We start from the raw sequence: 111,657 nt of genomic DNA on the forward strand, positions 1-111,657 counted from the left end.
CGAAATCGCGCAGCTCGGTGGTGGCTGGCGCGTCGAGGATCGAGGCCGGACCGTGCTCCCACACGCGGCCCCGGTGCATGAAGATGACCTCGTCGGCCACCTTGCGCGCAAAGCCCATCTCGTGCGTGACGAGGATCATGGTCATGCCGCCTTCGGCCAGCTTTTCCATCACGCGCAGTACCTCGCCGGTCAGTTGCGGGTCCAGCGCCGAGGTCACCTCGTCGAACAGCATCAGCTGCGGCTGCATGGCCAGCGACCGGGCGATGGCCACGCGCTGCTGCTGGCCGCCCGACAGCTGCGAGGGGTAGCAGTCGGCCTTGTCGGACAGGCCCACCTGCGCCAGCACGGCCTGGGCACGATCGCGCACCTCGGCCTTGGCGGCCTTTTGCACCAGGCGCGGGGCCAGCATGATGTTCTCCAGCACGGTGAGGTGCGGGAACAGGTTGTAGCTCTGGAACACGATGCCCACGTCGCGGCGCAGCTGGTGCAGGTTCAGCCCGGGCGCGGTCACCTCGTGGCCGCACACGCGGATGCGGCCGGCATCCACCGTCTCCAGCCGGTCGATGCAGCGCAGCGCCGTGCTCTTGCCCGACCCGCTCTGGCCGATGATGGCGACCACCGAGCCCTTGCTCACCGTGAACGACACGCCTTCCAGCACGCGGGTGGCGCCGAAGCACTTGGAGATGTTCTCGATCTCAACGATGGGCGACATGAAAGCTCCTCTCCAGGCGCCGGCTCAGCACCGACAGCGGGTAACACAGGGCGAAATACAGGGCCGCCACGATCACGAAGATCACGAACGGCTCGAAGGTGGAGTTGTTGATGATCTGGCCCGCCCGCGCCAGCTCCACGAAGCCGATGGCCGAGGCCAGCGAGGTGTTCTTGACGATCTGCACCATGAAGCCCACGGTGGGCGGCGTGGCGATCTTCACGGCCTGCGGCAGGATCACGTGCCACACGCGCTGATGCCAGCGCAGGGCCAGGCATTCCGCGGCCTCGGCCTGCGTGCGCGGCACCGACTCGATGCAGCCACGCCAGATCTCGCCCAGGTAGGCCGACACGTAGATCGACAGCGCCAGCGACGCCGCCGTGAGCGGCGCCACGTTGAACCCGAGCGAGGGCAGGCCGAAATACGCCAGCGGCAGCAGCACCAGGAGCGGCGTGCCCTGGATCAGCTTGATGTAGGTGGACACGGCCACGCGCGACCAGCGTGGCCCGTACGCGCTGCCGAGCGCCACGGCAAAGCCGAGCAGCCCGCCGCCGGCGAACGCCAGCAGCGAAAGCCCCATGGTCCACAGCAGGCCGTCGAACAGGAAATGAAGGTGCGATGCGTTGAGAAAGCCCATGGTGCGTGCCTGCGGCTTTCAAAGGGGGGTGCCCAGGCGCCGGCGGCGCGGGAAGGCGACCATGGCCACCAGCCACAGCGCGCCGCGCATCACCAGCGACATGGCCAGGTACGCCGCGGCCACGATGAGATAGGTCTCTACCGAGCGGAAAGTGTCCGACTGGATGCGGTTGGCCACCGCCGTCAACTCCTCGGCCGAAATCTGCGAGCAGATCGACGAGGCCAGCATCAGCAGCACGTACTGGCTGGACAGCGCCGGGTACACGCGCTCGATGGCCGGCGGCAGCACCACGTGGCGCAGTGTCTGCCAGCGCGACAGGCCCATGCATTCGGCCGCCTCCAGCTGGCTTTTGGGAATCGACTCGATGCCCGCCCGCACGATCTCGCTGGTGTAGGCCCCCACGTTCACCACCAGCGCCACGATGGCCGCGGTGAAAGCGCCCACCTGCAGGCCCAGCGAGGCCAGCCCGAAGTACACGATGAACACCTGCACCAGCAGCGGCGTGTTGCGGATGACCTCGATGTACACCCCCGCCAGCCGGGCCAGCCAGCGCGAGCGGCCGGTGTTGGCCAGTGCGCAGAACACGCCCACCAGGAAGCCGAAGAAGGTCGATGCCAGCGACAGCGACAGCGTGGTCCACGCCCCTGCCAGGAGGTCGGGCCAGTAGGCCAGCGGCGCGGAGAAGTCGAAAGCGTAGTTCAAGGCAGTGTCGGCGTGCGGACCGCTCGGCGGCCCATCGCAGGGGTTTCTGGTAAGGCCAATTTGAGCGCCAAATTCAAATTGGCCTTACCGGGTTAACCCCAGCGGCAGGGTTTTCAGCGATCCAATGCTTGGAATTCAGTGATTTCACCCTCTACACTGCGCGAAGCCCCTTGTTTGGTCAGGCCATATGGTCTGGCCAATTTCATGCACACGCTCGATGAACGACTCCACCAAAGCCCTCGAATCCCGCCGCCTGTACCAGCAGATCGCGGACAAGGTGCGCCTGCTGATCCAGCAGGGCGATTACCGGGAAGGCAGCCGCCTGCCGCCCGAGCGCGATCTGGCGCAGCAACTGGGCGTGTCACGCCCCTCGCTGCGCGAGGCGCTGATCGCGCTGGAGATCGAAGGCAGCGTGGAAATCCGCATGGGCTCGGGCGTGTATGTGTGCAGCCGCGCGCTGCGGCGCTCCGCCCTGCCCCCGTCCATGGGCGAGAGCCCGGCCGAACTGATGCAGGCGCGGGGCGCGGTGGAGGGAGCAGTCATCGTGCTGGCGTGCGTGCACGCCACGCCGGACGGCCTGGTCCGTGTGCAGGCCAGCATCGACGCCATGCGCGCCGACATCGCGGCCGGGCGCGACGTGCTGGAGCACGACCGAGAGTTCCACGTGCGCATCGCGGAGATGACCGGCAACTCGGTGCTGGTGCGGCTGGTGGGCAGCCTGTTCGACGAGCGCCGCGGGCCGCTGGCCAGCCACATGCGCGAGCGGCTGGAAGGCCAGCCGACCTGGCACGCGGCCCTGGCCGAGCATGAGCAGATCTACCGCTGCCTCGCGGCGCGCGACCCCTTGCTGGCGGAGTCGGCCATGCGCTCGCACATCCGGGCGGCGGCGGACCGCTGGGTGATGCCCTGAGGCGTGCGGACGGGTCCTGAACGTCAGGGCGCCAGGTGGTCCCGCAGCGCCTTCCAGCCGGCCACGGCGGCCGGCACATCTTCGGCGATGGCGGCCTCTTCGAGGCGGCTGGCCACCCGATGGCCTTCGCTGCGGCCCAGCGTGAGCAGCACGGTGCGCAGGTTGTGCGCCAGCCGGCGCAGCGCGGCCAGGTCGGCCGCCGCCGCGGCCCGGTCGCCCTCTTCGCCATCCCTGGCGAACTGAACGAAGCAACGCTCGCGGTAGGCCTCGAACAGGGGGCGGTTGTTGGCGAAGTGCGTGGCCACCGCCAGGGCTTCATGGTCCGCCAGACCCGGCGCTGCGGCCGGGGCCGCCGGCCCTGTGGAGACGGGCGGCGCGGCCTGCAGGTTCTGGCCGGACAACTGCAGGGCATCCCGCACGCAACCCTGCAGATCGCCCACCGAGGCCGGCTTGGCCAGCGTGCGCCAGATGTTCGTCGACGCCAGCTGCTCTCGCACCTTGGTGTTCAATCCTGCGCTGAACACCACGACCTTGGCGCCCGCTGCGAGGGAGGGGTCGGCGGCCATGCGCTGGATCAGCCCCATGCCGGATTCCCCGGGCATCATGAGGTCGGTGATGACCAGCTGGACGCGGTGCTCCGCCAGGAACTGCAACGCCTGCTCCACGCTGCTGCAGACCTGCAGCCGCACCGGCAGGTCGTCGAGCACCATGCCGACGAAGCGGGACACCAGGACATCGTCTTCCACCAGGAGGACGACGGGTTCATCCATGGCGCAGCTTTTCAATGCAGGCCTGCAGCGCGCCGGGCAATTCGGCGACCAGCCGGGGCTTGTGGATGACAGACACGCCCTGCAGGGCGAAGGCATAGGGCGCGCGCTGCGACTCGTCGAGCGAGGTCACCACGATCAACTCGCTGCGCGCGAACTGGGAATGGGACCGCAGCGTGGTGATCAGGGTCGCGCCATCCAGTCCGGGCAGCAGGATGTCCACGATGAGGATGTCCGGCTGCAGTTGCCCATACAGAGCCAGGCCGGCAATGCCGTCGTCGGCCACCTGCAGCCCCAGTTCGGGAAACTGCTGCTGCACGATGAGCTGGATGAGGTTCTGGAAGTGCGTCGAATCCTCGATGAGCAACAGCAGGGGCTTTTTCGGCGCGCCGGCCTCGGCCCCGGGCCGGGCGTCGTCCGCTCGTCGATTGTGCGGCGGGGAGGGGGCGGCCTTGTTGCCCTGCAGCCATTGCTGAACGGACGCGCGGGAAATGCGCCGGTGTCCGCCGGGCGTCTTCCAGGCTTGGAGCTCCCCGCGGTCCACCATGAGTTGAACGGATCGAACGGCCATGCCGAGCAGCTTGGCCACCTCCAGGGTGGTGCAGTGATCGGTCAGATCGGAGATCTCAGGAGCAGATGTTGCCATGCGTGAATTGTGCCGCTGTTGGGTTCAAAACAAACAAATTTAAAGATGATAAAAATGATTTTTCTGATTAAAATCCGCCCATCGCGCCATTTTTTATTTCTATCATTTTCTCACCGCCCACGCCATGGTCATCACCGCTCGTCGCCCCCGCACCAGCGCCTGGCAAAAAGCCCGCTTCGCGCGACCATGGATCGGGCAGGGGCCTATGATGCACGGACACCCCAGGCCGCCCTCCCGGCCGGCCTGCATCCCGAGGACATCGCGTGCCCTTTTCCCTGCAGGGCACGGCCCTGAAGAATGGATGGCATGAAGCGGATCGCCCTTTCCCTGTCGCTGCTGGTTTGCATGGCCGCGTGGCCGGCTGCAAAGGCCGAGTCGGTGTCCGACCGGGTGCGCTCGACCGGGGTCTTGCGGGTCTGCATCTGGCCCGACTACTACGGGGTGACCTACCGCCATCCTCGCACGCGGGAGTTGAAAGGCATCGACATCGACCTGTCGGCCGAACTCGCGAAAGACCTGGGCGCGCGCCTGGAGTACGTGGATTCATCCTTTCCATCGCTGGTGGCCGACCTGACAAGCCGCCGCTGCGATGTGGCCATGTCCGCCATCGCCGTGACGCCGCAGCGCCGGCAGGTGCTGGACTTCACGCAGCCCTACCTGCACAGCGACGTGTATGCCATCACCACCAAGAACAATGCGGTGGTCACGCAATGGGCCGACATCGACCAGCCCGGCGTGCGGGTCGGCGTGCAGCAAGGCACCCTGACGGGGCCGCTCATGACGGCGCAACTGCACCATGCGCGGGTGGTACCGGTCGACGCGCCGTCCACGCGCGAGCAGGAGCTCATCTCAGGCCGCGTGGATGTGTTCATGACCAATTATTTCTACAGCCGCCAGTTGCTGGACAACGCCAACTGGGCCAAGCTCCTCGTGCCGGCGCATTCGATCCAGGTCGTGCCCTACGCCTACGCGGTGCGTCCCGGCGATGGTGCGTGGCTGCGGCAGATGAACGACTTCGTGGTCCGCATCAAGCGCGATGGCCGGCTCAAGGCCGCCGCGGAAAAGAACGGCCTCGGCCAGGTGATCGAGCCCTGAAATGACGATGAAGCGCCGCGCCCCCTCCCCCCCATCGCCCGCGGCGGAACCGGCGCTGCGCTTTCGTGGGCTGCCAGCGAGCGGCCTTGTGCTGGCCGCCGGCGTGGCGGCCGCGCTGCTGGCCGCTGCCGCGATGGCCCTGCTGGCTGTGAACGACATGCGCGCGACGATGACCGCCAGCCAGGTACAGGCCCAGCTGCTGGCCCGAATCATCGAAGACCAGGCCGCCCGCACGTTCGATGCCGGCGACATGGCACTGGGCGTGCTCGCGCATTCGCAGGCACTGACCGAGGCACCCACCAGCACGCAGGCGATGGAGGTCGCGATGCGGCAGGTGCTGGCGGGGCTGCCCTTCATGCGCGGCGTGGCGGTGGTGGACACCAAGGGCCTGGTGGTCGCGAGCACCGTCAACGGCGAGGCCGGCACCTTCATCGACGTCACGGGCCTGGGGCCCTGGGTGGAGGAAGAACACCAGCGCATCGGCCCGCTGGTGCCGGGCCGCAGCCTGGGCAGCCTGCGCCGCACCACGCCCCCCGACGTGGCTCCGGCGGGCATGTCGTTCATACCGCTGCTGCGCGGCTTTCGCACCAACGGCGGCCGGGACATGATGCTCGTGGGGCTGGTCAACCCTGGCGCGCTGTCGAACTTCCAGTACCTCACGCTGGAGTCCCTGAGTTACGACGCGGTGATCGCCACCGACGACGGCCAGGTGCTGGCCAGCTCGGCGCCCGCCGCCGCCCTGGCCGGCCGGCGGATCGACCACCTGCCCGTCTTCCACAGTTACCTGCCCCACCGCGACTTCGCCAGCTACGTCGGCCAGGGCGTGCTGGGCGGCGACCGCATCCTGGCCTTTCGTGCCTCGCGCGACAAGCCGCTGGTGGCGATCGTGGAGGAGCCCTACGCGATGGCGCTGGACCGGTGGCTGCAGGAAGCCCGGAGCATGCTCGGCATCGGCCTGGCCGCCGTGCTGCTCGCCCTGGGACTGACCGCGACCGCCTGGCGCGGCCTGCGCGCGCGCGAGGCCGCGCAGCGCTCGATGAACCTTGCGCAACGCAAGATCGCACAGAGCCAGCACGATCTGGCGGTGCTCATCAGCAGCGTGCAGGAGCTGATCTTCCGCACCGATGCGCACGGCGTCATCACCTATGCCAACGCGCGGTGGGACACAATCAGCGGGCGCAGCCCCTCGCATGCCGTGGGGCAGACTCTGCCGGACATCGTGGACTCGATCAGCCGCAACGAGGTCCTGGCCATGCTCGACACCGAATCCACGGCGCAGGCGCGCACCTGCCAGGCCCTGATCCGCAGCGCCGATGGCCGACACCTGCTGTTCGAGCTGGCGGTGGTCCCGCTCGTGAGCGAAGGGCGCATCGCCGGCTTCGCCGGCAGCGCAGTGGACGTGACCGGCCGCTGGGAAGCGCAACTGAAGCTGCAGGCCCAGCTGGCCTTCCAGAACCTGCTGCTCGAAACCAACCCCCTGCCCATGTCCCTGACGGACAAGAACCATTGCGTGGTGCTCGTGAACCGCGCCTGGGAGGAATACAAGGGACGGGGCCGCGCGCAGGTGATCGGCGAGCGGCTGCATGCCTTCCTTCCGCCGGACGAGGCCAACGTCGTGGTGGAGGCGAACCAGTGCCTTCTGATGCAGGGCGGCAAGATGACGCTGGAGACCCGGCTGCTGCACGGCGACGGCACGCACCGCGACGCCCGCGTCTTCAAGGCGGCGCTGACCGACGAGATGGGCCATGCCACTGGCGTGCTCAGCATCCTGATGGACGTGACCGATTTCCGCATGGCCGAGCGAGCCATCCAGGAGGCGCGCACCGCGGCCGAGGAGGCCTCGCGAACCAAGTCGGAGTTCGTGGCCAACATGAGCCATGAGCTGCGCACGCCGCTGCAGTCGATCATCGGGTTCGCCGAACTGGGCACGCTGCGCAGCCCGGCCGATGCGCGGCTGGCCGGCATGTTCAACGACATTCACGCCGCAGGGCAGCGCATGCTCACACTGGTCAACGACCTGCTGGATGTGGCCAAGATCGAAAGCACGGTGGGCACCTTCCACCTGGAGCGCACCGACCTGCGCGGGCTCATCCGCTCGGTAGCGCGGGAGTTCGACCCCCTGCTCGCCCGGCACCGGCTGTATCTGCATCTGGACCTGCCGGATCTGCCGCTGGTCGCCAAGGCCGATCCGCTGCGGTTCCAGCAGGTCGTGCGCAACGTGCTGGCGAACGCGGTCAAGTTCTCGCCCGGGGGATCGACCATCGAGCTGCGCGGCTTCATGGACGGCCTGGGGCAGATCCACATCGAGATCGAAGACAGCGGACCGGGCGTGCCCGAGGAGGAACTCGAGCGCATCTTCGAGGCCTTCATGCAGTCCAGCACGACGCGCGACGGCTCTGGCGGCACCGGCCTGGGGCTGGCCATCTGCCGCAAGATCGTCGAGGCCTTCGGCGGGCGCATCCATGCGAGCAACGCGGCCCAGGGCAGCGTGTTTCACATCATCCTGCCGGCGCGCGGCGCGTCCGAAACCATGCCGGCGCCGCTGACCTCGACGGTGTAGTGCCAGGGACCTGCTGCGGACTGGCTAAGCCCCGCGGCCGGGCCTTTCGAAAGCCGCCTGACGCGCTCAGTACTTCGCGAAATTCGCCGTGATGCGCTGGCGCAGGTAGTCGCCCGCGGTGATCGGCGGGTACTTGCGGCCCGGCCCTTCCACCACGGCATCCTCGTTCGCCTGGCAGAAGAACGCCAGGCTGTAGCGCGCGCCCTGGTATTCGTGGGGCAGCGGATTGCGCACGCGGTGGAAGTTGCTGGGCAACTGGTCATCGCTCCAGCGCGTCAGCATGTCGCCGATGTTGCAGGTGATGACGCCTTCGGCCGGCTCCACGCTGGTCCACTGGCGGCTCTCCATCTCCTTGCCGGGCAGCACCTGCAGCCCGCCCTGGCCCGGGCGCTGGAACAGCAGCGTGAGGCAGTCGAAGTCCGTGTGCGCGCCCGCGCGCCACAGGCCCAGCTCGTCCTTGAGCGCCGGGTCCACGGCGAAGTAATGGAGCATGCGCAGGGTGCTCTGGTAGGCCGCGCTCGACGGGTCGTGCGCGCGGGTGAAGAAGTCCGGATCGAACCCCAGCCGGTCCGCAAAGCACGACAGCAGCTGCATGCCCACGTGCCAGCACTGCGCCTCGAAGCGCAAGGTGGCTTCCTGGAACCCCGGCAGCTCAGCCTCGCTGGGCCACAGGCCCGCCATGCGCGGCCGGGTGACCTGGTAGGACTCCTTCTGGTCGGGCGTGCGCGTGGACGGGCGCACCTGCGCCTTGTGCTCCCAGCCGGCATTGCGTGCCAGCGGCCACTGCGCCTTGGTCTCGCGCGGCAGGTCGAAGAACGCCTCGGCGCGCGCGAAGGCGTTGCGGATGTCCTCCACGGCAATGCCGTGGCCGGTGACCTGGAAGAAGCCGATCTCGACCGAGGCGCTCCACAACTGCTCGGCGATCTCGGCCTTGCGGTGCTCGAAGTCGGACAGGTCGATGCGCCGGATTTCTCGGGCGCTGGTTTCAGCGCCCATGCCGCCCATGCGGGCTTCCTTTTCCAGTTCGCCGCGCACATCGGCGGTGGCGTCTGCGGGGTCGGCAGGGGAGATGGCGGGGGGGTTGGCGGTGCTCTGCTGCATGGCGGGTTTCCTCTTTGGATGAACCAAGGCCCATGGCGGACACGGCCAGGCAGGCACGCGCCATGGGGCTCTTGAAGGGGACAAAGGCGGCGACCGTCGACACGCATTCGCCAGGACGGCAACGGCGCGCCGGCGGCCACCACCGGCTTCAAGAGCAATGACCCGCCGATGGCAACGCGCGGTGCGGGCCATCGGGCTGAACGCTTCTACTCTTGCGGGGCGTGCAAGCAAATCGCAGGCCAATCCGTGTGCAGCGGGTGGGCAGGTGCCATGGCGCAGCGGCTGCACGCGCCGCGCCGCCGCGCCTCACCGCAACGGGGACGGCCATGCACCAGCCGCGTGCCTGCCCCGCCGGGAATGCACCAGCGGCGACACGCCTCGGCCGTGCCTCACCCACCCATCCCGATGGGGCTCGAACTGCGTTGTGCAGGCACGCTTCATGCAACGCCGCCTCCGAGTAGAAGCGTTCAGCCCGGCCCGTTCCCCCACGGCGCCGTTGCCCGGAAATTGCTCAGTTCGCACCGATGCACGGCGCAGATGCGCCGTGGCCGGTCGTTACCCCGAACCTGGAGCCACCGCCATGCAACGCCGCCGATTCCTCGCCACCTCCGCCACCACCCTCCTGTCCGCCACCCTGGCCGCGCCCACCGTGCACGCCCAGGGCAAGGCCACCACACCGCTCAAGTTCACGCTCGACTTCCGCGTGACCAGCCAGACCGCGCCGTTCTTCCTGGCCGCCGCCAACGGCTACTACAAGGACGAGGGGCTGGACGTGGCCATCGACGTGGGCTCGGGCTCCGTGGCCTCGATCACGCGCGTGGCCAGCGGGGCCTACGACCTGGGGCTGGGCGACATCAGCGCGCTGGCGGAGTTCCACGCGCAGAACGCCGATGCGCCGGTACAGGCCATCTACCAGTACTACAACCGCGCTCCCTTCGTCATCATCGGCCGCAAGGACCGCGGCGTGACCACCGACTTCCAGTCGCTCAAGGGCAAGCGCGTGGCCGCCGCCGCCGTGGAATCCACGCGCCGCAGCTGGCCCATGGTGGCGCGCCAGCTCAACACCAGCCCCGACCTGTTCCAGTGGGTGACCACCGACTTCAGCGCGCGCGACAACGTGATGGTGCGCGGCGACGTGGACGCGGCCACCTACTTCCACGACTCGGCCGTGTCCCTGTTCGCCCGCATGCCGCCGCAGGACCTGGCCGTGCTCGAGTACGGCAAGACCGGGCTCAACCTCTACGGCAACGCCATCCTGGCCGGCCGGCTGCTGCAGGAGCGGCCCGACGTGGCGCGGGCCTTCCTGCGCGCCACGAACCGGGCGCTGCGCGAGACGCTCTCCAACCCCGACGCGGCGATGACCGCCATCAAGGCGCGCGAGCCCATCCTGAACATGGACATGGAACGCGCCCGCTGGGCCATTACCCGGCAGTACCTCGCCACGCCCGAGACGCAGGCCATCGGCCTGGGCGGCGTGCAGGCGGACGTGCTGGCGCGGCAGATCGACGAGATCGCCACCACGTTCGGCCTGGCCCGCAAGCCGGCGGCCGAGCGCGTGTTCAACCCAGCGTTCCTGCCCCCTGCGGCCGACCGCAAGGTGCCGGCCTGACAGCGGAGACCGCCCGATGAACATGCCTGCCTCCCCCACTGGCGAACTGCCCGAGGAAGTCCCCCTCGCCCCGCGCGATGGCCTGTACCTGCGCCGCGCCATCGCCCTCGCCGACCAGGCCCGCGCGCGTGGCAACCGCCCGTTCGGCGCCGTCATCGTGGGTGCGGACGACCGCATCCTGGCCGAGGCCTGGAACGCCAACGGCGAGACCGGCGACTGCACCGCGCATGCCGAGACCTCGGCCGTGCGGCTGGCCAGCCCGCACCATCCGCGCGAGGCCTTCGCCCAGGCCACGCTGTATTCGTCCGGCGAGCCCTGCGTGATGTGCGCGGGCGCGATCTTCTGGGCCAACATCGGGCGCGTGGTGTACGGCATCGACGCCGTGCGGCTGCGCGCCTTTCGCGGCGAGCGGCTGGACCAGCGCGACGCCGAGCTGTCGTGCCGCGATGTGTTCGCGGCCTCGTCCCATGCCATCGAATGCATCGGCCCGGCGCTGATCGAGGAGTCCTCGGCCTCGCACCGGGGTGCGTGGAAAGCCTGAAGCCCATCCCCTGTGCCCGGTCGGCATCGAATCGGCCCGATGCCGGCGGATATCATGCCGGTCTAGCTCACGATTTGATAGCAACCGCATGACTTGGCACGCCCACCTGCAACTGGACTACCGCCGCGAGGCCGAGCGCACGGTGGCGCGCTTCGAACACGGCGGCCCGCTGCGCATCCTGCAAAGCCTGTACCCCGAAGGCGATGCGGTGTGCCACAACGTGCTGGTGCACCCGCCCGGCGGGTTGGTGGGGGGCGACACGCTGGACATCCGCACCACCGTCGCGGCCGGCGCGCACGGCCTGGTCACCACCCCTGGCGCCACGCGCTTTTACCGATCCACCGGTGCCCCTGCCTTGCAGCGCGCGCACGCCGTGCTGGCGCCCGGCGCGCGGCTCGAATGGCTGCCGCTCGAAGCCCTTTGCTACAACGCCTGCCAGGCCGAGAACCGGCTCACGCTGGAGGTGTCCCCGGGCGCCGAATGCCTGGGCTGGGACGTCACCGCGCTCGGGCTGCCCCACGCAGGGCAACCCTTCGAATCGGGCTGTTTCACCCAGCACATCGAGGTGCCGGGCGTGTGGCTGGAGCGCGGCCGCATCGACGCGGCGGACCGGCTGCTGCTCGACGGCCCGCTGGGCCTGGCGGGGCACCGCTGCATGGCGTCGGTCTTCTTCATCGCCGGCGAAGCCCTGACGCGCGAGCGGCGCGAAGGCGCGCTGGACGCCGCCCGCGCCGCCATCGACGGGCACCCGTTGGCCGCCACGGCCGGCGCCACCAGCCCCCATCCGAACGTGGTGGTGGTGCGGGTGCTCGCGCCCGTGGTGGAGCCCGCCATGGGCCTGCTGCAGGCCGTTTGGGCGGCGTGGCGCGCACAGTGCTGGGGCATGGCGGCGCAGCGGCCGCGCACCTGGTCGGTGTAGCGCGCCAAAGGGCGCGCGTTCAGCGTGCGGCGTGCGATACGTCCCGACACCCGGCATTACAAAAACGCACGAGCCACGGCAGAGCCCCCTCCTAGAATCGGCCGGCCGCGCTGAACCGCCCGGGCGCCCTGCCCGTTGCGCATGCCCTTTTGCGCGGCGCCAACCCTTTCACCCTGCCATGTCCGATCCCTACGCCCTGGAGCGCAGCCGACCCCACGCCCCCGGATGCCTGCAATCGAAAATCGCACTGCAATTCGACGGAAAAGTCCTGCGCGGCACGGGCACGCAATCCGTCCTCGCGCTGCCCGCCGTGTCCGGCAAACCCAAGAACGGCCAATTCGACTACTCCACCGAATGGCAGAAGACCCGCAACGCCGGGCCCATCCCCGAAGGGGACTACTGGATCCAGCCGTCCGAGATGTGGGCCAACAACTGGCTCAAGAACCTGTACCGCTCGCCGCGCGCGGCCTGGGGCAATTTCCGGCTGACCATCCACCCCTATCCCGGCACAGAAACCTACGGGCGCGGCGGCTTCTTCATCCACGGCGGCTCGACGCCAGGCAGCGCCGGCTGCATCGACCTGACCGTGCACATCGACAAGTTCGTCGAAAAGCTCAAGAGCGAACTGGGAGGCCTTCCCGAATGCTACATACCGCTCACCGTCCGCTACCCGCCCCAATGAAGGCCCGAAGCACCACCGCGCTCCTGGCCCTGGCTCTGGCACCGGGGCTGGCCATGGCCGAAGTCAGCGACAAGACGCCGGCTCTCTGGCACATCTGGGCCGTAGCCCTGGGCGCCTCGGCCGTGTGCATGGCGGGCATGGCCTGGCGGCGGTGGCTGGGCGCGGCGCTGGCGGTGGTGCCCGCGCTGTGGTTCGCCGGGCTGCTGCTGGAGATCCACTCCACCGACGTCGGGCCCTACCTGTATGCCGAGCAGGGCTGGAGCTACTACCTGCAGGCGTACCTGGCGCTCGCGGTGTTCCTCGCCAGCCTGGTGCTCGGCCTGCGCCTGGGCGAGCGGCGGCGAAGGGCATCCGGCGCGGCGGCCGGGGCCCAGTCGCGGACTTGAAGGGCCTGCCGCCCCCAAGGCGGCCCTCTTCGCGTCAGAACGTGCCCGGAAACGCCCCGCCGTCGGCCAGGACGTTCTGCCCTGTCAGGTAGCCCGCCTGCACGCTGCACAGGAACGCGCAGATCGCCCCGAATTCCTGCGGCGTGCCGTAGCGGCCCGCCGGAATGGCCGCCTGGTGCGCCCGGCGGACATCGTCTTCGCTCTTGCCGGTCTTCTGGACGGTCGCCTGGATGTTGGCCGACAGGCGATCGGTGTCGAACTTGCCCGGCAGCAGGTTGTTGATCGTCACGCCCTTCGCCGCAATGGAACTGCGCGAGGCGCCCGCCACGAAGCCCGTGAGGCCGCTGCGCGCGCCGTTGGACAGGCCCAGGATGTCGATGGGCGCCTTCACCGCGCTCGACGTGATGTTGACGATGCGCCCGAAGCCCCGTGCCGCCATGCCGTCCACCGTGGCCTTGATCAGCTCGATCGGCGTGAGCATGTTGGCGTCCACCGCCTTGATCCAGGCATCGCGGTCCCAGTCGCGGAAGTCGCCCGGCGGCGGACCGCCCGCGTTGGTGACCACGATGTCGAACGCCGCCCCGGGCCCGCCCGCCACCGACAGCGCGGCGGCCCGGCCCTCGGGCGTGGTGATGTCCGCCGCCACGGCCAGCACGATCGGCTGCGGGTGCTTGTGCGCCAGCGTGGCCGACTCGTTGGCCGCCGCGGCCAGCAGCTGCGCCGCGGCTTGGTCCAGCGCCTCGGCGTTGCGGGCGTTGATCACCACGTTCACGCCCTCGCGCACCAGCGCCTCGGCGCAGCCATACCCCAATCCCTTGCTGGCGCCGCACACCAACGCCCATTTACCGGCAATACCCAGGTCCATAGTCTCCTTTCACGGCCGGTCGTCCGGCCCGTTGCGAATCACACCAAGAGGCACCGAAGGCGCCCTGCTTCCGGTGCGCCAGCGATCAAAGGACCATGATACGAAGCGCGACGCGCCAGCGCCGGGCAAGGGGAATGCGCGGCGCCAGGCACCGGCTCCGCAGGACGTCAGCCCGCGGGCTTGCGCGCCGCCATGCGGGTGAAGACGAAGATGCCCGTGAGCACCAGCGCCGTGCCCGACGCCACCCACAGCGTGAACGGCTCGTCCAGCAGCCACACCCCCATCAGGATCGTGGACAGCGGCCCCACCATGCCGGCCTGCGCGGCCAGGCCCGCGCCCACGCGCTCGATGGCCATCATCACCAGCAGCACCGGCACCGCCGTGCACAGCGTGGCGTTCAGCAACGACAGCCACAGCACCTCGGGCGCCACCACCGCCGCGCCCAGCGGCCGCAGCACCGCGAACTGCAGCAGGCAGCACACGCACGCCACCGTGGTCGCAAGGCCCACCAGGCGCAGCGAGCCGATGCGCTTGACCATCTCGCCGCTGTACACCAGATAGACCGCATAGCTCACGGCCGACAGGAACACCAGCAGCACCCCCCAGGCCACGTACGCGCCCTGCAGGCCCGCCTCGTGCCCGAACACCAGCACCACGCCGCAGTAACTGATCGCCATGCCCAGCATCTGCCCCCAGCGGATGCTGCGGCGATACAGCACCCAGCCCAGCACCACCACCAGGGTCGGGTTGAGGTACAGGATCAGCCGCTCCAGGCTGGCGCTGATGTACGCCAGCCCGGCGAAGTCGAGAAAGCTCGCCAGGTAGTAGCCCGTGAACCCCAGCCACGCCACGCCCGCCCAGTCGCGGCGCGTGAGCGGCGCCTTGCCCCGGCTGGCCCACCACGCCATGGCCGCGAAGATCGGCAGCGCGAACAGCATGCGGTACATGATGAGCGTGACCGCGTCCACGCCGTGGCGATAGGCCAGCTTGACGATGATGGCCTTGCCGCTGAAGGCGATGGCGCCGACCAGGGCCAGGGCCATGCCGGCGGCCACGCCGGCATTCGGCGCGGGCAAAGGCCCCGAGGGCTGCACTGGAACGGAAGCGGACGCTTCGACGGCAGGGGCCGTGGAGCGCGCGGTATCGGGGGGTGTGGACTGCTGCATGGATTCGGCGGGTTGGGCAGCCCGGTGCGTTGGCCGGGTGCGCATTCATTCAGTGTCGCATGCAGGTGGCCGCACAGCCATCGGCCCTGTGCGCGGCCCGCCCCGCGATCGGCGATACCGGCGAAGTCGCGGTGCTTTGCGGCGGCATTGCGGGCGGTGCGAGATGGCTCCGCGCAGCACCTCGATCATTTGCTGAACGGTTACGCCCTGCAACCAACCCATACAGCGACTCCCGGGGAATCAAGCCATTTTTTCGCCATAATCCGCCCCGTTCACGCAAGCCTCAGCGTGACTGAAAAACAAAGGGAGTCAGGGTCAATGGTCGATCTTCTGAAGGCACCGCAGGAAGCCCTGCGGTCCGTGCTCGGGCGCAAGAATGCGCCGCAATATGCCACCCGCCTGTTCCAGTTGCGGGACATTCCATCGGTGATGCGCTCGCGCTTGGGGTGGCCGGTGGCGGCGGCGTTGATGGAGCGATGGTTCAGCAGTGCGGCCTTCGCGATGTCTCAGGAAATGAAAGAAAGCCGAGCGCCCTATCGGCTGAGTCAATTGAGCCCGGCGCAATTGGAGGCGACCACCGTCACTATGGCGTGGGCTCTGGGATTCGCACGCGTCCAGAATGCGATGGCCAGCCTGCAAGCCAAATGGTCGAGTCCAGCCGGAATTGCACAGCTGAAAGACCGTGTTGAAAAGCAAAGCAGGGGACGCAATCAACAGTGCTGGCGCTTTGGCGACTTGAATCAACCCGCCAAAATACTTGAAGACACCTGCCAGGTGAATTACCTCGCGTTTGGCCAATGGAGCGATCCGATGGACGACTTCTACGGCGCAATGGGCGAGGCGCAGGTCAACGTGGCAGTGTCTGGATTGGTGACCCCACAGGGGCCAGGTAAAGCGACTGTGGACATCAATGAACTGGGCTTCTATTTGCGCGATGCCTACGATTTCAATGACGGCAAATCTTTCATTTCTCAACCGCTGGGCTGCTGGGGCTTCAGTGGTGTGGAGTGTGGAGTTCGCACGCAGTTGAGCGTGCCTCTGCAGGAAGTGGTCGTGAACGAACCACCTGCGGCCGTGCAGAACCGCAAGTACATCGTCCAGAACAAGGACTTTCGCAACTGGCGCACGAAAAATCAAAGAGGAGGCGACTTTATGGTGCTATCGGATGTGCATCGAGTGCGGCTCCCTTTTCCACAAAAAATCTCTTGGTGAGATCCATGAAAAATTTTTCGAACCAATACCTTCGATGGGCATCCTGGGCCGTGCTCTGTGCCGCAGCGATAGCAGCGCTTTGGTATGCATGCACTCCAACATTGAAAGGCATCTCCATCAGTCCTCGCAAGGTCTATCGACTGGAGTATTACGACGCTTCGCTGGTACAGCGCCTGCGCTACCACCAAATGAAAATTCCTTCATTGGTTCGCTTGTACAAAATCCATCCAGAGACTTTGCTGGGCGAAAGCGATGTAGTGGACCTCTGGATCAACGGCCAGTTGTATTGGTACCTCAACCCGCCCATGAACAAGGTGCGTGTAGGGCGCGACGTGGTGTTCGAGAACATTCCGCCGGAGTGCGCTGACTGTCCACCGCTGACCGATGCCGAAATCATGCCCTGAGCCTCGCACCCTCCTCCCGACCGGCCCCAAAGAAAAACGGCACCCGAAGGTGCCGTCGTTCTCAATCGTGAGAGGGTACCCAGCCGGGACGTCAGTCCTCGACGAAGGCTTCCTCGCGCTTGTTTTTCACAGCTAGCAGCAGCACGGCAGCCAGCCAGCCAGCTTGACGATGATGGCCTTGCCGCTGAAGGCAATGGCGCCGACCAAGGCGAGCGCCATGCCGGCGGCCACGCCCGTGGCGGGTGCGGACGCAGGTAGGGGCGCAGAGTGCCCGGAACCGGCGTCGGCAAGCCGGTGGCCAAGGGAGCCGAAGGGGAAGGACCGGGGGTGGGGGAGCAATGCTGGCGACTGGGCAACTTGGCCCTTCCGGCAAAGGTTCTCGAAAATACCTGTCAGGTGAACTACCTGGTATTTGGCCGATGGAGTGATCCCATGGACGATTTCTGTGGGGCGATGGGTGAAGCGCAGATCAAAGTAGCCGCAACCGGGATCGTTACCCCATTAGGAAACGGCAAGGCTGTCGTGCAAATTGATGAACTGGGGTTCTACTTGCGCGATGCCTACGATTTCAATGATGGCAGGTCCTTTATTTCCCAGCCCCTCGGCTGCTGGGGCTTCAACGGGATGGAATGTGGCATCCGCACGCAGTTGAATGTGCCGATTGAAGAAGTCGCAGTGGATGAGCCCCCTGCATCGGTGCAAGGCTACAAATACATCGTGCAAAACCAAGACTTCCGCCGATGGCGGGACCGGCATCAAAGGGGTGGTGATTTCATGGTGCTCTCGAATGTGCATCGCATCAAACTGCCTATTGCCCAGAGGTCTTCATGGTGATGGGGACACAAAAAACATGCGAAAAAACTTAAGCGCACCGCCTGGCTATTGATCACGGTGGTGCTTGCCGTGGGGCTGTGGCAGGGCTCTCAGCCCCACTTGTTTCACACCGCTATCAGTCCACGCAAGGTCTATCGGCTCGAGTATTACGAAGCCTCTTTTCTGCAAAGCTTGATGCACCATGACTTCAACATGCCGGCCTTTGCGAGGCTGTACCGTATCCAGCCGGAAACGCTGATAGGTGAAAGCGAAGTGGTCGACCTCCGGATGAATGGAGAGCTCTATTGGTATATCGAAGTCCCGATGAACAAAGTCCGAGTGGGTCGAGATATCGTTTTCGAAAACATCCCTCCGGAATGCACGGACTGCCCGCCCTTGCCGGACTCTGCGGTGATGCCTTGACCATGCATGCCGTGGGTATCGTGCACCTTGGTGCTGACGACCTCACGCGACGCCGTTCCACATCGCCTTTTGCCGTGATCAGTGAACATCCGCAGCCTATTGAAGCTCTGCCCCTAGCGCCTTTTTTTTTGAATGAAGCACGCCATTCACCCACTTCTCGTTGTTGGGCGGGACAAAGCCTTCTGGTGGACAGCCAATCAGCTTGCCAGCATCCTGCCACTTCTTCATCTTCTGCTCGAACTGTTTAGGATAGTCCCTGGCACTGCATGCGATGTTGGCCCAGGGATCGCAGACATACACGTCTGGATGCCACTCCGTCATGTCCACAGGCAAGGGATTTGAAGCAGGCCCAATGATGGCGACTTCATGCAGTGCATCTCCTTCTTCATCTTCGCCAAGCGATAGACATTGGGCTTGGATATGTCGCTTTTGCAGATGATGTATGGCCAGATCCGTCAATTCTCCGCATTGGTGGGCTTTCCCCGCCATGGCGGCGGCGACGGGATCGTCCTGCTTCCGAATCCGTATGACTTCTTGCGTTGCCATTTTTTGACGGCGCAACTCGTCGTCTCCACCTTCTCCCTTTACTTTGTTGCCCGATTTCATATTGGGCTTGTAGTAGGTTTCACGCACAAATTTCAGGACATCGGTCACTACCGCCTGCCCTGGAGAAGGGAGCGATTGCCGTACCGGCTGTAGGGCTGCAACGCCGGTGCTGGATGTGCCAGGTCGATTGCGGCCCAACGCACCTAAGTGACTCAGGTGACTATTGCTCTGAGTGCCAGAACGTCTGGATGATGGTTGATCACGTGGCGTTGGCAAGCTTGCGCCAGCTACTTCACGGCCCGGTCCGCTGGAGCGCCCACTTGGTTTGGAAGAGCTCACGCCCATGGTGTTTACCTCAGTGTTTCAATGGCCGGAAGCGTGGCGGCCAGCGCGACCTGCATGACATCACAGCCCGAAACAACCGCTCCCTGTGCGAAACCCAAAAATACAAATTACCAGATGCAAAACGCCATCAAGCGCCTTCAGTTCAACACCTTCACCTCCTCGGGAATCGACTGGTTCACCTGATAAGCAGGTGGCGCGCCGGTAGCCGTTCGGTCGCCGCGTACCAGCGTGTCTTTCATCTCGCTGGCTAGCGAAACCCGGGCATGGGCTTGTATCCGTTTGTCAAACCGGATCGGGTCGCCTGGTCGTGCAACTCCATAGGCGCCCGAGACACCCAAGAAAAACGGCACCCGAAGGTGCCGTTTTTCTCAATCGTGAAAGGGTACCCAGCCGGGACGTCAGTCCTCGACGAAGGCTTCCTCGCGCTTGTTCTTCACGGCTGGCAGCAGCACGATGATGAGCAGCAGCACGGCGGCAGCCAGCAGGCCGGCGGAGATGGGGCGCGTGACGAACACGCTCCAGTCGCCGCGCGACAGCAGCAGGGCGCGGCGCAGGTTTTCTTCCATCATCGGGCCCAGGATGAACCCGAGCAGCAGCGGCGCGGGTTCGGTGCCCAGCTTGTGGAACAGGTAGCCGATGAAGCCGAAGATACCGACCAGCCACACGTCGAACGTGTTGTTGTTCGTGCCGTACACGCCCACCGCGCAGAACAGCACGATGGAGGGGAACAGCCAGCGGTAAGGCACGGTCAGCAGCTTGATCCACAGGCCGATCAGCGGCAGGTTCAGGATGATCAGCATCGCGTTGCCGAGCCACATCGAGGCGATCAGGCCCCAGAAGAGTTCGGGGTTGCTCGTCATCACCTGGGGGCCAGGCTGGATGTTGTGGATCGTCATGGCACCCACCATCAGCGCCATCACGGCGTTGGGCGGAATGCCCAGCGTCAGCAGCGGGATGAAGGAGGTCTGCGCGCCGGCGTTGTTGGCCGACTCGGGGGCCGCCACACCGCGGATGTTGCCCTTGCCGAAAGGAACTTCGCCGGGTTGCAGCTTGGTCTTCTTTTCGATGGTGTAGGCCGCGAAGGCCGCCAGCAGCGCGCCGCCGCCGGGCAGGATGCCCAGGGCCGAGCCGAGGGCCGTGCCGCGCAGCACGGCGGGGATCATGCGCTTGAAGTCTTCCTTGGTCGGCAGGAGGCCGTGCACCTTGGCGGTGAACACCTCGCGGTCGTCTTCGGGCTTGGACAGGTTGGCGATGATTTCGCCGTAGCCGAACACGCCCATGGCGATCACGACGAAGTTGATGCCGTCGGTCAGTTCAGGGATGTCGAAGCTGTAGCGGGCGACGCCCGAGTTCACGTCGGTGCCCACCAGGCCCAGCAGCAGGCCCAGCACGATCATGGCGACCGCCTTGAGCAGCGAGCCCGAGGCCAGCACCACGGCGCCGATCAGGCCCAGCACCATCAGCGAGAAGTATTCGGCGGGGCCGAACTTGAAGGCGACTTCGGTCAGCGGCGGCGCGAAGGCGGCCAGGATCAGCGTGCCCACGCAGCCGGCGAAGAACGAGCCCAGGCCGGCGGCTGCCAGCGCGGGACCCGCACGGCCCTTGCGCGCCATCTGGTAGCCGTCGATCACGGTCACCACCGAGGACGATTCGCCCGGCAGGTTCACCAGGATGGCCGTGGTCGATCCGCCGTATTGCGCGCCGTAGTAGATGCCGGCCAGCATGATCAGCGCGGCCACCGGGGGCAGCGCATACGTGGCGGGCAGCAGCATGGCAATGGTGGCCACGGGCCCGATGCCCGGCAGCACGCCGATCAGCGTGCCCAGCAGGCAGCCGACGAAGCAGTAGATGAGGTTCTGAAACGTGAAGGCGACGCCGAAGCCGGTCGCCAGGTTGTCAAACAATTCCATGGTCTTCGATGCTCCTGCTCAACCCGAAATGAAACTGGGCCACACAGGGAACTGCAGCTTCAGCGCCCACACGAAAGCCACGTAGCTGCCCACCGCGAGGACGGTGGCCAGAATAAACACTTCCTTGGCGTTGAAGGTGTCGCCGGCCAGGCTGGCGATGAACACCAGCGCATAGATCGCGACGATCAGCCCCATGGCCGGCACGCCGAACGAGGGCAGCCCCGCCAGCAGCACGCCGAACGCGAAGTTCGAGGCCAGGATGAAGAACAGCTGCTTCCACGCCCACTTGCCGACCTTGTCGCCATCCACGCTCTCCACCACCGTGGCGTAGAACGTGATCGCCACGCCAAGAATGGCGAGCAGGATGCCCAGGATCAGGGGGAAGTAGCCGGGGCCCATGCGGGCGCCGTTGCCGATGTTGTAGTTGGAGGCACCGACCGCGAAGGCCACGCCCACACCCATGAACATGAGGCCCGAAAAGAAATCTTTCTGGCTCTTGATTTTCACGAAAACGTCTCCTTACAAGAACTTGACGGGCGATTGTGCAGTCCGGTCCACTCGGGATCGATGTGGATTCCACCTATCCAGCGCCTAGGGAAAACCGCAGGGTGGCGCCTCGGAAAAAGCCGCGCCGGAGCACTACGGCAGAGCGTCCGCAGGCGGTGGATGAAAGGCCCGGCACGGCACGGACAACGCGCGCGCAGCAGCCCCCCGGGGGCCGCGCGCGTCGACGCGGCCTACTCCATCGGCGGCGTGGCCGCCATCACTTCTTCCAGCGTGGTGATGCCTTCGGCCACCCTCAGCGCGCCGGCCAGGCGCAGCGGGCGCATGCCATCCTGCACGGCCTGGCGGCGCAACACGTCGATGGAGGGCGCCTGGTTGATGCGGTCCTTGAGCGCCTCGCTCACGGTGAGCAGCTCGTACAGGCCCATGCGGCCATGGAAGCCCGTCATGCGGCAGTCCACGCAGCCCACGGGCTTGTACGGGTGGTATCCGCCGTTGAGCTTCCACGGCTTGACCACGGCGGCCAGCGCCTCGGCCGAGGCCGCCTCGTCCTTTTGCTTGCACTGCTTGCACAGCGTGCGCACCAGCCGCTGCGCCAGGATGCCCAGCAGCGTGGCGTTGATGAGGTAGGGTGGCACGCCCAGCTCCATGAGCCGCGTGACGGCGCTGGGCGCATCGTTGGTGTGCAGCGTGCTGAACACGAGGTGGCCGGTGAGCGCGGCCTGCACGGCCATGTCGGCGGTGGCGAGGTCGCGGATCTCGCCCACCATGATGATGTCCGGGTCCTGCCGCATCAGCGCACGCAGGCCCTCGGCGAAGTTGAAGTCGAGCTGCGGCTGCACCTGGGTCTGGTTGAAGCTGGGCTCGATCATTTCGATCGGGTCTTCCACCGTGCTCACGTTGACCTCCTCGGTCGCCACGCGCTTGAGCGTGGAGTACAGCGTGGTGGTCTTGCCCGAGCCCGTGGGCCCGGTCACCAGGATGATGCCGTGCGGGCGCTTGACCAGCGCCTCCCAGCGCGTGGCGTCGTGCTGCGCGAAGCCCAGCGCGTCCAGGTCCTTGACGGCGTTGTCGGGGTCGAAGATGCGCATCACCATCTTCTCGCCGAAGGCCGTGGGCAGCGTGGACAGGCGCATTTCCACCTCGTCGCCGCGCGGGTTGCGGGTCTTGATGCGGCCGTCCTGCGGGCGGCGCTTTTCCACCACGTCCATGCGCCCGAGCAGCTTCACGCGCGAGACCATCGCGTTGAGCACGCCCATGGGCATCTGGTAGACCGGGTGCAGCACGCCGTCGATGCGAAAGCGGATCACGCCCTGCTCGCGGCGCGGCTCCAGGTGGATGTCGCTCGCGCGCTGGTCGAAGGCGTACTGCCACAGCCAGTCCACCACCTTGACCACGCCCTGGTCGTTGGCATCGAGCTGCTTGTTGCTCTTGCCCAGTTCCACCAGTTGCTCGAAGCTGCTGCCCGCCGAGGCCCCGCCGGCCTTCTGCGCGGCGCGCACCGACTTGGCGAGCGCGAAGAACTCGGCGGTGAAGCGCTGGATGTCCTGCGGGTTGGCGACCACGCGGCGCACCGAGCGGCGCGCCTGGCGCTCCACCTCGGCCACCCAGTCGTCGATGAAGGGTTCGGCCGTGGCGATCACCACCTCCTTGGGCGTGACCTGCACGGGCAGCACCTTGTGGCGCTCGGCGTAGCTGGCGCTCATGGTGTCGGCCACGCGGCCCACGTCCACCTTGAGCGGATCGATGCGCAGGTAGGCCAGGCCGCTGCGCTGCGCCAGGTACTGCGTGAGCGCCTCGGCATCGAGCGGGCGGCCATCGCTCGCGCGGGCCATCGCCACGTTGGCCAGGCGCACCAGCGGGTGCTGGCGGCTTTCGGCCTGCGAGCAGCGGGCGATGGTGCGGGCGGCCTCCTCGGCCGAGATCACGCCATCGGCCCGCAGCCAGTCCACCAGCCGGCGCCACTCCAGCGGCCCGGTATAGGCAGGGGGCTTCGTCGGGGTGTCGGTGGGGGTGGCGGTGCTCATGGGCGGGCCTCGTTCAAAGGTGAGGAAGGGCGAACGCAGCGGTGCGGCGGCAGCACCAGCACCCACCACGGCGGAAGGCCGGAGCGGCCCGCGTCATGCGGCCACCGGCTTGAAAACGCGCGCCCACTTGGTGGCCGGCAGGTCCCAGCGGGCCTGCACGGCCTCGGCGCGCGCGAGCAGGTCGGCGCGCTTGGGCCGCGTGGGCGTGCGCTGCGCCAGCACCACGGTGTTGCCTTCGCGCGTGGGCTTGAAGGCCCACAGCGCGTCGGCGCCGAAGGCCTCGGCCATCTTGCCCAGGCTGCGCTCGTAGCTGGAGGCGCGGCCGAACAGGTTGACGGTCATGGCGCCGTCCTCGGACAGCAGCGCCCGGCAGTCGGCATAGAAGGCGGCGCTGTCGAGCACGGGCGCGGCGGCGTCGTGGTCGTACAGGTCCACCTGCAGGGCATCCACCGTGCCCAGCCACATCGGGTCGCGGATCTCCGCGGCGGCATCGCCCAGGATCACGCGCAGCTTGGGGCCGTCGGGCGGCAGCTTGAACCAGGCACGGCACACGGCCAGCACCTGGGGATTGAGCTCGATGGCGGTGGCGCACATGCGCAGCTTCTTGTGGCAGAACTTGGTGAGGGCGCCGGCCCCCAGGCCCAGCTGCATCGCATGGCGCTTGGTGACGCTGGCGGGCTCGACGAAGAGCAGCCAGGCCATCATGCGCTGCACGTATTCCAGCTCGAGCTCGAACGGCTCGGCCACGCGCATGGAGCCCTGGATCCACGGCGTGCCCAGGTGCAGGTGGCGCACCTCCCCATCGTCGGAGACGCTCACCTCGGGCAGGGCTTCGCTGTCGTTTTTCTTGCGGGTCAAATCGTCACACCAATCCATAAGGGGCCAGGGCGGCAGCCCAGGCGTTCAGTTTCTTGTCAAAGCTCCACGAGGCGTTGGCCGGGCTGGTGGAAGGCAGCCGCAGGGACTGCACGCCGCCCTCCCGCAGCGCGGGCGGCAGCCCCAGATGGGCGCGCACGGCCTTGGCGTGCCGGAAGCTCTCCCCGCCATTGTGGGCGATGGCGGCCAGGCGGGGGCACTGCGCCCGCAGCGCCCGGAAATCGTTCACCACGGCGTTGCGGATGTCGGTGTCCAGGCTGCCCTCGCGCTCGCAGGCGGCGTACACGTCCCACAGGCCCAGGCCCCGGTCCAGCAGCCAGGCGCAGCGCCCGGCGTAGTCGTCCCGCCCGGGCAGCACGGGTTGCGGCCACAGCGCCTGCAGGATGCGCCAGAAGTGGTTCTGCGGGTGCCCGTAGTACTGCCCTGCCCGCAGCGAGGCCGCGCCAGGAAAGCTGCCGAGCACCAGCACCACGGTGCGCGGCGAGACGACCGGCGCCAGCCCGACCAGGCGCGGGGCTGCCGGCACCGGACCGGAAGGCGGGGGGAACCAGGGCTCAGGCGGATCGGAGGCGGAATCCATGGCGGCCATCATCGGGGGGCATTGGGGAGAAAAAGAGGGGAACGGGGAATCGGCGGGCCCCGCGGTGTCGCGAGACCGGGCCGGGGGGCACGGCGAAGCATCCGCTTACTATCAATATCATAGCAACATGCCCTAGTACTGATTGTTCTGGCGGCCCAAAAGGCTCAGATCGCCAGCAGCGCCCCCAAACGCGGCAGCGCCGCACAGGCGTTGGCCCGCGTGGCCTGCGCCAGCTCCGCCACCGGCATGCCGCGCAGCCCGGCCATCACCTCGGCGATGCGGGGCAACTCGCCCGGCGCATTGCGCGCGGGCGGTGCGCCGACGGCCCGCTGGGCGGCGGTCACGTAGAGCCAATGCGGAGGAATGTCGGGGGCATCGGTCTCCAGCACCAGCGATTCGAGCGGCAACTCCGCCGCCAGCCGGCGCAGCTGCAGCGCGCGGTCGAACGTGACCGCCCCGCCGAAGCCGAGCTTGAAGCCCATGGCGATGAACGCCTGGGCCTGCTGCAAGCTGCCGTTGAAGGCATGGGCGATGCCGCCGCGCACCGGCCGCTCGCGCAGGCCCTTGAGCACCTTGTCCGACGAGCGCCGCACGTGCAGGATCACCGGCAGGTCGAAGCGCTGCGCCAGCTGCAGTTGCGCCCGGTAAAAGCGCTCCTGCCGCGGGCCGTCCAGCGTGGGCACGAAGTAGTCGAGGCCGATCTCGCCGATGGCGACCAGGCGCGGGTCGGCGTGGTGGGTCTGCAGCGCCCCGGCCAGCGTGTCCACATCGCCATCGCCCGCGCGGCCGGTGAACAGCGGGTGGATGCCGAGCGCGTAGCTGTCGCCATGCTGGTGCGCCAGGCGGCGCACGGCGTCCAGGTTGCCCAGCTCCACCGCCGGCAGCACGCAGTGCGCGACACCGGCGCGCGCGGCCTCGGCGCGGACCTGGGCCAGGTGCGCGGGCCCGGCATGCGCCTCGAACTCGTCCAGATGGCAGTGGGTGTCGATCCAGGTGTGCATGCGCGGATGATGCCCGAGGCGGCTGGCCCTGCGGGCGCCATGGCCCGCCCCGATACGCCCTGTCACATGCGCGGCGGGCTTTTCCGTGCTACCGTGAACGCTCCGCCGCCGCCCGCCCGTGGCGCGCCCGCTTCCAGAGGTGTCAGCATGCCCAGGCCACCCCGCTACAGCAGCTCCCGCTCCGACCGCCGCAGCGCCCCCGAGGCGGCACCGCACCCGGCCGCACCGCGTGGCCCGGCCGGCGCCGCGCCACGCCCCGGCGCCGGGCGCTCGGCCGAAGCCGCGCAGACGCCCGAGGCCCTTTCCGCCACGGCCGCCCCCACCGGCGATCGCCCCGTGCGTGTGGCCCCGCGCCTGCACCAGCGTGCCCTGTGGGCCGCCATCGCCCTGCTGTCGGTGCTGCTGGCCGCCAGCGTCTGGATGGGCCAGCGCCCGTCCGCCCCGCCCCTCACGCAAAAGGACATCGACGCCGCCGTGCTGCGCACACTGGAGACCCAGCCCCTGCCCGCGGCCACGGCGCGCGCGGTGCAGACCATCGCGCCCTCGGTGGTGCGCGTGGTGGGCTACGCCCGCACCAAGAAGGGCAAGGAGGTCGAGCGCGGCATCGGCACCGGCGTGGTGATTCTGGACAAGGGCGTCATCCTCACCAACCTGCACGTGGTGCAGGGCACCACGCGCGTGCAGATCACGTTCTCCGACGGCATGGAGGCCGGCGCCAGCGTCACCGGCGTGCAGCCCGAGAACGACCTGGCGGTGCTGCAGGCCCACAAGATTCCCGACGATCTGGTGGCCGCCCCGCTGCGCTCCACGCAGAACCTGCGCCCGGGCGACCCCGTGGTGGCGGTGGGCTTTCCGTTCGGCATCGGGCCCTCGGCCTCGGCCGGCGTGGTGTCGGGGCTGGAGCGCGAGTTCGACTCGCCCGAGGGCAAGCGCGAGCTGCAGCACCTGATCCAGTTCGACGCCGCGGCCAACCCCGGCAACTCCGGCGGGCCGCTGGTCACGCTCGACGGCGAGGTGGTCGGCATCGTCACCGCCATCCTGAACCCCACGCCCGCGCGCACCTTCATCGGCATCGGCTTTGCCGTGCCCATCGAGAACGCGGCGGCCGCCGTCGGCATGCCGCCGTTTTGAAGATGAACACCCCCCTGAGCGGCTGCGCCGCTTCCCCCCGCTCTCGCAGCGCTGCGCACTGCGGGCAGGAGGACGACGCCAGCGCGGCGGGGCGGCCCTTGCGCGGCGTCTGCTGGTGCGGCCTGCTCCGCGGCCTTCGGAAGGGACAGCGCCCGCCAGTGCATGGGCCTTTGCACTTGCCGCCTCCTCGATAACGCATCAAAAAGGACAGCCATGGAACACGCCACACCGCACACCGCCACGCTGATGGAGCAGATCCTCTACGAGGTCAAGCGCGTCGTGGTCGGGCAGGACCGCTTCCTGGAACGCGTGATGGTGGCCATGCTGTCGCAGGGCCACCTGCTGGTCGAGGGCGTGCCCGGCCTGGCCAAGACGCTCACCGTCAAGACCCTGGCCAGCACCGTGCAGGGCCAGTTCAAGCGCATCCAGTTCACGCCCGACCTGGTGCCTGCCGACCTGGTGGGCACGCGCATGTACAACCAGCGCACGGGCGAGTTCAGCACCACGCGCGGCCCCGTGTTCACTAACCTGCTGCTGGCCGACGAGATCAACCGCGCGCCCGCCAAGGTGCAGAGCGCGCTGCTGGAGGTGATGCAGGAGCGCCAGGTAACCATCGCGGGCGAGACGCACCGCGTGCCCGAGCCCTTTCTGGTGATGGCCACGCAGAACCCCATCGAGACCGAGGGCACCTACGCGCTGCCCGAGGCGCAGGTGGACCGCTTCATGATGAAGGTGCTCGTGGGCTACCCGAGCGAAGAGGAAGAGTTCGTGATCGCCCAGCGCGCGCTCGCACCCGCCGTGCAGGTGGCCGCCGTGGCCACCACCGGCCAGCTCGCCGCGCTGCAGGCCGAGTGCCGCACGGTGTACGTGGACCCTTCCCTGCTGCAGTACGCCGTGCGCCTGGTGGCCGCCACGCGCGCGCCGGCCCAGTACGGCCTGCCTGGCCTGGCCCCCCGCATCGCCTGCGGCGCCAGCCCCCGCGCCACCATCCACCTGGCCGAGGGCGCGCGGGCCCTGGCCATGCTGCGCGGGCGTGCCTACGTGCTGCCCGAGGACATGGCCGACCTCGCGCCCGACGTGCTGCGCCACCGCATCACGCTGTCGTACGAGGCGCTGTCGGACGGGCTGGACGCCGACGCCCTGATCGGCCAGCTCATGGCCCACCTGCCCGCGCCACCCCGGCCCCTGCACCACGACGCCCAGGACGGAGCCCGCCATGAGCCGCAGCGCGCCTGACGCCGCCCCGCCGGCCGCAAGCGCAGCGGCGCTGCCCGGCCAGGCCGAGCGGCTGCTGCGCCAGCTCGAGTGGACGGTGATCCGCCGGCTCGACGGCCTGCTGCAGGGCGACTACCGCACGCTGCTGCGCGGCGGCGGGCTGGACCTGGCCGACCTGCGCGAATACCAGCCGCACGACGACGTGCGCCACATCGACTGGAACGTGACCGCGCGGCTCGCCGTGCCGCACGTGCGCGTGTTCTCCGAAGACCGCGAGATGGCCGCGTGGTTTTTGCTGGACCTGAGCCCGTCGCTGGACTTCGGCCCGCCGGGGCAGGCCAAGCGCGACATCCTGGCCGGCTTCGTGGCCGTGCTGGCGCGCCTGCTCACCCGCCACGGCAACCGCGTGGGCGCCATGCTGTACGGCGCGGGTGCCGCGGCCGCCCCCTCCCCTGCGCCCGCCGGCGCGGGACGGGCCCCGGGCGTGGACGCCATCCTGCCGCCGCGCGCCAGCCGCGCCCATGTGCTGCACCTGCTGCACCGCCTGCTGCAGGTGCCCGGGCCCGCTGCGGCGCCGCCCGGCGCCACCGACCTGTCGCACCTGCTGGGCACGGCCCTGGGCACCGTGCGGCGGCGCTCGGCAGTGTTCGTGGTGTCGGACTTCATCACCGCGCCCGGCTGGGAAAAGCCCCTGGCCCAGCTCGCGCAGCGCCACGACGTCGTGGCCGTGCGCCTGCTCGACCCGCTGGAGCTGGAACTGCCCGACGTGGGCCTGGTCACCCTGCGCGACCCCGAGACCGGCGACCAGCTGCAGGTGGACACGCGCGACAAGGCCTTTCGCCACCGCTTCGCCCGCCTGGCCGCGCAGCGCGAGGCCGCCCTGCGCGAATCGCTCGCGCGCGCCGGGGCCGACACGCTGGAGCTGGCCACCGGCGACGACCTGCTGGACGCCCTGGTGCGCTTCATGGAGCTGCGCGGCCGCCAGCCGGCCAAGCCCGCCTACCGCGCCCCGGCCTCCCCCACCGTCGCGGGCGCTGCCGCCCGGGCCGCGTAGACAAAAAAAGTAGGAGCCACCGCACCATGGTCTTTCTCTGGCCCACGTTCCTCTGGCTGCTGATCGCGCTGCCGGTGCTGGTGCTGCTCTATGCGTGGCTGCTGCGCCGGCGCCGGGCCACCGCCCTGCACTACCCCAGCCTCGCGCTGGTGCGCGAGGCCCTGGGCGCGCGCACGACCTGGCGGCGCCATGTGCCGCCCGCCCTGTTCCTGCTGGGGCTGGCCGCGCTGCTGCTGGCCGCGGCGCGGCCGCTGGCCGTCATCACCCTGCCCTCGCAGCAGCAGACCATCATGCTGGCCATGGACGTCTCGGGCAGCATGCGCGCCGCCGACGTGCTGCCCGACCGCATCACCGCCGCGCAGAACGCCGCCAAGGCCTTCATCGCCGACCTGCCGCGCCACGTGCGCGTGGGCGTGGTGGCGTTCGCCGGCAGCGCCCAGCTGGCGCAGCTGCCCACGCAAAATCATGAAGACCTGGTGAAGGCCATCGACAGCTTCCAGCTGCAGCGCGGCACGGCGACGGGCAACGGCATCCTGCTGTCGCTGGCCACGCTGTTCCCCGATTCGGGCATCGACATCGCCGCCCTGGGCGGGCGGCAGGCCATGCGCTCGCAGCCCATCGACGAGGTGGGCCGGGCGCAGGGCAGGAAGCCCTTCACGCCCGTGGCGCCGGGCTCCTACACCTCGGCCGCCATCATCATGCTGACCGACGGCCAGCGCACCACGGGCGTGGACCCGCTCGAAGCCGCCCAGTGGGCCGCCGACCGCGGTGTGCGCGTGTACACCGTGGGCGTGGGCACGGTGGCCGGCGAGACGATCGGCTTCGAAGGCTGGTCCATGCGCGTGCGCCTGGACGAGGACACGCTCAAGGCCGTGGCCCTGCGCACCAACGCCGAATACTTCCACGCCGCCACGGCGGCCGATCTGCAGAAGGTGTACGAGACACTCAGCTCGCGCCTCACGGTGGAGAAAAAGGAAACCGAGGTGTCCGCCCTGTTCGCGCTGGCCGGCGCGGTGTTCATGCTGCTGGCGGCCGCGCTGTCGGTGTGGTGGTACGGGCGGGTGATGTAGGCGAAGGTTTCACGCCTGCCGGGGTTCCGGGACCGTCGGGCCCTTTGGCACTTTTGGCACCTTTTTGGCCTGCAGCGCAATCAGTACTAGGGCATATCGCTATTAATTCAATAGCAAGCGCGATGCCAGCCGCAATCACGCCGGGTTGTCGATCTCGATGAACCGGTGGGCGATGCCCAGTTGCGCGGCCACCCTTTCGGCCACGGCGGGGGCGCCGTAGCGCTCGGTGGCGTGGTGCCCCGCCGCGATGAAGGCCACGCCCGTCTCGCGCGCCAGGTGGGCTTGCGGTTCGGAGATCTCGCCGGTGACGAAGGCGTCGGCCCCGGCGGCGATCGCCCCCTCGAAATAGCCCTGCGCCCCGCCCGTGCACCAGGCCAGCCGCCGGATCGGGCGCGGCTCGGGTGCCACCAGCGTCACGGCGCGACCGAGCACGCTCTCCACATGGCGGGCCAGGGCGTGCGCGTCGGCGAACTCCGCGGGGCCGGCGAAGCCCAGGTCCTGCTCGCCGAAGCGCGCATCGGCTGCCACGCCGAGCATGCGGCCCAGCTGCGCGTTGTTGCCCAGCTCGGCGTGCGCATCCAGCGGCAGGTGGTAGGCGAACAGGTTGATGTCGTGGGCCAGCAGGCGCTGCAGCCGCTGCTTCATCCAGCCCGTCACGCGGCCGTCCTGCCCGCGCCAGAACAGGCCGTGGTGCACGAAGACCGCATCGGCCCCGTCCTCGATGGCCGCATCGATCAGCGCCCGGCTGGCCGTCACGCCGCTCACGATGCGCGCGATGCGGTCCTTGCCCTCGACCTGCAGCCCGTTGGGGCCGTAGTCCTTGAAACGCTCGGGCTGCAGCAGGGTGTCGAACGCGCGCTGCAGGTCGTGCCGGGAAACCCCGGGGGTGGCGATGCCGTGGGCGGAGGAAGCGGTGGGGCGGGTCATGGGACGATTGTGGCAGCGCGGTCAGGCACTCGCCGCAGAGGAAGGTCTTGCTGCCTGCATGCCATGCCGCACTGCACTATCGCGCGGGTACCCAGCAAGGCATGGCAGGCGATGACCCAAAAAGCGGGTCACTGGCATGCCAACCAGGAGCCAGACCTTCGCAGGTGGGCCTGAAAAAGCGCTGCGTAGTCAGGCGGTGCTGCCGCGATCACGCTCGGCCGCAATGCAAGACTCTGGCGCCAGGCGCCAATCTTGGGCAACCCGTCGAAAAGCGCGGCGCTCCTTTGAGGGGGGAGGCCCTGGAAATAGCGAAAGATCGGAGCGAACACTGCGTCCACCATGCTGAAGCGGGTTCCGCCGAAATAGGGCCCGGTGAAGAGGGCTGCTTCAAGCCGCACGAGTTTGTCCCGAAAGGCCGTTGCCTTCGCATCGGCTGCCGCAGAACCTTTGGCATTCAGGTAGCCCCAGGCCTCTGTCAGCGTCGCCGATCCGAATTCAATCCACGCGCGGTGCTCTGCGCGTTCCACAGGGTCTTGCGGATGCAGTGGTGCGCCCGCCTGTGTCTCCTCCAGGTACTCGCAAATGGCCATGCTTTCGAACAACACCTGGTGCGCACCGTGGTCGCCATGGATCTTGAGCAAGGGCACCTTGCCGGTCGGCGAGATCTCGAGAAACCAAGCCGGTTTGGCCGAAAAGTCCACGTCGATCCTGTCGAAGGGGGTGTCTTTTTCCAGCAGCACGATCGCGACGCGCTGTACGTAGGGGCACAAAGGATGGCTGATGAGGCTGAGTGCAGCGGTCGACATGGTGGGGTCCAATCCGATATGGCGCGTGGAGGGGCAGTGGCATGGAACCACACCGGGACTGCCGCTGGCCCATGCCGTTTTCCGCAGGGGCCAGCAGGCCGTCAGAGCAATTGCCCGCCGGACACATCGAACGACGTGCCGTTGGCCCACGCCAGGTCGCTCGACAAAATGGCTGCCACCGCTCGCCCGATGTCGTCCGGCTGGCCCACGCGGCCCAGTGCGATGCCTTGGGCCACATAGGCGTTGACTCCTTCGTTGTCACGCACCGCCCCGCCCATGAAATCGGTTGCGATAGCCCCTGGGGCAATGGTATTCACCCGGATTCGGCGTTCGCCAAGCTCGACGGCCATATAGCGGGTCAATACCTCGATGGCGGCCTTCACTGCCGCATAGACGCTGTAGCCGGGCAGCGTGAAACGCGTGAAGCCCGATGAGACATTCAGGATGCTGCCGCCGTCTTCGATCAGCGGCAGCAGCCGCTGCGTGAGGAAAAGCGGTGCGCGCAGATGGGCATCCACCAGGGCGTCGAACTGCGCCTCCGTCGTGTCGGTGAACGGGGAATGCAAGCCAATACCAGCGTTGTTGACGAGGTGGTCGAAGCGGTGACGGCCAAAGCACTCTTGCAATGCAGCACCCACGGTATCGCCAAACGCCGCAAAGGATGCGGTGTCGGCCACATCCAGCCGACACATCACTGCCCTGCCGCCCTTTTCCTCGATCTCCCGTTGAAGCGCCTCGGCTTCGGCCTGGCCCGTACGATAGGTTCCGACAATGCCGATGCCGCGCTGGGCCAGATGGCGAGCCATGTTGAGGCCGAGCCCACGGCTTGCGCCGGTAATCAGAGCGATCTTTGCTGTCATCATTGAACTCATTTCATTTCCATGATTGATATGGCGGATATCGCCGAGAACCCACAATCTATGGCGAAGCGCTTTTCCAGGCTTGCCTGATGCGCTGGTTCCCTTGCCCGATCGGCTCAACCACTCCAATCTCCGCTCAGCCTCCGTATGGACACCCCCGCCGCCAGCCTGCTCGAAACCGCGCTGAGGAACATCCAACCCGGTGGAAAGACGTCAGGCATTCCCCGCATCGAAGTGCATGTCGACCAGGGACAGGACAGTGAAAACGCGTGCCAGTACCGCGCCATGGCATGTTTCATCCTGCAAGGAAGCAAGCGCGTCTCCTTCGGGAACAAGGTGCTGCGTTACGAGGCTGGCCACTATCTGGTCAGCGCCCTGGATCTGCCGCTCATGGGACAGGTCTACAGCGACGCCCGGCAACGGCCCTATGTCGCGCTCACGCTGGTGCTGGACCCCGCGCTGCTCAATGAGTTGATTCTGGCCATGCCTGTAGCGCAAGACGACGAAGGCAGCGAACCGGGTTTGTCAACCGCGCCCATGACCCGGGAGATCGAGGATGTCCTGGCGCGCGCCTTGCGACTGATGGACCGCCCCCAGGACATCTCCATCCTCGCGCCACTGGTGGAAAGAGAGTTGCTCTATCGGCTGTTGTCGGGCCAGCACGGCAAACTGTTGCGCCAGATCGCGAGTGCCAAGGGTCCACTTCCGAAGGTTCGCAAAGCCATCGGCTGGATTGGCCAGAACTTTGATCGGACATTCAAGGTCGATGACGTCGGCGCAGCCTGTGGAATGAGCCGGGCGACCCTCAATCGAAGCTTCCGGGAAATCACGGGCCTCAGCCCGTTGCAGTATCAAAAGCAGCTTCGACTGCTGGAGGCACGCCGCCTGCTGATCAGTGGCGATTACAACGTTTCCGGCGCGGCCTTTGCGGTGGGCTATGAGAGTTCATCGCAATTCAGCCGCGACTATCTGAGGCAATTCGAAGCCAGCCCCAGCCAAGACTTGCGACGCAGCGGCACCCTGCTGCCTTCAAGGCGAGCGGCCTGACAGCGATGGGCCATCACTGCGCAATCTCCGTGGCTTTTCTGCATCGGCCCTGCGCCGACCGCCTACCCGCCGCGCGCGTTGCCTTCAAGGTTCTCGGGTGTGGCGCACCGGATCGTCACCCCTGCGTTTTTAGGACAAAGAGACCCAAATCCGCCCGTTCCCGGCCTGCATCCTAGTCACCCTCAACCAGGTCGCGCACGACAGCGTTCAAGCCCGACACCACGCGCGCCAATTTGTCGAAGTCGACTTTGTCCGGCGTATCCTGGGCCGTGTGATAGTAGGGATACCGGTACGGAGCCGTATCCGTCACCATCAGCGCCGGTATGCCTTCGTCCAGGTAGGCAGCGTGGTCGGAAAAATCCACGCCCGGCACGAACCGGGGTGCGGCGACTCCCTCGGACGGAAAAGCCGCCTGCGCGCGGAACGATTGGACGACCCGGCGAACGAGGCGCCAATCGGCAGTGGTCGCGACGAAGCCGATGAAGTCGCCCTGACTGGGATAGAACTGGTTGAGTGGCCAGGGATACTTTTGAGAATCTGGTTCGTCAGAAAAGTACCCCATCGTCTCCAGCGACAGCATGGCCTTGACCGTCATGCCCCGGGATACCAATCCTTTTGCATGAACGACGCTCCCCATCTGTGAGGTACGAAAGTACGGGGGCTCTTCATTGGTGTACAGGACAAGGATGACGTCTGACCGCGCGGTTTCAGCGCCAGCTTTCAGGCTCTTCGCCAGTTCCAACACCGCTGCGGCACCGGTGCCGTTGTCATTGGCACCTGGACTTCCTTGGGCCGAGTCGTAGTGCGCCCCAATGACGACGGCACTGCGGCCCGGCGCCGACGGGCTTGGAATGGTGACTTCCAAGTTGCGCACGACCTTGCCAGCGACGCTGAATTCTTCGCGCCGCACCACGAAGCCAGAAGCCGCGAGTTCGGATTCGATGTATGCGGAGGCGGCTTCCAGCGCTTCGTAGTGCCGGCGGTTGTGCTCGGTGGACGCAATGGCCGTCACGTGTCTGCGCAACCGGACCGAGAGTTCCCGTTCCTGGGCGCTCATGGCGGGGAGCGGTCCCCGGTGTGAACTCCCCGGCATGGTCGTCATGGCCACGACGAAAGCCAGGAGGCCGAACAACACCAGGGCCAAGGCGCCGCAAATTCGCAGCAGGCTCTGAAAAACTGCGTTCATTCTCAAATCTCAAGCGAGACGCGATTCCGTTTGAACGCTCCGGAGCGTCGGGTCGTGGCGCCCTCTTCCCCTTTACGTACGCGCCGAAGGCTGCCAGCCGCGCGAAGCCAGCGGCGCGAAGCCCAGCGCGAACCCCAGCACGCCCATGGCCGCCACGTAGTGGGCATTGGCCAGCACGTCGTGCTGCTGCCACAGCGTGATGAGGATGGGCGTGATGCCGCCGAACACCGCATAGGCCATGTTGTACGAGAAGGACAGGCCGGTGAAGCGCACCTCGGGCGGAAACGCCCGCACGCCCACGATCGGCAGCAGCGCGATCGAGCCCACGAACAGGCCGATGAGCCCGTAGTTGAACACCAGCGTGGCCGGCGTGCCCGGCAGGCCCGTGTAGAACAGATAGGTGGTGACCACCAGGCCGCCCCAGCCCACCAGCATCACCGGGCGGGTGCCGAAGCGGTCCGTGGCCCAGCCGACGAGTACGCAGCCGATGGTGAGCGTGAGCGTGGCGACCGCGTTGGCCTCCAGCGCCAGCGTGGCGGGAATGTGGAACACCTTCTGCAGGTAGGTCGGCGTGATGAGCACCACCACCACGATGGCGGTGGACAGCACCCAGGTCATCAGGGCCACCAGCAGCATGGCGCCGCGGTGGTCGCGCAGCACGGTCTTGACCGGCAGTTCGCGCGCCACGGCGCGGCGGGCGGCCAGTTCCTGGAACACGGGCGTTTCGTGCAGGAAGCGCCGCAGGTACACCGACACCAGGCCGAACACGCCGCCCAGGATGAACGGAATGCGCCACGCGAATTCCTGCACCTCGGCGGGCGCGTAGCTGCGGTTGATGCCGATCGCCACCAGCGACCCGAGCAGGATGCCGCCCGTGATGCCGGCCGTGAGCGTGCCCACGCCCAGGCCGTAGCGGTTGGCGGGCACGTGCTCGGCCACGAACACCCAGGCCCCGGGCATCTCGCCGCCGATGGCCGCGCCCTGCAGCACGCGCATGGCCAGCAGCAGCAGCGGCGCCGCCACGCCGATGCTGGCGTAGGTGGGCAGCAGGCCGATGACCAGCGTGGGCACGGCCATCAGGAAGATCGACAGCGTGAACATGCGCTTGCGGCCCAACTTGTCGCCGAAGTGGGCAATGATGATGCCGCCCACGGGGCGCGCCAGGTAGCCGGCGGCGAAGATGCCGAAGGTCTGCAGCTGGCGCAGCCAGTCGGGCATGTCGGCCGGGAAGAACAGCCCGCCCAGCACGGCGGCGAAGAAGACGTAGATGACGAAGTCGTAGAACTCGAGCGTGCCGCCCAGGGCGGACAGGCCCAGCGTCTGGTAGTCGTGGCGGGTGAGCGGGCGGCGGGGCGCGGCGGCCAGGGCGCTGGCGGCGGGGGAAGGAGAAGTCATGGGCAGGTTCCGGAGAGATCGATGGCGGGACTGCGCGGCACCGCGGGCGCGGTGCGCGGCCGACGTTCAGCAGGCATTCCGGATGGGGCGTGTTGCAGGCGGCGGGGCCGGTGGGCCGGGCCGCGCGGGGAGAACGGGACGGGGGGTGCGGTGGCAGTCGCTGCGGCATTTTAAGGGTTTGCCCTGAGCGGCGCCCCCGTGGGGCTGACCCCGGGCTGACAGGCCGGGGACCTTGTTCGCCCAAGGTCCGGCCCAAACTGGCGACAATCGCCCTTCCCCCGGTTTTCTTCCCTGCCCACCATGAAGCGCTTTTGGCTGCTGTTTTCCCAGACCGTGACGGTGCTCGTCGCGGCCTATTTCGTCGTCGCCACCCTCCAGCCGGACTGGCTGCGGCGCGGCGCGACCCGCAGCGGCGCGGGGGTGGCGCTCATCGAGGCCCCCAGCACCCCGGCCGCGCCCCCCGCCCCCGGCAGCTTCGCCGCCGCGGCGCGCAAGGCCGCGCCGGCGGTGGTCAGCATCAACACCAGCAAGGCCGCCGTTCGCCACCCGCGCAGCAACGACCCGTGGTTCCAGTTCTTCTTCGGCGACCAGGGAACGCAGCAGGCGCAGACCGGCCTGGGCAGCGGCGTGATCATCAGCCCGGACGGCTACATCCTGACCAACAACCACGTGGTCGAGGGCGCGGACGAGATCGAGGTCACCCTGACCGACAGCCGCCGCACGCGCGCCACCGTGATCGGCACCGACCCGGACACCGACCTGGCCATCCTGAAGGTGCAGCTGGACAAGCTGCCCGTGATCGTGCTGGGCAACTCCGACCAGCTCGCCGTGGGCGACCATGTGCTGGCCATCGGCAACCCGTTCGGCGTGGGGCAGACGGTCACCAGCGGCATCGTGAGCGCGCTGGGCCGCAGCCAGCTGGGCATCAACACGTTCGAGAACTTCATCCAGACCGATGCGGCCATCAACCCGGGCAATTCGGGCGGCGCGCTGGTGGACGTGAACGGCAACCTGATGGGCATCAACACCGCCATCTACTCGCGTTCGGGCGGCAGCATGGGCATCGGCTTCGCCATTCCCGTGTCCACCGCCAAGCTGGTGCTGGACGGCATCGTGAAGGACGGGCAGGTCACGCGCGGCTGGATCGGCGTGGAGCCGAACGAGCTGTCGCCCGAACTGGCGCAGACCTTCGGCGTGAAGGCCTCCGAGGGCGTGATCATCACCGGCGTGCTGCAGGACGGCCCCGCCGCCCGCGCCGGCATGCGTCCGGGCGACGTGATCGTGCAGGTGCAGGACAAGCCGACCGCCAGCGTCTCCGCCCTGCTCACCGCCGTGGCCTCCCTCAAGCCCGGTGCGCCCGCCACGTTCCAGCTGCAGCGCGGCGATTCGCGGGTGGAGCTGGAAGTGGTGCCCGGAACCCGGCCCCGGCCGCAGCGGGCACCTCAGCCACAGCGCTGAGGCGGCGTTGTCCCGGGGGGGATTCATTCGCCGCGGGACACGATTGAAACGGGTGGGCGATGCATGGGGCCGTGCGGGCGGCCCAGGGGTGGCGCCGTGGTCTTGAAGGCGGGCCGGCGACGTGAACGTCCGGCGCGGATCAGGCCATCGAGCAGGCCGTGGAGCGCACTGCAGGCAACCCCTGGCGCGGCATCAGCGCCGCCATGAAGAATCGATCACCCGATCACCCGATCACCCGATCACGCCCTGCCCTCGACGATGCGACCGGGCCGCGGCGCGCAAGGCACGCCGCGCAGGCGTTGCCCAGCCCTAGGTCAATGTCTCAGGTCGGTTCCTGCGCCTGTTCGTCCTCGGGCGCCTTGGTGTGGCGGATGAAGAGCTGCGCCGCCCAGATGCCCAGTTCGTAGAGCAGGCACATCGGCACGGCCAGTGCCAGCTGGGACACCACGTCGGGCGGGGTGACCACGGCGGCGATGATGAAGGCCAGCACGATGAAATAGCCGCGAAAGCCCTTGAGCTTTTCCACGCTGACCAGCCCCATGCGCGCCAGCACGATCACGACGATCGGCACCTCGAACGACAGGCCGAACGCGAGAAACATGGTGAGCACGAAGCTCAGGTACGCCTCGATGTCAGGCGCGGCGGTGATGCTCTTGGGCGCGAAGCCCTGGATGAAGGCGAACACCTGCCCGAACACGAAGAAGTAGCAGAACGCCACACCCACCAGGAACAGCAGCGTGCTGGATACCACCAGCGGCAGCACCAGCTTCTTCTCATGCGAATACAGGCCCGGCGCCACGAAGGCCCAAACCTGCCACAGCACCACGGGCAGTGCCAGCAGGAAGGCCGACATCAGCAAAATCTTGAGCGGCACCATGAACGGCGAGATCACCGAGGTGGCGATCAGCGTGGCGCCCTTGGGCAGGTGCGCCACCAGGGGCGCGGCCAGCAGGTCGTAGAGCGCACCCGGGCCGGGGTACAGGAACAGGATGCCCGCGGCGATGCCGATGGCGATCAGCGCCTTGACCAGGCGGTCGCGCAACTCCATGAGGTGCTGCACGAACGGCTGCTCGGTGCCGGCCAGCTCGTCTTCTTTAGTGGGGGTTTCGGACATGGTGCAGGAGGGGCGGGCATTGCACCCGCGCGGGTGGCTGCGCGGGGTGCGCAGCCATCAATGGAATTTCTGGGGCCGAAAGCGGGCCACGCGCGCCGCGCCCGACTGGGCCTTGGTGCGCACGCCGCTGCGGGCTTTGTACCACTGCGGCGTGGCGCCCCGCTTGAGGCGCCAGTTCTTGCCGGGGTGCTTGTACGCGGGCACCACGCTGGCGTCGCCGGCCGCGTCGTACGGCACACCGGTATCGGTGCCCGTGCCGGACGCGGTGCCGGAAAAGTCGTTGTTCCAGTCTTTTTCGAAGTCGCTGGCGCTGGTATGGATGCTCTGGTGCACGTCGCGTGCGGCACCTTCCATCGTTTCCTTCATCTTGCGCAGCTCGTCCAGCTCCATGGAACGGTTGACCTCGGACTTCACGTCGGCCACGTAGCGCTGCGCCTTGCCCAGCAGTGTGCCGACGGTGCGCGCCACGCGTGGCAGCTTCTCGGGGCCGATGACGATCAGCGCCACGGCGCCGATCAGCGCCATTTTGGACAGGCCAATATCAATCATGGAAGCAGGGCCGGCAGGGCATTAGCCCTTGTGCTTGGCTTCGACGTCGATGGTGGTGCCCTTGGGGTCGGCGGCGGTGTGGTTGACGACCTGCCCTGCGGGGGGCGTGGCCGGCGGCACGTCGCTCGCGGAGCCGTCCTTCATGCCGTCCTTGAACCCCTTGACGGCGCCGCCCAGGTCGGAGCCCATGTTCTTGAGCTTCTTCGTGCCGAACACCATCACCACGATCAGCAGCACGATCAGCCAGTGCCAGATGGAAAACGAACCCATGTCAATCTCCTAACGAATACGGACCATTCTAGACCCGCCGCATGACGGGGAAGTTCATATCCCTGCGGCGCCCGGGCTCCACGCCCTTCCCGGCGGCCGCCGGTTCAGCCCTTGAGCCAGGGCCGCGGGCCGCCCATCACGTGCACGTGCAGGTGGTGCACTTCTTGGCCGCCCTCGGCGCCCGTGTTCACCACGATGCGGAAACCGCCTTCGGGATAGGGATTGCAGCCCTGCTCCAGCGCCAGGCGCGGGGCCAGCGCCATCATGCGGCCCAGCACACCGGCATGGGCCTCGGTCACGCCGGCCATGGAGTGCACATGCTCCTTGGGCACCATCAAAAAATGCACGGGCGCCCAGGGGTGGATGTCGTGGAAGGCGAAGATGTCTTCGTCCTCGTACACCTTCCTGGAGGGAATCTGGCCCGCGATGATCTTGCAGAAAAGGCAGTTCGGATCGTGCTGCATGGATGGGGGATGGGGTGGAACTGGAAAAACGGGGCCTGGCTGGAGGCGCCGGGTCAGGCATTGTCGGCCATGTTCACCGTGGGACGCACGCCGACGTCGGCCTGGTGGGCCTGGATCCAGCCCTGCCCCGCGGTGCGGCCCAGCTCGAAAAGCTGGCGGATGAACGGCAGGTCCGCCCGCGTCTTGCTGGAGGCGCCAAAGCCCGCCAGCAGCGAGCCGCCGTCGATGCGGTGCATGCGCACGCTCTTGTAGCGCCGCGCATCCAGCTTGCCCTCAGCCAGCAGGCGCCGCACGAACTCGATGGCGCGCATCTCGCCCAGCAGGCTGGCGTTGAAGGTGACCTCGTTCATGCGCTCCATGATCTCGGAGGCGGTATCGGGCACCTCGGCATGCTCGATGGGGTTGATCTGCACCAGCAGGACGTCGCTGCACTCGGTGTTGTAGATCAGCGGGTACAGGGCCGGGTTGCCGGAGTAGCCGCCGTCCCAGTAGTGCTGGTCGCCGATCTGCACCGCCTTGAACAGGAGGGGCAGGCAGGCCGAGGCCATGACGGCATCGGCGCTCAGGGCCTTGCCGGAGAAGATCTCGCCGCGCCCGGTGCGCACGTTGGTGGCGCACACGAAGACGCGGGGGTGGCGCGCGGCGCTCAGCACGTCGAAGTCCACTTCGCGCTCCAGCAGCCGGCGCAGCGGGTTGATGTCCAGCGGGTTCGTCTGGTAGGGCGAGAGCCACTGGGTCATCATGCCCATGAAGGGGCTGGAGGCCAGCGGCACGCCCCACAGCAGGCTGCCCATGGCGCCCACGCCCTCCCACAGCCGCCGCAGCGTGGCGCGCGCCGCCTCGCAGCCGGCGCGGTGCGCCGCGTCGGCGCTGGCATGCCGGTGGGCCTTGGCGGCCTGCGCGAAGCCGTGGGCCAGGGCCACGGCGTTCATGGCGCCGGCGCTCGTGCCGCTGATGCCGTCGAGCGTGAAGCGCCCGTCTTCCAGCAGCGCATCGAGCACGCCCCAGGTCAGCGCGCCGTGCGAGCCGCCGCCCTGCAGGGCAAGGTTGAGCCGCCGCGGCGCTGCGGGGGCCGCTGCCTCAGGCATCGATCGCCTGGCCCTTGTTCATCGCCACCATGCCGCGCACGATGCGGTACAGGAACCAGATGGAGATCAGGCCCCAGGCGATCCAGCCCGGCGCGATGAACAGCAGCCACAGCGGCGCGGTCACCACGTAGAGCACGCCGGCCCAGAGGACGGTGCGGATGCGGTACGAGAAATGGCTGGCCTGCCAGGTGCCTTCGGCATCGCTTTTCTTGACCAGGTCGATGACCAGGGCGATGACCAGCAGCAGGGCCCCGGGCTGCGCGCCGGGGATGACGGCGCCGACGGCGACGATCAGGTGCAGGAAATAGCTGATCCAACCCACGGTCTTGAGCGATTCGGCCCGCTCGTTCGGCTCCACGTCGATGATGTCGCTCACGCGTTGGCTCCTTCGTCGTTGGCGCGGGCCAGGGCCTTGCGCAGGGATTTTTCCTCGATGCCGCTGGTGCCCTCGCGGCGCTCCAGCTCGGCCACCACGTCGGCCGGGGTCAGGCCGTAGTGCGCGAGGGCGATCATGGAATGAAACCACAGGTCAGCCACTTCGTACACCAGCTTGGATGGGTCGGCGCCATGGTCCACGTCCTTGGCGGCCATGACGACCTCGGTGGCTTCCTCGCCGATCTTCTTGAGGAAGGCGTCCGGCCCCTTGTGCAGCAGCCGCGCCACGTAGCTCTTGTCGGCATCGCCGCCGTGGGCGGGCTTGCGGCTTTCGATCACGGCGGCCAGCCGCGCGAGCGCGTCTTCGGACGGGCGGGCCTGCGGAGCAGCCGGGGCGTCGGTGAGGGGGATGGTCATGGGCATTGCCGTTACTTGTAGATGGACTCGGGGTCTTTCAAGACCGGATCGACCGCCTGCCAGGCGCCGTCCTTGAGCACGCTGAAAAAACAGCTGTGGCGGCCGGTGTGGCAGGCGATGCCCGGCTCGTGGCCGAGCTGCGTCACCTTCAGAAGCACCACGTCGTTGTCGCAGTCCAGGCGGATTTCGTGCACCGTCTGCACGTGGCCCGACTCCTCGCCCTTGAACCACAGCTTGCCGCGCGAGCGGCTGAAATACACCGCGCGCCCCAGTTCGGCCGTCTTGGCCAGGGCCTCGCGGTCCATCCACGCGAACATGAGCACATCGCCCGTGGCCGCCTCCTGCGCGATGGCGGGCACCAGGCCCTGCGCATCCCATTTCACTTCGTCGAGCCAGTTCATGGAGTCATTCTCGGTCATTTGCTGCACTGCGGGAAAGGTCTGCTTTGCTATGAATTTCATAGCAGAACGCCTTAGTATTTATTGCGCCGAAGGCCATTTTCATGCAAAAAGGCATGCGGGCCTCACTGCACCGACAGGAACACCCATTTGCGGTCCCAGTTGGTGCGGCCCAGGTACTTGATGGCGAAGGCGTAGCGGCCGGGGGGCAGCATGTCCTGCGTGAGCGTCTCCTGCTGCACCACGGCCGGGCGGCCGCCGATGCGCACGTCGGGGCTGGCGACGTGCTCGGTCTCGCTCTCCAGGTTCTGCCCGTCGAGGGCATACACCGTCACGTCGGCCTCCTCGCGGGGCTCGCCGACATGGGCACGCCCGAATGCGTTGGCGAACGTCTCCACATCGAGCGCCGCGGCCCTGCCCAGGGGGCGGCGCACGGTCCAGTACACGTCGCGCACGCCACCGTCGAGGGCGCGCAGTTGCGCCCGCAGGCGTTCGAACTCCTCGCGCGTGGCGATCACCTCCACCGGCTGGCCGCCGATGGTGGCGTCGAAGCAGCGGCCGATGCGGTCGGCGCAAGGCGCGCGGTCGAAGTAGCCCGAGGCATAGGACGGCGCCGGCGTGCTGCCCGCAGAGCGCGGACCCTGCGCGCAGCCTGCCAGCACGGCGGCGAAAAGGACCGTGCAGATCCCCGCCGCGAGGCGGGCACGGCCCCGGGTGCGGCCCGTCACAGCCGCACCGGAATGCCCCGCTCGGCCATGCGCGCCTTCGCCTGGCCGACGGTGTATTCGCCATAGTGGAAGATGCTGGCGGCCAGCACGGCATCGGCCCCGCCCTGCTGCACGCCGTCCGCCAGGTGGTCGAGGTTGCCCACTCCGCCCGAGGCGATCACCGGCACGCTGACCGCGTCGCTCACGGCACGGGTGAGCTGCAGGTCGAAGCCGGACTTGGTGCCGTCGCGGTCCATGCTGGTGAGCAGGATCTCGCCCGCGCCGCGCCGCGCCATCTCGGTGGCCCATTGCAAAACGTCCAGCCCGGTGTTCTTGCGCCCGCCGTGGCTGTACACGTCCCAGCCTTCGCCCCGCGCCTGCAGGTCCTCGCCCTGGCGGCGCTTGGCATCGATGGCCACGACGATGCACTGCGCGCCGTACTTGGCCGAGGCCGCGCTGATGACGTCCGGGTTGGCGATGGCGGCGGAGTTGAAGCTCGTTTTGTCGGCGCCCGCGTTCAGCAGGCGGCGCACGTCTTCCACCGTGCGCACGCCACCGCCCACGGTCAGCGGAATGAAGACCTGGCTGGCCACGGCTTCGATGATGTGCAGGATGAGGTCGCGCCCGTCGCTGGTGGCGGTGATGTCCAGGAAGGTCAGCTCGTCGGCGCCCTGGCCGTTGTAGCGCGCGGCGATCTCGACGGGATCGCCCGCGTCGCGCAGTTCGAGGAAGTTGACGCCCTTGACCACGCGACCGCCGGTCACGTCGAGGCAGGGAATGATGCGTTTGGCAAGCATGGGAAGTCCGAAGAAAGAAACGGGTGAAGGGGCGGCTCAGCCGGCCCCCAGGCGCTGCCAGCCCGACCAGCCGGCGCCGGGCGCCAGGTGCACGGGTTGGTCGATGCAGGCGGCTTCCACGCACACCATGTGCCGGTAGCCGTCGGGGGGCAGGTCGGCCAGCTTGGCACACAGCGCGGCGCCGGGGTTCCAGACCACCGTGTTGCCCCAGGACGGGCTTTGCGCGAGGGTCAGCGCGTGGTCGCCCGCGTGCAGCCGCAGTGGCGCGGGCGCGGCCGAGAAGATGCAGTCGTATTCGCCGGCGAACGCCACGGGGCCCTGCTGCACCGAATGCACATCGGCCACCGAATCCCAGCGGGCGCAGCCATCGAGCCCCTCCACGCGGGTGGCGGCGATGTCGCTCACGCGGTAGTAGCCGTGCAGCGCAGCGGTGAAATCCCACGCCGTGGTGCCGGTGTTGCGCACCGACAGGTCGAGCAGAAGGTGTTCGGCGGACAGCGCCACCGTGAGGCGCGCCGCGAAGCCGTGGGGCCACCAGGCCCGCGTCTCGGGCGTGTCGTCCAGCGCGAACACGGCGCGGGCCACGGGGCCATCGCTGCCGCTGTCGCCATCGGCCTCGCTGCGCTCCACCCGCCAGGGCAAGGTGCGCGCAAAGCCGTGCTTGGCCAGGGGGCCGCGCTGGTTGAACTGGGGAAAGCACACGGGAACGCCCCCGCGGATCGGCGAGTGGCCGTCCAGGGCGGCGCGCGGGCTCAGGAAGAACCGCTCGGCGCCATCGCGGCCGGTCCAGGACAGCACCTGGGCGCCCTGCAGCGCGACGGTGGCGGTCTCGCCCGTCGGCAGCGCCAGCTGCAGCGCGGGCAGGCCATGGAAGGTCACGGAGCGCGCGGAGGGCGGCACGGGCGGAGTGGCGGTCATCCGGCGATTGTAGGAGCCCGCCACGCGCCGGGCAGGGGCGCGGGGCTGGTGGCGGGGCGGCGTCCCGCATGCAGCACAATCGCGGGTTTTCCCCAAATCGGTGCATCGCCGGCTTCCCGTTTCGGGGCCCACCGGCCGCGCCCTGTCACCCATGCAGCCCAAGAAAAGAAAGCTCCCGCCCGCGGTCGGCATCCTCGTCGCGATGGCGCTCGGCATCGTGATCGGCCACCTGATCCACGCCAACGTGCTCCAGCCGGAGGAAGCCGCGCGCATCGCGGGCTACATCTCCATCGCCTCGGACGTGTTCCTGCGACTCATCAAGATGCTGATCGCGCCGCTGGTGTTCTCCACCCTGGTGGTGGGCATCGCCCACATGGGCGATGCGTCGTCGGTGGGCCGGGTGTTCGCCAAGGCCATGGGGTGGTTCCTCACGGCATCGCTGGTGTCGCTGCTGCTGGGCCTGGTGCTGGCCAACGTGCTGCAGCCGGGCGCGAACATGGGTCTGGCGCTGCCGGATGCGGGGCAGTCCGCGCACCTGGCGACGTCCAAGTTCACGCTCAAGGACTTCGTGAACCACCTGGTCCCGCGCTCGTTCGTGGAGGCCATGGCCAACAACGAGATCCTGCAGATTGTGGTGTTCTCGATGTTCTTCGGCATCGCCCTGGCGGGCCTGGGCGAGAAGGCCCGCACGCTGGTGCGCGGCATCGAGGAGCTGTCGCACGTGATGCTCAAGATCACCGGCTACGTGATGAAGTTCGCCCCCGTGGCGGTGCTGGCGGCCATGGCCGCCACCGTGGCGGTGAACGGCCTGGGCATCCTGCTGAAGTTCGCCGTGTTCATGGGCGACTTCTACCTGGCGCTGGTGATCCTGTGGGCCGTGCTGATCCTGGCCGGCTACCTGGCCCTGGGCCGGCGCATCATCGTGCTGCTGCGCAACATCCGCGAGGCGTTCCTGCTGTCGTTCGCCACCGCCAGTTCGGAAGCGGCCTACCCCAAGCTGCTGGACGCGCTGGACCGGTTCGGCGTGAAGCGCCGCATCTCCAGCTTCGTGATGCCGATGGGCTACTCGTTCAACCTCGACGGCTCGATGATCTACTGCACGTTCGCCACGCTCTTCATCGCGCAGGCCTACGGCATCCACCTGCCGCTGGAGACGCAGGTGACCATGCTGCTGATCCTGATGCTCACCTCCAAGGGCATGGCGGGCGTGCCGCGCGCCTCGCTGGTGGTGATCGCCGCCACGCTCAACCACTTCAACATTCCCGAGGCCGGCCTGCTGCTGATCCTCGGGGTGGACACCTTCCTCGACATGGGCCGCTCGGCGACCAACGCGGTGGGCAACTCGATCGCCGCCGCGGTGGTGGCCAAGTGGGAGGGCGCGCTGCTGTCCGAGGAAGAGGCGGCCGTGCACGCCGCCACGCTGGACACCGAACCCGATGCGCCGCGCGGCGACGGCGTCCCGGCGCAAGCGCCGGCCTGAGACCGCGGCGCGTCAGAGCGTGCGCGCCGCCCCGTCCTGCCAGCGCCAGGCATCGGCGCACATGCGGTCCAGGCCGTGGTGGGCCTTCCAGCCGAGCAGTTGCTCGGCCAGCGCCGGGTCGGCCCAGCACTGGGCCACGTCGCCCGGCCGGCGCGCCACCACGCGGTAGGGCACCGGGCGGCCGCTCGCGCGCTCGAAGCCGCGCACCATCTCCAGCACCGAAACGGGCCGGCCCGTCCCCAGGTTCACGGTAAGCAGGCCGGGGTGCTCGCGCAGGTAGCGCAGCGCTGCGACATGGCCGTCGGCCAGGTCGCACACGTGGATGTAGTCGCGCACGCCCGTGCCGTCGGGGGTGGCGTAGTCGTCGCCGTAGACGCTCAGGCTCTCGCGCATGCCGACGGCGACCTGGGCCACGTAGGGCAGCAGGTTGTTGGGCACGTCCTGCGGGTCTTCGCCGATCAGGCCGCTCTCGTGGGCGCCCACGGGGTTGAAGTAGCGCAGCCGCGCGATGCGCCACTGGCCGGGCTCGGCCGCATCCACGTCGGCCAGCACCTGCTCCATCATGAGCTTGGTCCAGCCGTAGGGGTTGGTGGCTGACAGGGGGAAATCCTCGCGGATCGGCACCGAGGCCGGTTCGCCGTACACCGTGGCCGAGGAGGAGAACACCAGCGAACGCACCCCCGCCTTCTGCATGGCCCGCAGCAGCACCACGGTGCCGGCCACGTTGTTGTCGTAGTACGCGAGCGGCTGGCGCACCGACTCGCCCACTGCCTTGAGCGCCGCGAAATGCACCACGGCCTCGATGGGGTGCTCGGCAAAGATGCGCGCCAGCAGGGCCTCGTCGCGCACGTCGCCCTCGATGCATTCGGGCGCCTTTCCCGTGATGTGGGCCAGGCGGTCCAGCACCGAGCGGCGGCTGTTGCCGAAGTTGTCCAGGATGAGATAGGGAATGCCGGCGGAGGCCAGCGCGACGCAAGTGTGGGAGCCGATGAAACCGGCCCCGCCTGTGACGAGGATCACGAAATTTCTCCTTTTTTGAAACCCAACGGCCCGCCGTGCGTACCTGTGTGGTGCCAGCTTGGAAACGGGCCTCAACCCGGCACCACAAAAAACGACAGTGCGTCAACCCTGCAACAGCGAAGCGCCCTGGTATTTAACTCCGGCGCCGCCATCGGTGTGAAATCAGGGCAAATGAAAGCTATTGTGTCGATTGTTTTTATCAATACAAAGGTGTATCCATCTCCCTTTTCCATGCCAATGTGTCTATAAGTACCAACATCCAAGGGAAGCACCCTCCGCTTCCACGGCTGCCGATCCAATGATCCGAACGAGGTCACCTGCATCCGAACCGCTTCTTCTTTTGCCTTCCCACCTTTGCCTGCTGTGCCAACCACGCTTCGACTGTTGTTTTTAAGCCTATTCCTGGTGCTGCCAGCCTGGGCGTGGGCCGCTGCGCCAGCGGTAGCGCTGCACTACGGTCCGGCCGCCCCGCTGTCGGAGCTGAAGGTGTTCGACATCGTGGTGGTCGAACCCGGCCATGGCCAGGACCCCGTGGCCTACCGCCAAAGCGGCAGCGAGTTGTATGCCTACGTCTCGGTGGCGGAGGTGCAGTCGTCCCGTCCCTACTACAGCGACATCCCCGCGGCATGGAAGCTGGCCCGCAACGGCGCCTGGAATTCCGAGGTGATCGACCAGACGCCGGCCGACTGGCCCGAGTTCTTCGCCTCCCGCGTGGTCGGCCCGCTGTGGCAAAGCGGCTACCGCGGCTTTTTCCTGGACACGCTCGACTCGTACCGGCTCGCCAACCAGTTCGACGAGGCGGCGCAGCAGGCCGGCATCGTGCGCGTGATCGAACTGCTGCACCAGCGCTTTCCCGGCATCCGGCTCATCCTGAACCGGGGCTTCGAGGTCGTTCCCCGGGTCAAGGACAAGATCCAGATGGTGGCGGCCGAGTCGCTGTACCAGGGCTGGAACGCCGGCGCCCAGCGCTACGAGCCCGTCAAGGCCGAAGACCGCGAATGGCTGCTGGGCCAGTTGCGCACGATCCGCGAACGCGACGGCCTGCCGGTGCTGGCCATCGACTACGTGCCGCCCGCGGACCGCGAGCTGACACGCGCCACGGCACAGAAGATCAAGGACCTGGGCTTCATCCCCTGGGTGACGGACAGCCAGGTGCACACCGTCGGCATCGGCAGCATCGAGGTGGTGCCGCGGCGGGTGCTGGTGGTCTATTACGGCGGCGAAAGCCCGGCGCTGAACTACGCCGCGGCCCACCGCTTCCTGCAGATGCCGCTCAACCACATGGGCTACGTGGTGGACTATGCGGACGTGCGCAACGAATTGCCCGCCGGCGTGTACCAGGACCGCTACGCGGGCATCGTGACGTGGTTCTCCGGCTTCCTGCCCGAGACCCGCACCAAGGCCATGAACCAGTGGCTGCAGGCCCGGCTGGCCGAGCGCACGCCCCTGGCGGTGTTCGGCAACTTCGGCTTCGCGCTGGACCGCCAGCTCAACGACAAACTGGGCATCCAGGGCAATGCCTTGCCACCGCGCGGCACGCAAAAGCCCGTGGTCCAGGACCCGATGATGGGCTTCGAGATGGCGGTGGAGCCGGCGGCCCGGGCGCAGTTCGAGCCCGTCATGCGCAACGGCGTGCCGGTGCAGGCGGGCCGCTCGCTGGTGGAGTTCAAGGACCAGCGCGGCCAGTCCTTCGTCGGCGGCGCGATCATGCCCTGGGGCGGCTTCGTGGTGGACCCCTTCGTCGTGGTGGAGGTGCCGGGCACCGACTACGCGCGCTGGGTGGTGGACCCCTTCGCCTTCCTCACGCAGGCGCTTCGCCTGCCGCCCATTCCCGTGCCGGACGTGACCACCGAGAACGGCCGCCGGCTGGTGTTCTCGCACGTGGACGGCGACGGCTTCCCCTCCCTGGCCGAACTGCCGGGCAGCCCCAACGCCGGGCTGGTGCTGCTCAAGGAAGTGTTCGAGAAATACCGCACCGTGCCGCAGACCATGTCCGTGATCGAGGCCGAGATCGCGCCGCACGGCCTGCACCCGGAGATGAGCAAGGAACTGGAGGACATCGCGCGGCGCATGTTCCGCCTGCCGCACGTCGAGATCGCCAGCCACACCTACTCGCACCCCTTCCTGTGGGACCGCAGCGTGCGCCACGGGCTGTTCAGCGAGAACTCGGAAGCCGCCATGAGCCTGGACGTTCCCGGCTACACCATGGACCTGAAACGCGAGATCGTGGGCTCGACCGAATACATCAACACCCGGCTGGCGCCGCCGGACAAGAAGGTCAAGATCCTGCTGTGGTCGGGCGACACCGCGCCCGGCGCCGAGGCGCTGGAGATCACCGAACGCGCGGGCCTGCTCAACATGAATGGCGGCGACACGTCCATCACGCGCACCAACCCATCGCTCACGGCGGTGGGGGCGCACGGCATCCAGAAGAACGGCTACCTGCAGGTGTACGCGCCCATCACCAACGAGAACATCTACACCAACCTGTGGCGCGGCCCCTACTACGGCTACGAGCAGGTGCTGCAGAGCTTCGAGATGACGGAAACGCCCCGCCGCATCAAGCCCGTGGACATCTACTACCACGTGTACTCCACCACCAAGCGCGCCGGCCTCAACGTGCTGCGCAAGGTGTACGACTGGGCGGTGGCCCAGCCGCTGCACCCGGTGTTCGCCTCGGAGTTCATCCGCAAGGTGCGCGACTTCCACACCTACGCGCTGGCGCGCGACGGCGCGGGCTGGCGCGTGCGCGGTGACGGCGAGCTGCGCACGCTGCGCCTGCCCCCCGTGCTCGGCACGCCGCTGGTGCAGGGCAGCCAGGGCGTGGCGGGCTACCGCGCCGGCGCCGAGGGCACCTACGTGCACCTGACCGGCGGCGCGGCGTGGGTGCAGACCCGTGGCGCGGCGGCCGAGGCCGCGGCGCCTGCGGCCACGGCCAGCGCGCCCGCCGCGCTGGCGCAGGGCCCTTACCTGTTCGATGCCAACGGCCGGCTCGGCGACTGGAACGTGCGCGACCAGGGCGCGCGCACCGAGTTCACGCTGAAGGCCTACGCACCGCTCGCGTTCAGCGTGGCGGCGGCCGGCAACTGCCAGGTGCGCGCCAACCAGAAACTGCTCACCCCCACGCGGGCGGCCACTCCGGCCGGCCCGGATGTCCAACAATTCCGGATCGCCGATGCTGCTGCGCAAATCCAGCTCCAGTGCCCAGCCCGCTGAGCGCCCCGTCCTGGCGCCTTCGTGGCTGATCGCCCTGCTGGCCAGCATGGTCGGCGGGGGGCTGTGGCTGCTGTACCCCCGCCAGGATCTGGAGCGCCGGCTGTCCGAGACCACCGACATCGCGCTGTCGGTGGCCTACCTCACCAACCTGCTGCGCAGCGATCCCGACAACCCCCGCCTGCGCCTGCTGCTGGCGCAGCGCCAGATCGCCGTGGGCGAAATGGCGGACGCGCGGGCCACGCTGCAACCCGCGCTGGATTCCAGCGACCCGGAACTGCACCGCGACGCGCTGTGGAGCCTGTGGGACCTGTCGTACGCCGAGTACCAGCGCACGCCCGAGAAGGAAACCGAGCGCCGCAAAGCCCAGCGCGAGGGCCTCAAGCGCCAGCTCCAGGCCCTGGCCAAGGAAAAGTGGCCCGCCGACCGCCAATTGCTGCTCGCCCGCCGCGCGGCCGAAATGGAAGACCGCGCCACCGGCGTCGCCATGAGCCGCCAGTTGGCGCAGGAGGCCAAAGACCCGCGCGAGGCTGCGCGCCTGTACGAGCGGGCCGCCAAGGAAGCGCTGGGCACGGGCGACTACGCGGGCAGCGCCGAGCTGTACATGCTGGCGCGTCAGGTCACGCCCGACCCGGAACAGGCCAAGGCTTACTACCTGGCCGCCGTGCGCACGCTGCAGTCGGGCAACCAGCCCGTGGCCGCCCTGGCCCTGGCCGAGCGCGAGATCGGCCCCCTGGCCGACGACCCGCAGACGCTGCTCATGATCACCAACCTGGCCCGGGCCGCCGGCAAGCCGGCGGTGGCAGACCGCTATGTGCGGCGCCTGCTGCGCATCTCGCTCAGCCCGCCCTGGCCGGCACCGCCCAGCGCATTGGCCCAGGGCGACGATGCCGAAGCCATGCGGCCCGTGGGCGCCCTGCTGCGACCCTTGACGAGCCCCGCTACAGCGGCCGCGCCGCTGCATCGGTACGACGACGGCGCCCACCTGATGGTGCCGCCGTGGCTGCGCCTGCAAGCACCCGACACCGTGCCTGCAGGGCCCTGGCGCCTGCAGCGCATGGCGCAGGCGGCAGAAGCCACGCCAGCAGCCTCCGCCGCACCGGCCGCGCGGCCTGCGCCGCGCAACGTGCCGCCGCCCGGCCTGCCTTTCGACGACAAGATCTACACGCTGGGCTACGAGGTCTTTCTCGAAAACCGCAAGCTGGACGACGCCTGGGCGCTGGCCAACGCCGCCGTGCAGCAGCAGCCGCAGGACCTGGCGTGGCGCGAGCGGCTGGCCCAGGTGTCCGAATGGACGCAGCGCCCCGCCCCGGCGCTGGAAAACTGGCTCTTCATCGCCCGGCAGACGCAGAAGGAAGCCGCCTGGCAGGCCGTGCTGCGCCTGGCACCCGGACAGTTCGACGACGGTGCGCTGGTGCAGGCGCTGCGCCACCAATTACGCGGCCGCCCCGACGATTTCACTCTGGTCCGCGCACTGGTGGACGCCTATGAGCGCATCGGCGAGCCCCAGCCGGCCATCGACTACCTGAAAGACCACGCCAAGAGCCCGCAGGCGGTGGAACTGCTGGCCAACCTCGCCGAACGCGCGGGCCAGCCCACCCTCGCGCTCGACAACTGGCGCCGCCTGCTGGCCGACAAGGCCCAGGTGACGCCTGCCCGCGCCATGCGCGCGGCCATTCTCGCCCTCACCCACGGCCGGCCCGACGAAGGCCTGAAGTGGCTGGAGACGGCCCAGCAGCAGCAATTGCCCGCGCAGGACATGGAGACCGACTTCTGGCGGCTCACGGGACAGCTGGCCGAAAGCCGCGAGCGCAACGACCTGGCCGTGCAGGCCTACCGGCGCCTGGTGGAAACCAAGGGCACGGACGTGTCGGACTTCGACGCCCTGGTGCGCCTGCTCATCACCGACCAGCCGCTGGAGGCCGCGCGCGTGTCCGTGCTGGCCTGGCAGCGGTTCGACGAGCCGCGCTACCTGGTCGAGGCCCTGGCGCTGTACTCGGGCCGCAGCCGGTGGGAGGCGTTCGGCCCCCTGCTCGCGCAGCTGGACGCGAGCCCCACGGCGACCCGGCGCTCGCTGGCGCGCTTGTGGCAGATTCCCGAGTTCCTGCGGCTGGCAGGCACCTACTACCAGAACACCGGCAACCTGCCCGAGGCACGCCGGCACTTCGAAGCCGGCCTGCGGCTGAGCCCCGATTCGTCGGAAATGCGCCAGGCGCTGATGTGGCTGTTCATCGACAGCAACGATGCCGTCTCGCTGCGCACCCTGCTGGCCACGCAGGAGCGCAGCTGGGCACGCGACAGCGATGTGCACGATGCGCTGGCGGCGGCCTACCAGGCCCTGTCGCTGCCGCAGGTGGCGCTGGACCGCTACCTCACGCCGCACCTGCGGGAGCACCAGGACGACTTCCTGTGGCTCATGAACTACGCCGACGCGCTGGACCAGAACCAGCAGTCCGACCGCTCGTGGCGGCTGCGCCGCGAACTGCTGTCGCGCGAATGGAAGTCGGTGCGCAAGGGCGACGGCGGCGTGCGCCTCACGCCCGCGCAGGCGCGCCAGCGCTGGCTCACCGAAGAGGGCCTGGACCAGACCCGGCGCATCGCCCGTACCCGGCTGTTCCTCACGCAGCGGCCCGGCGACCCCTCGGTTGACGTGCTGCGTGAACTGCTGCGACTGGACCGCGACGCCCAGGGTGGCATGTCCAACGCGGCGGCCGAGACGGCCATCGGCTGGCTGCAGGACGCCGGCGAATACACGGCCGAGCGCGGCTTCCTGTGGCACCAGTACGCCCGCAGCCGCGGCGTGCGCAGCAACCGCCCGCTGTGGGCCGAGATCACGGTCGCGCTGGCCGAAGACGACAGGGCCGCCACGGGCCAGCTGCTGCAGGAGTTCGACGAACGCCTGCCCCGCTACGACCGCGTGAACGCGGCGCGCGCCGTGAACGACATCCGCCTCGCGCAGACCGCCGCCTTCGACGCCCAGCAGGATCAGCACGACGACCAGCCCCTGCACCTGCAGCTCACCGAAAGCCTGCTGGCCTTCAGCGACCACGCGGGCACGAAACTGCAGTTCCAGCAGCTGGGCGGCATGGACGAGAGCGAGGCCGACGCGGTGTTCCACATCGCCATCAGCCCGCGGCTGGCCATGGACGTGAACTTCATCAGCATCCGCCGGCACGCCACCAATGCCCTCGTGGTGCGCAACCCGCCCGACGAGCGTGCACTGGACGTGCAGGTGCGCTGGCGCCATCCCGACGGCGAGACGATGTTCCGCGCCGGCCGCCGCGAGAGCTTTCTGGCCTACACGCCGCTGCAGGTCGAGCACGAGCAGCGCATCGACAACCGGCTGACCCTGCGCATGGAACTCGGCATGCAGCTGCCCAGCCAGGAAAGCCTGGCGCTGCGCATCGCCGGCATGAAGGACCGCGCCGGCGCCAGCCTGCGCTACCAGGCCACGCGGCAGGACCAGTTCACCATCGGCTATGCCGACGAGCGCTACACCCTGCAGACCGGCGCCTCGCTGGGCAGCGGCCGCCATACGTCGATCAACTACACGCACACCTACCGGCAGGAAACGCCGCTGCTGGAGTTCGGCGCGTTCTGGTCGCACCACGATTTTTCGCGGCGCGACCTGAGCACGCTCGCGCCGCGGGACCTGGAAGTGCGCCGCTACGTGCCCGTGAACGCCGGCCCGCTGGGGCAGGACTTTTTCCTGCCCGAGAGCTTCAGCTTCTATGGCCTGCAGGTGTCCACCAACATGCGCTACGAGCAGGAATACACGCGCGCCCTGCTGCCGTTCGCCACGGCCAGCCGCACCTGGCATAGCGTGCTCGGCCCGGGCTACGAACTGCGCCTGGGCATGGCCGGCAGCGTGCTCGGCGCCGACCACCTGGGCCTGAGCTGGGGCGTGGGCAAGTCGGGCCTGCAGCTGCAGGGCCTCACGCGCAGCCTGCTGTTCACCTACCGTCTCCATTTCTGATGTCGTCTCCAAAGGAATCCACCATGCAACACCACCGCACCCTGCTGCAACGCCTGCAAGTTTTCGCCGCCGGCGGCGCCCTGCTGCTGCTGGCCGCCTGCTCCACCATCGACCGGGGCGAGCCTCCGGCGCTGGAGCGCAATGCCACGTGGGTGGTGCTGCCGTTTGCCAACCACACCGAGACTCCGCTGGCCGGCAACCGCGCCGAAGCCATTGCGCAGGCCCTGCTGCATGCGCGCGGCGTGGGCCGCATCCAGCGCTATCCCACCACCACGCAGCAGGAAGCGCTGTTCGATGCGGGCGACGCCAAGCGCCAGCAGGAAGTGCTGGCCTGGGCACGCGAGCAACAAGCGAAATACGCCCTCACGGGGGCGGTGGACGAATGGCGCTACAAGGTCGGCGTGGACGGCGAGCCCGCCGCGGGCGTGACGCTGCAGATCATCGATGTGGCCTCCGGCGATACGATCTGGAGCGGCACTGGCGGCAAGAGCGGCTGGAGCCGCGAAGCCCTCTCCGGCGTGGCGCAGAAGCTGATCCGCGACCTGCTGGATTCCGGCCTGGCCCGAGCCCGCTGAAGCCATGGCATCAGAGACCCCCTCGTCGGTGGAACAGCGGCGGCGCATCGTCGGCGCGGCCGCGCCCGAGCCGCCGGCCAAGCCGAGCGTGCGGCACCTGCCCACCAACCTGCTGGGCAAGCTGGCCGACACCGACACCCGTCCGGCCATCATGCTGGGCGAGACGCTGCTGCTGCCGATCATCGCGCTCGCGCTGGGCATGCTGCTGGAGCCCTTCGACCCGCTGTGGAGCGAGGCCGCGTTCCCCTGGTCCTGGCTGGCCCCCGTGATCGTGGCCCTGCGCTACGGCCCGCTGGCCGGGCTGGGCGGCGCCTGCGTGCTGCTGGCCGGCTGGCTGGCGCTCAACTTCGGGCACTACGACACCTTTCCGCAGATCTTCTTTCTCGGCGGCCTGATCCTCGTGATGCTGGTGGGCGAGTTCTCCAGCCTCTGGCAGGCGCGCACCCGCCGGGCCGAGAACGTGCAGCTGTATCTGGACCAGCGCCTGGAGCACCTGGTGCGCCAGTACTACCTGCTGCGCCTGTCGCACGACCGCCTGGAGCAGGAGCTGATCGGCCGGCCGATGTCCATGCGCGATGCGCTGTCCACGCTGCAGGCGCTGGGCGGCTCCGAAGAGGATGCGGCCCAGGGCGCGCAGACCCTGCTGCGGCTGCTGGCCCAGTACTGCCAACTCGAATCCGCGGCGCTGTATGCCGCCACCGAAGACCGCATCGAGGCCCGGGCCGTGGCCCGCATCGGCAGCGGCGCCGAACTGGACGCGCGCGACCCGCTCGTGCAGCAGGCGCTGGAAACCCGCAAGCTCTGCCACGTGAGCCAGATGCTGGCGGACCAGCAGCAGACCCGCTACCTCGCCGCCGCGCCGCTGCTGGATCTAGGGAGCGAGATCTACGGGCTGCTGGTGATCGAGGACATGCCGTTCTTTTCGCTGCAGGCCGAGAACCTGCAGACCATCAACCTGCTGCTGGGCTACTACACCGACGGCCTGGCCATGCAGACGGTGGCCGCGCCGATCCTGAAGGAGCTGCCGGAGTGCCCCGCCGATTTCGCCTTCGAAGCGCAGCGCCTGGCCCACATCCGCGACACGGCCAAGGTGCCCAGCGTGATCGTGGCGCTGGAGTTCCTGCCGCGCGCCATCGAGGCCGGCCTTCCGGGCCAGATCGAGCGGCTGAAACGCGAACTGGACGAAAGCTGGCTCATCACCGGCAAGGAACGCCAGGTGCTGGCCATGCTGATGCCGCTGGGCGACAACGCCACCGCCGAGGGCTACATCAACCGCCTGGAGATCTGGTCGGGCCAAAAGAGCGGCAAGCCGCTGGCCGAGGCCGGCGTTTTTCCGCACATCATCGCGCTGAACGGCGAGCCCCTGGCCGTGCTCCAGCGGCTCAACGGAATGGCCCATGCTTAACATCAAGTTCGCCATCTCCGCGCTGCTGCTGGAGATTGGCGCGTGGAGCGGGCCCGCGCTGCTGCAAGGCCACACGGATGCGGCCCTGTCGAGCTACCTGCTGGTGCACGCCCTGGCCTGCGTGATGCTGTCCTTCTTTCTGCTGCCCCTGCTGTCGGGCGAGCAGGCCCGGCCGCGCGCGCCGGTGCTGGGCCTGATGGCGGTGTTCAGCTATGCCGTGCCCATCGTCGGATTCATCGGGGTGATCGCCGCCGTGGTGGTGCTGCGCATCTACCGCAGCCCTTCGTCGCAGGGCGACTTCGAATCGCTGCGGCTGCCGGAGTTCGATCGCCACCAGCGCATGCAGGGGAGCTTTCGCCAGTCCGGTTTGCGGTCCTTTTTGGGCAACAGCCAGGCCCCGATGCAGACGCGCATGCGCGCCATGGTGGCGCTGCAGCACGTGTCCGGCCGCATCGCCTCGCCATTGCTGCGCACGGTGCTGAGCGATCCGAGCGAGGATTTGCGCCTGCTCGCCTACGGCATGCTGGACACCCTGGAAAAGCGCATCAACCGCACCATCGACAGCGAACTGGATGCGCTGCGCCTGGCCAAGGAAACCGAAGGCGAAGTGCCGGGGGCGCTCACCGTCGAATCGGCCTTCCGGCTGTCCGACCTGTATTGGGAGCTGGTCTATCAGGAGCTGGTGCAGGGCGACCTGCGCGACCACGCCGTGAAGGAATCGCTGCAGTATTGCGACCAGGTGCTGGCGCAGCAGCCGGACCATCCGCAACTGAACCTGCGCCGCGGCCGCCTGCTGCACCTGCTGGGCCGCGTGGACGAGGCCGAAGCCGCCTACGCGCTCGCCCGCAACTTGGGATTGCCCGCCACGCGCGTACTGCCCTACCAGGCCGAACTGTGCTTTGAGCGACGTGACTTCGCGCAGACGCGCGAACTGGTGCAGCAGCTCAACCAATGGCGCGCGCTGCCCCGGCTGCGCCCCGTCCTCGACTACTGGAGTGCGCCATGACAGGGCCCAAAGCCAGCGAGGCAGACGTCGCCCTGCTACTGGAGGGCACCTTCCCCTATGTGAGCGGGGGCGTGTCGAGCTGGATCAACCAGATCATCCGCGCCTACCCGGAATACCGCTTTGCCATCGTCTTCCTGGGCAGCCGCCGCGAGGACTATTCCGCGTTCAAGTACGAGCTGCCGCCGAACGTCGTGCACTTCGAGGAGCACTACCTCTACGACCACCTGGGCGTGCGCACCCTGCCCGCACGGCGCAAGGGCAGCCGCGCGGCCCTGGACATGGTGCACACCCTGGTCGAGTCGTTCCGCACGGGCGACCGCAGCCCGCAGACGATGGCCGCGTTCCGCGAGATCACCCAGCAGATGCAGCCGGGCGGGCGCCTGCCGCTGGAGGATTTCCTCTACAGCGAGCGGGCCTGGGAAATCATCTGCAAGAGCTACCGCGACCATTGCACCGATCCGTCGTTCGTGGACTACTTCTGGACGGTACGCATCATGTACCAGCCGCTGTGGACGCTGGCCCGCGTGGCGCAGCAGCTCATTCCGGTGCGCGTGGTGCATTGCGCCTCCACGGGCTACGCCGGCTTTCTCGGCGGGCTGATCGAGCAGGCGCGCGGTGTGCCGCTGATCCTGTCGGAGCACGGCATCTACACCAAGGAACGCAAGATCGACCTCTTCAAGAGCGAGTGGATCCGCGACAACCGCAACATCTTCCAGCGCGACCCGACCGAGCTGTCGTACTTCCGCCAGATGTGGATCCAGTTCTTCGAATGGCTGGGCTACTACTGCTACGCGGCGGCCGACCCGATCATCGCGCTGTACGAGACCAACCGGCTGCGGCAGGTGACCGATGGCGCCGAGGCATCGCGCACCTTCAACATCCCGAACGGCATCAACCTGGGCCGCTTCGCGCCGCTGCGCGACAAGCGTCCGGCCCAGGTGCCGCCAGTGCTGTGCCTCATCGGCCGCGTGGTGCCCATCAAGGACATCAAGACGTTCATCCGCGCCATGCGCCGTGTGGTCAACCAGCTGCCGCAGGCCGAGGGCTGGATCGCCGGCCCGACCGAGGAAGACCCGGCCTACGCGCAGGAATGCACGAACCTCGTGCGCAGCCTGGGGCTGGAGCAGAACATCCGCTTCCTGGGCTTTCAGCGCGTGGAAGACCTCATGCCGCGCATCGGGCTGGTGATCCTGTCGTCGATCAGCGAGGCGCTGCCCCTGGTGATCCTGGAGGGCTACGCCGCGGGCGTGCCCACCGTGTCCACCGACGTGGGCTCGTGCCGCCAGCTCATCGAAGGGCTGGACGATGAAGACAAGGCACTGGGCGCCTCGGGCAAGGTGGTGCCGATCGCCGATCCGCAGCGCCTGGCCGACGCTTCGCTGTCGCTGCTCAACGACCCCGCCGCCTGGGAGAGCGCCAGCCGGGCGGCCATTGCGCGCGTGGAGCGCTACTACACCGACACCATGATGTTCGACCGCTACCGCCGCGTGTATGAGACCGCGTTCCAGAAGACGGAGGGCCCCCGCTGATGGCTGGCATCGGATTCGAACTGCGCCGCATGCTGCGCAAGAACACGCTGGTGAGCCTGGTGCAGGCCTACGCCTATGCGGGCGTCATCGGCTCGGGCCCGTGGGTCTTCTCCATCGTGGGCATCCTGCTCATCGGTATCTTCAGCGCCAGCGTGGTGGTGCCGGGCTTTCTGGTCACGCAGTTCCAGACCTCGGTCACCTACATGGTGGCGGGCAGCCTGATTCTCACGGGGCTGGTGCAGCTGGCTTTCACGCGCTTCGTGTCCGACCGGCTCTTCGAAAAGCGCAAGGACCTCATCCTGCCCAACCTGCACGGGCTGCTGCTGGTGGTGACGCTCGTGGCCGGTGCCCTGGGCACGATCGCGCTGTTCCTGCTGCTGCCCAACCTGGGGCTGGTGTACCGCATGCTGATGCTGGCAGGCTTCACCCTGATGTGCGACGTGTGGGTGCTGACGGTGCTGCTGTCCGGCATGAAGCGGTACAAGGAGATCGTGGTGCTGTTCGGTCTGGCCTACGCGGTGATCGTGATCGGCTCGCTCTTCATGCGCCCCTGGGGCCTGGAGGGGCTGCTGACGGGCTTCGTGCTGGGCAACTACCTGCTGCTGGCCGGCATGTGGATCCTGGTGGTGCAGGAGTTCAACCCCAAGGGCCGGCTGATCGCGTTCGACTTCGCGGAGCGCAAGCTGCTGTATCCGTCGCTCGTGGCCATCGGGTTCCTCTACAACTTCGGGATCTGGATCGACAAGTTCATGTTCTGGTACTTCCCGCCGACGTCCCAGAACATCATCGGCGGGCTGCGCGCATCGCTCATCTACGACCTGCCGGTGTTCCTGGCCTACCTGTCCATCATTCCGGGCATGGCGGTGTTCCTGGTGCGCATCGAGACCGACTTCGTCGAGTACTACGACAAGTTCTACGACGCGGTGCGCAGCGGCGGCTCGCTCGAATACATCGAGGCCATGCGCGACGAGATGGTCTACTCGATCCAGCAAGGGCTGGGCGAGATCGGCAAGATCCAGACGCTGGCCATCCTGGTCACCTTCGTGGCCGGCCCGGCGCTGCTGGACGTGCTGGGCATCTCGCGGCTGTACCTGCCGCTGCTGCACGTGCAGGTGATCGGCGCGGGCCTGCAGGTGGGTCTGATGGCCATCCTGAACGTGTTCTTCTACCTGGACCAGCGCCGCATCGTGCTGCTGCTGTGCGTGCAGTTCGTGCTGCTGAACATCGCGCTCACCGGCTTCACGCTGTATGCCGGCGCGGCCCTGTATGGCTACGGCTTCGCGCTGTCCACGCTGCTCACGCTGTGCACCGGCATGTACCTGCTGTCGCGCCAACTCAACCGGCTGGAGTACGAAACCTTCATGCTGCAGTAGCCCGGCCGGCGTTCGGTGGACAATGGCAAAAAACTGAAATCCATTCAGGCCAGAAAAAAGGGGGGTGCCATGCCGAACGCGATCCATCGTGCGTTGCCGAGCCGCGCTGCACTGCGGCTGGCGCTGTGGTCGGCTTCCGGATTGCTCGCCGCAGGACTCGCCGGCTGCGGAGGCGGCGGCGGCAGCGAACCTGCACCAGCCTCCGAGCAAAAAGCCGAAGCCGCCACGGCAGGTGCGCAGGCCGCCTTCGCCGCCCCGCTCGACCAGGATGTATTCGACGCCGGAGCCAGCGTGCCGGTCTCCCTCACGGTGCAGGCGGGGGTCGCCAGCGCCATCACTGACGGCGTGCCCGTCGACTTTTCCGCCACCTCGGGCAGCTTTGCACCGACGGTGGCCGCGCTGCGCGGCGGCGAGGCCGGCACCACCTTCACCCCCGCCGGGCTGGGGCGCCAGACCCTGACCGCTTCGGTGCCCTCGAGCGGCGGCGCCGTGACCGCCTCGCGCATCCTTTACGTGCGCCCGGCCGCCGCACCCATGGAAGTGCTGGTCCCCGCGTATTTCTACCCCTCGGCGGGCTCGCCCTGGGACGCCATGACCGCCGGCGCCAGCGCGTACCCCTCCGTCAGCGTCACGGCCATTCTCAACCCCAGCAACGGCGTCTTCACCCGCGCCAACCCCGAGTTCACGGCCGCCGCCACGGCCTTCGTGCAGGCGGGGGGCAAGCTGCTGGGCTACGTGTACACCGGCTACGGATCGCGCTCGATCAGCAAGGTCAAGGGCAACATCGACAAATACCTCAGCCTCTACGGTACCGGGCTGGTGAGCGGCTTTTTCATCGACGAGATGTCGTCCGCGCCCGGCCGGATCAGCTACTACCGGCAGCTCTTCGACTACGTCAAGAGCAAAGGCGCCAGCTTGCGCGTGGTCGGCAACCCGGGCACCGTGCCCAACGCCGCCTACGCCGCCGTGGCCGATGCCCTGGTGACCTTCGAGAACCGCAACGCGGCCTTTGCCGACTACGATCCCCGCGCCAGCGGTGGCTGGCTCTACCAGATGGCCAACACGCGCCAGAACGCCCTGGTGCACGACGCGGCCGACTGCGCGGCCATGCAGGCCGCCGTGCGCGCTGCGGCCACGGCACGCGCGAACAGCGGCATCCTCTACGTCACCGACGACACGTTCGACCCCGACACGCAGGAAGGCAACCCCTGGGACACCCTGCCGACCTACTGGACCCGCCTGCTGGGCACCGTGGATGCCGTCAACCGGGGCGCCGCGCCGCCCACCTGTTGATCCACGGATCCGCACCCGGCACGCCGATTGCCTCCACCTTGTCCGACACCTCACCCTTCCCTTTCCCGCTGCAAAGGATATCCCCATGCCACGCATTCCCGCCCGCATCACCCTCGTTGCCCGCATCACCCGCTGGTGCGGCCTGTCCCTTGCCGCCTTGCTGGCCGCCTGCGGCGGTGGCGGTGGAGGGGGCTCCACCGACCCGACGACACCGGTGACCCCCACTCCGACCAGCATCGCCATCACCCTGAACGCTCCGCAAGCCGAGGCCGTGTTCAATGCGAATGCCGCCCTGGCCATCAGCGCGCGCGTCACGGTGAACGGCGCCGACGCGGCCGATGGCACGGCGGTGAACTTCTCCGCCCTGCCCGGCGCGTTCTCCACCACCAGCGCGACCCGCGCAGGCGTGGCGACCGCCACCCTGTCCGGCGCCGCGGCAGGCCGGCAGGAGATCAGCGCCACCACCAGCGTATCGGGCCAGTCGGTCACCGCCACGCGCGTGGTGTATCTGCGCCCGGCACCCGCGGCACTGGAGGTGCTGGTGCCTGCCTACTTCCACCCCTCGTCGGGCCAGGGCTGGACCCTGCTGGCCAGCGGTGCGGCGGCCAATCCGGCGGTGTCCATCACCGCGATCCTGAATCCCAACAACGGGGTGTTCACCACGGCGGAGGCCAGCTATGTGAGCGCCGTCAATGCGTTCGTTTCGGCGGGCGGCAAGGTGGTGGGCTATGTCTATACCGGCTACGGCACGGGCTCGCGGTCGCTGGCCAGCATCAAGGCCAACATCGACAACTACATCGCGCTGTTCGGGCGCGGGGCGATCAGCGGCATCTTCCTGGACGAAATGGCCTCCGAGACCACGCGGCTCGACTTCTACCGCGAGATCTACAGCTACATCAAGGCCAAGGACGCCAGCCTGCGCGTGATCGGCAACCCCGGCATGGTGCCTGCCGCCGGCTACGCCGCGGTGGCCGATGTGCTCGTCACCTTCGAAGGGCGCAACAGCACCTACGCCAGCTACGACCCGCGCACCGCGCCCTGGCTGTACACCCTGGCCAACAGCCGCCAAAGCTCGCTGGTGCACAACACCGCCACCTGCGCCGACATGCAGCAGGCCGTGCAGACGGCCGCCTCGGCCCGGTACAACGCCGGCCCCATCTACATGACGAACCTCGAATACGACCCGGTGGCGGATGTCGGCAACCCCTGGGACGCCCTGCCTTCGTACTGGACGAACCTGCTGCAGACCGTGTCCGCGGTGAACCAAGGGCGGGCCGTCACGGGCTGCTGATCCCGAAGCGCGCCTGGCGCCGGCGTTGCCTGGCGCTCGGTGGCAATCGCATTGGATGGAAAGCCGCCGGACCAATGGTCCGGATCGCACGGCACCGGGGCTTGCAAGGACCGGCGCCTGAAAACCCGCCTCAGCCGCCGCAACGCATCCTGAGGCGGCCGGAACTAGGCGTCAGGCAGCGCCGTTCAATTCGTCCGCACGGGCCTGTGCCGCGGCGAAATCCAGGTCGCCGGAATAGATGGCGCGGCCACAGATCACGCCTTCGATGCCTTCGCCTTCCACCGCGCACAGCTGCTCGATGTCGGCCATGTTGGCCAGGCCGCCCGAGGCGATGACCGGGATGGTGAGCGATTGCGCCAGCTTGACCGTGGCGTCGATGTTGATGCCCGAGAGCATGCCGTCGCGGCCGATGTCGGTGTAGATGATCGACTCCACGCCCCAGTCCTCGAACTTCTTGGCCAGATCGACCACCTCGTGGCCCGTGAGCTTGCTCCAGCCGTCGGTCGCGACCTTGCCGTCCTTGGCATCCAGGCCCACGATGATGTGGCCGCCGAAGGCGCTGCAGGCGTCTTTCAGGAACCCGGGGTTCTTCACGGCGGCGGTGCCGATGATCACGTAGCGCAGGCCGCCGTCGATGTACTTTTCGATCGTGTCCAGGTCGCGGATGCCGCCGCCGAGCTGCACGGGGATGTCGTCGCCGACTTCCTTCAGGATGGACTTGATGGCCGTGTAGTTCTTGGGCGTGCCGGCGAAGGCGCCGTTCAGGTCCACCAGGTGCAGGCGTCGCGCCCCGGCTTCCACCCACTTGCGGGCCATGGCGCCCGGGTCTTCTCCGAAGGTGGTGGATTGGTCCATGTCACCTTGCTTGAGGCGCACGCAGTGTCCGTCCTTGAGGTCGATGGCGGGGATGAGCAGCATGATGGAAAGGCTAAGGATGTGCCAGGTCGGGCCGCAGGCCCGGCAAGGGGTTGAAGATCAGGGATTCCAGTGAAGGAAGTTGCGATAGAGCGCCAGGCCGTGCTCCGCGCTCTTTTCCGGATGGAATTGCGTGGCAAAAATATTATCGCGCGCAATCGCCGCTGCAAAGGGGCCGCCGTAATCGGCCTCGCCCGCGCAGTGCGCCGCATCCCGCGGGCGCGCATAGAAGCTGTGCACGAAATAGAAGTAGCTCTGGTCCGGCACGCCGGCCCACACCGGGTGCGCCGCGCCGCCATGGCGCACCTGGCCCACGCGGTTCCAGCCCATCTGGGGCACCTTGTAGCGGCTGCCGTCCGGCTGCTGGCGGCCGGCCAGGTCGAACTTGAGCACTTCGCCGTGGATGAGCGACAGGCCGGGCGTGTCGCCCTCGGCGCTGCGGTCCAGCAGCATCTGCATGCCCACGCAAACGCCGAACATCGGCTTGGACGCAGCGGCCTCCAGCACCGACGCCTGCAGGCCCGATTCGCGCAGTTCGCTCATGCAGTCGGGCATGGCGCCCTGTCCCGGCAGCACCACGCGCTGCGCGGCGCGCACGTCCTCGGGACGCGAGGTGACCACGACGGTCCAGCCGGTGCCCTCGGCTGCGGCCTGGACGGCCTGCGAGACGGAGCGCAGGTTGCCCATGCCGTAGTCCACGACGGCCACGGTTTTTGCTTCACTTTTCATAGCTGCTTGCGCATGTTGGATGAGCGCTGGAGGCCCATGGAGCCGAAAACCTCAGAGGGACCCTTTGGTGGAGGGAATGACACCGGCCGCACGGGGGTCGCGCTCCAGCGCCGCGCGCAGCGCGCGGGCGAAGGCCTTGAACACCGTCTCGCACTGGTGGTGGGCATTGATGCCCTTGATGTTGTCGATGTGCAGCGTGACACCCGCGTGGTTCACGAAGCCCTGGAAAAATTCATACGTGAGCTGCGTGTCGAAGCCGCCGATGCTGCCCGCGGTGAACGGGATGTGCAGGTGCAGACCCGGACGGCCCGAGAAATCGACCACCACGCGCGACAGCGCCTCGTCCAGCGGCACATAGGCATGGCCGTAGCGACGGATGCCCTTCTTGTCGCCCACGGCCCGCGCGAACGCCTGGCCGAGCGTGATGCCCACGTCTTCCACCGTGTGGTGGCCGTCGATGTGCAGATCGCCCTCGCATTCGATGCGCAGGTCGATCAGGCCGTGGCGCGCGATCTGGTCGAGCATGTGGTCGAAGAAGCCGATGCCCGTGGACAGGCGGGCTTCGCCCGTGCCGTCGAGGTTCACGCGCACGTGAATGCGGGTTTCCGCCGTGGTGCGGGACACCTCCGCGATGCGGTCGGCGTCGGGGCTGTCGGACAGGGCGGAAGGAACGAGTGCAGAAGAGGTCATAGGGAGGCCTGGAGCGCGGCGAGCATCTGGGCGTTGTCGGCCGCATTGCCGACCGTGAGGCGCAGGCAATTGGCCAGCAGTGGGTGCATTGTAGAAACGTTCTTGACGAGCACCTTGCGGGCCTTCATGCCCTCGTAGGTGCGGGTGGCATCGGCCACGCGCAGCAGCACCATGTTGGCCTCGCTGTCCCAGACCCTCTCGACGCCCGGCAGCACCCTCAGCGCAGCCAGCAGCGCGGCGCGCTCGTGCCGCAGCTCGGCCGCCTGGGCCGCGAACACGCCCGCATGCTCCAGGGCGAACAGCGCGGCCTCGCAGTTGAGCACGCTCACGTTGTAGGGCGGGCGCACCTTGTCGATCTCGGCCACCAGCGCGCTGGGCCCCATCAGGTAGCCCAGCCGCACGCCGGCCAGGCCGAACTTGCTGAGCGTGCGCATCAGCAGCACGTGCGCGTTGCGCCCGGGCTCGGCGCGCATGCGATCGATCCAGGTGCGGCTGGCGAAGGGCTGGTAGGCCTCGTCCATGGCCACGATGCCGCCTTGCGCGCCCGCGGCGTCGATGATGCGCTGCACCGCGCCTTCGTTCCACAGCGTGGCGGTGGGGTTGTTGGGGTAGGCGATGTAGGTGATGGCCGGGCGGTGCCGGGCGATGGCCGCGAGCATGGCCGGCTCGTCGAGCTCGAAGTCGGCCGTGAGCGGCACGCCGACGAAGTCCAGCCCCTGCAGCTGCGCGCTCAAGGGGTACATCACGAAGCCCGGCATGGGTGCGAGCAGCGTGGCGCGCTGGCCGGTGCCGGGCTGCGCGCAGGCCAGCGCCAGCAGCGTGATGAGTTCGTCGGAACCGTTGCCCAGCACGATGGCGTGGCCGTCCGGCATGCCCACGTAGTCAGCCAGCGCGGCCTTCAGGTCGGCGATGCGGTCGCCGGGATAGCGGTTGAGCGCCAGCGCGCCCAGCCGCTCGCCCAGGGCCACCTGCAGCTCCGCCGGCAGGCGGAACGGGTTTTCCATCGCGTCCATCTTGAGCAGGCCGGCCGAGGGCTGCACGGTGTAGGCGTGCATGGCGCGCACGTCGGGGCGGATGCGGTCGAGGGCGCTGGGCGGCGTGGCAGCGGGGGTGGCGGGGCTCGTCATTCGGCGGTGTCCAGTTCGTGGGGAGCGATGAGGAAGGGGTTGATGGGGCGAACGGCGTCCATGGGCTGGTCGTGCGGCAGCGCCTCGGTCAGCAGGTAGCGGCAGCCCTGCTGGTGCGCGGAGGAGAGGATGAGCGCATCCCAGTAGCCCAGGCCGTAGCGGTCCTGCAGGTCCCACGCGCCGTCGACGGTGTAGGCGTCCAGGTGCGGCGGCTGCCATACGCGAAAGCGCCGCACCTGCGCGCGCACCTGCTGCAGCGTGTGCGGCCCCCGAAAGCGCTGGATGGCCTGGTTGTACAACTCGTTGAGCACCTGCGAGCTGACGCGGCCGCTGCGCGTCTGCCAGCAGAACGTGAGCCATTCGCGCGCACGCGCCTGCCGGGCCGGATCGCGGTCGTCCACGCTGGACAGCAGCACTTCGGTGTCGACGAAGATCGGGGCGGTGCTCATCGCTGGAACAGGATTTCGCGCGGCACATAGGGCCCGTCGGAGGCGCCCCAGCTCTCGAAGCTCAGCGCCTCGCGCATGGCCTGGGCATAGGCATCTTCCTGCCGCATCTTCTCGGCCAGCCATTCGCCCACCAGGCGCGACACGCTGCTGCCCCGCTTAGCCGCTTCCACGCGCACCCACTCGGCTGCGGCGTCGTCCATGGTGATGGTCACGTTCTTCATGGGGCAAATGCTACACGAACTTCGTGGTGCACGAAGTTCGTGTGATTTTCCTGTGCGGTCTCAACCCACACGCATGGCGGCCGACCGCAGCATGCGGGTGGCCGTCTCCCCCACCTTGCGCAAGCCCTGCAGGTGCGCGGGCGTCCAGTCGCCGCCCACGCCGATGCGCAGGCAGTTGCGAAACCGCCCGCTGGCGCTGAACACCGTGCCCGGCGCGATGAGCAGGCCGTCGGCCAGGCAGGCCTCGTGCAGCAGCACCGAGTCGAGGGCGCGCGGCAACTCCAGCCACAGCAGCAGGCCGCCCGGGGGATCGCTGACGCGCGTGCCCGGCGGAAAATGCGCGGCGATCACACCGCGCACCGCGTCCATGCGGGCCGCGACCGCCGCGCGCAGTTGCCGCATCGATGCCGCATGGCCGGCCTGCGTGATGAGGTCGGCGAGCGCCAATTCCAGCACCGCAGACTGCCCGCCGGCCTGCAGGTCCTTGATGGCCCGCATCGCCTGGCTCCAGCGGCCCGCCTCCACCCAACCCAGGCGCAGGCCCGGCGCCAGGGTCTTGGAAAACGAATCGCACAGCATGACGTGGCCGGTGGTGTCGTACGACTTGACCGTGCGGCGCAGCTCGTCCACTTCCACGAGGTCGTTGTAGATCGCGTCCTCGATCACGGCCATGCCGTGGCGCGCGGCCATGTGCGCCAGGCGCCGCCGCTCGGCCTGCGGCATGCAGCTGCCCAGCGGGTTGCTGAGAGTGGGCACCACCATCACGGCCTTGACGGGCTGCGTCTCCAGCGCCAGTTGCAGCGCGTCCAGCGACAGGCCGTGGCGCGGATGGGTAGGGATTTCGAGCGCGCGCAGGTGAAGCCCCTGCAGCACCTCCAGAAACGAGAAGTGCGTGGGCGACTCCAGCGCCACGATGTCGCCGGGCCGCGTGGCCGCCCGCAGGCACAGCACGATGCTGTCCATGCAGCCCCCGGTGATCACGATGTTCTCGGGGTCGAGGCTGCAGCCCAGCCCCACCGCATAGCGGGCGAGCGCGCGGCGCGCCTCCTCGTGGCCGGACGAGGACGGATAGGTGCACAGCAGGTGGCGGTGGCGCTGCGCCGCGCGGGTGACCGCGCGCCGCACCCGGTCGGGGTTGAAGAGTTCGGGCCCGGGCGTGCCGCTGCTGTACGACACCATGTCGGCCGGCTGATCGCGTCCCAGGATGCGCTGGCCCAGCCAGTCCACCGAAACCTCGCGCGCACGGCGCAGCGGGCGTGGCGTGGTCGGCTCGGGCAGGCTGGCGGGGCGCGCCGCGACGAAGAAGCCCGAGCGCGGGCGCGCGGTGATGAGGCGCGCATCCTCCAGCCAGTGGTAGGCCTGCACCACGGTGCTCTGGGCCACTGCCCGCTGACGCGCCAGTTCGCGCACCGACGGCAGTTTTTCGCCCCGTGCCAGCGTGCCGTTGCGCACCAGCTCGGCCAGTTGCGCCGCGATCTGCAGATAAAGGGGCGTGGTGTCGGCGGCGTCCATCGTGCGATTCTGTACTGCCCAGCAATGGATGCAGCAGTACAGATGGGTGCCAACCGGTACCACACAGATGGCCCTGCGGCGCATCTGCACTGGCCGACATGGCGGGCGACTGTGGCTGGTGCGCCCTGGCACGCCCGAGCACAGTCGATCCCATGAACTCCCTGACGCACCCCACCCCGGCCGCCCGGCCCTCCTTGCCTGCCGCCGCCGGCCCATCGGCCACGCACCGGACCCTGCGGCCGCTCGCACCCGTGCAGACCCTCGCCTGCCCGGCCCATCAGTCCGCCGTGCTGGAGGTGCTGCAGGGCTGCGCCTGGGTCACCTGCGACGGCTGCGAGGAAGACTATTTTCTGGCGGCCGGCGAGCGCCTGGACCTGCACGGCCCCGCCACGCTGCGGGTGAGCGCCGAAGGCGCGCAGCCTGCGCGGCTGGCCTGGCGGTGCGGGCCCGTCGCCCATGGCGGCACCCGCGGTTCGCAGGGGCCCGCGCGGGCGGCCCGCGTGGAGGTAGCCCGTGTTTAGGGCTTGATGCGCATCTCGGCCGCCCGTGCGTGGGCCTGCAGGCCCTCGCCGTAGGCCAGCTCGGCGGCGATCTTGCCCAGCGTCTGCGCACCGGCCTCGCTCACCTCGATGAGGCTGCTGCGCTTTTGGAAGTCGTACACGCCCAGCGGCGACGAGAAGCGGGCCGTGCCGCTGGTGGGCAGCACGTGGTTGGGGCCGGCACAGTAGTCGCCCAGCGATTCGCTGGTGTAGGCCCCGAGAAAGATCGCCCCGGCGTGCCGCAGCAGCGGCTCCCAGCGGTGGGGCTCGCGGCTCGAGACCTCCAGGTGCTCGGGCGCGATGCGGTTGCTGATGGCGCAGGCCTCTTCCATGTCGCGGGTGAGGATCAGCGCGCCGCGGCCGGTGAGGCTCTTGGCGATGATCTCGGCACGGGGCATGGTGGGCAGCAGCCGATCGATGGCGGCCTGCACTGCGTCGATGTAGGCGGCGTCGGGGCTCAGCAGGATGGACTGCGCGAGTTCATCGTGCTCTGCCTGGCTGAACAGATCCATGGCCACCCAATCGGGCGGCGTGGAGCCGTCGGCCAGCACCAGGATTTCGCTCGGGCCGGCGATCATGTCGATGCCCACGGTGCCGAACACGCGCTTCTTGGCGCTCGCCACATAGGCATTGCCGGGCCCGGTGATCTTGTCCACCTTCGGAACGGTGGCCGTGCCGTAGGCCAGTGCGGCCACGGCCTGCGCGCCCCCCAAGGTGAAGGCACGCGTCACGCCGGCCACGTGGGCGGCGGCCAGCACCAGCGGGTTGCGCGCGCCCTGCGGGGTGGGCACCACCATGATGATCTCGCCCACGCCCGCCACGTGCGCGGGAATGGCGTTCATCAGCACGCTCGAGGGGTACGCGGCCTTGCCGCCGGGCACGTAGATGCCCACGCGGTCGAGCGGCGTGACCTTCTGGCCCAGCAGCGTGCCGTCCTCGTCGCGGTAGCTCCAGCTTTCGCCGCTGGCCTTGCGCTGCGCCTCGTGGTAGCGGCGCACGCGCGCAGCGGCGGCCTCCAGGGCCTCGCGCTGCGCGGTGGGAATGGCCTCGAAGGCGGCCTTCAGTTCGTCCTGCGACAGCTCCAGCCCGGCCATGGAATCGGCCTGCAGGCCGTCGAAGCGGCGGGTGTATTCCAGCACGGCCGCGTCGCCGCGGGCCTGCACGTCGGCCAGGATGTCGGCCACGCGCTGCTCGATGGCGGCATCGGTCTCGGCGGACCAATGCAGGCGGTCCCGGAACGCGGCCTCGAAATCGGCGCTATCGGTACGCAAACGAACAGGCGTGGCTTTCATGGCTTTTCTATCTCTATCGCGAAGGGGAAGAAGGGGCCGCCGGGCTCATTCGGTCTCTGCCGACACGTCGCCCGTCTTGCGGTTGTACTTGAGCGTGATCTTGTCGAGTTCGCAGAGGTTGAAACCCTCCCACTCGACTTCCGAGGCGTCGTCGGTGAACACGACCTTGATGTCCTGGATGCAGTGCTTGGTGTCGCCGAACTTGAACTTGCGCGAGGCGCCGTTCACCAGCTGGTTGCGGCCCAGGCGGTCGCTGCCCCACTTGTCCATCTTGGTGGGCGAAATATAGACCTCGTTGAGCGCATAGCCGGTGCGATTGACCAGCGTGAAGTCGGCATCGGCGGCAAACGAGGCGCCGCTCAGCGCCAGACAGCCCAGCACCAGGATTTTCTTGAACATGGAACACCTCAGATTTTTGAAACATAAGATGCATCGAGAAACAATTTTCTCGACACAGCCCGGATTCTGCCCCGTCCTGGCCGGCGTGGGATTCGATCTGAGGCACCCGCGCAACGTCAGCCGCCGGCGGGGATGACCGACGCGAACGCGTCGATGATGCGGCGCAGCGGCGCCTGCTTGAGCTTGAGCGCCGCCTGGTTCACCACCAGGTGCGAGCTGATGTCCATGATGCGCTCCACCTCCACCAGGTGGTTGGCCCGCAGCGTGTTGCCCGTGGACACCAGGTCGACGATGGCATCGGCCAGCCCCGTGAGCGGCGCCAGTTCCATGCTGCCGTAGAGCTTGATCATGTCCACGTGCACACCCTTGGCCGCGAAAAAATCGCGCGCGATGGCGGTGTACTTGGTCGCCACCCGCAGGCGCGAGCCCTGCTGCACTGCGCGGACGTAGTCGAAGTCGTCCCGCACCGCCACGCTCACCCGGCACTTGGCGATCTGCAGATCCAGCGGTTGGTACAGCCCCTGGCCGCCGTGCTCGATGAGCGTGTCCTTGCCCGTCACGCCCAGGTCGGCGCCGCCGTACTGCACGTAGGTCGGCACATCGGAGGCGCGCACCAGCACCACGCGCACGTCGGGCTGGTTGGTGGTCAGGATGAGCTTGCGCGACTTCTCGGGGTCGTCCAGCACCGCAATGCCGGCGGCGGCCAGCATGGGCAGGGCTTCGTCGAAGATGCGGCCCTTGGACAGGGCAAGAGTGATCATGGTCATAGGGGTGAAGAAAAAAGGAACCCGGCCGCCACGCGCCAGGGACCCGGGGGGCAGCGAAGCCGGCTCATGCCGCCCTCTCGATGTCGGCCCCGAGGCCGCGCAGCTTGGCTTCCATGCAGTCGTAGCCGCGGTCCAGGTGGTAGATGCGGTCCACCACGGTGGCGCCGTCCGCCACCAGCCCGGCGATGACGAGGCTGGCCGAGGCGCGCAGGTCGGTGGCCATCACCGTGGCGCCGGACAGGCGCGCGGCCGTGCTGCCCAGGCCCTCGATCACCGCGACCTTGCCGTCGGTCTGGATCCTGGCGCCCAGGCGCGCGAGCTCGTCCACGTGCATGAAGCGGTTCTCGAAGATGGTCTCGGTGACCGTGGAGGTGCCCTGCGCCACCACGTTCAACGCCATGAACTGCGCCTGCATGTCGGTGGGAAAGCCGGGGTACTCGGTGGTGCGAAAGCCCTGCGCGCGCAATTGCGCGGCGCCCGGGCTCTTGACGCGGATGCCCTCCGGCTCGGCCTGCACCTGCACGCCGGCTTCGCGCAGCTTCTCGATCACGGCGTCCAGGTGGTCGGCGCGGCCGTGGCGCAGCAGGGCCTCGCCGCCCGTGGCCGCCACGGCGCACAGGAAGGTGCCGGCCTCGATGCGGTCGGCCACCACGCGGTGCGTGGCACCGTGCAGGCGCTCCACGCCCTGGATGCGGATGCGGCTGGTGCCGTGGCCTTCGATCCGGGCGCCCATGGCGATCAGCATCTCGGCCAGGTCGGAAATCTCGGGCTCCTGCGCGGCGTTCTCCAGCACCGTCTCGCCCTCGGCCAGCGTGGCGGCCATGAGGAAGTTCTCGGTGCCCGTCACGGTGACCATGTCGGTGGTGATGCGCGCGCCCTTCAGGCGCGTGGCGCCCGCCGGCAGCCTGGCGATCATGTAGCCGTGCTCCACCAGGATCTCGGCGCCCATGGCGGTCAGGCCCTTGATGTGCTGGTCCACCGGGCGCGAGCCGATGGCGCAGCCGCCCGGCAGCGACACGGTCGCCTCGCCGAAGCGCGCCAGCAGCGGCCCCAGGGCCAGCACCGAGGCGCGCATGGTCTTGACCAGCTCGTAGGGCGCCTCGGGCGTGGAGAGCGCGCCCGCATCGATGCGCACCGTGCCGTCCGGCGAGCGCTCGGCCGCCACGCCCATGTTGCGGATGAGCTTGAGCATGGTCGCCACGTCCTGCAGCTGGGGCACGTTCAGCAGCGTGACGGGCTCGGCCGTGAGCAGCGCAGCGCACAGCTCGGGCAGGGCGGCGTTCTTGGCGCCGGAAACCAGCACCTCGCCATGCAGCGCGCGGCCGCCGCGAATCAGGAGTTTGTCCATGGCATCAAGCCCGGTGTTTCAGTCAAAAGTGCCACCAGTGCAATCAACACTATGGCATATAGCTATCAAAAAGTGAGCAACCAACCGCAGGCCGTCAGGCGCCCTGCGCGGCCCACTCGGCGGGCGTGAAAGTCTTCATGGACAGCGCATGCACCTCGTCGGTCTGCATGCGGGTGCCCAGCGTGGCATAGACGCGCTGGTGGCGCTGGATGGCACGCTTGCCCTCGAACTCGGCCGAGACGATGGTGGCGTACCAGTGCCGTCCGTCGCCTTCCAGCGCGAGGTGCTCGCAAGGCAGGCCGGCGGCGATGAGGTCTTTGAGTTGGTCGGCGGTCATGGATGGGCTCGGGGGTCGTGGGTGCGTCGTCGCGTCGTCAATTGCGAATCTTGTAGCCGGTGCGCAGCAGGTGCACCGCCAGCGCGCTGACCAGCAGCCAGGCGATGCCCACGATGCCCAGGCTCAGCCACGGCGACGTGTCGCTCTGGCCGAAGAAGCCGTAGCGAAAGCCGTCGATCATGTAGAAGAACGGGTTCAGGTGGCTCACCGTCTGCCAGAACGGCGGCAGCGACTGGATGGAATAGAACACGCCCGACAGGAACGTCATGGGCACGATCACGAAGTTCTGGAACGCCGCCATCTGGTCGAACTTGTCGGCCCACAGCCCGGCGATCAGCCCCAGCGTGGACAGCAGCGCCGCGCCCAGGAGCGCGAAGGCCAGGATCCACAGCGGCGCGGCGAAATCGGGCCGCGCGAACGCGAGCGTCACCACGAACACGCCCAGCCCCACGACCAGCCCGCGCACGATGGACGAGCCCACGTAGGCCACGAACCACGCCCAGTGCGACAGCGGCGTGAGCAGCACGAACACCAGGCTGCCCATGATCTTGCTCTGCACCAGGCTGGAGGAGCTGTTGGCGAAGGCGTTCTGCAGGATGCTCATCATCACCAGCCCCGGAATCAGGAAGGCGGTGTAGCTGATGCGGTCGTACACCTTCACGTGGTCTTCCAGCACGTGGCCGAAGATCAGCAGGTACAGCACGGCCGTGAGCACGGGCGCGGCCACGGTCTGGAAGCTCACCTTCCAGAAACGCAGCACCTCTTTGTAGAACAGGGTCTGCCAGCCGGTCATAGGCGCACCCCGCCTTCGGCCGTGGCCTCGGGTCCTTCGGGCGGCGCGGGCTCGCGGGCCGGGTCGGGGTAGCTGCTTTGCGCCATCACGTTGAGGAACACGTCCTCCAGATCGGCCTTGCGGATCTCCACGTCATGCACGGCCACGCCCGCGGCGCGCAGCACGGCCAGGTGGCGCTCGATGTCCTGCGCGTCCTGCGCGGGCAGCTGCACCACGCGGCCGGTCACCCGGGCGATGGCCGCCAGGGCGGGCGGCAGCACGTCATCGGTCTTGAAGCGCATCACGTTCGTCGAAGCCCCGTGCAGCAGGTCGGAGGTGGTGGACAGCGCCACCATGCGCCCGCGCTTGAGCATGGCGATGCGGTTGCACAGCGCCTCTGCCTCTTCCAGGTAATGGGTGGTGAGCAGCACCGTGTGGCCTTCCTTGTTCAGGCGGGCGACGAAGTGCCACAGCGTCTGGCGCAACTCGACGTCCACGCCCGCCGTGGGCTCGTCGAGCACGATGATGGGCGGCTTGTGCACCAGCGCCTGGGCCACCAGCACGCGGCGCTTCATGCCGCCCGAGAGCTGGCGCATGTTGGAGCCGGCCTTGTCGGCCAGGCCCAGGTTTTCCAGCAGCTCGTCGATCCAGGCCTCGTTGTTCTTCACGCCGAAGTAGCCGGACTGGATGCGCAGCGCCTCGCGCACGTTGAAGAACGGGTCGAACACCAGCTCCTGCGGCACCACGCCCAGCTTGCGGCGGGCGGCGGCGAAATCGGCCTGCACATCGCTGCCCTGCACGCGCACGTGGCCGCTGGTGGCACGGGCGAGGCCGGCCAGGATGCTGATGAGGGTGGTCTTGCCCGCGCCGTTCGGCCCGAGCAGGCCGAAGAACTCGCCCTCCTCGATATCCAGGCTGACGTTGTCGAGCGCCTGGAAAGGGCCTTTGGGCGTGGAATAGGTTTTGGAGACGGACTGGAAGGAGACTGCGGGCATGGGAGCCGGTGATTTTACGGCGTGCCGGCAACCGGTGCCCGCGCAAGGCGATGGGAAAGCAAAAGAGCCATGGACGGCGACTCGCGCCCGCACGGGGCAGCGCGCGAACCAGGCGGTGCGGCAGCCAGGCAACGGACGGGCCGGCGCCCCGTGCAGGCGCCGCACCCGAAGGGCTCAGGCGGCCGGCAGCAGCTCGCCCACGCCGTACAGGCCGGCGAGCTTTTGCAGCCCGTCCGGCAGCGACTTCACCTCGAACCGCTTGCCGTCCAGCAGCGCGGCGCGGCGGCAGCCCAGCAGCACCGCCAGCGCCGACGAGTCGAACGTGGTCAGCGCGCTGGCATCCACCACCAGCAGCTCGTCGCGGTGGGCCTTGAGCCCCTGCAGCAGCATGCGCAAGCTCGCATTGGCCTGCGCATGGGTCAGTTCCGAAGGAAGCACCAGCATCGCGATCGGCTCCGGCGAACGGTCAGCCGCCCTTGGCGGCGTTGGCCTTGTTGCGGGCCACCAGTGACTCGATCAGGCCGTCCACGCCCTTGGCGTTGATCTCCTGCGCGAACTGGCCGCGGTAGGTTTCCACCAGCCACACGCCGAGCACATTCAGGTTGTAGATCTTCCAGCCGGCGCCGTCGCCGGGCGTCTTCTCCAGGCGGTAGTCGAGCTGGATGGGGTCGCCGCGGCCCTGGATCTCGGTGCGCACCAGCACGTCCTTGTCGTCGGCGGCCATGCGCAGGGGCTTGACGGTGATGGTCTGGTCGTTCACCTGGCTCAATGCGCCGGAATAGGTGCGCACCAGCAGCGTCTTGAACTCGTCCTGCAGCCGCTTTTGCTGTTCGGGCGTGGCCTGGCGCCAGCCCGGGCCCACGGCGGCGGCGGTCATGCGGCGGAAATTGACGTGCGGCAGGATGGTCTTGTCGACCAGCGCCATGATCTTGTTCACGTCACCGGCCTTGATGCTCTTGTCGTTGCGAACGGTTTCCAGCACGTCGGCCGACAGGCGCTTGACCAGCGCATCGGGCGCTTCTTCGGCGGCCAGTGCGGACAGCGGGGCGCCGAGCCAGAGCACGGCGGCGGTGCAAAGGGCGGCATGGCCCAGGGTGCGTCGATTCATCATCAGTGTCGTTCCTTCCTCGGGCACGCCCAGATGGCGTCCCTTCGATTCGTTCATTCTCGGGTCGGGCCGGCGCCAGGATGCGTCGGTCCGGTACACGGATGCAAGCAACTGCAACCGCGCCGCGCCAAGGCCGAGGCCCTTCAGCGCGCCGGCTCTTCGGGCAGCTTGCCGCCGCCGTCGTCGTATTCTTCCTCGCCACTGTTGGCCGGCGCGCCGCCTTCCTGGCTGCGAACCTGTAGGAACACATCGCGCGTGAAGCTGTACTTGTCGAGCGCCGCGGTGTCCAGCACCGAGCTGGCACGCAGCAGGTTGGAGCGGATGTTCACCACGCGCAGGGCATACAGCGAGTTGCGCGCCGACACCGGGTCCACGTACGAGACGAGGTCGCCCTTGGCATCGACCGGCAGCGCGAGCGTGTCGCGCACGGTGGACGGGCCCAGCAGCGGCAGCACGAGGTACGGGCCGGTGGGGATGCCCCAGTGGCCGAGCGTGAGGCCGAAGTCCTGCTTGGCGCGGTCCACGCCCATTTCGCTGGCCACGTCGAACACACCCCCTAAGCCGAACACCGTGTTCACGTTGAAGCGCACCAGGCTGTTGAGCGCGCCCTCGCCGCGCAGCTGCAGCAGGTTGTTCACGAACGACCAGGCATCACCCAGGTTGGAGAAGAAGTTGCTCACGCCGGTGCGCACGGGCGCGGGCGTGATGTCGCGGTAGGCCGTGGCGACCGGCCGCAGGATGATCGAATCGACGTTGTCGTTGAAGTTCGTCATGCTGCGGTTGTAGGGCTCCAGCGGGTCACGCGGGTTGGCCCCGGGGCCGCTGGCGCAGCCCGTCAGGAAGAGCGCGCCCAATGCCAGTGCGCTGCCGTGGGCCAGGGCCCGTTTCATGGTCGTTGTTGTCGTCATTTTTTGCCACCTGTGCTGGAGGAAGGCGCGCTGCTGCTGTTGCCGCCGCCCTCTGCCTTGCCATAGAGAAATTGTCCGATCAGGTTTTCCAGCACCACGGCCGACTGGGTGGAGGAGATCTTGTCGCCTTCCGCCAGGTTGGCTTCGTCAGCACCGGCCTGGATGCCGATGTACTGGTCGCCCAGCAGGCCGCTCGTGAGGATCTTGAGCGAGCTGTCCTTGGGGAACGCATAGCGCTTTTGCAGCTCCAGCGTCACCTTGGCCTGGAAGCTCTTGTCGTCGAAGGTGATGGACTGCACGCGGCCGACCACCACGCCGGCGCTGCGCACCGCCGCCTGGGGCTTCAAGCCGCCGATGTTGTCGAACAGCGCGGTGACCTGGTAGCCGGTCTGGAAGTTCAACTTGAGCAGGTTGGCGGACTGCAAGGCCAGAAAGACCAGCGCCGCGCCGCCCAGCAGGACGAACAGGCCGACCCAGATATCGTTCTTGGAATGCTGCATGGTGTGTGTTTCCTAGGGGTTGCGGGCGTGCGGCCCCGTCAAATACTGAACATCAGGGCGGTGAGGACGAAGTCCAGCCCCAGCACGGCGAGCGACGCCATCACCACCGTGCGCGTGGTGGCCCGCGACACGCCTTCGGGCGTGGGCTTGGCCAGGTAGCCCTGCAGCAGCGCGATGAACGTGACGGTGACGCCGAACACGAGGCTCTTGAGCACCCCGTTGCCCACGTCCTTCCACACGTCCACGCCGCCCTGCATCTGGCCCCAGAAGGCGCCGCCGTCCACGCCGATCATGAGCACGCCCACGATCCAGCCGCCGATCACGCCCACCGCGCTGAACACCGCGGCCAGCAGCGGCATGGTGAACACGCCGGCCCAGAAACGCGGCGCGAGGATGCGGCGCACCGGATCGACGGCCATCATCTCCATGGCCGAGAGTTGCTCGCCCGCGCGCATGAGGCCGATCTCGGCGGTGAGCGAGGTGCCCGCGCGGCCGGCGAACAGCAGCGCCGTGACCACCGGGCCCAGCTCGCGCACCAGCGACAGCGCCACCAGAAGGCCCAGCGATTCGGCCGAGCCGTAGCGCTGCAACGTGTAGTAGCCCTGCAGGCCGAGCACGAAGCCCACGAACAGGCCCGACACGGCGATGATGGACAGCGAATAGTTGCCCAGGAAATGGATCTGGTCGCGCACCAGCCCCGGGCGCTGCAGCGTGGGGCCGATCAAGGCCACCAGCCGGCCGAACAGGCGCGCCGCGCGGCCCATGCCGGCCAGATGGCTGCGCACCGCGAAGCCCACATCGGAAGGACGCCACCAGCTCATCGCGCACCTCCGGGGGTCGGGCCGAAATCCTGCGCCACGTCGGGGCCGGGGTAATGGAACGGCACGGGGCCGGTGGGCAGCGCGTGCACGAACTGGTGCACCAGCGGGTCGCGGCTGGCGCGCACCTCGTCGGGCGTGCCCTGCGCGGCCACGGTGCCCGGGCCGAGCACGATCACGTGGTCGGCCACGCGGAAGGTCTCTTCCACGTCGTGCGAGACGATGAGGGTGGTCAGGCCCATGGCGTCGTTCAGCTGCCGGATGAGCTGGGCCGCCGTGCCGAGGGAAATGGGATCGAGCCCCGCGAAAGGCTCGTCGTACATGATGAGTTCGGGGTCCAGCGCGATCGCCCGGGCCAGCGCCACGCGCCGGGCCATGCCGCCCGAGACCTGGCTGGGCATGAGGTCGCGCGCGCCACGCAGGCCCACGGCATTGAGCTTCATCAGCACGATGTCGCGGATCAGCTCCTCGGGCAGGTCGGTGTGCTCGCGCAGCGGAAAGGCCACGTTCTCGAACACGCTCATGTCGGTGAACAGCGCCCCGAACTGGAACAGCATGCCCATGCGGCGCCGCGCGGCGTACAGCGTGGCGGCATCCATGCGGCCCACGTCCTGGCCGCCGACCAGCACCTCGCCCTGCTGCGCCCGCTGCTGGCCGCCGATGAGGCGCAGCACCGTGGTCTTGCCGCCGCCGGAGGCGCCCATGAGCGCCGTGACCTTGCCGCGCGGCACGGACAGCGAAACGTCGCGCAGGATGTCGCGCTCGCCGTACGAGAACGTCACGTTGCGCAGTTCGACCAGAAGTGGGTGCTCAGGCATTCAGAGGGATGAAGAAGGGGACCAACCAGTGATTGTCGCGGGTCAGGGCAAACCCCGGGCATGCGATGGTAACGCAAACATACATGCATGGATGTTTGCAAAAATCCAGGGGGCAAGAATGCTCATTTTTTGATAGCGACATGCCCTAGTGATGATTGCCCTGGAAGCCGATTTTGCTTGGATTTTTACCGGCCACTCAATGCCGGTCAAAGCATGCTGCGAAGAAATGCCTGGGTGCGCGCATGTTGCGGATTTGCGAAAAACGCCGCCGCTGGGGCCGATTCGATCAGCTCCCCCCGGTCCATGAACACCACGCGGTGGGCCACCTCGCGCGCAAAGCCCATCTCGTGGGTGACGACCAGCATGGTCATGCGGTCGCTGGCCAGTTCGCGCATGGTGCGCAGCACTTCGCCGGTCAGCTCGGGGTCGAGGGCGGAAGTGGGCTCGTCGAACAGCAGGATGTCGGGCTCCATCGCCAGCGCGCGCGCAATGGCCACGCGCTGCTTTTGCCCGCCCGACAGCCGGCCGGGAAAGTGGTCGCGCTTCTCTGACAGGCCCACCTTGGCCAGCAGCGCCTCGGCGCGGGCCACCGCGGCCTCGCGCGGCATGCCGCGCACCACCATGGGCGCCTCGATCAGGTTCTGCAGCACGGTCAGGTGCGGGAACAGATTGAACGACTGGAACACCATGCCCATCTTTCGGCAGATGCCGCGCACGCGGGCCTCGGGCACGTAGGTGCAGCGGCCCGCCGCGTCGGTGGTCGCCAGCGCCTCGCCTTCGATGGCGATGTGGCCGCTGTCGATGGTCTCCAGGTGGTTCAGGCAGCGCAGGAAGGTGCTCTTGCCCGAGCCCGAGGGCCCGATCACCGCCACCACCTCGCCGCGCCCGAGGGTGAGCGACACGTCGCGCAGCACCGGCGTGCCGCCGAAGGCCTTGTGCAGGCCGCGCGCCTCGATCATGGGCACCGCGCCCGCCGCGTCAAGCGTCGTGTCTGGCATAGCGTTTCTCCAGGCGCTGGAAGCCCCAGGTGAGCACCAGGGTCATGGTCAGATAAAAAGCCGCCGCCACGATGAACGGCGTGGTGGTGAAGTCGCGCTGCACGATGCCGCGCGCGGCGCGCAGCAGGTCGTTCAGGGCCAGCACGTAGATGAGGGAGGTGTCCTTGACCAGGGTGATGGTCTCGTTGCTCATGGGCGGCAGGATGCGGCGCACCATCTGCGGCAGCACGATGCGGCGCATGGTCTGGCCGTAGGTCATGCCCAGCACGCGGGCGGCCTCGTACTGGCCCCGGTCCACCGACTGGATGCCGGAGCGGAAGATCTCCGCGAAATACGCCGCGTAGTTGAGCGCGAAGGCCACCACGGCGGCGGGAAAGTCCGGCAGCCGCACGCCGATGACCGGCACGAACGGCAGCGCGAAATAGATGAACAGCATCTGCAGCATGAGCGGCGTGCCGCGCATGAGCCAGATGTAGCCGTTGACCAGCGCCGACAGCGGCGCCAGGCGCGACACGCGCGCCAGCGCCAGTGCGAGCCCGAGCGGCACGGCCAGCACGAGCGTGATGGCGAAGAGCTTCAGCGTGACCGCGGCGCCCTGCGCCATCGGCCCCAGAAGGGAGAGAACGTAATCCATCTATGAGCTACGAGAGTCCATGGCTAAACGACTGCGGCCGGCAAGGCCTGCAACCTGGGCAACTGGCGCGGCCCGATACCAGCGGCAGCCGCGCAAGGGCCGCCCCGCCGCGCCGGCTGCGTCCCCCTTCCCGCATCACGCAGCGAGGCGAGAGAAGGGGGAAGGCGCGCAGCGCCTCAGGGGGTTGTTCTTTATTTGACGATGTTCTTGCCGAACCACTGCGTGGCGATCTTTCCGGCCGTGCCGTCCTGCTTCATGTCGGCCAGGGCCTTGTCCAGGCGGCCCTGCAGCGCGGTGTCGTCCTTGCGCACGCCCACGCCGTAGTCTTCGGTGCCGAAGTGCTCGTCCAGCACGGCGTAGGCGCCGGGCTTCTTGGCCACGTAGTAGCGGCCCACCACTTCATCGACCACCACGGCTTCCAGGCGGCCGGTGGACAGGTCCATCAGCGCCGTCACGTTGTCGCCGAAGGTCTTGAACTCCTTGAACGACTTGAACACGGCGTCTTCCTTCTTGACCGCATCGACCGCGCTGCTGCCCTCCTGCGCGCCCACCACCTTGCCGGCCAGATCGGCCTTGGCCTTGATGGGGGACTGGGCCGACACCACGACGATCTGGTGGTTCTCCATGTACGGCGCGGTGAAGGCGATGTTCTGCTTGCGCTCGGGCGTGATGGTCAGCCCGTTCCACAGCGCATCCACGCGCTGGCCGGACAGCTCGGCCTCCTTGGCGCTCCAGTCGATCGGCTTGAACTCCACCGCCACGCCCATGCGCTTGGCGGCTTCGCGCGCCATGTCGATGTCAAAGCCCACCAGTTCGTTCTTCTCGTCGCGAAAGCCCATGGGCGGGAAGTTGTCGTCCAGGCCCACCACGATCCTGGTGGCGGCGGCCGGTGCGGGGGTGGCGGCCGCAGCGGGCTGCGCGCTGTCGTTCTTGCCGCAACCGGCCAGCAGGGCGCCCAGGGACATCAATAAAACGGCTGCAATCTTTTTCATGGCGTATCGGGTGTTCCAGAGAGACGAAAAGCAATGCGCGCGGCGGCCCGGGACAGCGGGCGGCCACGCGCGAAGGGGGTGGGACCAGGCCGGTATTGTCTCCGACCGCGCGAAACGCGCCCCAAGGCGGTGCAGCGCGCGCCAGCAGATGAGAACCAAAATGGCCTGCAGCGCAATCATCACTAGGGCATACCGCTATCAATTAAATAGCAAACCAAAACCCGAAGGGTGCACCAGAAGGCATCCCGGCCCGGGCAACGGGCCCGTGGACGGAGCACCGCCCACGGATGAGATAATGCGATGCATTCTCATTGACCGCCCGCCGGGCGTTTACCCATCGGATTCCCGCCCGTGGCTCCCGTGTCCGCCGCCCACCACGCCGCCGCGCCCGCCCCCGGGCCGGCTGAAGAAATCGGCCGCCTGTACGGCGCGCACCACCGCTGGCTGCTGGGCTGGCTGCGCGCGCGGCTGGGCTGCCCCGACCAGGCGGCGGACCTGGCACAGGACACCTTCGTGCGGCTGCTCGCCCACCGGCTGGGCGCCGAGGCCGGCACCGAGGCCGACGCACACGCCGCCACGCCGCGCGAGCCCCGGGCCTACCTGGTCACCGTGGCGGGCCGGCTCGTGGCCAACCACTTTCGCCGGCTGTCGCTGGAGCGCGCCTGGCTCGACGCGCTGGCCACGCTGCCCGAAGCGCAGTGGCCCTCGGCCGAGCAGCACGCCATGGCCCGCCAGGCGCTGCACCGGCTGGATGCGGCCCTGGCCGGCCTGCCCGAGCGCGCGCGGCGCGCCTTCCTGCTGTCGCAGATCGAGGGGCAGGACTACGTCCGCATCGCCGCCACGCTGGGCGTGACCGAGCGCAGCGTCAAGCGCTACATGGCGCAGGCGTTCGAGGCCTGCATCCTGGCGGTGGATTGAGCCCCGCCGCCGCACCCCTGCCCCCGGACCGCGCCGCCGTGCGCGCGGCGGCGCAATGGCTGGCCCGGCTGCATGCCGGCGACGCCACGGCGCAGGACCACGCGGCCTGCGAGCGCTGGCGCAACGAGCACCCCGAGCACGAACGCGCCTGGCAGCGCGCGCAGCGCATGCAGGCGCAGCTGGCCCTCGTCAGCCCGCCGCTCGCGCAGGCCGTGCTGGGCCGGGCACGCGGCAACGGGCGGCGCCGTGCGCTGCGCGCGCTCGGCGGCCTGGCCGTGGCGCTGCCCGCCGCGCACCTGGCCTGGCGCCAATGGGGCGAGGCCTTCACAGCCGACCACCGCACGGCGCGGGGCGAGCGCCGCGACCTCGTGTTGCCCGACGGCACGCGCCTGTGGCTCAACACCACGACGGCCATCGACGTGGCCTATTCGCCCGCGCAGCGCACCGTGCGGCTGCTGCACGGCGAGGTGCTGGTGCAGACCGGCGCCGACGCCGGCGCGCCCGGCCACCGCCCCTTCGTGCTCGCCACGCGCGAAGGCGAGCTGCGCCCGCTGGGCACGCGCTTCGTGGCGCGCGACGCGCCGGACGGCTGTCGGCTCACGGTGCACGAAGGCGCCGTGGCCGTGCGCACCGCGCAGGGGCTGGCGCAGACCGTGCCGGCCGGGCAGGCGCTGCGCTTCACCGCCGGCCGGATCGCGCCGATCGCGCCTGCCGACCCGTTCGCCGGGCGCTGGACCGAGGGCCTGCTGGTGGCGCGCAACCAGCCGCTGGGCGAGTTCCTCGAAGACCTCGCCCGCTACCGTGCCGGCGTGGTGCAGTGCGACCCGGCCGTGGCCGCGCTGCGCATCACCGGTGCCTTCCAGATCGACCGCAGCGACGCCGTGCTCGACGCCCTGCCCCGCACCCTGCCGGTGCGCGTGGCCTGGCGCACGCGCTACTGGGCGCGGGTGCTGCCGGCCACCGTGCAGGACTGATGGCAGGGCGGATGGCCGGGCTGCGCACGCGGGCGGGCTGCCTGGCGCTGTGCCTGCTGGCGGGCGCGGCCGCGGCGCAATCACCCGCCCCCGCACCGCGGGCGGTCGAACTGCCCCCGGGCCCGCTGGCCGACCGGCTGCCAGCCCTGGCGGCGCAGACCGGGGCCTCGGTGCAGGCCGATGCGGCGCTGCTGCGCGGACTGCAGGCGCCCGGCGTGGCGGGCCGGTTCACACCCCCCGAGGCACTGGCGCGGCTGCTGGCGGGCACGGGGCTCGCGGCAGCCGAGGAGGCGCCCGGCGTCTTCGTGCTGCGGCCCGCAGGCGCCATGGCCACCGCGCCCGCCGCACCCGCGTCGGCCCTGCCCGGGCCAGACGCCGCCGTGCTGCCCGTGGTGCGCGTGACCGCCCTGCGCGAGGCCGGGGGCACCGACGCCCTATGGAGCGGCAACGGGCGCGGGGCCGGCGCCGCCACGCGCACGGCCACGCCCGCGCTCGCGGTGCCGCAGGCCCTGTCCACCCTGCCGCGCCCGACCTTGGACGCCCTGGGCGCCACGCGCCTGGACGACGCGCTCGACTACGTGCCCGGTGTGTCGCGCCAGAACGACTTCGGCGGCACCTGGGACAACATCGCCCTGCGCGGCTTCGCCGGCCACGAGGACACCGGCATGAGCCTGCTGCGCAACGGCATGGCCGGCAACCGGGGCTACAACGCGCCGCGCGACACGGCCAACGTGGAGCGCTTCGAGTTCCTGCGCGGGCCCGTGGCGGCGCTGTACGGCGTGTCCGAGCCCGGCGGCACGCTCAACGTGGTGACACAGCCCGCGCCGTGGGAGCCGCTGCGCACGATCGAGGCGAGCCTGGGCCGCTGGAACACAAGGCGCGCCGTGCTCACGCTGGGCGGCCCGCTGGATGCGCCGGCAGGCACCGCGCCGGAGTCGGGCGAACCCGCGCGCATCGCCTACCGCCTCACCGCCGTGGGCGAGGACAAGGGCAGCTTTCGAGAGCATGTGCGAACGCGCCGCGACATGCTGGCACCGGCGTTCACCTGGCGTCTCGCCGAGGCCACCACGCTGCGCTACGACGGCGAATGGCTGCGCCAGCGCGCGCCGCTGGACCGGGGCGTGGTGGCGCTCGGCGGGCAGGTGGGCACCGTGCCGGTCACGCACTTCTATGGCGATCCCGGCGACGGCGACCTGGCCATGGTCAACCAGACGCACCAGTGGCTGCTGGACCACGCCCTGGCCCCCGGCTGGCGCGTGCATGCGGGGCTGATGGCGCGGCGCGGCACCATGGTGGGCTTCACCACCTACGGCCACGGCTACGGCGAGGCGCTGGCCGACCTGGAGGCACGCGGCTGGCTGTGGCGCCAGCGGCGCTGGCGCGATTTCGCCTCCAGCGACCGCTCGGGCCAGCTCGATCTGCAGGGGCAGTGGGAGGCGGGCGGACTGCGGCACACGCTGCTGGCGGGGATGGAGGTGTTTCGCTTCCGGCTCTCGCAGGTCATGCAGCAGTCGCCGGCCGGCACCTGGCAGGCCGATGGCATCGACGTGCGCCAGCCCGTGTACGGCGACGAGCGGCCGGCGACGCAGGATTTCCTGTCCACCGACGAGCACCAGCGCGGCCTGGGACTGTACCTGCAGGACCAGATCGAACTGGCGCCGCGGTGGCAGGCGTTGCTGGGCCTGCGCCACGACCGCTTCCGGCAGGCCGTGGACGACCGGCTGGCCGGCGGCATGCGGCGCCAGTCGCAGGGCGCCCTGTCGCCGCGCGCGGGCCTGACCTGGCTGCCCGTGCCGGGCTGGGCGGTGTATGCCAGCGTCGGCGCCTCGTTCCGCCCGAACGTGGGCGTGGACGTGCAGGGCGGCGCCTTCGCGCCCGAGAAAGGCCTGGCGCGCGAGATCGGCGTGAAGTGGCAGCCGCCCGAGGGCCCCCTGTCGGCGTCGCTCGCGCTCTACGACATCGCCAAGCGCAATGTGCTCGTCACCGACCCGCAGCACCCGGACCACAGCGTGGCCGCCGCCCGCGTGCGCAGCCGGGGCGCGGAGTTCGAGCTGGCGGGCCGGCCCGCGGCCGGCTGGAGCGTGGTGGCCGGCGGCGCCTGGCTGCAGCGGTCGCTGCCGCAGTTTCCGCGCGCGAGCGGCAGCCTGCTGCTGGTGCGCGAATGGGCGCTGGACGGCAGCATCGGCGGAGCGGGCGGGCACACCGTCGGCCTCGGGGGCGGGCTCACGCATGTGGGCGAGCGCACGGGCGATGCCGGATCGCCCCGGCTGCCCGCCTACACCACCATGCGGCTGCTGGCGCACTGGCAGGCAGGGCCCGCGCTGCGCCTGTCGCTGCAGGTGGACAACGCGTTCGACAAGCGCTATTACGCCAGCGCCTACAACCGCGTGTGGGTGGTGCCCGGCGCGCCGCGCCACGTCACGCTCACGGCCAGGCACACGTTCTGACCGCGGACTAACCGCCCCACAGGCACCACGCCAGCACAGCCAGCGCGGCCAAGGCGCCCCAGGTCGGGCGCGAGTGGCCCGTCAACGCGGGCCGCTGCGATCCGGGGGTGAAATGGCCCTGCCGGACCCGCCAGGCCTGGGCGATCGCCTGGCCCACGGCCGTGGCGGCCTCGGTGCCGGCGATGCCGGGCGTGAGGCGCACGCGGCCCCCTTCGGGCACCGGCGCATACAGCGCGAAGTAGGCCTCTTCGCTGGGGCCGCTGCCCGTGACCCGTTGCAGCGCGCGGACCAGCGCCTGGGTGGCCTCGCCCGGCACCGCCCGCGCGTGCGACCACAGCCAGGAGCGGCGCTGCACGACCAGGCCGGCGTCCTGCACCGTCAGCGTCCAGCGCCGGGATGCGGCATGCAGCAACGCCACCGCCAGGGCCCACCCGGCGCCCGCGGCCGCCGGGGTGCGCCACCCGGCGGCCAGGGACACGCCCAGCCCGTCCAGGGCCACCGCGCCGAGCGCCAGGTTCACCAGCACGATGCCGGCCGCCCAGGTCCAGCCGCCCGGGCGAAAGACGAAGTGCCAGGCGTGCTGGGTTTCCTGCAGCGTGACAGCGGGCGGCAGGAACATGGGGGCCTCGTCATCCTGCTCCGCGCCCGGCCCCGCCGGGCGGGCACTGACGGGAACGGGCGTGCCCTTCCAGGCCGCCCGGCGGTCGAAGCGGTCCGGCGGCTCCCCTGACAGGGGCTGCGCTGCCGCCTGGACGGGCACGTCGCACGTCCACTCCGGCTCGCCTTGCGGCGCGCGCAGCAGGTCCAGCCGCCATTCCACGCGCTCGCCCGAGCGGCGGGCGCCGCTGGTCGGCGCATCGGGCGGCACCAGGAAACGCGCCACCAGCCGCAGCCGGCCGCCGCTGGCCGGCTGCATCGCCACGGGCTCGGCGAAAGACTCCACGCGCCGTTCGGGTGAGCCCGAACTCGCTTCGTCCACCCGGTACTGGGCCAGTCGCAATTGCAGGCTGTGCCCCTGCATGCGGGGCGCGGCACGGGCCGGCACCACCAGCGCCACCTCGACCGGATGCCCTGCGAGTGGCCGCGCGGGCTGCAAGGCGAGCCCGGTGCCCGCGTATCGCCAGGCCAGGTAGGTGACATGCCCCGAGTACCACAGCAGCCCGATGCCCACCAGAGCGCACAGGCCCACGACCCCCTTGGCGAGCCACGGAATATGGGGATCGGGCCACAGCAAGGCGGCCATCGGGACACTGAAGCCGCACCAAAACAACGCGATGAGCCACAGGATGCCGAGGGATCGGCGTGCCGGGTTCCCAGGCGGGGGCAACGGCCCGTCCGACAGGGACGCGGCATCGGCCTCTTCGCGAGCCATCTTGCGCCAGCGCAGCAGGACGAAGACGAACACCCAGGCCGCCACCAGGCCCACGCCGGTGAACACCAGGGCAAAGGGCAGACGAAACAGCTGCAGGCGCCAGCGGATGGCGGGGTCGATCAGCGATTGCGACGGGTTGGCCGGGTTCACCCACGCGGTGACGGTGTGCCCGCTGGCCCGGGCGCCTTGCAGTTGCGCGAGCCACCGGCGTTGCCAACCGTCGAAGTCCATCGATTCGCCATGGCCTGCCGGGTCCAGGCCCACGCGGGTGCCTTCATGGGGCTTGCCGTCCACGGCGTAGCGGTAGCGGGCCTGCACTTCGAACGCGGGCCCCGTACCGCTGCCCGAACGGCGCGCCTCCCGCCGAAGCTCCGCGGAGAGGACCTCGGCCTGCACCGGCTGCCAGCGGTGGTGCACCTCCCACGCCAGGCGCAGGGTGCTGGCCAGGGGCCGCAGTCCGTAGGTGTAGCCGAAGACGCCAAATGCCACGGCGAAGACGGCGCTGAACGCCAGCAGTGCCAGCCGGGTGCCGATGCTGCCTGCCCTCGTCCGCTCTCTGGCCACGGGTTCTCCTCGTCGATGTCGTTTCTTGTGGCTCGAAGAATATCAAGCCCCGCGCCACCAGGGGCCGCGTGGCGGGGCGCGAAACGCCCCGGCGCGGCGCGCGCGCAACACTTCGCACACATCGATCGAAACAAAGCAAAAGGGCTGTCCCCTTTCCGGGGGGCTGCGTGTCTTCTTCTCGACAACCACCAACGAGAGAAGCACCGATGCACCGCCACCCGACCCCTGACCGGCCATTTCCGCTCCCCCCTTGCGCCGCCGCGGCCCGCGGCCCGCGCCGCTCGCTGCTGGCCGCCGCCAGCCTCGCGGCCCTGGTACAGGGCACCGCCCTGCCCGCCTTCGCCCAGGCGCCCGCGGCCGCCGAGCCGCAATTGCCCGCCACCGAGGTCGTCGGCCGCCAGCAGTCCGGCCAGTACCACGCCCAGGAATCCGAGGGCGCGACCAGGACCGACACGCCGCTGCGCGAAGTGCCCCAGGCCGTGCGCGTGGTCACGCGCCAGCTGGTCGACGACCTGGGCGCCCAGCGCCTCGATGACGTGCTGGACTACGTGGCCGGCGTTTCGCGGCAGAACAACTTCGGCGGCATCTGGGACAACGTGGCCATGCGGGGCTTCGTGGGCCACGAGGACATGGGCATGGGCCTGCTGCGCAACGGCATGCCGGCCAACCGCGGCTTCAACGCGCCGCGCGACACCGCCAACGTGGAGCGCTTCGAATTCCTCAAGGGCACCATGGGCGCGCTGTACGGCAACAGCGAGCCGGGCGGCACGGTGAACGTCGTGACCAAACCACCCCGGTTCAAGGCCGCGCATTCAGTCGAGGCCTACTACGGCACGCACGACGCCAAGCGCATCGCGCTGGACAGCACCGGCCCGCTGAACGGCAGCGCCACCGAGCCCGCCACGCTGGCCTACCGCCTCAACGTGTCGGTGGAGGACAAGGACAGCTTCCGCGACTTCGTGCACAGCCGCCGCGAGCTGATCGCCCCCGCCATCACCTGGAAGCTCGGCCCCGACACCGTGCTGCGCTACGACGGCGAGTGGCTGCGCCAGCGCGCGCCGCTCGACCGGGGCGTGGTCTCGGTCAACGGCCAATTGGGCGCGGTGCCCACCTCGCGCTTCTACGGCGAACCCGGCGACGGAGACATCACCGTGGACAACCAGACGCACCAGTTCTTCCTGGAGCAGGCACTGTCGCCCGACTGGAGCCTGCGCGCCGGCCTGCAATACAAGCGCAACACGCTGGCGGGCCTGGCCAGCGAATCCCACCAATACGGCCCGTCGCCCTGCCAGACCTCGGTCGAGGCCAGCGGCTGGCTGTGCCGCCGGCTCATCCGCCGCGACTTCCGGTCCGACGACACCACGGTGCAGCTCGACCTGAACGGGCACCTCACAACCGGGGCCTTCCAGCACGAGCTGCTGGTCGGCGCCGAGGTGTCGCGCTTCGACATGGACCAGACCATGCTCACCCAGGCGGGCGGCGGCCGCTTCGGCTACGGCATCAGCGTGGCCAACCCGGTGTACGGCGCCGCCGCGCGGCCCGCGCTCACGGCCCGCGCCATCGACCGCACGGTGGAAGACCGCACCACCGCCTTCTACGTGCAGGACCAGATCAGCCTCACGCCCCAGTGGAAGCTCCTGGCCGGCGTGCGCCACGACCGCTACCGCGGCGAGATCGACGAGCGCAGCACGGGCCGCGTCACCACCCAGGACCCGAGCGCCACCTCGCCGCGCCTGGGCCTGACCTGGCTGGCCACGCCCGAGGTGTCGGTGTACGCCAGCGCCGGGCGATCGTTCCGCGCGCAGGCCCAGACCACCGCGTCCGGCCAGCAGATCCAGCCCGAGATCGGCACCGCGCGCGAGCTGGGCATGAAGTGGCAGAGCGCCGATGCGCGCCTGGGCGGCAGCGTGGCGCTGTTCGACATCAGCAAGCGCAACACGGCCACCTGGGACGACGACGGCGTGTACCTGGTGCCGGTGCCCGGCAAGGTCCGCAACCGGGGCCTGGAGGCCGAACTGGCCGGCTGGGTCGCGCCCGGCTGGCGCGTGGCGCTGAGCTACACCTACCTGGATGCCGACCCGCTCATCACCCAGTTCGCCCGCCAGAGCGCCAGCGCCTTCGTCACGCACGAAAGGGCGCTGGCCGGCGGCGGCCTGCTGGGCGTGGGCGGCGGCTTCACCCACGTGGGCGAGCGCCGCGGCGACACGGGCGAGCCGCGCCTGCCCGCCTACACCGTGGCCAAGCTGACCACCTACTGGAACCTGGACAAGCGCCTGCGCGTGTCGCTGGACGTGGACAACCTGTTCGACAAGACCTACTACCACAGCGCCTACAACCGCGTCTGGGTCATGCCCGGCAGCCCGCGGCAGGTGACGGTGGGCGTGCAATACAAGTTCTGAGGACCCAGAGCCAAAACAGCCTCCAGCGCAATGAATGCACCGGCATGACGCTCATTTTTTCATAGCAATCAGGAACAGTGCCACAGGATGCCGTTCTTGATGCCAAGGCGGACAGCCGCACCGCGCACCGCGCACCGATCGCAGGGGCTCGAGAAATTTCAGAACGTTTCAGGACTTCTCAGCCCCCGTTAAGGGCACAAAGAAGGCCCGCCGCCAGAATCCGTGGGCTGAACGACGCGATCGAAGAATCACCAGGAATTCGAAAACCGCACTCCGGTGACGAATGGACAGCCAGATTTCGGCAGGAGAGGGAGGTCAGAGAAAAAGAGAAAGGAAAGGGCGACCGGCGCCGCGCCGCAAACGCTGGCCTTTCCACGAAAGCCCCTGCCGTTCGGCAGGGGCTTTTTTTTGGATCGTTCGGGCCATCGCATCGGCGCAAAGAAAACGGCGCTCCGAAGAGCGCCGTTGTGCTTCAAAGCCTGCCGCTTTTGACGGGACTCAGCGCGGCAAGTCGGAGTACCCCATCAGGAACTCGTCCACCGAGCGCGCGGCCTGGCGGCCTTCGCGGATGGCCCACACCACCAGGGACTGGCCCCGGCGCATGTCGCCCGCGGCGAACACCTTGGGCACGTTGGTGGCGTAGCCGCCGTCAAAGTCGGTGGTGGCCTTCGCGTTGCCGCGGGCGTCCTTGTCCACGCCGAAGGCGTCCAGCACCTGCGCGACGGGGCTCACGAAGCCCATGGCCAGCAGCACGAGGTCGGCCTTGAGGACCTGCTCGCTGCCAGCCACCTCGACCATCTTGCCTTCCTTCCATTCGACGCGGACGGTCTTGAGGCCGGTGACCTTGCCCTTCTCGCCCAGCAGCTCCTTGGTGGAGATGGCGAACTCGCGCTCGCAGCCCTCCTCGTGGCTGGAGCTGGTGCGCAGCTTGATCGGCCAGTAGGGCCAGGTCATGGGGCGGTTCTCGACCTCGGGCGGCTGGGGCATCAGCTCGAACTGCGTGACGCTCACGGCGCCGTGGCGGTTGCTGGTGCCCACGCAGTCGCTGCCGGTGTCGCCACCGCCGATCACGATGACGTGCTTGCCATCGGCGCGCAACTGGCCCTTGAGCTTGTCGCCCGCGTTGACCTTGTTCTGCTGGGGCAGGAACTCCATCGCGAAGTGCACGCCGTCCAGGTCGCGGCCCGGCACGGGCAGGTCGCGCGACTGCTCCGCGCCGCCGGTCAGCAGCACGGCGTCGAAGTCCTTTTGCAGTTGCTCGGGCGTGATGGTTTCCTTGGCCCAGTTGGTGACCTTGGAGCCCTTGCCCAGGCCGTCCTTGGCGGCGCCGATGAAGACGCCGGTGCGGATGGTGACGCCCTCGGCGGCCATCTGCTCGGCACGGCGGTCGATGTGCGACTTCTCCATCTTGAAGTCGGGAATGCCGTAGCGCAGCAGGCCGCCGATGCGGTCGTTCTTCTCGAACAGGGTCACGTCGTGGCCCGCGCGCGCCAGTTGCTGGGCCGCCGCCATGCCGGCCGGGCCGGAGCCGACCACAGCGACCTTTTTGCCGGTCTTGTGCTTCGGGGGCAGGGGCTTGACCCAGCCCTCGGCCCAGGCGCGGTCGATGATGGCGTGCTCGATGGACTTGATGCCCACCGGGTCGTCGTTCACGTTGAGCACGCAGGCGGCCTCGCAGGGCGCGGGGCAGATGCGGCCGGTGAACTCGGGGAAGTTGTTGGTGCTGTGCAGCACCGCGATGGCGCTCTTCCAGTCCTGCTGGTACACCAGGTCGTTGAAGTCCGGAATGATGTTGTTGACCGGGCAGCCGTTGTTGCAGAACGGCGTGCCGCAGTCCATGCAGCGCGCGCCCTGGATCTTGGCCTGCGCGTCATCCAGGCCGATGACGAATTCCTTGTAGTGCTTCAGGCGCTCGCCGACAGGCTTGTAGCCCTCTTCGATGCGCTCGTATTCCATGAAGCCGGTGGTCTTTCCCATGATGTCTGTCCTTGAATCGTTGAATGCGGTGCGGGTGGATCGGGCGGGCCTTACTTGGCGGGCACCGTTTCCTTCGCAGGATGGGCGACCGCGGGCGTCGCGGGCTCCTCCAGCACCTTGCGTTCATGGATTTCGGACAGCGCGCGCTTGTATTCGGTCGGGAACACCTTCACGAACTTGGCGCGCGAGGCCGCCCAGTTGTCCAGCAGTTCGCGCGCACGCTTGCTGCCGGTCCAGCGGTTGTGGTCTTCCAGCATCTTCTTGAGCTGGGCTTCGTCGGTCTGGTCTCGGTGCCAGATGCCGCGCGAGATGCTGGCGGTCTGCTCGTCACCGGGCAGGATGCGCTCCAGCGTCACCATGGACAGGTTGCAGCGGGTGTCGAACAGGCCGTCCTCGTCGTACACGTAGGCCACGCCGCCGCTCATGCCGGCCGCGAAGTTGCGGCCCGTCTTGCCGAGCACCACCACGGTGCCGCCCGTCATGTATTCGCAGCCATGGTCGCCGGTGCCTTCCACCACGGTGGAGGCCCCCGACAGGCGCACCGCGAAGCGCTCGCCCGCCACGCCGCCGAAGAACGATTCGCCGCTGGTGGCGCCGTACATCACCGTGTTGCCCACGATGGTGTTGCGCGTGGTGTCGCCGCGGAAGTCGATCGAAGGACGCACGATGACGCGGCCGCCCGACAGGCCCTTGCCGGTGTAGTCGTTGGCATCGCCGATCAGGTACAGCGTGATGCCGCGCGTGAGGAACGCGCCGAACGACTGCCCGCCCGTGCCTTCCAGCTGGATGCGGATGGTGTCGTCCGGCAGGCCTTCAGGGTGGGCGCGCGTGACGGCGCCCGAGAGCATGGCGCCCACCGAGCGGTTCACGTTGCGCGCCACTTCGATGAACTGCACCCGCTCGCCCTTTTCGATGGCGGGCTGGCTGCGCTCGATGAGCTTGCGGTCCAGGGTCTTCTCGATGTTGTGGTCCTGCACGTCGACATGAAAGCGCGGCACGTCGGCCGGCACGTTCGGCTGGGCGAACAGGCGGCCGAAATCGAGGCCGCGCGCCTTCCAGTGGGCGATGCCGGCACGCATGTCGAGCAGGTCGGTGCGGCCGATGAGGTCGTCGAACTTGCGGATGCCCAGCTGGGCCATGATCTGGCGCACTTCTTCGGCGATGAAGAAGAAGTAGTTCACCACGTGCTCGGGCTTGCCCGAGAACTTCTTGCGCAGCTCGGGGTCCTGCGTGGCCACGCCCACGGGACAGGTGTTCAGGTGGCACTTGCGCATCATGATGCAGCCCTCGACCACCAGCGGCGCGGTGGCGAAGCCGAACTCGTCGGCCCCCAGCAGCGCGCCGATGGCGACGTCGCGGCCGGTCTTCATCTGGCCGTCGGCCTGCACGCGCACGCGGCCGCGCAGGCGGTTGAGCACCAGGGTCTGCTGGGTTTCGGCCAGGCCGATCTCCCACGGGCCGCCCGCGTGCTTGATGGACGACCAGGGCGATGCACCCGTGCCGCCGTCGTGCCCGGCGATCACCAGGTGGTCGCTCTTGCACTTGGTCACGCCCGCGGCGATGGTGCCCACGCCCACTTCGGACACCAGCTTGGTGCTGATGCTGGCGTGCGGCGCCACGTTCTTCAGGTCGTGGATGAGCTGGGCCAGGTCCTCGATCGAATAGATGTCATGGTGCGGCGGGGGGGAGATCAGGCCCACGCCGGGCACGCTGTGGCGCAGCTTGCCGATGTAGTTGGTGACCTTGCCGCCGGGCAGCTGGCCGCCCTCGCCGGGCTTGGCGCCCTGGGCCATCTTGATCTGGATCTGGTCGGCCGACGACAGGTATTCGGCCGTGACGCCGAAGCGGCCCGACGCCACCTGCTTGATGCGGCTGCGCAGCGAGTCGCCGTCCTGCAGCGTCAGGTCGACCTCGACGTTCTCGGCGCCGATCACGCTCTTGAGCGTGTCACCCTGCTTGATCGGAATGCCCTTCAGTTCCTGGCGGTAGCGCGCGGCATCCTCGCCGCCCTCGCCCGTGTTGCTCTTGCCGCCGATGCGGTTCATGGCCACGGCCAGCGTGGCGTGCGCCTCGGTGGAGATCGATCCCAGCGACATGGCACCGGTGGCGAAGCGCTTGACGATCTCCTTGGCCGATTCGACCTCGTCCACGGCAATGGCCTTGGTCGGGTCGAACTTGAATTCGAACAGGCCGCGCAGGGTCATGTGGCGGCGGCTCTGGTCGTTGATGAGCTGGGCGTATTCCTTGTACGTGTTCCAGTTGTTGGCGCGCGTGGAATGCTGCAGCTTGGCGATGGCGTCGGGGCTCCACATGTGCTCTTCGCCGCGCGCGCGCCAGGCGTATTCGCCGCCGGCGTCCAGCATGGTTTCCAGCACCGGGTCGTCGCCGAACGCGGCCTTGTGCATGCGGATGGCTTCTTCGGCGATCTCGAACACGCCGATGCCTTCCACGCGGCTGGCGGTGCCGGTGAAGTACTTGACGATGGTGTCGGTGTTCAGGCCGATGGCCTCGAACAGCTGCGCGCCGCAGTAGCTCATGTACGTGGACACGCCCATCTTGGACATGATCTTCGACAGGCCCTTGCCGATGGCCTTCACGTAGTTGTAGATGGCTTTCTCGGGCGACAGGTCACCCGGCATGCCCGCGTGCATCTCGGCCAGGGTTTCCATGGCGAGGTAGGGGTGCACGGCCTCGGCGCCGTAGCCAGCCAGCACGGCGAAGTGGTGCACCTCGCGCGCCGTGCCGGTCTCCACCACCAGGCCGGCCGTGGTGCGCAGACCTTCGCGCACCAGGTGCTGGTGGATGGCCGACAGCGCCAGCAGCGCGGGGATGGCCACCTGCGTGGCGTTCACGGCGCGGTCGCTGATGATGAGGATGTTGGCGCCGCCCTTGATGGCATCGACCGCCTGCGCGCACAGCGAGGCCAGCTTGGCCTCCACGCCTTCGCGGCCCCAGTCCAGCGGGTAGGTGATGTCGATGGTCACGCTCTTGAACTTGCCCTGCGTGTGCTTTTCGATGGCATGCAGCTTGGCCATGCCGGCGAAGTCCAGGATGGGCTGGCTCACTTCGAGCCGCATCGGCGGGTTGACCTGGTTGATGTCCAGCAGGTTGGGCTTGGGGCCGATGAAGCTGTTGAGCGACATCACGATGGCCTCGCGGATCGGGTCGATCGGCGGGTTCGTCACCTGGGCGAAGAGCTGCTTGAAGTAGTTGTACAGCGGCTTGTTCTTGCCCGACAGCACGGCCAGCGGGCTGTCGTTGCCCATGGAGCCGATGCCCTCTTCACCGTTCTTGGCCATGGGCGCCATCAGGAACTTGATGTCTTCCTGCGTGTAGCCGAAGGCCTGCTGGCGGTCGAGCAGCGGCAGTTCGGCCGGCAGCGGACCGGCCGGCGCCTCGCCGCCCACGCTGTCGAGCTTGATGCGCAGGTTCTCGATCCACTGCTTGTAGGGCTTGGTGTTGACGACGTTGGCCTTGAGCTCCTCGTCGTCGATCATGCGGCCCTGCTCCAGATCGATCAGGAACATCTTGCCGGGCTGCAGGCGCCACTTGCGCACGATCTTGTTCTCGGGGATCGGCAGCACGCCGGACTCGGAGGCCATCACGACCAGGTCGTCGTCGGTGATGCAGTAGCGCGAGGGACGCAGGCCGTTGCGGTCCAGCGTGGCGCCGATCTGGCGGCCGTCGGTGAACACGATGGAGGCCGGGCCGTCCCAGGGCTCCATCATCGCGGCGTGGTACTCGTAGAACGCGCGGCGGCGCTCGTCCATGGTGGTGTGCTGCTCCCACGGCTCGGGGATCATCATCATCACGGCCTGGCTGATGGGGTAGCCGGCCATGGTCAGCAGTTCGAGGCAGTTGTCGAACGTGGCGGTGTCGGACTGGTCGGCGAAGCTGATGGGGTAGAGCTTCTTGAGGTCGGCCGCGAGCACGGGCGAGGCCATCACGCCCTCGCGCGCCTTCATCCAGTTGTAGTTGCCCTTGACGGTGTTGATCTCGCCGTTGTGCGCCACGTAGCGGTACGGATGGGCCAGCGGCCACTCGGGGAAGGTGTTGGTGGAAAAGCGCTGGTGCACCAGGCCCACGGCCGAGACGCAGCGCTCGTCCTGCAGGTCCAGGTAATAGGTGCCCACCTGGTCGGCCAGCAGCAGGCCCTTGTAGACCACCGTGCGGCTGGACATGCTGGGCACGTAATACTCTTTGCTGTGCTTGAGCTTGAGGTTCTGGATGGCGGCGCTGGCCGTCTTGCGGATCACGTACAGCTTGCGCTCCAGCGCGTCCTGCACGATCACGTCGTTGCCACGGCCGATGAAGACCTGGCGCAGGATGGGCTCCTTCTTGCGCACGGTGGGCGACATCGGCATGTCGCGGTTGACCGGCACGTCGCGCCAGCCCAGCAGCACCTGGCCCTCGGCCTTGATGGCGCGCTCCATCTCCTGCTCGCAGGCCAGGCGCGAGGCGTGCTCCTTGGGCAGGAAGATCATGCCGACGCCGTATTCGCCGGAGGGCGGCAGCACCACGCCGGTGGAGCCGTCGGGGGCCGTGCCGGCCCGGGCCATCTCTTCGCGGTAGAGCGCGTCGGGGATCTGGATCAGGATGCCCGCGCCATCGCCCATGAGCTTGTCGGCGCCCACGGCGCCGCGGTGGTCGATGTTTTCGAGGATCTTGAGCGCCTGCGTCACGATGTCGTGGCGCTTCACCCCCTTGATGTGGGCCACGAAGCCCAGGCCGCACGCGTCGTGCTCTTGGGTGGATGAATAGAGACCGTGCTCTTGCAGGTATTGGATCTCGGCAGCCGTCGTCATGGCGCTCTCCTCGGAAATGGGTCGCAGGGAGCGCAAGATTAGTGCATCGCAGCAAGGTCGAGCAAGCACTTTAAATGGGGTCAGATTCACATTATTGATGAGAATAGATCGCATTTATTTTTATTGGGGACACATCAAATTCAGGAGCAATGACGCTTTTCGCCATATGGCCTGAAGGAATTATTCGGGAATGGGTCTCGGCATTGCGGGCGGGCGGCCGGCCTTGCCTTTGACCACCCGGCGCTCCGTCTGCTGTTGCAACGCCTGCACGAACGCGGCGTCTCCCAGGGCCCAGCCGGCGAGTGCGGAATCGGTCAGCGCCTGCTGCTGCAGCCGGCCGACGCCCGCCTGCACCAGCGCGGCGTAGGCCGCCTCGCGGGCGAAGGGCGTGTTGCCCAGCGCCCAGAACAACGCATGCGGCGTGATGAGCCGGTCGTTGCGCAGGCCCAGGCAATGGGCGTGGCTGGACCAGGGGTAGTCCACCGCCTGCGCGGTGGCGCCGGAGCGCACCGGATTCAGGTCCATGTAGGCCATGCAGGCAAGCAAATAGCGCTCGGGCTGCAGCACGGTGGAGCGGTAGCGCCCCTCCCACAGCGTGCCGGTGCGCGCGTGGCGGTTATTGAAATAGCGCACGTAGCTGCGCCCCACGGCCTGCATCATCAGCGGCAGTCCGTCGGCCGTCTGGGGGGTGGCCAGCAGGTGGAAGTGGTTGCCCATGAGCACGTAGGCATGGACGGCCACGCCGCAGCGGCGAGCCTGCTCGGTCAGCAGGGCCAGCATGGTTTCATGGTCCTGCCGGTCAGCGAAGATGGCCTGGCGGTTGTTGCCGCGCTGGATCACGTGGTGCGGGTAGCCGGCAAGGGTCAGGCGGGGCAGTCGGGCCATGGGGTCGCACAAAGTGGAGCTAAGCGCCATGGTAGGGGGAATCCGTCCCCGATTCCGCATGTGCCGCCCGATCGGCGCGATTGCTACTATTTTTATAGCATCAAAGGCAAACAAAACCCCGGCATGCGGCCAAAAACCCTCAAACCGTTGCCGGAACCGCCTCGGGCGCCGTGTCCGCCTCTGGCGGCAGGCCGAACCGCGCCGCCAGAGTCTGCTCCAGCCCGAACTCCGCCAAAATCGCCCGCAGCCGCTCGGCCGCGCTGCGCTTTTTCTGGCCGGTGTAGCGGGCCACGATCAGTTCGTTCTTCATGCTGTGCTCCCAGCCCACCAGCTCGGTCACCGTCACCTGGTAGCCGCTGGCTTCCAAGTGCAGGCAGCGCAGCACATTGGTGATCTGGCTGCCCATCTCGCGCGTGTGCAGCGGGTGGCGCCACAGTTCGGCCAGCGGCGTGCGCGACAACTGCAGCGCCTTACCCTGGCGCAGGCACGCGGCCACCTCGGCCTGGCAGCAGGGCACCAGCACCATCGCGCGCGCCTGCTTGGCCAGCCCGAAGGCGATGGCGTCGTCGGTGGCCGTGTCGCAGGCGTGCAGGGCCGTCACCACGTCGATGCGCTGCGGCAGCGCCGCGGCATCGGTGGATTCGGCCACCGACAGGTTCAGGAACGACATGCGCTCGAATGCCAGCCGCTGGGCCAGGGCGCGCGAGTGCTCCACCAGCTCGGCCCGCGTCTCGATGCCGTAGATGTGCCCGCGCCCCAGGGTCTTGAAGAACAGGTCGTACAGGATGAAGCCCAGGTACGACTTGCCCGCCCCGTGGTCCGCCAGCGTGGCCGCGTGGCCTTCCTGCGACAGCTCCTGCAGCAGCGGTTCGATGAACTGGAACAGGTGGTACACCTGCTTGAGCTTGCGCCGCGAATCCTGGTTGAGCCGCCCTTCCCGCGTGAGGATGTGCAGCGCCTTGAGCAGTTCGATGGACTGGCCCGGCCGCAGCTCCTGCAGCACCTGGTCTTCGGGCGAGGGCTTCGGCGCGGTCCGCCCCGCCGATGACGAAGAAGCGCCCCCCTGCCCGGCCGCAGCTTTGGCGCGCTTCATGCGCCCTCCCCTGCGCCGGCAGCGCCCACCGGCGTGGCCCGCCCGGCCACCGGGCAGCGCGGGCCGACGTCCAGTGCCTTCCAGCCTTCGGCGCCCAGTTCCTCCAGCACTTCGATGTTGCGCTCGAAGATCGCCTCGGCCTCGGGGAAGGCCTCCACCGCACGGTCGATGCTCTCCTCGCGCAGCAGGTGCAACGTGGGATACGGCGCGCGGTTGGTGCTGTTGGTGACGTCGTCCACGTCGGTGCCGTCGAACTGGAACTGCGGGTGGAACGAGGCCACCTGCAGGATGCCGCCCAGGTCCATGGCCTCGACCAGATCGTCGGCCAGCGCGAGGAAGTCGTTGAAGTCCAGAAAATCCTCCATGCAGCCCGGCGCCATGAGCAAGGTGGTGTCACGGCGCTCGGCGGATATTTCGGCCAGCGCCTCCAGCTCGCGCTGCAGGTCTTCCAGCAGGCCCCGCCCATCGGTCGCCTCGCTCACCACGTAGTGGATCTGCGCCTTCACATGCACCGCCTTGGCGAAGGGGCACAGGTTCAGGCCAATCACCGCGCGCTCCAGCCAGCGCACCATGTCCTCTTTCACGGTCTCGTGCGGAAAGGCGTGCGGGGCGGCGGCGGGCAATTCGGTCATGGGGACTTTCTTCGGGGGGCGCCCATTTTATCGGCCGGGCGCGGGTGGGCCTTGCGGCGGGGCCGTGCCGCCAGACCGTGGCAGCGTTCGGCCCGCGCGCCCGGAGCGATCAGGACAACAGCCGTTGGCCCGTGAGCCGCTCGTGCTCGCGCACCGCGAAGCGGTCCGTCATGCCGGCGATGAAGTCCGCCACCGTGCGCATCCGCTGCACCTCGTTGCCGGCCGCGGCACGCGCCGCGAAGCGCGGCTTCATCGCCTCGGGTGAGTCCGTGTAGGCTGCGAACAGATCGCGCACCACCTGCTGGGCGCGTCCGGTGGTTTCCATCACCTGCGGGTGGCGGTACAGGTTCTGGAACAAAAAGCGCTTCAGCCCCTGCGACTGCGCGCGCATCTCGGCGCTGAACGCCACCAGGGGCGGCGCACGGCGCACGTCATCCACCCGCGCCGGCGCGGACTGGGCGATGGCGGCGTTGGTCGCATCGATCACGTCATACACCTGTGCGCTGAGCATGCGCCGGATCGCTTCGTTCAGAAGCCGCCGCTGGCCCGCCGGCGCCGCCAAGTGCGGGTGGTCGCGCTCGGCCTCGGCGCGGTAGCGCTCGAACAGCGGCACCTCGCTCAGTTGCGCCAGCGTGATGAGGCCGGAGCGCACGCCGTCGTCGATGTCGTGCGCGTTGTAGGCGATCTCGTCGGCCAGGTTGCACAGTTGCGCCTCCAGGCTGGGCTGCCCGCGCTGCAGGAAGCGCTGGCCGATGCCGCCGGGCTCCAGCGCCTCCATGCGCTCGGCGTTGGCGCGCGAGCAGTGCTTGAGAATGCCTTCCCGCGCCTCGAACGTGAGGTTCAGGCCGTTGTAGTCGGGATAGCACTCTTCCAGCTCGTCCACCACGCGCAGGCTCTGCAGGTTGTGCTCGAAGCCGCCGTGCGCGGCCATGCATTCATGCAGGGCGTCCTGCCCGGCGTGGCCGAACGGGGTGTGGCCCAGGTCGTGCGCCAGGGAGATGGCCTCCACCAGATCCTCGTTGATGCGCAGCGAACGGGCGATCGAGCGGCCCAGTTGCGCCACTTCGAGCGAGTGCGTCAAGCGCGTGCGGAACAGGTCGCCCTCGTGGTTCAGGAACACCTGCGTCTTGTAGACCAGCCGGCGGAAGGCGGTGGAATGCACGATGCGGTCGCGGTCGCGCTGGTACTCCGAGCGCGTGGGCGCCGCCGACTGGGGATGGCGGCGCCCCCGGGTATCGGCCGGGTCGCAGGCGTACGGCGCCAATCCAGGGGGCTGCATCAAAAGGGTCTTCACCGCTCGACTGGCTTCAATTGCATGCGATTCAACCAATAGCCTCAGGCACAGCAGGCGTCGATGACTTCGCGCACCAGCGCATCCGGCGCGGCACGCACCGCCGCGCGCCCGGGGCCGTCGATCACCACGAAGCGGATCTCGCCCCCTTCGGATTTCTTGTCCACCCGCATCAGTTCGAGATAGCGGCCCGCGTTGTCCGCGGCATCGATCACCGGGCCGCGCACAGGCAACCCCGCACGCTCGATCAGCTGGCGCAGTCGCTGCACGAAGGCCGCGTCCACCAGCCCCAGCCGGTACGACAGCTCGGCCGCCATCACCATGCCCGCCGCCACGCCTTCGCCATGCAGCCAGACGCCGTAGCCCATGCCCGCCTCGATGGCGTGGCCGAACGTGTGGCCGAAGTTGAGAATGGCGCGCAGGCCGGCCTCGCGTTCGTCCTGGCCCACCACGAAGGCCTTGATCTCGCAACTGCGCCGCACGGCGTGGGCCAGCGCGGCATGGTCGCCGGCGCGCAGGGCATCCATCGCGGTCTCGAGCCAGTCGAGGAACGCCATGTCGGCAATCGGTCCGTACTTGAGGACTTCCGCCAGCCCCGCGCTCAGCTCGCGGGGCGGCAGGGTGTCGAGCGTGGCCAGATCGCACACCACCAGTTGCGGCTGGTAGAACGCGCCGATCATGTTCTTGCCCAGCGGGTGGTTGATCGCGGTCTTGCCCCCCACCGACGAATCGACCTGCGCCAGCAGCGTGGTGGGCACCTGCACGAACGGCACCCCACGCATGTAGCTGGCCGCGGCAAACCCCGTCATGTCGCCCACCACACCACCGCCCAGCGCGAACATCACGGTCTTGCGGTCGCAGCCGTTGGACAGCAGCGCATCGAAGATGAGGTTGAGCGTCTGCCAGGTCTTGTGTTCTTCGCCATCGGGCAGGACGACCTGCAGCACCCGTGGGTAGCGCGCCGTCAGCGCAGCCTCGAGCCGCTGCACATAGAGCGGCGCCACGGTCGAATTGGTGACGATCAGGGCCGACGCGGCGGCCGGCAAGGCCTGGTAGGTGGCCGGGTCGTCCAGCAACGATTCGCCGATGAGGATGGGGTAGCTGCGGTCGCCCAGGGCAATGTCCACCTGGGCGGGGCGATCGCCCTGCAGTGCCCTGGCGGATGGATGGGCGGCGCGGGAAAGGGGGGCCTGGGATACCAGGGGCATGTCGTGATCCATGGTCGAGAGTCTAGCGGGCCGCCGGGCCGCCCATGCGGACGGATGTCTGCAGCCAAAGTCCCGATCAGTACCGTGCTGCCACAACATGCGGACATTCGGAGGGAGAGATGGGAGAGGAAAAAGAGGCTCGCTGCACCAGCGCTGCCAGAGGCCAACGGGTGGACAGTATTGTTGCCGCGGGCATGCACCGTGCCGTCGGTGACCGGCGCGAAAGTGTGCAACCGTGGAAGCAGCGCCGCCGTCAGCCGACGGAGGCCAGTTCCAGTTGCATCGCGATGTGATTCACCAGCGCCGCGACGGTCTTGCCCCGCCCCGTGGACACCACATAGTGGGCCGTGGCCCGGTACAGCGCATCCCGCTGCTGATGCAGGTCCTTCAACCGGCCCAGCGGGTCCGCTCCCTGCAGCAGGGGGCGGGACGTGTCGTGCCGCACATGGCGAACGATGTCCTCGGGCGACGCGTCGAGATAGACCACCTTGCCATGCGCCCTGAGGCGGTCGCGGTTGGGCGCACGCAGCACGGCGCCGCCGCCCGTGGCCAGCACATGCGCCGGGCCCGCACTTCGACCCGCGGTCAGCTCATCGATCACCTGCTCTTCGATGTCGCGAAAGGCGGCTTCCCCCTCACGATCGAAAAAACCACGGATCGAGCAGCCGATGCGCTGCTCGATCACGTGGTCCGAATCGATGAAGGGAATCCCCAGCCGCCGGGCGAGTTGACGCCCGACGGTGGATTTCCCGGAGCCTGGTAGGCCGATGAGGTGGAGACTTAGTTGGGGTTGCTGCAACTGGTTGCTCTTCCGAAGGGGCTCACAACGGAAGCCGGAGGACTCGTTTTGTCTGTCAAGTCAGACACTGCGGCCCCTGCCACGAATGCAAAGAAGGAGCTGGATTCCGTCCCGGACACGATAGCCTTAGCCGCCAGTTCGAAATTCACCCAGAAGGCGTACTGCTGTCCGTAGGTCAACGTGAATTCGGCAGAGCCGGCCGCATCGGTCGTCACCGATGCAGGTGCAATCACTCCAGGCAAACCTGGCGTGAGTTGACCATTGCCATTGGTATCTTCGCCCGCATCCAGAATACCGTTGCGATTCGTGTCTTCGTTAAGACAAGAAATTACAGTACCTGCTTGGTTGTAGCCCCAAGCAGAGGCTGCATCGTTAAAGACCAAAGGCGAGCCTTTGAGATAGTTCGGAACCCAATAGGAAAGCGTCAGATTTTGATTCGCCACGGGTGCGCCGTTAGCATCGTTCACTTGAGCAGAGAACGTCTTGCGGTACGTCGTGTTCAGCTTTTCAACGGTGTTGTTGGCTGCGATCGTGATGAAAAGCGCTTGGCTGCTGATCGTGAGCGAAGACGTGGCCGTCACATTGGTGTTGGCAACGGTCGCACGAATCTGCACGCCGTTGGCGGCCGTGGACGTGGCACCAGAAATGAAGACGTCCGTCGCCAGGCCGTTGGCATCCGTGACGGCGGAGCCCGTCTTGATGCTGCCACCGCTCAGATCCTGCACTGCCGTGAAGAAAACGGTCTTGCCCTTGACGGCGTTGCCGGCGGCATCACGCACCGTGGCGCGCAACTGGACCTGGTTGGCGGAGCTGCCTGCCACGTTCGGGGGCAAAGCGGCGGAAGACGTCTGCAGCACCAGCGAGGCTGGCGTCGAAGCGATGAAATTCAGCGGCAGCGTGGTCACGGCACCGTTGTCCACCACCGCGCTGATCGTCGCCACGCCCACGGATGCGGCCGAAGCCTGGGTAGACGCAATGCCATTGGCATCGGTCGTCGCCTGGCTGGGAGACACCGAGCCGCGGGTGGTGCTGAACGAGATGACCTTGCCCGCCACACCGGCGCCGCCGGATGCGTAGCGCACGGAGACCGTCCGCGCCGTGTTGACCTCGACTTCGGTGTTGGCCGTGGGCGCCGAGAACGCGAAATCCACGCTGGTGACATTGATGGAAATCTGGGTCTGCGCACCGGCGCTCTGGATGGTCACCGTGTCCGTGCCGCTGCGCGTTGCCGCGTAAGCGAACGTCACAGCGCCATTGGCGTCCGTCGAAGTGCTGGCCATGGTGATGGCATTGCCCAGAGACGACGTGACGGCCACCGTGCTGGCGGCAATGGCCGCACCGCCGCTGTCCTTCACGCTCACTGCGAAATTGGTCGTGGCACCGGTCAGTAGAGACGACGAACCCGATGCGGTCAACGTGGTACCCGTCACCGGAATGGTGATGGATTTCGTGATCGATCCCGACTTCACCGTGACGGCGATGTCGCGGTTGGAACGGTCCGTGCCGGCGGTCAACACCGCCGTCGCCTTGCCGTCTGCAGCCGTGGTGCCCACGATGCTTGCCAGCGTGCCGCTGGATGCCGTGAACGACACCGCCTGTGCGGACAGCGCATTGTTGGCGGCGTCCTTCACCACGGCGGTCAACGTCAGGCCGGTCTTGTCGGCCGACGCCAAGCCCGTGGCAGACGTCAAGATTTCCACAGAGGCTGCCGTGCTGACCGGAGTCGTTCCTCCGGGCGTGGTGCCAGCGCTCCCCCCGCCGCCGCCGCAAGCAACCAGAGTGGCAGCCAGCGATAGGGCAATGATTTTGATGAATGACTTCATTATTTACCTATAGTTAACGAACTGGTCCGCGATCGGAAATGACCTTGGGTGTGATGAATACCAGCATTTCCCGCTTCGTGGATTCTTTGGTCCGGCTCTTGAAGAGGTTGCCCACCACCGGCACATCGCCCAGCACGGGAATTTTATTTTCCTGGTTGGTTTCTTCCATCTCGAAGATACCCCCGATCACCACGGTCCCGCCATTTTCGATCAACACCTGGGTCTTGATGTGCTTGGTGTCGATGGCCACGCCCTGCGTCGTGCTCTCGCCACGGCTGTCCTTGTTGACATCCAAATCAAGAATGATGTTGCCCTCCGGGGTGATCTGCGGCGTCACTTCCAGCTTCAACACCGCCTTCTTGAAGGCGATGGTGGTGGCGCCGTTGGGGGCCGTGACGGAATAGGGGTACTCGGTGCCCTGCTCGATCAAGGCTTTCGTCTGGTCTGCCGTGATCAAACGCGGGCTGGACACGATCTTGCCTTGGCCGTCGGCCTCCATGGCCGACAGCTCGAGGGTCAGGAAACGGTTGGCCGCCGAATTGAAGATGGACAGGGCAAACGAGCCCACCGCACTCGTCGTGGACAGCTGCGCCGGCAGATTGACGAACGTGCCTCCAGGATCGGTGGCCGTGGAACTGGCGCCGCTCGTGGACACGGCGTTGCTGTAGCTTGTGCCGAAAGCGACACGGTTGTTGCCACCGATGCCGTAGCCACCGTCGCCGCCGCGGCTGGCCCTCAGGTCAGAGGCACCCAGCTTGACGCCGAGCGATCGGCCGAAGGTGTCGCGCGCTTCGACAATCCGCGCTTCGATCATGACCTGCCGCACCGCCACATCCAGCGTCGAAAGCAATTGCCGTACCTCTTCCAGCTTGCTCGGCGTGTCCGTCACGAAAAGCTGATTGGTTCGCGGCTCGGAGATCGCACTGCCCCGCTCGGAAAGAAAGCGCGTGGACGTGCCATTGGTACCGCCGCTGTTCGTGCTGGTCGCCAGTTGGGTCACCATGTCGGCCGCCTTGGCGTAGTTCAACTGGAAGGCCTGCGTGCGCAGCGGCTCGAGCTTCTGGATCGCCAGCGCTGCCTCATAGTCCTTCTTGGTGCGGGCGTCGATTTCGTCCTTGGGCGCAATCCAGAGGACCGTGCCGGACTTGCGCATGCCGAGACCCTTGGCGTCCATGATGATCTGCAGGGCCTGATCCCATGGCACGTCCTTCAGACGCAGCGTGAGCGCGCCGGTGACGGTGTCAGAGGTGACGATGTTGAAGTTCGTGAAGTCCGCAATCACCTGCAGCAACGAACGCACTTCGATGTTCTGGAAGTTGAGCGACAGTTTTTCGCCGCTGAACCCGGGGCCCTGCGTCAGCTTGCTCAGGTCCACCTTCTTCTGGCGGATTTCCACCACGAACTGGTTGTCGCTCTGGTAGGCGCTGTGCTCCCATTCGCCGATGGGATCGATGGTCATCCGAACACGCTCACCTTGCTGCGATGTCGTGACGATCTGCACCGGGGTGCCGAAGTCCGTCACATCCAGGCGGCGGCGCAAGCCCTCCGGCAGCGACGATTTCAGGAATTCGACCACCAGGCCCTTGCCTTGCTGACGCAGGTCCACGCCGACCTGGTTGTTGGCCAGGCCCACGATCACGCGGCCCGCACCGTCGCTGCCGCGGCGGAAGTCGAGGTCACGCAGGGGCAGGACATCGCTGTTGCGGTCTTCCGCAAAAACCGCCACCGGCGCCGGTTGCGCCGCCGCCGTGTTCGACACGGGCTCCAGTGCCACCATCAAGGACTTGCCCTGGATTTCGGCACGGTACGACGTGGGTTGCTTGAGGTTCAGGACGACGCGGGACCGGTCGCCTGCCTGAACGATGTTCACGGACTTCAGATTGCCTTGGTTGACTTCCACCAGCGACTTGCCTGTCGCATTGGTCGTCGCCGGAAAATCGAGCGCAATCCTGGCCGGGGCCTGAATGGCAAAACCGGTTGGCAGGGTGGAAAGGGGTTGCGACAAATCGATGCGTACCAATTCGGTCCCGCCCTGCATGACCCCCTGGACGGCTTCGATGGCGGTCTGGGCATAAGCCCAGGTGCTGCCCAGCGATGCCACAGCAGCCAACAACAACGCTCGATAGCGTGCACCAAAACTGTTTTTCTGAATCATTTCTTCCCCTCTTGGAGATCGAGCGTGGTCTGACGCTCTATCCAGTCACCCGTTGCATCCTGAACGATTTCCCGTAACTGAATGGCTGTTTCAGTGATTTGGGTAATCCTTCCATAATTCTGTCCAAGGTAATTGCCGACCCGAACCTGGTACAACAAGTTATCCACCTTGAGCAAAGCCGTCGGCGTGCCGGTTTTATTCAAACTGCCGACCATGGACATGGTATCCAGGGGATAAGCTTCCAAAGGCTCCTTGCGACGCGCCATTTCCGGCGCAATCAAGGTGGCGTTGGCCGCCAATTGGGTCGAATCGCGCCTGAGGGCCTGTGTCAATTTGATGGAATTGAAGGGATCCGTTGCTCCATCCGCCTGATAGTTCTGCGGCTGGAATTGCTTGGGCTCGGTAAGGGGGGTAATGCGCGGCTTGGTGTTGGCACGCAAATCCGTCATCCACTGGCGAAGCTCGTCCTGCCCCGAAGATTCACAACCCATCAACGCCGCGCAGACTGCCAGCAAAGCGATGTGCCACATTCTCATTTCTTCGCTCCACCCGCTGCCTGGCGCTGCGCCTGAATTTCTTCAGGGTCCAGATAGCGGAACGTTCTCGCCGTGGCTTCCATCGTGAGGGTGCCGCCATCCTTGCCTGCAGGGAGGATGGAAATATTATTCAGCGTCACGATCCGGGAAAGATTGGCAATATCAGCGGCAAATGCACCGATATCATGGTATCGGCCGGTCACTCTAATAGAAATCGGCAACTCCGCATAATAATCCCTGACCACGATCTGGCCCGGCTTAAACGATTCGAACTGCAAACTGCGACCCAGGCCTGCCTGATTGATATCAGACAAAAGAGCCGCCATCTCCGCCTTGCTCGGCAACTGCTTTTCCAGCTGGATCACATACTGCTGCACCTGCTCGCGCTGCTTCTTGAGCGCGTCCAGACTCACGGCCTTCACGAGCTTCTTTTCATAATCGGCGCGCAAGGTGAGTTCCTTGGCCTGCTCGGCTTCCAGCTCCGCCTCGTACTCATTCAGCTTGAAGAACCACAGGAAGGTAGCGATGCCCGCCGCGATGGCGATGCAAAGCAGGATTCTCGGCAGTACCGGCCACAGAGAAGGATCTTTGGGATCAAGGTTGCGGAACTGCCGCTGCAAGCTGGACTGCAGCGCCACAAAGTCCACGGAAGACGCTTTTTTCGTTGCCATGATCACTTTCCAACCGCTTTGGGCGCAGTGGCAGGGGTACTTGCAGCGCCAATGGCTTTTTGCGCCTCGCTCGTGCGCATCAGCCGAAACCGGAGGTTGAAGGAGGCCACGCGGCGCTGCTCCCTCGGATTCAACGCGATGTTGGCCGCAACGATCTCTACCAATTCGGGCTTGGAGAACCACGGTGTGTTGTCGGCCAGATTGCGCAGCATTTCCGACACCCGCTCGTTCGATTGCGCCATCCCCTGCATCGTGATCACCTGGTCGACTTGCTTGAGATTGGTAACGTAAACCCCATCTGGCAGCTGTTGAACCAGTTCATTGAGCAGGTGCACCGGCAGATTGCGATCCGACTGCAGGTCTTCCACCGCCTTCTGGCGGGCACGAAGGGCCGCGATTTCTTCTTCGATGGTCGCGATTTCCTTGATCTGGCCTTCCAGAACCTTGATCTCGCTTTGCAGGAACGTGTTCTTGTCCTGCTGGGCGGTGATCACCATCTGGTACCACCAGTAGATGCCGCCGGCAATGGCAAGCCCCACCAGAAAAGACGCGAACATCGTCGCCTGGAACGATTCCTTGCGGCGTTTTCGGGCCGCCTCGCGATGGGGAAGCAGGTTGATGAGAATCACTGCAGGAACCTCCGCATGGCCAGACCACATGACGTGAGGTAGGAAGGCGCCTCGCGCACCATCTTCTTCAATCGCACGGCGCTTCCGATTTCCATGCCGTCGAACGGATTGATGGCGGTGCAGGCACAGCCTGAATGCTGGGTCACAGCCTCGGTCAAGCCAGGCAGCGGCGCGGAGCCGCCTGCGAGCATGATGTGATCGACCCGGTTGTAGGGCGTGCTGGTGAAGAAGAACTGCAGCGCACGGCCGATTTCCTGCGCCATGCTTTCCACGAAGGGACGCAGCACGGCCGACTGGTAGTCGTCCGGAAGGTCACCGCTGCGCTTCTTGCCTTCGGCCTCTTCCAGCGAGAACCCGTATTGCCGCACGATCAATTGCGTCAGCTGCGCTCCCCCGAAGGCCTGGTCGCGGTCGTACAGCACTTCGTCGTTGCGAAGCACCTGCATGCTGGTGGTCAATGCGCCGACCTCGAACAGCGCGACCAAAGCATCGTTGCCGTGGTTGGGCAGCGCTTCGATCAGGCGCCCCGCAGCCAGCCGGGAGGCATGCGATTCGATGTCGACGATCACGGGCTTGAGGCCCGCCGCTTCGGCCAGGCCCTGGCGGTCCTGCACCTTTTCACGGCGCGACGCCGCGATCAGCACATCGACATCGCCGGGCGAGCTCTTGCTGGGGCCGACCACGCAGAAGTCCAGGCTCACTTCATCGAGCGAGAAGGGGATGTACTGGTTGGCTTCGGATTCCACCTGCACTTCCAGCTCCTGCTCGGACATGCCGCCGGGCAGGGTGATGCGCTTGGTGATGACGGCCGATGGCGGCAAGGCCAATGCCACGTTTTTCGTGCGGGTGCCGCTCTTCTTGACCAGCCGGCGCAGGGCCTCGGCGACCTCATCGAATTTTTCGATGTTGCCGTCGGTGATCCAACCGCGCTCCAACTGCTCGATCGCACATCGCTCCAGTACCAGCCCTCCCGCCTTGTCGCGCCCCAACTCCACCAGCTTGACGCTCGAGGAACTGATGTCGATACCCAGCAGTGGCGCGGACTGGCGACTGAACAAAGACCCCAAAGAGATCAAGATTAGCCCCCGTAACTTGCCAATTTGACGCAACAAAACTTAACACTTCACATGAATGCTATCAGTAAGGTTGCAGGCCAGCCAAGAGTTTTACGGCGCTGTTACGGACCGAACGTTGTCAAAAGCACACGCTCATTTGCCGCCTCTTCCGATACCGATATTCATGCGCCTGTGGTATAGGTGCGCCACCCTTTGGCGTGATTTGGCAGACGGGTGAGGCCCATATTTTTATAATGGCCGGTTGCTCTCTCCTGGAACGCTATGCCGTCATCACCTACCGACAAGACCCCCAACCCGAATCCGCCGAAACGGCCGGCATGGTGGCGCTGGATTGTCCGAAGCGCAGCGTGGTTGCTCGGGCTGGCGGCGGCCGGCGCCGTGGGCGTGGCGCTCACGATCGCCGTGGCGCTGGCGGTGGCTTACCCCAACCTGCCGGACATTTCGGACCTGGCGGACTATCGGCCCAAGCTGCCGATGCGGGTCTACTCGGTCGAAGGCGCTTTGCTGGGCGAGTTCGGCGAGGAACGGCGCAACCTCACTCCCATCCAGGACATTCCCAAGGTCATGACCAACGCGGTGCTGGCCATCGAAGACGCACGCTTCTTCCAGCACGGTGGCGTGGACTACAAGGGCGTGGTGCGCGCAGCGCTGGCCAACATGGGCCGTGTGAAGAGCCAGGGTGCCTCGACGATCACGATGCAGGTAGCCCGGAACGTTTATTTGTCATCCGAGAAAACATTTACCCGAAAAATTTACGAAATATTACTAACCTTCAAATTGGAGCACCTGCTGACCAAGAACCAGATTCTCGAGATCTACATGAATCAGATTTATCTCGGAAACAGGGCATACGGTTTTGCGGCGGCTTCGGAGGCTTATTTCGGCAAGCCCCTGCAGAACATCTCCATCGCAGAGGCCGCCATGCTGGCCGGGCTGCCCAAGGCCCCCTCGGCCTACAACCCCATCAGCAACCCCAAGCGCGCCCGCATCCGGCAGCTGTACATCATCGACCGCATGCAGGAGAACGGTTTCATCACCGCGCAGGAGGCCGCCGCCGCCAAGGAAGAGGACCTGAAGATCCGCTCCGGCCCGGATTCCACCCGCATCCACGCCGAATACGTGGCAGAAATGGCCCGCCAGCTCATCTTCGCCCAATACGGCAACGAGGCCTACACCCGCGGCCTCAACGTCT

General features: G+C 68.0%; 103 protein-coding genes and 1 pseudogene (2 of these 104 cut by a window edge). 34 read left to right on the plus strand and 70 right to left on the minus strand.

Annotation, left to right across the window (positions count from 1 at the left end; translation table 11 throughout):
• The 3 genes in view from R1Z03_RS15345 to R1Z03_RS15355 are tightly spaced (at most 18 nt apart) and all read right to left on the minus strand, a layout consistent with a single transcriptional unit that may run on beyond the window.
• Positions 1–712, minus strand: the 5' portion of a protein-coding gene (locus R1Z03_RS15345; protein WP_317352469.1) for an amino acid ABC transporter ATP-binding protein. Its footprint begins 17 nt before the window's first position; the window shows 712 of its 729 coding nt (coding positions 1–712); the start codon lies at positions 710–712; the stop codon falls past the left edge of the window.
• The gene (locus tag R1Z03_RS15350; protein ID WP_317352471.1) at positions 696–1,346 is read right to left on the minus strand and encodes an amino acid ABC transporter permease; all 651 of its coding nucleotides are present in this window, start codon (positions 1,344–1,346) and stop codon (positions 696–698) included. Before R1Z03_RS15350 ends, R1Z03_RS15345 begins: the two co-directional genes overlap by 17 nt.
• A gap of 18 nt (positions 1,347–1,364) precedes the next feature.
• Positions 1,365–2,048 carry an amino acid ABC transporter permease gene (locus R1Z03_RS15355; protein ID WP_272551408.1) on the minus strand — a complete coding sequence of 228 codons (684 nt, stop codon included), beginning with the start codon at positions 2,046–2,048 and terminating at the stop codon, positions 1,365–1,367.
• A gap of 217 nt (positions 2,049–2,265) precedes the next feature.
• On the opposite strand from R1Z03_RS15355, the gene R1Z03_RS15360 reads away from it, so the two are divergent.
• The gene (locus R1Z03_RS15360) at positions 2,266–2,958 is read left to right on the plus strand and encodes a FadR/GntR family transcriptional regulator (protein ID WP_284426163.1); all 693 of its coding nucleotides are present in this window, start codon (positions 2,266–2,268) and stop codon (positions 2,956–2,958) included.
• A gap of 23 nt (positions 2,959–2,981) precedes the next feature.
• On the opposite strand, the gene R1Z03_RS15365 is transcribed toward R1Z03_RS15360, so the two are convergent.
• Positions 2,982–3,728: a response regulator gene (locus tag R1Z03_RS15365; protein ID WP_317352478.1), complete on the minus strand. Its 747-nt coding sequence runs from the start codon at positions 3,726–3,728 to the stop codon at positions 2,982–2,984.
• Positions 3,721–4,371: a response regulator gene (locus tag R1Z03_RS15370; protein ID WP_317352481.1), complete on the minus strand. Its 651-nt coding sequence runs from the start codon at positions 4,369–4,371 to the stop codon at positions 3,721–3,723. The genes R1Z03_RS15365 and R1Z03_RS15370 overlap by 8 nt, the downstream gene beginning before the upstream one ends.
• 306 nt (positions 4,372–4,677) lie before the next feature.
• On the opposite strand from R1Z03_RS15370, the gene R1Z03_RS15375 reads away from it, so the two are divergent.
• Positions 4,678–5,466, plus strand: a complete 789-nt coding sequence (locus tag R1Z03_RS15375) for an ABC transporter substrate-binding protein (RefSeq protein WP_317352485.1) — start codon at positions 4,678–4,680, stop codon at positions 5,464–5,466.
• Between the two features lies 1 nt (position 5,467).
• Complete coding sequence (locus R1Z03_RS15380) at positions 5,468–8,026, plus strand: PAS domain-containing sensor histidine kinase (protein WP_317352488.1); 2,559 nt, start codon at positions 5,468–5,470, stop codon at positions 8,024–8,026.
• 66 nt (positions 8,027–8,092) lie between these two features.
• On the opposite strand, the gene R1Z03_RS15385 is transcribed toward R1Z03_RS15380, so the two are convergent.
• Entirely contained in the window at positions 8,093–9,127 is a 1,035-nt protein-coding gene (locus R1Z03_RS15385) for an isopenicillin N synthase family oxygenase (RefSeq protein ID WP_372588157.1), read from the minus strand.
• A 580-nt stretch (positions 9,128–9,707) separates the two neighbouring features.
• Between R1Z03_RS15385 and R1Z03_RS15390 the strand changes: the two genes are divergently transcribed.
• From R1Z03_RS15390 to R1Z03_RS15410, 5 genes are all read left to right on the plus strand, one after another.
• The gene (locus tag R1Z03_RS15390) at positions 9,708–10,736 is read left to right on the plus strand and encodes an ABC transporter substrate-binding protein (RefSeq protein WP_317352490.1); all 1,029 of its coding nucleotides are present in this window, start codon (positions 9,708–9,710) and stop codon (positions 10,734–10,736) included.
• Positions 10,737–10,752: 16 nt separating this feature from the next.
• Positions 10,753–11,277, plus strand: coding sequence for a nucleoside deaminase (locus R1Z03_RS15395; RefSeq protein ID WP_284429966.1), 525 nt, complete (start codon positions 10,753–10,755; stop codon positions 11,275–11,277).
• Positions 11,278–11,365: 88 nt separating this feature from the next.
• Entirely contained in the window at positions 11,366–12,196 is an 831-nt protein-coding gene (locus R1Z03_RS15400) for an urease accessory protein UreD (RefSeq protein WP_317352492.1), read from the plus strand.
• 178 nt (positions 12,197–12,374) lie between these two features.
• Positions 12,375–12,878, plus strand: a complete 504-nt coding sequence (locus R1Z03_RS15405; protein WP_284426156.1) for a tlde1 domain-containing protein — start codon at positions 12,375–12,377, stop codon at positions 12,876–12,878.
• A complete protein-coding gene (locus R1Z03_RS15410) occupies positions 12,875–13,264 on the plus strand; it encodes a hypothetical protein (RefSeq protein WP_284429964.1) in 390 nt (129 codons plus the stop codon). Before R1Z03_RS15405 ends, R1Z03_RS15410 begins: the two co-directional genes overlap by 4 nt.
• Before the next feature lie 34 nt (positions 13,265–13,298).
• Here the strand turns inward: R1Z03_RS15410 and R1Z03_RS15415 are convergent, their stop codons facing one another.
• Both R1Z03_RS15415 and R1Z03_RS15420 read right to left on the minus strand, forming a co-directional pair.
• Positions 13,299–14,129 (minus strand): SDR family oxidoreductase, encoded by an 831-nt coding sequence (locus R1Z03_RS15415; RefSeq protein ID WP_284426154.1) that lies wholly within the window; start codon positions 14,127–14,129, stop codon positions 13,299–13,301.
• Between the two features lie 167 nt (positions 14,130–14,296).
• The gene (locus tag R1Z03_RS15420) at positions 14,297–15,172 is read right to left on the minus strand and encodes a DMT family transporter (protein ID WP_272569612.1); all 876 of its coding nucleotides are present in this window, start codon (positions 15,170–15,172) and stop codon (positions 14,297–14,299) included.
• Positions 15,173–15,613: 441 nt separating this feature from the next.
• On the opposite strand from R1Z03_RS15420, the gene R1Z03_RS15425 reads away from it, so the two are divergent.
• From R1Z03_RS15425 to R1Z03_RS15440, 4 genes are all read left to right on the plus strand, one after another.
• The gene (locus R1Z03_RS15425) at positions 15,614–16,507 is read left to right on the plus strand and encodes a DUF6402 family protein (RefSeq protein ID WP_317352499.1); all 894 of its coding nucleotides are present in this window, start codon (positions 15,614–15,616) and stop codon (positions 16,505–16,507) included.
• 5 nt (positions 16,508–16,512) lie between these two features.
• Positions 16,513–16,911 carry a hypothetical protein gene (locus R1Z03_RS15430; protein WP_317352501.1) on the plus strand — a complete coding sequence of 133 codons (399 nt, stop codon included), beginning with the start codon at positions 16,513–16,515 and terminating at the stop codon, positions 16,909–16,911.
• A 327-nt stretch (positions 16,912–17,238) separates the two neighbouring features.
• Positions 17,239–17,745, plus strand: a complete 507-nt coding sequence (locus R1Z03_RS15435) for a DUF6402 family protein (protein WP_317360394.1) — start codon at positions 17,239–17,241, stop codon at positions 17,743–17,745.
• A gap of 57 nt (positions 17,746–17,802) precedes the next feature.
• On the plus strand, positions 17,803–18,147 hold the full coding sequence (locus R1Z03_RS15440; RefSeq protein WP_317360395.1) for a hypothetical protein: 345 nt from the start codon (positions 17,803–17,805) through the stop codon (positions 18,145–18,147).
• A gap of 96 nt (positions 18,148–18,243) precedes the next feature.
• On the opposite strand, the gene R1Z03_RS15445 is transcribed toward R1Z03_RS15440, so the two are convergent.
• From R1Z03_RS15445 to R1Z03_RS15475, 7 genes are all read right to left on the minus strand, one after another.
• Positions 18,244–18,801: a hypothetical protein gene (locus tag R1Z03_RS15445; RefSeq protein ID WP_284426150.1), complete on the minus strand. Its 558-nt coding sequence runs from the start codon at positions 18,799–18,801 to the stop codon at positions 18,244–18,246.
• 635 nt (positions 18,802–19,436) lie between these two features.
• Positions 19,437–20,948, minus strand: a complete 1,512-nt coding sequence (locus R1Z03_RS15450) for a tripartite tricarboxylate transporter permease (protein WP_284426149.1) — start codon at positions 20,946–20,948, stop codon at positions 19,437–19,439.
• Positions 20,949–20,966: 18 nt separating this feature from the next.
• Complete coding sequence (locus R1Z03_RS15455) at positions 20,967–21,455, minus strand: tripartite tricarboxylate transporter TctB family protein (RefSeq protein WP_284429961.1); 489 nt, start codon at positions 21,453–21,455, stop codon at positions 20,967–20,969.
• Positions 21,456–21,685: 230 nt separating this feature from the next.
• Positions 21,686–23,479, minus strand: a complete 1,794-nt coding sequence (locus tag R1Z03_RS15460) for a GspE/PulE family protein (protein ID WP_284429960.1) — start codon at positions 23,477–23,479, stop codon at positions 21,686–21,688.
• Positions 23,480–23,572: 93 nt separating this feature from the next.
• Entirely contained in the window at positions 23,573–24,355 is a 783-nt protein-coding gene (locus R1Z03_RS15465; RefSeq protein ID WP_372588158.1) for a spermidine synthase, read from the minus strand.
• Positions 24,342–24,935 carry a DNA-deoxyinosine glycosylase gene (locus R1Z03_RS15470; protein WP_284429958.1) on the minus strand — a complete coding sequence of 198 codons (594 nt, stop codon included), beginning with the start codon at positions 24,933–24,935 and terminating at the stop codon, positions 24,342–24,344. The genes R1Z03_RS15465 and R1Z03_RS15470 overlap by 14 nt, the downstream gene beginning before the upstream one ends.
• 164 nt (positions 24,936–25,099) lie before the next feature.
• The gene (locus R1Z03_RS15475; protein ID WP_317352508.1) at positions 25,100–25,936 is read right to left on the minus strand and encodes a TatD family hydrolase; all 837 of its coding nucleotides are present in this window, start codon (positions 25,934–25,936) and stop codon (positions 25,100–25,102) included.
• A gap of 147 nt (positions 25,937–26,083) precedes the next feature.
• Here R1Z03_RS15475 and R1Z03_RS15480 point away from each other — a divergent pair, with 147 nt between their 5' ends.
• The 4 genes from R1Z03_RS15480 to R1Z03_RS15495 all read left to right on the plus strand — a co-directional run bounded on the left by R1Z03_RS15480 (position 26,084) and on the right by R1Z03_RS15495 (position 30,406).
• The gene (locus tag R1Z03_RS15480) at positions 26,084–27,067 is read left to right on the plus strand and encodes a trypsin-like peptidase domain-containing protein (protein WP_317352511.1); all 984 of its coding nucleotides are present in this window, start codon (positions 26,084–26,086) and stop codon (positions 27,065–27,067) included.
• Between the two features lie 213 nt (positions 27,068–27,280).
• Entirely contained in the window at positions 27,281–28,303 is a 1,023-nt protein-coding gene (locus R1Z03_RS15485; RefSeq protein WP_272567651.1) for a MoxR family ATPase, read from the plus strand.
• Positions 28,284–29,336, plus strand: coding sequence for a DUF58 domain-containing protein (locus R1Z03_RS15490; protein ID WP_317352514.1), 1,053 nt, complete (start codon positions 28,284–28,286; stop codon positions 29,334–29,336). Before R1Z03_RS15485 ends, R1Z03_RS15490 begins: the two co-directional genes overlap by 20 nt.
• Before the next feature lie 26 nt (positions 29,337–29,362).
• The gene (locus R1Z03_RS15495) at positions 29,363–30,406 is read left to right on the plus strand and encodes a VWA domain-containing protein (RefSeq protein WP_284429954.1); all 1,044 of its coding nucleotides are present in this window, start codon (positions 29,363–29,365) and stop codon (positions 30,404–30,406) included.
• Between the two features lie 135 nt (positions 30,407–30,541).
• On the opposite strand, the gene R1Z03_RS15500 is transcribed toward R1Z03_RS15495, so the two are convergent.
• The 3 genes from R1Z03_RS15500 to R1Z03_RS15510 form a co-directional block, all read right to left on the minus strand.
• Positions 30,542–31,333: a Nif3-like dinuclear metal center hexameric protein gene (locus R1Z03_RS15500; RefSeq protein ID WP_317352518.1), complete on the minus strand. Its 792-nt coding sequence runs from the start codon at positions 31,331–31,333 to the stop codon at positions 30,542–30,544.
• A 128-nt stretch (positions 31,334–31,461) separates the two neighbouring features.
• Positions 31,462–32,139, minus strand: coding sequence for a glutathione S-transferase family protein (locus R1Z03_RS15505; protein WP_284429952.1), 678 nt, complete (start codon positions 32,137–32,139; stop codon positions 31,462–31,464).
• 101 nt (positions 32,140–32,240) lie between these two features.
• On the minus strand, positions 32,241–32,999 hold the full coding sequence (locus R1Z03_RS15510; protein ID WP_284429951.1) for an SDR family NAD(P)-dependent oxidoreductase: 759 nt from the start codon (positions 32,997–32,999) through the stop codon (positions 32,241–32,243).
• A gap of 147 nt (positions 33,000–33,146) precedes the next feature.
• On the opposite strand from R1Z03_RS15510, the gene R1Z03_RS15515 reads away from it, so the two are divergent.
• Positions 33,147–34,046, plus strand: coding sequence for an AraC family transcriptional regulator (locus R1Z03_RS15515; RefSeq protein ID WP_317352522.1), 900 nt, complete (start codon positions 33,147–33,149; stop codon positions 34,044–34,046).
• A gap of 172 nt (positions 34,047–34,218) precedes the next feature.
• Here the strand turns inward: R1Z03_RS15515 and R1Z03_RS15520 are convergent, their stop codons facing one another.
• Together R1Z03_RS15520 and R1Z03_RS15525 are read right to left on the minus strand one after the other, a co-directional pair.
• Entirely contained in the window at positions 34,219–35,232 is a 1,014-nt protein-coding gene (locus R1Z03_RS15520) for a M28 family peptidase (RefSeq protein WP_317352525.1), read from the minus strand.
• Positions 35,233–35,304: 72 nt separating this feature from the next.
• A complete protein-coding gene (locus R1Z03_RS15525) occupies positions 35,305–36,627 on the minus strand; it encodes an MFS transporter (protein ID WP_317352528.1) in 1,323 nt (440 codons plus the stop codon).
• 300 nt (positions 36,628–36,927) lie between these two features.
• Here R1Z03_RS15525 and R1Z03_RS15530 point away from each other — a divergent pair, with 300 nt between their 5' ends.
• Positions 36,928–38,085, plus strand: a complete 1,158-nt coding sequence (locus tag R1Z03_RS15530) for a Do family serine endopeptidase (RefSeq protein ID WP_317352531.1) — start codon at positions 36,928–36,930, stop codon at positions 38,083–38,085.
• 322 nt (positions 38,086–38,407) lie between these two features.
• Here R1Z03_RS15530 and tatC read toward each other — a convergent pair whose 3' ends face one another.
• The 11 genes from tatC to R1Z03_RS15585 form a co-directional block, all read right to left on the minus strand.
• Positions 38,408–39,199 carry a twin-arginine translocase subunit TatC gene (tatC, locus tag R1Z03_RS15535; RefSeq protein ID WP_272567636.1) on the minus strand — a complete coding sequence of 264 codons (792 nt, stop codon included), beginning with the start codon at positions 39,197–39,199 and terminating at the stop codon, positions 38,408–38,410.
• A 57-nt stretch (positions 39,200–39,256) separates the two neighbouring features.
• Positions 39,257–39,748 (minus strand): Sec-independent protein translocase protein TatB, encoded by a 492-nt coding sequence (gene tatB / locus R1Z03_RS15540; protein WP_284396785.1) that lies wholly within the window; start codon positions 39,746–39,748, stop codon positions 39,257–39,259.
• 21 nt (positions 39,749–39,769) lie between these two features.
• Complete coding sequence (tatA, locus tag R1Z03_RS15545) at positions 39,770–40,018, minus strand: Sec-independent protein translocase subunit TatA (protein WP_284396782.1); 249 nt, start codon at positions 40,016–40,018, stop codon at positions 39,770–39,772.
• A gap of 104 nt (positions 40,019–40,122) precedes the next feature.
• Positions 40,123–40,482, minus strand: a complete 360-nt coding sequence (locus R1Z03_RS15550; protein WP_284405146.1) for a histidine triad nucleotide-binding protein — start codon at positions 40,480–40,482, stop codon at positions 40,123–40,125.
• Positions 40,483–40,535: 53 nt separating this feature from the next.
• A complete protein-coding gene (locus R1Z03_RS15555; protein WP_272567630.1) occupies positions 40,536–41,570 on the minus strand; it encodes a patatin-like phospholipase family protein in 1,035 nt (344 codons plus the stop codon).
• Positions 41,563–41,946, minus strand: coding sequence for a hypothetical protein (locus tag R1Z03_RS15560; RefSeq protein ID WP_272567628.1), 384 nt, complete (start codon positions 41,944–41,946; stop codon positions 41,563–41,565). The genes R1Z03_RS15555 and R1Z03_RS15560 overlap by 8 nt, the downstream gene beginning before the upstream one ends.
• A complete protein-coding gene (locus tag R1Z03_RS15565) occupies positions 41,943–42,362 on the minus strand; it encodes a phosphoribosyl-ATP diphosphatase (RefSeq protein ID WP_284396774.1) in 420 nt (139 codons plus the stop codon). The genes R1Z03_RS15560 and R1Z03_RS15565 overlap by 4 nt, the downstream gene beginning before the upstream one ends.
• 11 nt (positions 42,363–42,373) lie before the next feature.
• Positions 42,374–42,763, minus strand: a complete 390-nt coding sequence (gene hisI / locus R1Z03_RS15570) for a phosphoribosyl-AMP cyclohydrolase (RefSeq protein ID WP_272551363.1) — start codon at positions 42,761–42,763, stop codon at positions 42,374–42,376.
• A gap of 122 nt (positions 42,764–42,885) precedes the next feature.
• Entirely contained in the window at positions 42,886–43,488 is a 603-nt protein-coding gene (locus tag R1Z03_RS15575; protein ID WP_317352548.1) for a hypothetical protein, read from the minus strand.
• A complete protein-coding gene (gene hisF, locus R1Z03_RS15580) occupies positions 43,485–44,264 on the minus strand; it encodes an imidazole glycerol phosphate synthase subunit HisF (RefSeq protein WP_272551361.1) in 780 nt (259 codons plus the stop codon). The genes R1Z03_RS15575 and hisF overlap by 4 nt, the downstream gene beginning before the upstream one ends.
• A gap of 36 nt (positions 44,265–44,300) precedes the next feature.
• Entirely contained in the window at positions 44,301–45,182 is an 882-nt protein-coding gene (locus R1Z03_RS15585; RefSeq protein ID WP_317352552.1) for a D-hexose-6-phosphate mutarotase, read from the minus strand.
• Between the two features lie 151 nt (positions 45,183–45,333).
• Between R1Z03_RS15585 and R1Z03_RS15590 the strand changes: the two genes are divergently transcribed.
• Positions 45,334–46,662, plus strand: coding sequence for a dicarboxylate/amino acid:cation symporter (locus R1Z03_RS15590; protein ID WP_284411023.1), 1,329 nt, complete (start codon positions 45,334–45,336; stop codon positions 46,660–46,662).
• A gap of 12 nt (positions 46,663–46,674) precedes the next feature.
• Here the strand turns inward: R1Z03_RS15590 and galE are convergent, their stop codons facing one another.
• Positions 46,675–47,682 carry a UDP-glucose 4-epimerase GalE gene (gene galE, locus R1Z03_RS15595; protein ID WP_317352557.1) on the minus strand — a complete coding sequence of 336 codons (1,008 nt, stop codon included), beginning with the start codon at positions 47,680–47,682 and terminating at the stop codon, positions 46,675–46,677.
• A gap of 384 nt (positions 47,683–48,066) precedes the next feature.
• Here galE and R1Z03_RS15600 point away from each other — a divergent pair, with 384 nt between their 5' ends.
• From R1Z03_RS15600 to R1Z03_RS15640, 9 genes and pseudogenes are all read left to right on the plus strand, one after another.
• Entirely contained in the window at positions 48,067–50,898 is a 2,832-nt protein-coding gene (locus R1Z03_RS15600) for an endo alpha-1,4 polygalactosaminidase (RefSeq protein ID WP_317352560.1), read from the plus strand.
• Positions 50,899–50,944: 46 nt separating this feature from the next.
• Positions 50,945–53,377: pseudogene (locus R1Z03_RS24965) on the plus strand (tetratricopeptide repeat protein); the annotation flags it as partial.
• Between the two features lie 1,517 nt (positions 53,378–54,894).
• Entirely contained in the window at positions 54,895–55,446 is a 552-nt protein-coding gene (locus R1Z03_RS15610) for a penicillin-binding protein activator LpoB (RefSeq protein WP_284429940.1), read from the plus strand.
• Positions 55,447–55,450: 4 nt separating this feature from the next.
• Positions 55,451–56,851 (plus strand): PelD GGDEF domain-containing protein, encoded by a 1,401-nt coding sequence (locus R1Z03_RS15615; RefSeq protein WP_317352565.1) that lies wholly within the window; start codon positions 55,451–55,453, stop codon positions 56,849–56,851.
• Positions 56,844–57,857, plus strand: a complete 1,014-nt coding sequence (locus tag R1Z03_RS15620) for a tetratricopeptide repeat protein (RefSeq protein WP_317352567.1) — start codon at positions 56,844–56,846, stop codon at positions 57,855–57,857. The genes R1Z03_RS15615 and R1Z03_RS15620 overlap by 8 nt, the downstream gene beginning before the upstream one ends.
• The gene (gene pelF, locus R1Z03_RS15625; RefSeq protein ID WP_284429937.1) at positions 57,854–59,386 is read left to right on the plus strand and encodes a GT4 family glycosyltransferase PelF; all 1,533 of its coding nucleotides are present in this window, start codon (positions 57,854–57,856) and stop codon (positions 59,384–59,386) included. The genes R1Z03_RS15620 and pelF overlap by 4 nt, the downstream gene beginning before the upstream one ends.
• Positions 59,386–60,759: an exopolysaccharide Pel transporter PelG gene (gene pelG / locus R1Z03_RS15630; RefSeq protein WP_284396747.1), complete on the plus strand. Its 1,374-nt coding sequence runs from the start codon at positions 59,386–59,388 to the stop codon at positions 60,757–60,759. The genes pelF and pelG overlap by 1 nt, the downstream gene beginning before the upstream one ends.
• Positions 60,760–60,828: 69 nt before the next feature.
• Entirely contained in the window at positions 60,829–62,052 is a 1,224-nt protein-coding gene (locus R1Z03_RS15635) for a spherulation-specific family 4 protein (protein WP_317352571.1), read from the plus strand.
• Between the two features lie 85 nt (positions 62,053–62,137).
• Positions 62,138–63,343 carry a spherulation-specific family 4 protein gene (locus tag R1Z03_RS15640; RefSeq protein ID WP_317352573.1) on the plus strand — a complete coding sequence of 402 codons (1,206 nt, stop codon included), beginning with the start codon at positions 62,138–62,140 and terminating at the stop codon, positions 63,341–63,343.
• 171 nt (positions 63,344–63,514) lie between these two features.
• Here R1Z03_RS15640 and hisA read toward each other — a convergent pair whose 3' ends face one another.
• The 7 genes from hisA to R1Z03_RS15675 are packed head-to-tail and all read right to left on the minus strand — an operon-like array spanning position 63,515 to position 68,986.
• Complete coding sequence (gene hisA / locus R1Z03_RS15645) at positions 63,515–64,261, minus strand: 1-(5-phosphoribosyl)-5-[(5-phosphoribosylamino)methylideneamino]imidazole-4-carboxamide isomerase (protein WP_284396741.1); 747 nt, start codon at positions 64,259–64,261, stop codon at positions 63,515–63,517.
• Positions 64,262–64,318: 57 nt separating this feature from the next.
• Positions 64,319–64,987, minus strand: coding sequence for an imidazole glycerol phosphate synthase subunit HisH (hisH, locus tag R1Z03_RS15650; RefSeq protein WP_284405133.1), 669 nt, complete (start codon positions 64,985–64,987; stop codon positions 64,319–64,321).
• A gap of 51 nt (positions 64,988–65,038) precedes the next feature.
• A complete protein-coding gene (gene hisB, locus R1Z03_RS15655) occupies positions 65,039–65,677 on the minus strand; it encodes an imidazoleglycerol-phosphate dehydratase HisB (RefSeq protein ID WP_284429934.1) in 639 nt (212 codons plus the stop codon).
• Positions 65,674–66,804: an aminotransferase class I/II-fold pyridoxal phosphate-dependent enzyme gene (locus R1Z03_RS15660; RefSeq protein ID WP_317352577.1), complete on the minus strand. Its 1,131-nt coding sequence runs from the start codon at positions 66,802–66,804 to the stop codon at positions 65,674–65,676. Before R1Z03_RS15660 ends, hisB begins: the two co-directional genes overlap by 4 nt.
• Positions 66,801–67,253, minus strand: a complete 453-nt coding sequence (locus R1Z03_RS15665; RefSeq protein WP_284411002.1) for a PIN domain-containing protein — start codon at positions 67,251–67,253, stop codon at positions 66,801–66,803. Before R1Z03_RS15665 ends, R1Z03_RS15660 begins: the two co-directional genes overlap by 4 nt.
• Positions 67,250–67,474 carry a CopG family transcriptional regulator gene (locus R1Z03_RS15670; RefSeq protein ID WP_284396732.1) on the minus strand — a complete coding sequence of 75 codons (225 nt, stop codon included), beginning with the start codon at positions 67,472–67,474 and terminating at the stop codon, positions 67,250–67,252. The genes R1Z03_RS15665 and R1Z03_RS15670 overlap by 4 nt, the downstream gene beginning before the upstream one ends.
• Before the next feature lie 60 nt (positions 67,475–67,534).
• Positions 67,535–68,986, minus strand: a complete 1,452-nt coding sequence (locus tag R1Z03_RS15675) for a PLP-dependent aminotransferase family protein (RefSeq protein ID WP_317352580.1) — start codon at positions 68,984–68,986, stop codon at positions 67,535–67,537.
• A gap of 152 nt (positions 68,987–69,138) precedes the next feature.
• On the opposite strand from R1Z03_RS15675, the gene R1Z03_RS15680 reads away from it, so the two are divergent.
• Positions 69,139–69,507: a DUF2917 domain-containing protein gene (locus tag R1Z03_RS15680; RefSeq protein WP_317352583.1), complete on the plus strand. Its 369-nt coding sequence runs from the start codon at positions 69,139–69,141 to the stop codon at positions 69,505–69,507.
• Here the strand turns inward: R1Z03_RS15680 and hisD are convergent.
• The 16 genes from hisD to R1Z03_RS15760 all read right to left on the minus strand — a co-directional run bounded on the left by hisD (position 69,504) and on the right by R1Z03_RS15760 (position 82,211).
• A complete protein-coding gene (hisD, locus tag R1Z03_RS15685) occupies positions 69,504–70,817 on the minus strand; it encodes a histidinol dehydrogenase (RefSeq protein WP_284426011.1) in 1,314 nt (437 codons plus the stop codon). The genes R1Z03_RS15680 and hisD overlap by 4 nt on opposite strands.
• A 45-nt stretch (positions 70,818–70,862) precedes the next feature.
• Positions 70,863–71,216, minus strand: coding sequence for a hypothetical protein (locus R1Z03_RS15690; RefSeq protein ID WP_317352588.1), 354 nt, complete (start codon positions 71,214–71,216; stop codon positions 70,863–70,865).
• 116 nt (positions 71,217–71,332) lie between these two features.
• Positions 71,333–71,977 (minus strand): ATP phosphoribosyltransferase, encoded by a 645-nt coding sequence (gene hisG, locus R1Z03_RS15695; protein WP_372588159.1) that lies wholly within the window; start codon positions 71,975–71,977, stop codon positions 71,333–71,335.
• A gap of 70 nt (positions 71,978–72,047) precedes the next feature.
• The gene (gene murA / locus R1Z03_RS15700; protein WP_284410983.1) at positions 72,048–73,331 is read right to left on the minus strand and encodes a UDP-N-acetylglucosamine 1-carboxyvinyltransferase; all 1,284 of its coding nucleotides are present in this window, start codon (positions 73,329–73,331) and stop codon (positions 72,048–72,050) included.
• 94 nt (positions 73,332–73,425) lie between these two features.
• Complete coding sequence (locus R1Z03_RS15705; protein WP_272567594.1) at positions 73,426–73,668, minus strand: BolA family protein; 243 nt, start codon at positions 73,666–73,668, stop codon at positions 73,426–73,428.
• A 37-nt stretch (positions 73,669–73,705) separates the two neighbouring features.
• Positions 73,706–74,461 carry an ABC transporter permease gene (locus tag R1Z03_RS15710; protein WP_272567593.1) on the minus strand — a complete coding sequence of 252 codons (756 nt, stop codon included), beginning with the start codon at positions 74,459–74,461 and terminating at the stop codon, positions 73,706–73,708.
• Positions 74,458–75,435, minus strand: coding sequence for an ABC transporter ATP-binding protein (locus R1Z03_RS15715; RefSeq protein WP_284429927.1), 978 nt, complete (start codon positions 75,433–75,435; stop codon positions 74,458–74,460). The genes R1Z03_RS15710 and R1Z03_RS15715 overlap by 4 nt, the downstream gene beginning before the upstream one ends.
• Positions 75,436–75,609: 174 nt before the next feature.
• Positions 75,610–75,879, minus strand: a complete 270-nt coding sequence (locus R1Z03_RS15720; RefSeq protein WP_284426007.1) for a lipid asymmetry maintenance protein MlaB — start codon at positions 75,877–75,879, stop codon at positions 75,610–75,612.
• Between the two features lie 22 nt (positions 75,880–75,901).
• Complete coding sequence (locus R1Z03_RS15725) at positions 75,902–76,546, minus strand: phospholipid-binding protein MlaC (RefSeq protein WP_284429926.1); 645 nt, start codon at positions 76,544–76,546, stop codon at positions 75,902–75,904.
• A 140-nt stretch (positions 76,547–76,686) separates the two neighbouring features.
• Positions 76,687–77,451 carry a VacJ family lipoprotein gene (locus tag R1Z03_RS15730; RefSeq protein WP_284429925.1) on the minus strand — a complete coding sequence of 255 codons (765 nt, stop codon included), beginning with the start codon at positions 77,449–77,451 and terminating at the stop codon, positions 76,687–76,689.
• Positions 77,448–77,951 (minus strand): outer membrane lipid asymmetry maintenance protein MlaD, encoded by a 504-nt coding sequence (gene mlaD / locus R1Z03_RS15735; RefSeq protein ID WP_284396724.1) that lies wholly within the window; start codon positions 77,949–77,951, stop codon positions 77,448–77,450. Before mlaD ends, R1Z03_RS15730 begins: the two co-directional genes overlap by 4 nt.
• A gap of 38 nt (positions 77,952–77,989) precedes the next feature.
• Entirely contained in the window at positions 77,990–78,772 is a 783-nt protein-coding gene (mlaE, locus tag R1Z03_RS15740; protein WP_284426006.1) for a lipid asymmetry maintenance ABC transporter permease subunit MlaE, read from the minus strand.
• The gene (locus tag R1Z03_RS15745) at positions 78,769–79,587 is read right to left on the minus strand and encodes an ABC transporter ATP-binding protein (RefSeq protein WP_284396723.1); all 819 of its coding nucleotides are present in this window, start codon (positions 79,585–79,587) and stop codon (positions 78,769–78,771) included. Before R1Z03_RS15745 ends, mlaE begins: the two co-directional genes overlap by 4 nt.
• 206 nt (positions 79,588–79,793) lie before the next feature.
• Positions 79,794–80,585 (minus strand): amino acid ABC transporter ATP-binding protein, encoded by a 792-nt coding sequence (locus R1Z03_RS15750; protein WP_284396720.1) that lies wholly within the window; start codon positions 80,583–80,585, stop codon positions 79,794–79,796.
• Positions 80,566–81,219, minus strand: coding sequence for an amino acid ABC transporter permease (locus R1Z03_RS15755; RefSeq protein WP_272567580.1), 654 nt, complete (start codon positions 81,217–81,219; stop codon positions 80,566–80,568). Before R1Z03_RS15755 ends, R1Z03_RS15750 begins: the two co-directional genes overlap by 20 nt.
• Before the next feature lie 191 nt (positions 81,220–81,410).
• Positions 81,411–82,211 (minus strand): amino acid ABC transporter substrate-binding protein, encoded by an 801-nt coding sequence (locus R1Z03_RS15760; RefSeq protein ID WP_317352603.1) that lies wholly within the window; start codon positions 82,209–82,211, stop codon positions 81,411–81,413.
• 360 nt (positions 82,212–82,571) lie between these two features.
• On the opposite strand from R1Z03_RS15760, the gene R1Z03_RS15765 reads away from it, so the two are divergent.
• The 3 genes from R1Z03_RS15765 to R1Z03_RS15775 are packed head-to-tail and all read left to right on the plus strand — an operon-like array spanning position 82,572 to position 86,550.
• The gene (locus R1Z03_RS15765; RefSeq protein WP_317360398.1) at positions 82,572–83,129 is read left to right on the plus strand and encodes a sigma-70 family RNA polymerase sigma factor; all 558 of its coding nucleotides are present in this window, start codon (positions 82,572–82,574) and stop codon (positions 83,127–83,129) included.
• Positions 83,126–84,103, plus strand: a complete 978-nt coding sequence (locus R1Z03_RS15770; RefSeq protein WP_317352606.1) for a FecR domain-containing protein — start codon at positions 83,126–83,128, stop codon at positions 84,101–84,103. Before R1Z03_RS15765 ends, R1Z03_RS15770 begins: the two co-directional genes overlap by 4 nt.
• Positions 84,103–86,550 (plus strand): TonB-dependent receptor, encoded by a 2,448-nt coding sequence (locus tag R1Z03_RS15775; protein ID WP_317352609.1) that lies wholly within the window; start codon positions 84,103–84,105, stop codon positions 86,548–86,550. Before R1Z03_RS15770 ends, R1Z03_RS15775 begins: the two co-directional genes overlap by 1 nt.
• 7 nt (positions 86,551–86,557) lie before the next feature.
• Here R1Z03_RS15775 and R1Z03_RS15780 read toward each other — a convergent pair whose 3' ends face one another.
• Positions 86,558–88,486, minus strand: a complete 1,929-nt coding sequence (locus R1Z03_RS15780; protein WP_317352610.1) for a DUF3592 domain-containing protein — start codon at positions 88,484–88,486, stop codon at positions 86,558–86,560.
• Between the two features lie 206 nt (positions 88,487–88,692).
• On the opposite strand from R1Z03_RS15780, the gene R1Z03_RS15785 reads away from it, so the two are divergent.
• On the plus strand, positions 88,693–90,885 hold the full coding sequence (locus R1Z03_RS15785; protein WP_317352613.1) for a TonB-dependent receptor: 2,193 nt from the start codon (positions 88,693–88,695) through the stop codon (positions 90,883–90,885).
• 498 nt (positions 90,886–91,383) lie between these two features.
• Here the strand turns inward: R1Z03_RS15785 and R1Z03_RS15790 are convergent, their stop codons facing one another.
• From R1Z03_RS15790 to R1Z03_RS15855, 14 genes are all read right to left on the minus strand, one after another.
• Complete coding sequence (locus tag R1Z03_RS15790) at positions 91,384–92,862, minus strand: glutamate synthase subunit beta (protein WP_284405115.1); 1,479 nt, start codon at positions 92,860–92,862, stop codon at positions 91,384–91,386.
• 50 nt (positions 92,863–92,912) lie between these two features.
• Positions 92,913–97,667, minus strand: coding sequence for a glutamate synthase-related protein (locus R1Z03_RS15795; RefSeq protein ID WP_317352616.1), 4,755 nt, complete (start codon positions 97,665–97,667; stop codon positions 92,913–92,915).
• A 180-nt stretch (positions 97,668–97,847) separates the two neighbouring features.
• The gene (locus R1Z03_RS15800) at positions 97,848–98,552 is read right to left on the minus strand and encodes a transposase (RefSeq protein WP_284425994.1); all 705 of its coding nucleotides are present in this window, start codon (positions 98,550–98,552) and stop codon (positions 97,848–97,850) included.
• 139 nt (positions 98,553–98,691) lie between these two features.
• Entirely contained in the window at positions 98,692–99,645 is a 954-nt protein-coding gene (locus R1Z03_RS15805; RefSeq protein WP_317352621.1) for an SAM-dependent methyltransferase, read from the minus strand.
• Positions 99,642–100,277 (minus strand): DUF1415 domain-containing protein, encoded by a 636-nt coding sequence (locus R1Z03_RS15810; RefSeq protein ID WP_317352623.1) that lies wholly within the window; start codon positions 100,275–100,277, stop codon positions 99,642–99,644. The genes R1Z03_RS15805 and R1Z03_RS15810 overlap by 4 nt, the downstream gene beginning before the upstream one ends.
• A 109-nt stretch (positions 100,278–100,386) precedes the next feature.
• Positions 100,387–101,556, minus strand: coding sequence for a deoxyguanosinetriphosphate triphosphohydrolase (locus R1Z03_RS15815; protein ID WP_317360399.1), 1,170 nt, complete (start codon positions 101,554–101,556; stop codon positions 100,387–100,389).
• Positions 101,557–101,612: 56 nt separating this feature from the next.
• The gene (aroB, locus tag R1Z03_RS15820) at positions 101,613–102,776 is read right to left on the minus strand and encodes a 3-dehydroquinate synthase (protein ID WP_284429912.1); all 1,164 of its coding nucleotides are present in this window, start codon (positions 102,774–102,776) and stop codon (positions 101,613–101,615) included.
• A 253-nt stretch (positions 102,777–103,029) separates the two neighbouring features.
• Positions 103,030–103,575, minus strand: coding sequence for a shikimate kinase (locus tag R1Z03_RS15825; RefSeq protein WP_284429911.1), 546 nt, complete (start codon positions 103,573–103,575; stop codon positions 103,030–103,032).
• Entirely contained in the window at positions 103,557–105,398 is a 1,842-nt protein-coding gene (locus R1Z03_RS15830; protein WP_284429910.1) for an Ig-like domain-containing protein, read from the minus strand. Before R1Z03_RS15830 ends, R1Z03_RS15825 begins: the two co-directional genes overlap by 19 nt.
• Before the next feature lie 13 nt (positions 105,399–105,411).
• Complete coding sequence (gene pilQ / locus R1Z03_RS15835) at positions 105,412–107,553, minus strand: type IV pilus secretin PilQ (RefSeq protein WP_284429909.1); 2,142 nt, start codon at positions 107,551–107,553, stop codon at positions 105,412–105,414.
• Positions 107,550–108,089, minus strand: a complete 540-nt coding sequence (locus R1Z03_RS15840; protein WP_272567557.1) for a pilus assembly protein PilP — start codon at positions 108,087–108,089, stop codon at positions 107,550–107,552. Before R1Z03_RS15840 ends, pilQ begins: the two co-directional genes overlap by 4 nt.
• The gene (locus R1Z03_RS15845) at positions 108,086–108,760 is read right to left on the minus strand and encodes a type 4a pilus biogenesis protein PilO (protein WP_284396664.1); all 675 of its coding nucleotides are present in this window, start codon (positions 108,758–108,760) and stop codon (positions 108,086–108,088) included. Before R1Z03_RS15845 ends, R1Z03_RS15840 begins: the two co-directional genes overlap by 4 nt.
• A gap of 2 nt (positions 108,761–108,762) precedes the next feature.
• Positions 108,763–109,389, minus strand: a complete 627-nt coding sequence (locus R1Z03_RS15850) for a PilN domain-containing protein (protein ID WP_284410955.1) — start codon at positions 109,387–109,389, stop codon at positions 108,763–108,765.
• Complete coding sequence (locus R1Z03_RS15855; protein WP_284429908.1) at positions 109,386–110,465, minus strand: pilus assembly protein PilM; 1,080 nt, start codon at positions 110,463–110,465, stop codon at positions 109,386–109,388. The genes R1Z03_RS15850 and R1Z03_RS15855 overlap by 4 nt, the downstream gene beginning before the upstream one ends.
• Positions 110,466–110,726: 261 nt before the next feature.
• Here R1Z03_RS15855 and R1Z03_RS15860 point away from each other — a divergent pair, with 261 nt between their 5' ends.
• Positions 110,727–111,657 carry the start of a penicillin-binding protein 1A gene (locus tag R1Z03_RS15860; RefSeq protein ID WP_284429907.1) on the plus strand. 1,457 nt of this gene lie beyond the right edge of the window, so 931 of the gene's 2,388 nt are visible here — the first part of the coding sequence; its start codon is at positions 110,727–110,729; its stop codon lies beyond the right edge, outside the window.

Source organism: Acidovorax sp. BLS4 (assembly GCF_032929295.1).
GTDB lineage: Bacteria > Pseudomonadota > Gammaproteobacteria > Burkholderiales > Burkholderiaceae_C > Paracidovorax.

What these genes read in the sequence shown, in the direction of transcription:
- R1Z03_RS15805 (WP_317352621.1), bottom strand. Translation starts at nt 99,645, where the DNA reads ATGAAGCGCGCCAAAGCTGCGGCCGGGCAGGGGGGCGCTTCTTCGTCA.
- R1Z03_RS15385 (WP_372588157.1), bottom strand. Translation starts at nt 9,127, where the DNA reads ATGCAGCAGAGCACCGCCAACCCCCCCGCCATCTCCCCTGCCGACCCC.
- R1Z03_RS15520 (WP_317352525.1), bottom strand. Translation starts at nt 35,232, where the DNA reads ATGAACGCAGTTTTTCAGAGCCTGCTGCGAATTTGCGGCGCCTTGGCC.
- hisD (WP_284426011.1), bottom strand. Translation starts at nt 70,817, where the DNA reads ATGAAAGCCACGCCTGTTCGTTTGCGTACCGATAGCGCCGATTTCGAG.
- tatA (WP_284396782.1), bottom strand. Translation starts at nt 40,018, where the DNA reads ATGGGTTCGTTTTCCATCTGGCACTGGCTGATCGTGCTGCTGATCGTG.
- R1Z03_RS15370 (WP_317352481.1), bottom strand. Translation starts at nt 4,371, where the DNA reads ATGGCAACATCTGCTCCTGAGATCTCCGATCTGACCGATCACTGCACC.
- R1Z03_RS15710 (WP_272567593.1), bottom strand. Translation starts at nt 74,461, where the DNA reads ATGACCGGCTGGCAGACCCTGTTCTACAAAGAGGTGCTGCGTTTCTGG.
- pilQ (WP_284429909.1), bottom strand. Translation starts at nt 107,553, where the DNA reads ATGATTCAGAAAAACAGTTTTGGTGCACGCTATCGAGCGTTGTTGTTG.
- R1Z03_RS15365 (WP_317352478.1), bottom strand. Translation starts at nt 3,728, where the DNA reads ATGGATGAACCCGTCGTCCTCCTGGTGGAAGACGATGTCCTGGTGTCC.
- R1Z03_RS15615 (WP_317352565.1), top strand. Translation starts at nt 55,451, where the DNA reads ATGGCATCAGAGACCCCCTCGTCGGTGGAACAGCGGCGGCGCATCGTC.
- R1Z03_RS15555 (WP_272567630.1), bottom strand. Translation starts at nt 41,570, where the DNA reads ATGCCTGAGGCAGCGGCCCCCGCAGCGCCGCGGCGGCTCAACCTTGCC.
- R1Z03_RS15810 (WP_317352623.1), bottom strand. Translation starts at nt 100,277, where the DNA reads ATGACCGAATTGCCCGCCGCCGCCCCGCACGCCTTTCCGCACGAGACC.
- R1Z03_RS15485 (WP_272567651.1), top strand. Translation starts at nt 27,281, where the DNA reads ATGGAACACGCCACACCGCACACCGCCACGCTGATGGAGCAGATCCTC.
- R1Z03_RS15730 (WP_284429925.1), bottom strand. Translation starts at nt 77,451, where the DNA reads ATGACGACAACAACGACCATGAAACGGGCCCTGGCCCACGGCAGCGCA.
- hisH (WP_284405133.1), bottom strand. Translation starts at nt 64,987, where the DNA reads ATGAAAAGTGAAGCAAAAACCGTGGCCGTCGTGGACTACGGCATGGGC.
- R1Z03_RS15525 (WP_317352528.1), bottom strand. Translation starts at nt 36,627, where the DNA reads ATGACTTCTCCTTCCCCCGCCGCCAGCGCCCTGGCCGCCGCGCCCCGC.
- R1Z03_RS15360 (WP_284426163.1), top strand. Translation starts at nt 2,266, where the DNA reads ATGAACGACTCCACCAAAGCCCTCGAATCCCGCCGCCTGTACCAGCAG.
- aroB (WP_284429912.1), bottom strand. Translation starts at nt 102,776, where the DNA reads ATGCCCCTGGTATCCCAGGCCCCCCTTTCCCGCGCCGCCCATCCATCC.
- R1Z03_RS15760 (WP_317352603.1), bottom strand. Translation starts at nt 82,211, where the DNA reads ATGAAAAAGATTGCAGCCGTTTTATTGATGTCCCTGGGCGCCCTGCTG.
- pelG (WP_284396747.1), top strand. Translation starts at nt 59,386, where the DNA reads ATGGCTGGCATCGGATTCGAACTGCGCCGCATGCTGCGCAAGAACACG.
- R1Z03_RS15705 (WP_272567594.1), bottom strand. Translation starts at nt 73,668, where the DNA reads ATGACCGCCGACCAACTCAAAGACCTCATCGCCGCCGGCCTGCCTTGC.
- R1Z03_RS15395 (WP_284429966.1), top strand. Translation starts at nt 10,753, where the DNA reads ATGAACATGCCTGCCTCCCCCACTGGCGAACTGCCCGAGGAAGTCCCC.
- R1Z03_RS15750 (WP_284396720.1), bottom strand. Translation starts at nt 80,585, where the DNA reads ATGCCAGACACGACGCTTGACGCGGCGGGCGCGGTGCCCATGATCGAG.
- R1Z03_RS15375 (WP_317352485.1), top strand. Translation starts at nt 4,678, where the DNA reads ATGAAGCGGATCGCCCTTTCCCTGTCGCTGCTGGTTTGCATGGCCGCG.
- R1Z03_RS15635 (WP_317352571.1), top strand. Translation starts at nt 60,829, where the DNA reads ATGCCGAACGCGATCCATCGTGCGTTGCCGAGCCGCGCTGCACTGCGG.
- R1Z03_RS15515 (WP_317352522.1), top strand. Translation starts at nt 33,147, where the DNA reads ATGGACACCCCCGCCGCCAGCCTGCTCGAAACCGCGCTGAGGAACATC.
- R1Z03_RS15475 (WP_317352508.1), bottom strand. Translation starts at nt 25,936, where the DNA reads ATGCACACCTGGATCGACACCCACTGCCATCTGGACGAGTTCGAGGCG.
- R1Z03_RS15510 (WP_284429951.1), bottom strand. Translation starts at nt 32,999, where the DNA reads ATGACAGCAAAGATCGCTCTGATTACCGGCGCAAGCCGTGGGCTCGGC.
- R1Z03_RS15425 (WP_317352499.1), top strand. Translation starts at nt 15,614, where the DNA reads ATGGTCGATCTTCTGAAGGCACCGCAGGAAGCCCTGCGGTCCGTGCTC.
- R1Z03_RS15665 (WP_284411002.1), bottom strand. Translation starts at nt 67,253, where the DNA reads ATGAGCACCGCCCCGATCTTCGTCGACACCGAAGTGCTGCTGTCCAGC.
- R1Z03_RS15550 (WP_284405146.1), bottom strand. Translation starts at nt 40,482, where the DNA reads ATGCAGCACGATCCGAACTGCCTTTTCTGCAAGATCATCGCGGGCCAG.
- R1Z03_RS15565 (WP_284396774.1), bottom strand. Translation starts at nt 42,362, where the DNA reads ATGACCATCCCCCTCACCGACGCCCCGGCTGCTCCGCAGGCCCGCCCG.
- R1Z03_RS15450 (WP_284426149.1), bottom strand. Translation starts at nt 20,948, where the DNA reads ATGGAATTGTTTGACAACCTGGCGACCGGCTTCGGCGTCGCCTTCACG.
- R1Z03_RS15640 (WP_317352573.1), top strand. Translation starts at nt 62,138, where the DNA reads ATGCCACGCATTCCCGCCCGCATCACCCTCGTTGCCCGCATCACCCGC.
- R1Z03_RS15775 (WP_317352609.1), top strand. Translation starts at nt 84,103, where the DNA reads ATGGCAGGGCGGATGGCCGGGCTGCGCACGCGGGCGGGCTGCCTGGCG.
- tatB (WP_284396785.1), bottom strand. Translation starts at nt 39,748, where the DNA reads ATGATTGATATTGGCCTGTCCAAAATGGCGCTGATCGGCGCCGTGGCG.
- R1Z03_RS15720 (WP_284426007.1), bottom strand. Translation starts at nt 75,879, where the DNA reads ATGCTGGTGCTTCCTTCGGAACTGACCCATGCGCAGGCCAATGCGAGC.
- R1Z03_RS15505 (WP_284429952.1), bottom strand. Translation starts at nt 32,139, where the DNA reads ATGTCGACCGCTGCACTCAGCCTCATCAGCCATCCTTTGTGCCCCTAC.
- R1Z03_RS15745 (WP_284396723.1), bottom strand. Translation starts at nt 79,587, where the DNA reads ATGCCTGAGCACCCACTTCTGGTCGAACTGCGCAACGTGACGTTCTCG.
- R1Z03_RS15480 (WP_317352511.1), top strand. Translation starts at nt 26,084, where the DNA reads ATGCCCAGGCCACCCCGCTACAGCAGCTCCCGCTCCGACCGCCGCAGC.
- R1Z03_RS15400 (WP_317352492.1), top strand. Translation starts at nt 11,366, where the DNA reads ATGACTTGGCACGCCCACCTGCAACTGGACTACCGCCGCGAGGCCGAG.
- R1Z03_RS15530 (WP_317352531.1), top strand. Translation starts at nt 36,928, where the DNA reads ATGAAGCGCTTTTGGCTGCTGTTTTCCCAGACCGTGACGGTGCTCGTC.
- R1Z03_RS15790 (WP_284405115.1), bottom strand. Translation starts at nt 92,862, where the DNA reads ATGGGAAAGACCACCGGCTTCATGGAATACGAGCGCATCGAAGAGGGC.
- R1Z03_RS15755 (WP_272567580.1), bottom strand. Translation starts at nt 81,219, where the DNA reads ATGGATTACGTTCTCTCCCTTCTGGGGCCGATGGCGCAGGGCGCCGCG.
- R1Z03_RS15690 (WP_317352588.1), bottom strand. Translation starts at nt 71,216, where the DNA reads ATGTTCAAGAAAATCCTGGTGCTGGGCTGTCTGGCGCTGAGCGGCGCC.
- R1Z03_RS15715 (WP_284429927.1), bottom strand. Translation starts at nt 75,435, where the DNA reads ATGCCCGCAGTCTCCTTCCAGTCCGTCTCCAAAACCTATTCCACGCCC.
- R1Z03_RS15840 (WP_272567557.1), bottom strand. Translation starts at nt 108,089, where the DNA reads ATGAGAATGTGGCACATCGCTTTGCTGGCAGTCTGCGCGGCGTTGATG.
- R1Z03_RS15590 (WP_284411023.1), top strand. Translation starts at nt 45,334, where the DNA reads ATGCAGCCCAAGAAAAGAAAGCTCCCGCCCGCGGTCGGCATCCTCGTC.
- R1Z03_RS15660 (WP_317352577.1), bottom strand. Translation starts at nt 66,804, where the DNA reads ATGACGAGCCCCGCCACCCCCGCTGCCACGCCGCCCAGCGCCCTCGAC.
- R1Z03_RS15420 (WP_272569612.1), bottom strand. Translation starts at nt 15,172, where the DNA reads ATGGCCCTGGCCCTGGTCGGCGCCATCGCCTTCAGCGGCAAGGCCATC.
- murA (WP_284410983.1), bottom strand. Translation starts at nt 73,331, where the DNA reads ATGGACAAACTCCTGATTCGCGGCGGCCGCGCGCTGCATGGCGAGGTG.
- R1Z03_RS15390 (WP_317352490.1), top strand. Translation starts at nt 9,708, where the DNA reads ATGCAACGCCGCCGATTCCTCGCCACCTCCGCCACCACCCTCCTGTCC.
- R1Z03_RS15800 (WP_284425994.1), bottom strand. Translation starts at nt 98,552, where the DNA reads ATGGCCCGACTGCCCCGCCTGACCCTTGCCGGCTACCCGCACCACGTG.
- R1Z03_RS15585 (WP_317352552.1), bottom strand. Translation starts at nt 45,182, where the DNA reads ATGACCGCCACTCCGCCCGTGCCGCCCTCCGCGCGCTCCGTGACCTTC.
- R1Z03_RS15670 (WP_284396732.1), bottom strand. Translation starts at nt 67,474, where the DNA reads ATGAAGAACGTGACCATCACCATGGACGACGCCGCAGCCGAGTGGGTG.
- hisB (WP_284429934.1), bottom strand. Translation starts at nt 65,677, where the DNA reads ATGACCTCTTCTGCACTCGTTCCTTCCGCCCTGTCCGACAGCCCCGAC.
- hisF (WP_272551361.1), bottom strand. Translation starts at nt 44,264, where the DNA reads ATGCTTGCCAAACGCATCATTCCCTGCCTCGACGTGACCGGCGGTCGC.
- R1Z03_RS15785 (WP_317352613.1), top strand. Translation starts at nt 88,693, where the DNA reads ATGCACCGCCACCCGACCCCTGACCGGCCATTTCCGCTCCCCCCTTGC.
- R1Z03_RS15725 (WP_284429926.1), bottom strand. Translation starts at nt 76,546, where the DNA reads ATGATGAATCGACGCACCCTGGGCCATGCCGCCCTTTGCACCGCCGCC.
- R1Z03_RS15410 (WP_284429964.1), top strand. Translation starts at nt 12,875, where the DNA reads ATGAAGGCCCGAAGCACCACCGCGCTCCTGGCCCTGGCTCTGGCACCG.
- R1Z03_RS15490 (WP_317352514.1), top strand. Translation starts at nt 28,284, where the DNA reads ATGAGCCGCAGCGCGCCTGACGCCGCCCCGCCGGCCGCAAGCGCAGCG.
- hisG (WP_372588159.1), bottom strand. Translation starts at nt 71,977, where the DNA reads ATGATCACTCTTGCCCTGTCCAAGGGCCGCATCTTCGACGAAGCCCTG.
- R1Z03_RS15430 (WP_317352501.1), top strand. Translation starts at nt 16,513, where the DNA reads ATGAAAAATTTTTCGAACCAATACCTTCGATGGGCATCCTGGGCCGTG.
- R1Z03_RS15495 (WP_284429954.1), top strand. Translation starts at nt 29,363, where the DNA reads ATGGTCTTTCTCTGGCCCACGTTCCTCTGGCTGCTGATCGCGCTGCCG.
- R1Z03_RS15380 (WP_317352488.1), top strand. Translation starts at nt 5,468, where the DNA reads ATGACGATGAAGCGCCGCGCCCCCTCCCCCCCATCGCCCGCGGCGGAA.
- hisI (WP_272551363.1), bottom strand. Translation starts at nt 42,763, where the DNA reads ATGAACTGGCTCGACGAAGTGAAATGGGATGCGCAGGGCCTGGTGCCC.
- R1Z03_RS15470 (WP_284429958.1), bottom strand. Translation starts at nt 24,935, where the DNA reads ATGGATTCCGCCTCCGATCCGCCTGAGCCCTGGTTCCCCCCGCCTTCC.
- R1Z03_RS15465 (WP_372588158.1), bottom strand. Translation starts at nt 24,355, where the DNA reads ATGGATTGGTGTGACGATTTGACCCGCAAGAAAAACGACAGCGAAGCC.
- tatC (WP_272567636.1), bottom strand. Translation starts at nt 39,199, where the DNA reads ATGTCCGAAACCCCCACTAAAGAAGACGAGCTGGCCGGCACCGAGCAG.
- pelF (WP_284429937.1), top strand. Translation starts at nt 57,854, where the DNA reads ATGACAGGGCCCAAAGCCAGCGAGGCAGACGTCGCCCTGCTACTGGAG.
- R1Z03_RS15680 (WP_317352583.1), top strand. Translation starts at nt 69,139, where the DNA reads ATGAACTCCCTGACGCACCCCACCCCGGCCGCCCGGCCCTCCTTGCCT.
- R1Z03_RS15815 (WP_317360399.1), bottom strand. Translation starts at nt 101,556, where the DNA reads ATGCAGCCCCCTGGATTGGCGCCGTACGCCTGCGACCCGGCCGATACC.
- mlaE (WP_284426006.1), bottom strand. Translation starts at nt 78,772, where the DNA reads ATGAGCTGGTGGCGTCCTTCCGATGTGGGCTTCGCGGTGCGCAGCCAT.
- R1Z03_RS15405 (WP_284426156.1), top strand. Translation starts at nt 12,375, where the DNA reads ATGTCCGATCCCTACGCCCTGGAGCGCAGCCGACCCCACGCCCCCGGA.
- R1Z03_RS15350 (WP_317352471.1), bottom strand. Translation starts at nt 1,346, where the DNA reads ATGGGCTTTCTCAACGCATCGCACCTTCATTTCCTGTTCGACGGCCTG.
- hisA (WP_284396741.1), bottom strand. Translation starts at nt 64,261, where the DNA reads ATGCTGCTCATCCCCGCCATCGACCTCAAGGACGGACACTGCGTGCGC.
- R1Z03_RS15675 (WP_317352580.1), bottom strand. Translation starts at nt 68,986, where the DNA reads ATGGACGCCGCCGACACCACGCCCCTTTATCTGCAGATCGCGGCGCAA.
- R1Z03_RS15610 (WP_284429940.1), top strand. Translation starts at nt 54,895, where the DNA reads ATGCAACACCACCGCACCCTGCTGCAACGCCTGCAAGTTTTCGCCGCC.
- mlaD (WP_284396724.1), bottom strand. Translation starts at nt 77,951, where the DNA reads ATGCAGCATTCCAAGAACGATATCTGGGTCGGCCTGTTCGTCCTGCTG.
- R1Z03_RS15845 (WP_284396664.1), bottom strand. Translation starts at nt 108,760, where the DNA reads ATGGCAACGAAAAAAGCGTCTTCCGTGGACTTTGTGGCGCTGCAGTCC.
- R1Z03_RS15415 (WP_284426154.1), bottom strand. Translation starts at nt 14,129, where the DNA reads ATGGACCTGGGTATTGCCGGTAAATGGGCGTTGGTGTGCGGCGCCAGC.
- R1Z03_RS15830 (WP_284429910.1), bottom strand. Translation starts at nt 105,398, where the DNA reads ATGAAGTCATTCATCAAAATCATTGCCCTATCGCTGGCTGCCACTCTG.
- R1Z03_RS15500 (WP_317352518.1), bottom strand. Translation starts at nt 31,333, where the DNA reads ATGACCCGCCCCACCGCTTCCTCCGCCCACGGCATCGCCACCCCCGGG.
- R1Z03_RS15795 (WP_317352616.1), bottom strand. Translation starts at nt 97,667, where the DNA reads ATGACGACGGCTGCCGAGATCCAATACCTGCAAGAGCACGGTCTCTAT.
- R1Z03_RS15460 (WP_284429960.1), bottom strand. Translation starts at nt 23,479, where the DNA reads ATGAGCACCGCCACCCCCACCGACACCCCGACGAAGCCCCCTGCCTAT.
- R1Z03_RS15620 (WP_317352567.1), top strand. Translation starts at nt 56,844, where the DNA reads ATGCTTAACATCAAGTTCGCCATCTCCGCGCTGCTGCTGGAGATTGGC.